Below are 87,500 nucleotides of genomic sequence, written 5' to 3' on the forward strand. Positions count from 1 at the left end.
GTCAGGTGGGCAGTTTGACTGGGGCGGTCGCCTCCTAAAGAGTAACGGAGGCGCCCCAAGGTTCCCTCAGAATGGTTGGAAATCATTCGAAGAGTGCAAAGGCAGAAGGGAGCTTGACTGCGAGACTGACAAGTCGAGCAGGGACGAAAGTCGGGCTTAGTGATCCGGTGGTACCGCATGGAAGGGCCATCGCTCAACGGATAAAAGCTACCCTGGGGATAACAGGCTTATCTCCCCCAAGAGTCCACATCGACGGGGAGGTTTGGCACCTCGATGTCGGCTCATCGCATCCTGGGGCTGAAGTAGGTCCCAAGGGTTGGGCTGTTCGCCCATTAAAGCGGTACGCGAGCTGGGTTCAGAACGTCGTGAGACAGTTCGGTCCCTATCTGTCGTGGGCGTAGGAAATTTGAGAGGAGCTGTCCTTAGTACGAGAGGACCGGGATGGACGCACCGCTGGTGTACCAGTTGTTCCGCCAGGAGCACAGCTGGGTAGCTAAGTGCGGACGGGATAAGCGCTGAAAGCATCTAAGCGTGAAGCCCCCCTCAAGATGAGATTTCCCCGTATGTAAGACCCCTTGAAGACGACAAGGTTGATAGGCCTGAGGTGGAAGTGCCGTAAGGCATGGAGCTGACAGGTACTAATCGGTCGAGGGCTTATCCAAAAAATAAAATGCAAATCTAGTTTCGTATCCAGTTTTCAAGGATTAAACCTTGAACCGATTTTTAGCTGCACGCCTTTTATAAGGTTTGATCTTTTGCTGAAGCGGAAAGCGCGGAAGTAAAAGCAGCGCAAAAATCATGTTTGGTGGCAATGGCGGAGGGGTTCCACTCGTTCCCATCCCGAACACGACCGTTAAGCCCTCCAGCGCCGATGGTACTTGGACCGAAGGGTCCTGGGAGAGTAGGACGCTGCCAAGCAAAGAAGAAAGAGCACTGCCGATGATCCGGTGGTGCTCTTTTTGTGTTTGACTTGTGCTTGCCCCGAGCTGGAAACCTGCAAAAGTACAGTTTTTTTCGGAGAAATCTCGATTTTTTGGCTAAAGCCTGCAAAAGTGCATTTATTTTTTCGTGATTTGGGGCAATGGAGCAAATCAGCGCAAAAAGCCTGCACTTTTGCAGGCTTTTTAGGCAAAACGGCAACTCCCCCTCAGAATAACTGCATTTTTGCAGGAATCGCGTGGAGAGGAAGGGCGTGCGTGTTGAAGCCGAGGAGAACACTAACGCTAAAACAAATGAACACTACCGGTATAACGGTAGTGCTCTCCTCAGTACTCTCATATAACAGAATTATGGCGTAAGTACAGGGGCGTGACGGTGATGAGTGCCTTGTTCGTAGCTATAGGCTAGTTTGATTAGTGTGCCTTCATCGAAGGCGCGACCGAGGAACTCGATGCCAACGGGGAGGCCGTCTTTTGTAAATCCGGCAGGGACCGTAATGGCAGGGAATCCCGAGAACGGGCTTAAGCGATTGTTGTTTCCGGATGATTGGCCCTCACCAATCAATGCCGGCGGCTGGGTGCTGGTCGGGTACACGATCGCGTCGAGCTTGTTGTCGGCCATCACCTTCAGTAGGGAATCTCGGGTGAGGCTGGTGCGTTTCAGCACGATGTCTTTGTATTCCTGAGTATCCAGCGATTCACGGGCCTCGCGGGCTTTCATCGATTGCTCTTGAGTTTTATCGTACTCTTCAGAGGCGATGATTTCAGCCAGGCTGTGGTAAGGGGCATTATCCCCGAGTTCCTCTAAGTAATCGTTTAATTGGAATTTGAACTCGTAGCCGCTTAAGCTCGGATATTTCATAATCTCCTCTAGATTCGGAATCTTGATATTCACGACTGTTGCGCCAAGGGCTTCTAATTCTTTAACGGCATTGGACACTACTTCGAAGACGGCTTTTTCTTGATCGTTGCTCTCCAGGAAGAGTTCCGTCGCTACGCCAATCCGTGTGCCTTTCAAACCGTTAGCATCAAGGAAGTCGGTGTAGCTCGTAGGAACGCGACCGACGCTATAGGAGGTGGCGACATCATCCGGGTCATAACCAACCGTGGCGTCGAGTAGGATCGCTGCATCCTCGACTGTCCGGGCGATCGGTCCTCCTACGTCTTGCGTCAAAGCGAGTGGGATAATTCCATCACGGCTGGATAAACCAATCGTTGGGCGGATCCCAACCAAGCTGTTGAAGCTGGAAGGAATACGGATGGAACCCCCTGTGTCCGTACCCAGGCCGGCGACAGCCAAGTTGGCTGCAATTGCCGCACCGGTACCGCCGCTGGAGCCGCCGGGATAATGATCGGGTGCGTATGGATTTTTCGTTTGCCCCCCTAACGAACTTGATGTTGTAATGCCAAAAGCAAATTCATGAAGATTCGTTTTGCCTAGGATGATCGCGCCGGCTTCTTTTAGCTTGGCGATTTGATCCGCATCTTGCGGAGGGATAGAATCCTTCAAGCAAAGGCAGCCTGCGGTCGTCGGCATGTCGGCGGTATCGAAGTTGTCTTTGACAAGGATCGGAATGCCGTGCAGAGGTCCTCTTGGTCCCTTTTCGGCTCGTTCTTGGTCCAACGCTTCGGCGATGTTGAGCGCGTCAGGATTGATCGAAAGGACAGCTTGCAGGGAGATCCCCTGATCGTCATATTTAACGATTCGATCGAGATACATCTGTATGAGTTGTTTTGAAGTCACCTTGCCTTGCTCCATAGCCAGCTGAAGCTCAGAAATCGTGGCTTCCGGAAGGACAAAGGGCTTTAAGTAGCTGACAACACGGTCGTGAAGCCGTTCTAGATCGTCCGCAGTGAGAGGGGCGCCAGGCAGGAACGAGGTATCCGAATAGCCTTTCATGAGTCCGGCCTTTTTGACGGCCCCAACAGATCCCGCGTAAGCTGCTTGGTCTGGAACGTCGCTGAAGGATTCAGGGGCATTCTCTAGCCCCAGCCATTGCTGAAGCAGTACAGCCGCTTGGCTGCGGAGCACACGGTTGCTGGAGACCTCAGGCATCGTAAAGGAGCCTCCTGCTTCGCCGGCAGCCTGCTTCATCGACTGACGAAATTGTTCGCCGGTGATAAAGGTTTGGCTTGCCGTAACCTTTGCTGTACCTGAAGCGGCCTGGGCTTGTGGAAGGTGTCCGATTCCAAGTTCTGTGACCAATACAGAAGTCAACAGAACTACGCTTCCTAGTTTAAGGCCTCGTCGATAACGATTCATAAAGGTTTCCCCCTCCTAGTGAAAAGTTGAAGTTTATGTGAACTATCATAAATTCATGTAAGATATAATGACAAAGAGGAGGACCATCTGTTAAAACGCATACATTAAGGAATATCGCAGTGAATTACAGTTTCTCTTAGGTTTTCTCCCGTTAAAAAATATTCATAATTAGAGAATAAAATGTTATATAATCTTACGTAAATATAACGCAATGATGTTTTTTCAGAAAATTCACTGTGCTATTTTCAGTTTCTACCAAAGGGAATGTAACCTTTTTGTTACCGACAGGGGTACGCCACCCGTTATAATTAGATTGGTAAATGAGCATCTAGGGCATTTAGCCTATCCGGAATCTATATCAGAATGACAACAGGAGTATTTTTCAGTATATAGGCAGGGTAAGGAGGAATGGATCATGCAGCGAAGAGGAGTCAAAATATCCTTATGCTTCATGTGGGGAGTCTTGATGATGATGGTAGTCATCGCAGGCTGTGCGTCTTCCGAGCCTTCGTGGACGGATTTTGTGGGAGCAACGGTTGAGAAGAATTTCCCTGTTCCTAAAGAGGCCAATCAAACGGAAACGGCTCTTAATAATTCGAAGATGGACTATGTTAATTATAGACTAACCGGACTTAAGGAAAGCAGCGAAATCCCCGAGGCCTATCAGAAGGTGATAGCGGAGTGGGGATGGAAGGAGAAGAAAGAAGAAAGCACCGGTTCAACTCGGGTGTACGAGAAGGGGAAGCAAATTGTTCAATTGACGCTTCACGATAACTCTTTTACCGTATTGGTCCCGAAAAAGGAAGCGAAAACAGTCATTCAAGGGTTGGAAAGCAGCAGCCCTTAGCATCAGAATTCGGATATGAAAGGCAACCGCCCCTCTACCGGACAAGCCCGGTACTGGAATGTGCTAAAGAAGACAAAAGGCCTGATCTCTGCATTTGCGCAGGGAGCAGGCTTTTTTAAGATATCAGAAAGTATAAATTTCGGGGGATCGGCATCCTGATATCGCAAGAAAAACTTCCGCTAAACGCGGTCTGGCTACATTGAATGTACGTCGATAGACGTTTTTCTTAACAGCATCTAATCTATGAGATTCTTCATTGCCTGTAGTAAGCAATTTCGAGACCTGTGATTTTGATCATTCCGTCTTTACGCTGTCCACGTAGGGTAGCAAGCACAATGAATCGCGGGATCATCAGCCAAAGGTGCCAGAAAAATAAAGAGAGCACAAAGGAGACCGGCGACCAAGGGATGAGAATCGCGATAATACAGCAACCGATCCAGGCGGAATGAAGGTGGACTCGGCGATATACGGGATAAGAAACGTATTGATCAGGTGAGTAACCAATCCATGGCATTTGACGGGAAAACCGCCAGCGCTTGCGATAGGAGTGGCTGACAATCATCAGCACGGAGCGGGAAATGACATATTGGATCCATAAGATGACCGGTATGGCTAATAGGAAGAAAAAGATACTGGTCCAGGATATGAATACCGTCTCGGCTGCAAGCCAAATGACGGGGAGTATGCCTAAGCTATATATGAGCGACTTCGGTAAAGCCTTCTTTTTGAGCAAGGTGTAGTGATAAAATGTCGCTTGACTTTCGGTTTCAGCGGGCTTCAAGCGTTTGATCCTCCTCCCAATTTTCATCAGCTCCGCACATCGCGGACTAGCTCTTCTTAATATATCGGAAGAATACAAGAATAATTAAGGCGGCGCGTACAAACACGTTGTTCTGGCTGTCGGCATAAGATAAAGTAGGAAGCGGACTATGAAAAGGTTTAAAATAGTAGAATCTGTGTCATACTGATAGTAAAAAAAGACAAGGTGGGATCGGACATGGATGAGTCGAGCGTTAGCACCTGCATTATATGTGGAGAACCGAAAACAGAGGGTATTCATATCGTATCTGAATTTATCTGCGACGCTTGCGAGGCTGAGATGGTGCGCACCGACGTGCAGGAGGAGAAATACCACTTCTTTGTTCATCAAATGAAGCAGATCTGGGTGCAAAAAAATGCATAACACTGCCGGATAAAAGGACCTGTTCATTTTGGGGAGCGGGTCCTTTTATATTGCTCTACTGAGCGAACTAACGGTAAAATGAGATGAAGCAATGAATACAATCACGTTAATATACGGTTAACCCAGAGTCGGAAGGAATCGAAATGGCAGAGGAACATAACGGAAGGGCCCCTTTGGTTGAAGCTTTGCTGCAGTATCAGGCGAAAAAGGATGCTTCCTTTCATGTCCCGGGGCATAAAAATGGACAGGCTTTGCGCAGCAATGCGAATGTGATGGAGGAGTTGGCGCGCGTGATGGAAATCGACGTGACGGAAATCACCGGGACGGATGATCTCCATCATCCCGAGGGCGTCATCCGCGAGGCGCAGCGGCTGGCCGCCGCCCAGTTTGGGGCGGAGGAGACGTTTTTTCTGGTTGGCGGCAGTACAGCCGGCAACCTGGCCTTAATCCTGAGCGTGTGTACCACGCCAGGGGATGTGCTGCTCGTGCAGCGGAACGTGCATAAATCCGTCATTCACGGATTGATGTTGGCGGGCGCGCACGCGGTGTTTTTGGCGCCGCAGCTGGACGCGGGCAGCGGGCTGGCCACCATCCCGAGCGAAGCTGCGGTGCGGGAAGCCCTGCGCCGGTATCCCGGCGCAAAGGGGCTGCTGCTCACGCACCCGAGCTACTACGGGATGGGAGCGCCGTTGCAGCCGCTGGCCGAGCTGTGCCACGCGCACGGGGTGCCGCTGCTCGTCGACGAGGCGCATGGCGCCCACTTCGGCCAGCACCCGGCGCTGCCGGAGAGCGCGCTGGCCGCGGGGGCCGATGGCGTCGTGCAGTCGACGCACAAGATGCTGACCGCGCTCACGATGGGCGCGATGCTGCACGTGCAAGGCGGGCTGCTCGACCGCACGCTGCTGCGCCAACGGCTGGCGATGCTGCAGAGCTCCAGCCCGTCCTACCCCATCATGGCTTCGCTCGATCTGAGCCGAAGCCTGCTGGGGCAGCAGGGCCCCGCCTTCTTCGAGGGCGGGCTCGCCGCGGCCGCGCATCTGCGGCGCGGCCTGGCCAAGCAATCGCGCTTCGGCGTCGTGGCACCGCCGGGCGCCAGCGGAGAGGCTGCTGCATATACTATCCAAGATCCTTTGAAGCTTGTGATATTCGATGCATCCGCAGCCCTCTCCGGGTATGAACTGCAAGAGCGGCTCGAAGCCGAAGGCTGCGTGCCGGAGATGAGCGATGACCGCTTTGTGGTCCTGGCGCTGGGCCCCGGAACAACGATGGAAGATGCCGATCGGCTGCTGCAAGCGCTGGATCGCATCGCCCAAGCCGATTCACCGGGGAATACGGTGAGGAGTGGTCTCGTTTCCCCAACAGGTTCGGCCGAGAAACTTTCCACGTGGAACAATTCAGTTCATAAAGGGCATCTGTCGGAGGTGTCTGAGCCTGTACCGTTTAGCCTTAAGCCACTGCTTCCAGGGGAGAGCGAAGCGATCCCCGTTGAAGAAAGCCTTGGCCGGCAAGCGGCGGAAATGATCATTCCGTATCCTCCAGGTATTCCGTTACTCTACCCCGGAGAGACGATCACCGAGGCGGTAAGGCAGCGGCTGCGGATGCTGCGGGATTCGGGAGCCAAGTGCCAGGGGCTGGCCGACCCGCGGCTGCAGACGATTCAAGTCAAGAAAGGGTAAAGCCAAGCATATACTTGTACATGATTTTTGGAGAAGAAAGCAGGGAACGAACTAGATGAACCATCAAGCCAAGGGATTATTTATTACGCTTGAAGGGGGGGATGGCTCCGGCAAAACGACGGTTATGCGGGAAATGGAACGGCTGCTCAAGGAACAAGGCGTGAACTTTATCTCTACGAGGGAACCTGGCGGCATTGAAATTGCGGAGAAGATCCGTGAGGTGATCTTGAATCCGCAGCACACGGCGATGGATGCGCGGACCGAGGCGCTGTTATACGCCGCATCCCGGCGGCAGCATCTAGCGGAGAAGGTGGAGCCCTCCCTGGAGCGTGGGATTACGGTTCTCTGCGATCGCTTTTTAGATAGCAGCCTGGCCTATCAGGGGTATGCCCGCGGGCTGGGGATCGATGAAGTGCTGAAGATTAATCTTTTTGCCACCAAGGGACGGTTTCCGGATCTCACTTTCTACCTCGATATTGAGCCGGAAGTCGGGTTAGCCCGGATCGCTGCCGGTGCCGGACGTGAAGTGAACCGTTTGGATATGGAGAGCCTGCACTTTCATCAAAAGGTTCGGGAAGGATATCAAATCCTCGCCGGGATGTATCCGGAACGGATCAAAACGATTGATGCCTCTCGTAGTAAGGAAGAGGTTGCGGCGGAGATTCGCGGGCATCTTTATGTGGCAATAAAGGAGATCATGGCCTAGGTGTCAAATAGGTTAGTATGGTACATTTTATAAAACAAGGAGGTACTGCATATGAAACTGATTGTTGCGATTATCCAAGATAAAGACAGCAACCGGCTATCCAGCGCGCTCGTGAAAGAAAATTATCGGGCAACGAAGCTGGCGAGTACCGGAGGGTTTCTTCGGGCGGGGAACACCACATTTATGATCGGTGTAGACGACCATCAAGTGGATGACGTATTGAAAGTGATCCGTAACAGTTGTAAAGTGCGGGAACAATTAGTGACCCCGGTTACCCCGATGAGCGGTACAACCGATTCGTATTTGCCGTTGCCCGTGGAAGTGCAAGTGGGCGGGGCGACGGTGTTTGTTCTCCCAGTAGACCGTTTCGAACACTTCTAATATAGTGGTTATTAAAAAGTAGGCTTTTGATCACGATGTAGCACAGGGATGAGGGTTCGACGTCGAATCTTGAACTCAACTTGCTTCTCCGCACTCGCGGAGTCGAGGCTTCGATTTCATAGTTCATTCAATCTATTTAATCAACTATAGGCGGTGGACGCTTTGAAAATTGATCCGGGATACCGGCCGCTCAAAAGCGGCTTGGGGGTGAGCGACAGCCCTGCCAAGCCGGTACAGTCCAAAAGCTTCGCCGACGTCATGCAGCAGCATGGGCAGCAGGCGACCCAAGAAGAGTTGAACCGGAGATTTAAGGAGATTCAAATGCAAGGGGACCGGCTTGCCCGGTCCATGACCGTTCGGGAGCTGAAGGCGTACCGGATGATGGTCAAGCGGTTTCTGGAGGATACGGTTCGGCGGGGTGTCGGCCTCAAAGAATCGAGAGGCTGGGACCGCCGCGGCCGCGGGAAGCGCTATAAGCTCCTTGATGAAGTGGATGCTGCGCTGCTGGCGATGGCAGACGAACTGCTGGAGACGGAGCAAGGCAAAATCGAGCTGCTACAAAAGATCGGCGAGATCCGCGGCATGCTGATTAATCTGTGTTTCTAGCTTTGAAAGGACGAGGCAAAAGAGATGTCATTTCAAGAGATCATCGGGCAGGAGACGGCCAAACAATTGCTGCAAAGCAGTCTGAGACGCCGGGAAATCTCCCATGCCTATATATTTAGTGGACCGCCTGGAAGCGGGCAGATGGAAATGGCCATGGCCTTCGTCCAGGCGTTGTTCTGCACGCGGGGCGGAGACGATGCTTGCGGGGAGTGTCTGGAGTGCCGGAAGGTGCTGCATGGCAATCACCCCGATTTGTTTACGATCAAGCCCGACGGGGCAACGATCAAAATTGAACAAATCCGCGACCTTCAGCGGATCTTCTCCTATCGCTCGGAGAGCGGTAATCCTAAGGCTTACATTATTGATGAAGCCGAAAAAATGACGGTACAAGCGGCCAACAGCTTGCTCAAGTTTCTGGAGGAACCGCCGTCCCCGGCCGTAGCGATTCTGCTGTCGGATAATGGACGAGCTTTGCTCCCGACGATTCAATCGCGCGCCCAGTGGGTTCCGTTCTCGCCGGTGAATCCGGAGACGATGCTCCAGATATTGGCGAACGAGGGGTTTTCGACAACCTTGGCTCGCAGTGCCGTTCATCTCGCGGCGGGACTGGGTCCATGCCGTGATTTAATCCAACAGAATTGGTTTGCAGAAGTTAGAAACGTAGTGTTACAATTAGGAAAGGAGATCGCAGGCCGTGGTGGCTCTCCTATAATTACGGCGCAGCAAATGTTGTTCAAATCCGGGTTGACCGATCATTTGGACATGTTGTTCAGCCTTTTCCATTTGTGGTTCAAAGATATGATCCATGCGCTCTATCATAAACATGATCAAATCGTTTTCATAGATGAGCTTCAGTTTATCAATCAACATTGTTCCAGCCGCAGTGCGGAACAGTGGATTGAGGCCATGGCGCTGGCTGCAGAGAGCAAGAAGAAGCTGCGGCAGCATATGAATGCCAATCTCTGCGTAGAGCAGTTTTTGATTGCCGTGGATGGACAACGGTAAGACCTGCACCAAGAATAGACAGATAGGCTTTGATTTCGCATGAAACTTTCTCCCCTGAAAGAGCAGGGAATGTAATAGTTTCTTTGGATCGCGCTGCTTTCGTGGGTTGCGGTTCGCCAGTCTTGTAGAGCTATACGAGGGGGTTAGTTTTTGTATACTGTAGTGGGCGTTCGCTTTAAGAAGGCGGGCAAAATCTATTATTTCGATCCGTTGGACCTCCCGGTAGAGAAGGATCAATACGTCATTGTTGAGACTGCTCGGGGGATCGAATATGGGAAAGTGGTGGTCGGCAAGAAGAAGGTTGGAGAATCCGATGTCGTCCTTCCGCTGAAGAAGGTAATTCGGATCGCCGATGAAGCCGACGCCCGAGTTGTCGAAGAGAACAAGCTTGCGGCAAAGAATGCCTTTGTCACATGTTTAAATAAAATTAAAGATCATGATTTGAAAATGAAGCTGGTCGACGTCGAATTTACGTTTGACCGCAATAAAATCATTTTTTACTTTACGGCGGAAGGCCGTGTGGATTTTCGTGAGTTGGTGAAGGATCTGGCCAGCATCTTCCGGACCCGGATTGAGCTCAGACAGATCGGCGTGCGGGACGAAGCCAAGATGCTTGGCGGTATCGGCCCCTGCGGACGCGTGCTCTGCTGTTCCTCTTGGTTGGGGGATTTTGAGCCGGTATCGATCAAGATGGCGAAGGACCAGAGCCTGTCGCTGAACCCTACGAAAATCTCAGGATTATGCGGCCGTCTGATGTGCTGTCTGAAGTTCGAGCATGACAACTACGAAAGCACGAAAGAAGAGCTTCCATCCGTAGGCAAAATCGTCGTTACCTCGCTGGGAGACGGCAAGGTCGTTGGACTCAACGCCGGCAGCCGCACCGTACATGTACAGTTGTTCGAAATCGGGAAAGTGAAGGAGCTTCCGCTGGACGATGTCGTCCTGAAATAAAGAAGATCTTTTTCAAGATAGATTCTAGAGATGACTCTGGGGTGGGAACTTGGAGAACAAGGACATTTTCACAAATATGCAGGCGCTGGAAACGCAAATGGGAAAAGTACACGGCGATTTGAGCAGCCTCATGTTGGAGGTCAAGAAGCTGGTGGAAGAGAACCAGCGGCTTCGCCTCGAGAATGAACAGCTGCGCAAAATATTAAAGCGGGAGAGCACCGAGGGACCGCTGCCCATGCCGGCGTCGGTCAGAACCGATAGTCCGGTTCCGGCTGGCAAAGAAGCGATCGATGTCGTCGGTGAAGGCTACGATAACTTAGCGCGTCTTTATCATGAGGGCTTTCATATTTGCAACGTTTATTACGGGCATCTGCGCACCGAAGGTGACTGCCTGTTCTGCTTGTCGTTTTTGAATAAATGATGAACCGTGGGGGTGTCCCTGCGGTTTTTTTTAAATTTAGGCTGAAAAAGGATGGGTATCCGAGTCGATGAACCATGTACCAATTTATGAGCAGGAGCGGATAGACGACCTGCTGACCCATGATTTACATATCATCCAGAGCGACGAAGTGTTTAGCTTCTCGATGGATGCCGTGTTGCTGGCCCGGTTTGCACCAGTGCCCAAGTACGGCAAAATACTCGATTTATGCACCGGCAATGGGGTGATCCCCTTGCTGCTCTCCACCCGGACGGAGGCGAAGATCGAAGGGATCGAGATCCAGCCGCGGCTTGCAGATATGGCTCGCCGCAGTGTGGAGATGAACGGGCTGACGCACCGGATCGAAATTCGTGAAGGAGATTTACGCGAGCTGGTGAAGGTGACGGGCCATGGGGTGTATGATGCCATTACGGTGAACCCGCCGTATATGCCGGTGACGAGCGGCGAGGCGAAGCTGAATACGTATCAGGCGATCGCCCGGCATGAAATTCACTGCAGTTTGGAGGAAGTGGCGGCTGCGTCGATGCGGCTGGTGCGGCCGGGAGGCAAGGTGTCAATGGTCCACAGACCACAGCGTTTAGGGGAAATTATGACGTTGCTGCGTCAATATCGATTAGAGCCGAAGGTCATCCGATTCGTGCATCCAAGGGCGGGAGCGGAAGCGAACATGGTGCTGATCGAGGCGCTGCGGGACGGCAAGCCGGATGTGCGGGTACTGCCGCCATTGATCGTATATAATGAAAACGGGGAATACTGCGAAGAAATCATGAATATCTATTACGGGCCAAAAGAGGGTAGAGCATGAACGTTCAAGTACAGAAGAGCTTTGAAAATGCTGCGAGGGACACCACCCCAGCAGGAAACGGCAAGTTGTTCCTGGTTGGCACGCCTATCGGGAATTTGGAGGATATGACCTACCGGGCCGTGCGCACCTTGCAAGAGGTGGACATTATCGCGGCGGAGGATACGCGGCAGACGCGCAAGCTGTTAACGCATTTCGACATCTCTCCAGGTAAATTGCTGAGTTATCACGAACATAATAAGGCCGCCAGTGGCCCAGAATTGATCCGCTTTATAATAGAAGGAAAAAATTTAGCGCTAGTCAGCGATGCCGGTCTGCCGGCGATTTCCGACCCCGGAAGTGATCTCGTGAAGCTGGCGCTAGAGGCGGGTATCGCAGTCGTTCCGGTGCCCGGAGCGAATGCTGCATTATCGGCGCTCATCGTTTCCGGTTTGCCAACGGATCGATTTACGTTCCTTGGATTTTTGCCAAGAGATCATAAAGAGCGGGAACGGTTGTTGAAGTCGTTGGAGGATCAAGAGGGAACGATGTTGCTGTACGAATCGCCGCATCGATTGATCAAAACGCTGGAGTCCCTTCTCGAGGTTTGGGGAGATCGGCGAATCGTATTGGCGAGAGAATTAACCAAGCGTTATGAGGAAATGGCTCGGGGGACGATTCACGATTGCCTGGCTTGGCTGCAGGAGCATCCGCCGCTGGGTGAATATTGCCTCGTTGTGGAAGGGGCACATCCCGACCAAGTGAAGGAGAAGCGGGATGCCTGGTGGCAAGCGCTAACTGTGGAGGAGCATGTCCGGCATTACGAAACGGAAGAAGGGCTGTCGCGGAAGGAAGCCATGAAAAAAACTGCGGCCGACCGGGGGGTTGCAAAGCGGGATATCTACAATCAATTATTGTAGCCCCACTTCTCTCCGAAATCATGAAATATTATCCAATTCGGCCAAAAAAGGGGCCTTCGCTAAGCCGGGTTTAAGCCTAGGAAGGCGCCAAGGAGATATGAAAAAGGTTAGAATTAACAGTTTCAGTAAATCTATTATATACTATATTTCTTAATTTGTCACAGGGGTCGGAAGCTCCGTAATGCATTCATGGCAAACAATTTTGCCTTTAAAGTAAGTTACGTTCTCCGCATTACCGCAGAAGATGCAAGCAGGCTCATATTTCTTGAGCATAATCCGTTCACCGTCTACATAAATTTCGAGCGCATCTTTTTCTCCGATCCCCAGAGTGCGGCGCAATTCAATTGGAATGACAACACGGCCTAATTCGTCTACTTTTCTTACAATACCTGTGGATTTCATCATAGGATGATTGCCCCTCTCGCTATAATTTGGAATTGTCATTATTCGACATCATTCTATCTTTTCTGATTTTTATAATACCAACCATTGCCAGATTAGTCAACCTATTTATGGTATAGTTCAACATTATTTCTAAAAAATTCGGATACACAACTCCGAGAACCTTTACGGAATCTAGCAAGTTCACAATGATCTATAATTCGACATTTTGGAAATCGTCATCCGGTCATTTTACGACACAATTCGACATATCTTGTCGTCTCCACGCGGTGACCCGCCAAATTTTATGAAAAAGGAGTGTTGGTTCATGCATCGTCGGCTTAGCGAAGAAAAAGTGTTCAAAGACCCCGTACATAATTATATTCATGTACAGGACGAAGTGATCTGGTCGCTCATTAATACGCCGGAATTCCAGCGGCTTCGCCGGATTCGTCAGCTTGGAACATCGTATTTGACCTTTCATGGCGCCGAGCATAGCCGTTTTTCCCATTCGCTTGGCGTTTACGAGATTACGCGGCGGATTATTTCGCAGTTTGAACGAAGCGGCTACACCGATTGGCCCCGCAGTGAGAAATTGGTAGCTTTGTGTGCGGCGCTGCTGCATGACCTGGGGCATGGTCCGTTTTCCCATTCTATAGAAGAAGCTTTTCAAATGCATCATGAGGATTGGACCTGCAAAATCCTCTTGGGGGAAACCGAGGTGGGGAACGTCCTGCGCGAGATTTCTCCGGATTTTCCGGACAAGGTGGCTGCGGTGATCCGGAAGGATTACGAAAATCCGATTGTGGTGAACTTGGTCTCTAGCCCGCTGGATGCGGATCGGATGGATTATTTGCTGCGAGATGCTTATTTTACCGGCGTAAACTACGGGACGATTGACATGGACCGAATTCTGCGGATGCTTCGACCTTTTCAAGGGCGGGTTGTTGTCAAAGAATCGGGGATGCATGCGGTGGAAGACTATTTGATGTCGCGGTATCAGATGTATTGGCAGGTCTATTTCCACCCGGTGACGCGGAGCTCGGAGATCATTCTCCGGCAAATTTTGCGACGGGCGAAGGAATTATACCGGAGCGGGCATTCCTTTAACTTCTTGCCGCATCCGCTGCCATTTTTATTTCAAGGGGATATCGGCGTTGCCGATTATTTGCAGCTGGACGAAGCGTTGATGCAAACGGCTTTCATGCAGTGGACGCGGGAAAAGGATGAGCGATTAAGCGATTTATGTTCCCGGTTTTTAAATCGCAAATTGTATAAATATGTAGAATTGGACACGCCGGAGCTGGAAATGCTGGAGGAGATTCGGAACGCTTTTAGACAAGTGGGCCTACAACCTGAATACGACATGGAAATTGATTTTCCGACCGATCTGCCGTATGATGTGTTCCGTCCGGACGATGGGGTTCGACAGAAGCAAATTTTGCTGTTGGACCGGCAGGAACGGCTCCGGGAAATTTCAGAAGTATCGGATATCGTGCGGTCGATCAGCGGCTTGCACCGAGGGAAGACGCATTTGTACTATCCGGATAATAAATTGTGTGCTGTGATGGATCGGCTGCCCCGCCCGGTAGCCCGCATTTTCGAGCAACGGAATTAGGAGGATGACAAGGTTTATGTTATTTGATACGCATACGCATTTGGATGCTCCCCAATTTGACGAGGACCGCGAGGAAGTGATCGCGCGCGCCGTGGAACAAGGGGTTACGCGGATGATTAACATCGGATTTAACCGCGAGACGATCCCTTCGACCATGAAGTTGGCAGAGACGTATGACTTCATTTATGCCGCTGTCGGCTGGCATCCGCAAGACGCGATTACGATGCAAGAGGGCGATTTGGACTGGATTGCAGAATTGTGCAAGCATGAGAAGGTCGTTGCCATCGGGGAAATTGGACTGGATTATTATTGGGATACGTCACCTAAGGACGTTCAACATAAGGTTTTTCGTGAGCAAATTGGACTGGCTCGCAGCTTGGGCATGCCGATTTCCATTCATAATCGGGACGCTCACGAAGACGTGGTACGCATCCTTCGGGAAGAGAAAGCCAATGAAGTTGGAGGCGTGATGCACTCTTTCTCCGGCAGTTGGGAAATTGCCAAAATGTGTCTAGATTTGGGATTTCATTTGTCGTTTGGCGGGCCGATTACGTTTAAAAATGCAAAACAGCCAAAAGAAGTGTTGGCCAAGACGCCGATGGACCGATTGCTGATTGAAACGGATTCCCCATATTTAACACCACATCCTTATCGTGGTAAACGGAATGAGTCCGCTCACGTCCGCTTGGTCGCGGAAATGGCGGCCGAGCTCAAGGGGGTCACTTTTGAGGAAATCGCGGAAATTACCACTCGAAATGCATTGGAACGATTTGGAATCCCGAGAATTTGAGAGCAAAACGGATGAAATAAAGAGGATTCCGGAAAGATTAATGCTTTTTAACCCTCAAAAACAAGGTCATTACATTTTTTTAACCATTTTTTTAAAAAAACGTGGTTGATTCGTCCTTTACAACCTGCATCGAAACAGGATAGAATCTTTTCAGTATCGATTCGGTTCGTTTGAACTGAGACATACGATGCTTGGTTCCATGAACCAGTCTCGCTGAATCTCCTTTGACGGAGAACGGGGGAACCAATACGGATTGCGGTTGGCGGCAGCCTAACGCGTTCGTAGTTGATTTCTTTCCAGGGTCTTTGGGGTGAATTCAAGGTCATTGCGCCATGAGCGAATGTACTGAGAAAGGGCGGCTCTCTTTCGCCCGAACCCGACAGCTAACCTCGTAAGCGAATAAGAGAGGTCACTCGTGCAGCTATTACACCCAAGACATTCAAGAAGCCACGAAGGAGTTCCTCTAACTCTTTCTCCCGGCTTCTTTTGTTTTGAATAAAAGTAATAGGGTCGTCATACTGTTGGAAAACAGGAGGTGACGACAAGCAGGAGAGACTGGATCAGGATGCAAAACGCTTAGGATTAAATTTAAGATCAGTGTTCAAAAAGTCAGGTTTTCAGCACCGAGAAGGTTGGATGAAGCTAGGGACTGAGTAGCGCAGCGTACATGGGGGTACGTGAGCAACGGAAGGCCCGGCTGAATTCAAGATTCGATGCTGAATTCACTTCTTGACCTGCTTCGTGATCAAAAGATGACTTTTTGACTACCTTAGGCGTTTTGTAAAAAGTAACTGTAGTCGCGTCAATCGTTATCATGCATCGACCTAGACGGCGGGACTATGAAGGAGGACGGAAGAAATGGGCATTTTCCGCAAAGAGGAGACCCATGAATCACGCTCATCCAGCATGTCTTACGCAATGCGATGGAAGCATGAGAATTTACGTCAGATAGCGCTCGTCGGCGTTCTGGCCATCGCGGGAATCATCATCATCCTAATCTGGCTGTATAGCCAGGCACAGAAGGAAGTATCCCTGATCGTGGACGGGAATGTCCAGTCAGTGGAGACAACCCAATCCAGTGTAGCTCATCTGCTGGAGGAACAATCGATTAAGCTCAGTGCGAAGGATTCGGTATCCCTCCCGCTGGAAAGCTCGCTGAAGAACGGTGACCGCATTGTCATAGTACGCGCCAAGCCGGTCAATGTGACCGCGGACGGCACCACGAAAGTCCACTTCACGACGCAAAGCAAAGTAGAGGGCGTATTGTCCGAGCTCGGCATCACTTTGGATGAAGACGACAAGGTGACCCCGGCATTGGACAGTAAAGTTACCGAGAACCTGAATGTCAAGGTCGTTCGGGTCAGCAAGCAAACGGTGCAGAGCAAGGAGACTGTGCCCTTTAGCGTGGTCAAAACGTCGGACGACAAGCTGCTAAAAGGTACCACGAAGGTCATTCAAGAAGGTACCGAAGGTCTGGTCATTCACAACATTGAGAAAACTTACGAAGACGGAAAATTCGTGGCGAAGCGTTGGCTCGGCAAAGAGGTCTCCAAGGACCCTCAGCCGAAGGTGATCGCAGTCGGCACGAAGAAACCTACCGAGGTCCTGTCGGCCAGCATAAGCCGTAAGGGAAATACGGTGAACATCAGCGGGATGACGACCAAAGGTGGCGTCTCATTCAAATATAAAAAGATCCTGAAAAATGTTACGTTAACCGCGTATTCGGCGGAAGAAGACGGGATAGGCACCCGTACGGCTTCGGGTACCCGCGTGACGGAAGGCAGAACGATTGCCGTTGATAAAGACGTCGTTCCGCTTGGTTGGTGGGTATACATCGAAGGAGTCGGCTTCCGTAAGGCAGAGGATACGGGTGGAGCCATCGATGGAAATAAGATGGACGTCTATTTTGATAGTCTGAAGGATGCTAAGAAATTCGGCCGCAAGAAGGGCCGCACCGTATACGTAATCGGTCCGACGAAGCCGGAATTGAACTAAGATCTCGTTCTCTTTCGTTTTACAATGCGGAGGGAATGAGATAGTATTAGGATGATGAATAAGACAGTGGATTAGAAGAGGATGATATGATCCTCTTCTTTTTGTTATTCTGGTGGAGACAAGCAAGAACAGGAAGGAAGACAGATCCATGATCAAAGAGGTCATCGTGGTGGAGGGCCGAGACGACACCGTGGCCATTAAACGAGCCGTAGAGGCGGATACGATTGAGACCGGGGGTTCGGCGATAGGCGAAGCCGTGCTAAAGAAAATCGCTTTGGCTCAGGAACGCCGGGGCGTGATTATTTTTACGGACCCCGACCATGCCGGGGAGCGGATTCGTAAAATCGTGGCAGCGCGGGTGCCGGGCTGCAAGCACGCTTTCCTGCCTGAGGTCGAAGCTACGAAGAAAGGCGACATTGGGGTGGAGAAAGCCTCGCCGGAGGCGATCCGCACCGCGTTGTCCCGGGTGCGCAGCGAAGCGCCGGGAGTAGAGGCCGCAATCACCTGGGAAGACTTGATTAACGCAGGGTTAATCGTACACCCGCAAGCTGCGGCGCGGCGAAAAGCGCTGGGCGAGCTGTTGGGTATCGGATATTGTAACGGAAAGCAGCTCTACAAACGGTTAACCGTGTTCCGCATCAGCCGCGAGGAGTTTGCAGCTGCGTTAGCCGAGTTGGAAAGCAAAGGAGTTTAAGAACCATGAGCATAAGGGAAGACGTATCCACACCGCGCCGGACGAAGGAGATCATTCAGCGGCACGGTTTTTCGTTCAAAAAAAGTCTGGGGCAAAACTTTCTGATCGACCAGAACATCCTCGGTAAAATTGTTGCCGCCGCCGAATTGGACAAGACCCAGGGCGCACTGGAAATCGGGCCGGGCATCGGCGCCTTAACGGAGAAGCTGGCGCAGGAGGCAGGCAAGGTGGCAGCGGTGGAGATTGACCAGCGGCTGCTTCCGATTCTGCAGGAGGTGCTGGAGCCCTACCCGCACGTCCATGTGATCCATGGCGATGTGTTGAAGCTGGACCTAAAGGCTTTATTTGCTGCGGAATTCAGCGGGGTGAGCGGCGTCAGTGTCGTCGCCAATCTGCCGTATTACGTGACGACTCCCATCATGATGAAGCTTCTGGAAGAGAAACTGCCGCTGAAACATATCGTCGTCATGATCCAGAAGGAAGTGGCCGAGCGCATGGCTGCCACTCCCGGCGGCAAGGACTACGGCAGCCTTAGCATCGCCGTGCAGTACTACAGCACCCCGGAGATGATCTGCACGGTGCCGCACAGCGTGTTTATTCCACAGCCGAATGTAGAGTCCGCAGTGATTCGCTTAACCGTGCGGGAGAAGCCAGCTGTGGCGGTTCAGGATGAGGCGTTTTTCTTCGAGGTGGTGCAGGCCTCTTTTGCCCAGAGACGAAAGACGATTTCCAACAATCTGAAAAGCCGCTTCTTCCCGAAGGAAGGGCGGGAGAGACTGGAGCAACTGCTGGAGGAAGCCGGGATCCAGCCTTCCCGGCGGGCGGAGACATTAAGCCTGGACGAGTTCGCCAAGCTGAGTGATACGCTGCTGAATGCCGGGGTGAAGGAACTCCGCGAGTAACCATTCCCTCTTGTCGCCCATACGATGGGATAGAGGTGATGGATTTGGCGAATTTGGGAGACTTGGTCGTCCGCAAATCATACGGTGGAGATGTTACGTTCCGAATCGAACAGATTGTGCGGAGTGAAGCGATTATTAAAGGAACGGAATTCCGGCTGCTGGCGGATGCGCCCTTAACTGATTTGGTTAGGGTAGACCCGGCTTCCCCAGGAGAGACGACGCAGCGGGCCCGCATTAAGGCGACGGAATCGCTGAAGCGGTTAACTCAAGACCGCAAGGAATTGGCAGAACGCAATCGAATGGTAATTGGACGGGAACTGTATGGGCAAGGCGAGCCGGCCTATTTTGAGGTCCCGGGTAAGGTCCTGCATCTCGATGGCGACGAACGCTATTTGCAAAAGAGTTTAAGCCTGTATCAGAAGCTGCGCGTCCCGGTTCAAGGCTATTATGTCACGGAATCGCAAATGGCAAATGCGCTGTACCGTCTGCTGCCTGTGGTCAAGCCGGATATCGTCGTGATCACGGGTCATGACGGCGTGTTAAAATCGCGCCCCACCAGCGATCTTTATAATTTGACCAGCTATAAAAATTCCAAGTATTTTGTGGAGGCCATTCAAATGGCTCGGCAATACGAACGGAATTTCGATACGTTAACGATTGTGGCCGGCGCTTGCCAGTCGCATTTTGAGGCGCTGCTGCAGGCGGGGGCTAATTTTGCTAGTTCGCCCGGCCGGGTGCTGATCCATGCGCTGGATCCGGTGTATATCGCCGCTAAAGCGTCGCTCACCTCGATTCGGGATACGATCCAGATTACTGACGTGCTGAATCATACGATCAGCGGCGCCCAGGGGGTTGGCGGGATCGAGACTCGTGGCAGTTACCGAATCGGGTTGCCCAAACTGAAGGACTTGTCGACGCTGAAAGTGGTGCCGTCCATGTGAAAGGGTTGCCGGAAGGAACTGAGGCTAGTGCCCCAGGACCTTCCGGTTATTTTTTAGTACCTGGCTCTTTAGCCATCAGGTAAAAAGAAAATGTCGAAAAATAATCGTTGACACATCTTTTTTGCTGCTGATATAATTATTTATTCCGATTTGACAAGTTTGTGACTTTCCTGTATAATGGACAAAGAAAGAAGGTGGTCACAGGCAATGGCTAAAAATGCGCTGTCGGAAATAAAGCATAGTCTCGACGCCCACGTTGGACAGAAAATTATGCTCCGGGCAAACGGTGGTCGCCGGAAGACCGTCGAACGCACTGGAGTATTGGAGGAGACCTATCCTTCGGTCTTCATTGTGAAGCTGGATCAAGAGCAGCAAACCTTTAAGCGTGTGTCTTACAGTTATGCCGATATACTGACCGAATCCGTTGAAGTTATGGTTTATGACGACAACGACGGGATGCGGATTTCGTATATTAAACCGTGAACATCATGAATCAAACCGCAAACGGTTCTCGCCCTTCGGGTGAGGCCGTTTTTTTTGATATGTTCGAAGATGCAGGTTAGGGTGATCTCGCTGTCGCTGGGTTCACCAACCAAGATTGTCGGGTGTTCACCTTAGATGGACAAAGTTTCGGTGTATGCTCGAAACGGTGCCTGCGTATACTAACCATCGTTCCTATATCCATGGCCAAAGGAGGAGACTGACCATGTCGCGAAGAAGACGCAGCGTGATGTCGGAGAACTTGAAGGTCGAGTTAGCGAAGGATCTGGGATTTTACGATACCGTCCAGCAGGAGGGCTGGGGCGGCATCAAGGCGAAAGATGCGGGCAATATGGTGAAGCGGGCGATCGAGCTCGCCGAGAAGGCGGCATCGAAACAGCAATAACCTCTGCCACAGCGAAGCGTCCCTTTCAGGGAGCTTCGTTTTTTTCGTTGGATGCAGTAAGATAGAGGGAGGAAAAATTGTCTTTCATACATAGACGTGGAGGCAACGTTTTTTTAGAATTAAAGAATGTGCCAAAAAGACCGGATGGATGCGGATATTCCACGGAATTGCTGAGGTGGGGAAGCGGCATGAAAATTTACGAAAAAGCACCGGCCAAAATTAATTTAATGCTCGACGTGTTACATAAGCGTCCTGACGGATACCATGAGGTCGAGATGATCATGACCATGGTGGATCTGGCAGATCGTTTGGAAATGAGCGCCCTTCCGCGGGATACGATCATTATTTCGAGCCAGGCCGGATATATTCCGCTGGATGAGAAGAATTTGGCGTTTCAGGCGGCGAAGTTGATTAAGGAACGCTACAACGTGCGGAGCGGGGTTTATATACACCTCGATAAGAAAATACCGGTGGCTGCCGGCCTTGCCGGCGGCAGCAGTGACGCGGCGGCTACGCTGCGGGGCTTAAACCGGCTATGGGAGCTTGGCATTCCCGAAGAGGAGCTGAAGGAGCTGGGGGCGGAGCTGGGCTCGGACGTGCCTTTTTGCGTGACGGGCGGGACGGCGCTGGCGACGGGGCGAGGCGAAGTGCTGACGCCGCTGGTGAATCCGCCGCAATGCTGGGTGGTGTTGGCGAAGCCTCCGATCAACGTGTCGACTGCAGAGGTGTATGGACGTCTACAGGCGGAGCGAATTACCGATCATCCGTCGGCAGCCCGGATGCGGGAGGCGCTGGAGAGACGATCATTCACGGGTGTATGCCAAGAGCTCGGCAACGTGTTGGAGCAGGTGACGCTGGAGCTTCACCCGGAGGTGGCGCAACTGAAAGAAGCGATGCTGCGTCTTGGCGCGGACGGCGTGTTGATGTCCGGCAGCGGACCCACGGTGTTTGGGCTCGTGTCGAAGGAATCGAAGGTGCCCCGCATTTATAACGGATTACGCGGGTTCTGCAAAGAGGTTTACGCCGTGCGGCTGTTGACCTAAAGCTCAGCTGCGGGACTGGAGCCGGGTACTCCTTCGCCTCATTCCAAGGCTTGGACAAATCCGTACAAAAGTGTTATAGTTTCATTAAAATATTCGGATTCAGCGAGGGGTACTTCGTGAAGAAATTAAAGAGAAGCGCTCGTTTGGTGGAGATGACCCATTATCTGTTGTCTAGACCACATCATTTAATCCCGCTGACTACCTTTGCGCAACGGTATGGGGCGGCTAAGTCGTCCATCAGCGAGGATTTGGGGATTATTAAAGAAGTGTTTGAAGGTGAAGGCATGGGGGAATTGCTGACGCTTGCCGGGGCGGCTGGCGGCGTGAAATACATTCCCCGGGTCGGACGGGAGCAAGCGAACGCTTTTATCCAGCAGCTCTGTGAGAAGCTGGCGCAGCCAGACCGAATTTTACCGGGCGGATATTTGTATATGTCGGATCTCTTAGGACAACCGGCGCTGATGAATGAGGCGGGCAAGTTGTTTGCCACCGTCTTCGGTGATTTGGAAATCGACTGCATTATGACCGTGGAAACGAAGGGGATCCCTCTCGCTTATGCAACGGGAGCGGAGCTGAATCTGCCGGTCGTCCTGGTGCGCCGCGACCATCAGGTAACGGAAGGATCCGCCGTTAGCATCAATTACGTATCGGGCTCCCATAAGAGCCTGCATACGATGACGTTGTCGCGCCGGGCATTGAAGGAACGCTCCCGCGTATTGATCGTCGATGACTTTATGAAGGCGGGGGGCACGATCCAAGGGATGGTTGACCTGCTGGCCGAGTTTAACGCAGAGGTTGCGGGGGTTGGCGTTCTGGTTGAATCCGGGGAAGTTGCCAGCGAGCAGCGTCTGCTGCATGATTACGTTTCCCTGGCTACGCTTCGGGCAGTGGATCCCAAGGAAAAGGAGATTTCAGTAGAACCTGGGAATTATTTTTCGAAGTTTGAACAATAAGAACTATGTCGAGATATCCTCAAATTCTAAGAATTCTCGACGAAACATGTCGAACACCCCGTTTTATCAAAAAAAATCGTGATTTTAGGCCATTTTGTTGATCAAAAAAAAAGGATTTCCGTTTGCTATGTGGAATAATACACCAAGTCTCTGATGGAAAAAGGTGGTGAACACATATGCAAATTACGGATGTAAGACTCCGCCGAGTCAGCTCTGAGGGCAGAATGAAGGCCATCGCATCCATTACCATCGATAACGAATTTGTTGTTCATGACATTCGCGTCATCGATGGGAACAATGGGATGTTCGTAGCAATGCCTAGCAAGCGCACGCCGGACGGGGAGTTCCGGGATATCGCGCATCCGATTTCCTCCGGTACCCGCGAGAAGATTCAAGCCGCAGTTCTGGCTGAGTACGAGCGTGCCGCCGAACAAGAGGAAGCGATTGAAGAAGGGGCGTAAGTCGCATTTATTTGATTTGTTGATTAATTGGGGTTCGAGGAAAAGGGAGCCATGTCCGCATGGCTCCCTTTTCTTTTTGCCCTAAATGAGATATATTCAGTAATGAGTTTTAATGAGAGAGAGAGAACTACTTCTTTTTTTAAAAGTGTGAAGGAGGCCGGGGACTTGAAGAGGTTAGCGATCGTTCTTGCTGCAGGTCAAGGAAAACGGATGAAGTCCAAGCTCTATAAGGTGCTTCACCCCGTTTGCGGCAAACCGATGGTTGGGCATGTACTAAACGCGGTTCAAGAAGCAGGTTGCGAACGCAGCATCGTCGTTGTTGGCCATGGGGCCGAAGCTGTGAAATCCTATTTGGGTGCATCGGCGGAATACGTGTTGCAGGAGCAACAGCTGGGAACCGGACATGCCGTCAAGCAAGCCGGGCCATTATTGGCGGGAGAAGAAGGAGTCACACTGGTTATTTGTGGCGATACCCCTTTGGTTACGGCAGAAACACTGGAAGCTCTTTTCGAACTTCATCAACGTAAGGGAGCGGCAGCGACCGTACTTACGGCGGTGATGGAGCAACCGTATGGTTATGGCCGAGTGATCCGCGGCGCGAACGGAACGGTTGAACGGATCGTTGAACAGAAGGACTGCTCGCCGGAGGAAGCCGCCGTGCAGGAGATTAACACAGGCACTTATTGTTTTGATAATGCAAAATTATTTGCTGCACTGGAGAAAGTGACGAACAACAACGCCCAGCAGGAGTATTATCTTACCGACGTGATCGGCATTTTGGTGCAGGCGAACGAAATCGTAGAAGGCTATGCAGTAGCCGACGTTCGCGAATCGATTGGCGTCAATGACCGGGTGGCCTTGGCAGAAGCGGAAGCCGTCATGCGGGAACGCATCGTGCGCAACCATATGCTGAACGGCGTAACGGTGATTGATCCGGCTTCCACGTACATCGGGGCCGATGTCACCATTGGAGCGGATACCGTAATTTATCCGGGGACCGTTCTATCCGGTAAAACGTCCATCGGTGAAGATTGCGTGATTGGGCCGGCCGCAGAAATCGAAGATAGCGTGATCCAAAACGGCGCGAAGGTGAAACAGTCGGTGCTCAGCCAGGCAGAAGTCGGCCGGGAGACGACGGTTGGTCCTTTCGCTTATTTGCGTCCAGGGGCGAAGCTCGGAGCGCATGTGAAGGTCGGCGATTTTGTAGAAATTAAAAATGCGACCCTCGATGAAGGCTCCAAAGTCTCGCACCTCAGCTATATCGGCGATGCGAAGGTTGGTAAGAACGTGAATATTGGCTGCGGCGCGATAACAGTGAACTATGATGGTTATAATAAGTCCATTACGGAGATCGAGGACGATGCCTTTGTAGGCAGCAACGTCAACTTGATCGCTCCGGTTAAGGTGGGAAAAGGCGCTTATGTCGTTGCCGGATCTACGATCACACAATCGGTTCCGGACAATGACCTCGCCATCGCCAGAACCCGGCAGGAGAACAAACCCGGCTATGCCGAGAAGATTCGTGCCCGGGCGAAAGCCAAGAAGCAAAGACAGCAGGAATCCTAACTTCGAATGCAGTGATCTGCAGTGACCATTTGAATAGACGGGGTAGCTGTGAAGGTGGGTTGTTTAAGAGACTCCCTGACGCTATCTACACAGCACGGAGGGTTTTAATTTTATGACTTATTGTGATTCTAAATTAAAGATATTCACCTGTAACTCCAATCCGAAATTGGCTCATCAGATCGCCGATTACATCGGCATTCCGATGGGCGAATCGGAGACGACGAGCTTTAGTGACGGTGAAATTCAGGTCAAGCTGTCCGAAAGCGTTCGGGGCTGCCACGTCTATGTGGTGCAATCGACCTGCGCACCCGTCAACGATAACTTGATGGAGCTCCTCGTGATGGTGGATGCTTTGAAAAGAGCTTCGGCCAAGAGCATTAATGTCGTTATCCCGTATTACGGTTACGCCCGCCAAGACCGGAAAGCCCGTTCGCGCGATCCGATCACGGCGAAGCTGGTTGCCAATCTGATCGAGAAAGCCGGCGCTCACCGGGTCATTACGATGGACCTTCATGCGATGCAGATCCAAGGCTTCTTCGATATCCCGGTTGATCATATGCTAGGCGTGCCGATCTTGGCCCAGTATTTCCGTTCCAAGCATATCGCGAATCCGGTTGTCGTCTCGCCTGACCATGGCGGGGTGGTTCGTGCCCGTAAGCTGGCTGATTTCCTGAACGCGCCGCTGGCGATCATCGACAAGCGCCGTCCGGAACCGAATGTCAGCGAAGTCATGAACATTATCGGGAACATCGAAGGGAAAACCGCGATTCTCGTCGACGACATCATCGATACCGCCGGTACGATTGTCCTTGGCGCTAACGCGCTGAAGGAAGGCGGGGTAGAAGAAGTGTACGCTTGCTGTACGCACCCTGTATTGTCCGGTCCGGCAATGGAACGTCTGGAAAACTCTCCGCTGAAGGAAGTGATCGTGACCGACACGATCCCGATCACGCATCCAAATCCGACAAGCAAGCTCAAAGTGCTGTCCGTCGCTCCGCTGATGGGCGAAGCGATTATTCGCGTGCACGAGGAGCTGTCGATCAGCAAGCTGTTCGAGATCGAATAAAATGGTCACTGCCACACCAGGGGTTGCGTCCTCCCAATCGGGGACGTAACCCCTATCGGTGTATTGGCAGTGTTGGGTGTTAGGCGGAGGCAGGCATCCGTGTGAAATGTTCTTACGATCGCTGTTGCTCGCGGATTTCTTGAATTGGACTAAAATCAGAAGTGGTAGAAATCCGCTCACAAAGGCGAACGCCTCGCTTCTTCAGAACATTTCCCCCTCTTGCCTGAATCCGCCCAACGGACAATGCTGCCCCACCGATCGAGTGGTGATGGCCATACGCTGAGGGCAACGTCCTCGTTCGGGTGTTGGCCGCAATGCCCTGGAGTGGCAGTGGGGTGGGGAGTAGTAGGGACGACGGGATTGTTGGCACTCCCCGTCGGTGAATACAAACTAACTGGAATTTCTAGCGTTAATTTTGGCGGGAACGTAGGTTTTGGGCGATTTAACGGTAAATTGTATAGTTAATTTGGGTACTTTTTCGCTAAAGTGGCAATTTCGCTGAAATTAACAGTAGGTTTTACCGTTAGTTGCGCGGACAGCCGATCCACGCCGAAATTAACGGTACATTTTCCAGTTAATTCGAGGCAAGTAGTAGTTAGTTTAACGAACAATCAAGCACCAGAGGCGGTTTGAAGATACATTAGCGTTTGGAGGGACATGACCCATGAAGTGGATCGTAGGGCTCGGCAATCCGGGAGCCCAATATGAGAAAACCCGGCATAATATCGGCTTTATGGCCGTGGATGAGCTGGCGCGCCGGCATGGCATCGAGATCAAGCAAAGCAAGTGCAAGGCTTTGATTGGAGAGGGGATGCTGCCGGGCGGGAAAGTCGTGCTGATCAAGCCGATGACCTACATGAATTTATCTGGCGAAGCGGTGCGCGCTTATATGGACTACTATAAGGCGTCGATTGAAGACATGATCGTGGTGTACGACGACCTCGACACCGAGTTGGGGCGTAATCGGCTGAGATATCAAGGCAGTGCCGGTGGGCACAACGGCATTAAGTCGATCATTCAACATATCGGCACGCAGACGTTTAACCGAATTCGGATGGGCATTTCCCGGCCGGAGCCAGGGTATGCGGTCGTAGATTATGTTCTGTCGCCGTTTCCGAAGAAAGATAAGCCGCTGCTCGATCAGTCCATTCAAGCGGCATGCGATGCATTGGAATATAGCCTGGACCATACCTTCGAACAAACGATGGCGAAGTTTAACGGCTAAATAATTGATCTAGCAGGGTCGATAGGCTAAAAGCCGTCCGCTTGGGGCATACTGGAGACATAATGAATCTTCAGGAGGCATATAGATGGCTGTAAACTATGTTTGTCGGCACTGCCGGACGGTGATTGGTAGAATCGAATCGCCTCAAGTCACAGAAGCCCAATTAGGCTTCCATTCCTTGACCCCCGATGAGCGGAGAGATATAATAGCGTATGATTCAAACGGCGAAATGACGGTCCGGGTGACCTGCGACTATTGCAAGGAAGCACTTGATCATAACCCGGAACTGATGCTGCTCGCCAATCCTTTGCAGTAGACTGCAAGCTACGAGGAACAATGGACAAATTTACCGGAATATACGGTTATAGAGCCTTGGCACGTTGCTGAGGCTCCTTTTTGGTTCGGGTAAGCTGGACTTACCCTTTTCGTCTAGCCATAGATTTCTATCCATCAGCAGTAAGAGAGGTGCCTCATTTGCTACAAGCACTTATTGAAGCTTTTTCACGCGATACCGATTTTGCTTCGACGGTTGCGGGCATTAATTCGGGCATGAAGGAGCAGTTGATTTCCGGCTTGTCGGGTTCATCCAGGCAAGTGATGCTAGCCGCGCTGCATCAGGAAACGAAACGGCCGCTGCTCGTCGTGACCCACAATATGTTCTCCGCACAGAAAATGTATGAAGATTTACAGGAAGCGCTATCACCGGATCAGGTGCTGATGTACCCGGCGAATGAGCTGGTTGCTGCCGAATCGGCCGTATCCAGCCCGGAAACGCTGGCCCAGCGGATCGAGGTGCTGCTGCAATGCTCCCGGGGATTCCGGGGCATCGTGGTGGTGCCTTATTCCGGTATTCGCCGCTATATCCCAACGCCGGAGGCCATGGCCGAAGCGGGACTGACCGTCCGGCTCGGGGGCACGCTGGAGCTGGAGCGTTTCATGGCTCAAATGGTCGAGCTGGGCTACGAGCGGGTCGAACGAGTGGAATCCCGCGGCGAAATGAGCCTGCGCGGGGGCATCATTGACTTTTATCCACTGACAGCGTCCATGGCTTACCGGGTGGAGCTGTTTGATGATGAAGTTGATTCGATCCGGACCTTTGATCCGGCAGATCAGCGATCGGTGGACCAGATCAAGGAAGTGTTCATTCCACCTTGCAAGGAACTGATCGCAACGAAGGAACGGATGGGCCAGGCAGCGCAGGCGTTATCCGAGAAGCTGGAGATCCAGCTGGACAAGATGACCGACCGCCAGGCCAAAAATCGTCTCCGCGAAGAGATGTACAAAGAAATCGAAATGCTGCGCGAGCATGTTTATTTTTCGGAAATCTATAAATATATTTCTTTGATCTATCCAGAGCGAAAAACGTTATACGACTACATGCCAGAGGATACGCTGCTTCTGCTGGACGAACCGTCGCGCCTGCTGGAAACGGCCAAGCAGCTGGAACGCGATGAGGCGGAGTGGAATCTGCACCTGTACCAGAACGGGAAGAGTCTCCCCGACCTGCCGCTTGCGGTGGACGTGGATCATCTGATCTACCATCGTCCGTTCCAGACGTTGTTTCTGTCATTGTTCCTGCGTCAAGTCCCGCATTCCCAGCCGCAAAATATCGTGAATTTCGTTACGCGGGCAATGCAGGATTTTCATGGGCAAATGAATGTCTTAAAGGCAGAGATGGAGCGTTGGAAAAAAAGCGGCGCCCACGTCATCATGTTGGCCAGCACCGAAGAGCGCGTGGATCGGATGCGGCGGGTGCTGCAGGATTACGGCATTGATGAGCCTCAATTACTGCAAGGCAACCTGCAGTCCGGCTTCGAACTGCCTTCTGTACACCTCGTCGTGATTACCGAAGGCGAGATGTTCTCCCAGAAGCAGCGCAAAGCGCGCCGCGTCGCCAAGAGCATGGACAATGCCGAACGGATCAAGAGTTATACCGAGCTGAAGGTCGGCGATTACGTCGTTCACCAGAACCACGGGATCGGGAAATACATGGGCATCGGTACGCTGGAGGTCGGCGGGATCCACAAGGATTACATGCATATCCTCTATGCCGGCGGCGACAAGCTGTCGGTACCGATCGAACAGATCGACATGATTCAGAAATACGTGGGTTCCGAGGACAAGGAACCGAAGATTTATAAGCTGGGCGGCAACGAGTGGAACCGCGTGAAGAACAAGGTTCGTTCCTCCGTCCAGAACATCGCCGACGATTTGATCAAGCTGTACGCTGAGCGGCAAGCTGCCCCGGGGTATGCCTTCGAGAAGGACACTCCGGAGCAGCAGGAATTCGAAGCGATGTTCCCGTATGAGGAAACTCCGGACCAGCTGCGGGCCATTGAGGAAATCAAGAGAGATATGGAACAAAGCCGTCCAATGGACCGCCTGCTGTGCGGTGACGTTGGTTATGGCAAGACTGAAGTCGCTATCCGCGCGGCCTTTAAGGCAGCGATTGAAGGCAAGCAGGTTGCCGTGCTTGTGCCAACGACGATTTTGGCGCAGCAGCACTATGAGACGTTCCGGGAGCGGTTTGCCGGTTATCCGATCAACATTCAGACGCTTAGCCGTTTCCGCAGCCGCAAGGAGCAGAACGAAACCATCAAGGGGATTCGTCAGGGCACGGTGGATATCGTGATCGGAACCCACCGCATTTTGTCGCAGGATCTGGTCTTTAAAGACTTGGGACTGCTGATCGTTGACGAAGAGCAGCGGTTTGGCGTCACCCATAAAGAGAAGTTAAAGAAACTGAAAACCAACGTAGACGTGCTGACGCTGACGGCGACCCCAATTCCGCGGACGCTGCATATGTCCATGCTGGGCGTACGGGATCTGTCGGTCATTGAAACGCCGCCGGAAAACCGGTTCCCGGTGCAGACGTATGTCGTCGAGTACAGTCAGTCGCTCGTGCGCGAAGCAATCGAACGGGAAATGGCGAGGGGCGGACAGATTTATTACCTGTATAACCGCGTGCAAGGGATTCATGAAATTGCCGCACAAATCTCTATGCTCGTGCCGGAAGCGCGAGTTGTCGTTGGTCATGGGCAGATGTCGGAGCAGGAGCTGGAGAAGACGATTCTCGATTTTCTTGACGGGGAATACGACGTCCTGGTCAGCACCAGTATCATTGAAACCGGAGTGGACATTCCGAACGTCAATACGCTGATCGTGCATGATGCGGACAAGATGGGCTTGTCCCAGCTGTATCAGCTGCGCGGCCGTGTTGGACGATCCAACCGGATTGCCTATGCTTATTTCACATATCAAAAGGATAAGTCCTTAACCGAAGTTGCGGAGAAACGGCTGCAGTCGATTAAGGAATTTACGGAGCTCGGTTCCGGCTTCAAAATCGCCATGCGCGACTTAGCCATCCGCGGCGCCGGGAATTTGCTTGGTGCGGAGCAGCATGGCTTCATCGCTTCCGTCGGCTTTGATCTGTATTCGCAGATGCTGGCGGAAGAAATTCAGAAGCGTAAAATTACGATGCTTGGGGAGACCCCGCCGGCTGAGGCGACTTGGAACACCACGATCGATTTGGGCATCGACGCGTATTTGCCGTCGGATTACATCTACGACAGCATTCAGAAGATCGAGATCTACAAGAAGACAGCCTCTGTGCAGACTTTTGAGGACGTGGCCGAGTTGGAGGACGAGTTGCTCGACCGGTTCGGGGAGCTGCCGGATGCCGTGCAGAATCTCCTGGCGGTTGCCCGCGTCAAGTTGTACGGCAAGCAGTATGGCATCGAGTCGATGACGCTGCGGGGCGAGGAAGTGACGATCAAGTTCTACGAAGGACAGGAACAGGCCATCGTTCCGAGCAAGCTTGCGGAAGTTGGCAATCTATTCGGAAGATGTGTACAATTTAGTCAAGGGTCCGTGATGCTTATCCGGATAAATACCAAGGGAATGGACGACAAAGAAATGATGGGCTTGCTGGAGCAGTTTCTCGGCGCCCTGAAGGATGCGTTCAAAGTGAAAGGGGAACTACAGAATGTTTCAAAGTAAAAGGCGCTCATGGAGAATGCTGCTGATTGCGCTTGTAACGGTACTGGCTTTTTCCGTTATGGCTGGATGCGGCAAGAATGCAAGCTCGGGAGGGAAAGATACGAGTAAGGTTATTGCGACGTACGAAGGCGGCGAAATTACGGAGAACGAATTCGACCGCGAGCAGCGGATCGTGCTTGCCCTTCAGCCGCAAATGGAACAATTCATGCAAATGGAAGACTTCCGTCAATATTTGGTGAAGCAGGAGATCGCGTATGAATACCTTGAAGCCAAAGCCGACGAGAAGACGAAAGAAGCCGGCAAGAAGAAAGCCGAGGAGCAGTTTGATTTGATGAAATCGTCCTACGGCGAAGAGAACTTCAAAAATATGCTGGACGCCCAGAAGGTATCCGAAGCTGAATTCAAGGACTATATGGTTCGGATTTATACCGTGATGGAAGGCGAACGGCAGAAGATCTCTGAGGATGATGTGAAGAAGGAATTCGAAGCGACAAAACAGGACTATACGACGGCTTCGGTCCGCCATATCCTGATTAACTTCACCGATCCAGACGGCAAAGAGCGGACTGAAGAGGAAACGCTCAAGCTGGCGAAGGAAGTGAAAGCGAAACTGGACAAGGGCGAGGATTTCGCCGCGTTGGCGAAGCAGTACTCCGAGGATCCGGGCTCCAAGGATAACGGCGGTTTGTACGAGAACGTGGAAGTGAGCAACTGGGTAGAAGCTTTTAAACAAGCTGCTTTGACCCAACCGCTGAACCAAATTGGTGATCCAGTGAAGACGGAATATGGCTACCACATCATTCGCGTGGAATCTCGGACCGAGAAGAAATTTGAGGATCTGACGCAGGAACAGAAGGACATGATCCAAACAACGCTGGCCTCGAACAAATTGGACGAGTTCATGGCGGGGGATCTAGAGAAGAAGATCATCAAGAAAATCGACTTGCCTAAAGTGGAAACGAGCACCGGCGAAAATGGCACGGGAACGGACACCAATGCGGGCAATGGCTCCAATGCAGGAACTGACGCGGGTACGAATGCCGGTACAGAAGGGTCCGGCAATGCCGGAAACACCGGAACGGGCAGCAACACGGGCAACGGTGCTGCCAACAATGCCGGCTCCAACAGCGGCAATACGAGCAAATAAAGCAGAGCTTAGGAAGCAGCGCGGAGAAGGTTTGCGTTGCTTTTTTTGCGGACGGACCTATTGTTCCTTATACGCATCCAGCTGTTAAAAATCATGGTTCATTATGATGAATAAGGTGTTCGCCCGGGATGAATACTATGGTCAGAATCACAGAACAAGCCATCCCTGTCCCCACCTTCGGCCGCTCGTTTTGGCGAAGCTTATGGCGCATACATCTGCGTAAGCCGCAGATTACGTATAAAGTCCGATTAGGTGAAGCTTTAGGAAATCAAGCCGTAGTTCAAAACTTCTAAGAAAGCGGGGCATCAAGTGAAATGAAAGCTACTGGTATTGTACGCCGTATCGATGATTTAGGCCGTGTTGTTATCCCTAAGGAAATCCGCCGAACGTTGCGGATTCGGGAAGGAGATCCGCTCGAAATCTTTGTGGACCGGGATGGAGAAGTGATTTTGAAGAAATATTCGCCGATCGGGGAATTGGGCGATTTTGCCAAGGAATATGCGGAGTCGCTGTATGAGAGCACCAGCCATATTACCTTAATCTCCGACCGGGATACGATTATTGCTGTCGCAGGCGCTTCCAAGAAGGAATACCTGGATAAGCAAATTAGTTCCTTGCTGGAGAGCAGCATGGATAGCCGTAAAATCATCATGGAAACAGCGTCTGGATCGTACGAAATTACGAAGGATCATCCAGAAAACATCTCTTCGTTTGTCATTGCGCCAATTATTGCTGGCGGTGACCCGATCGGGACTGTGGTGCTTGTGAACAAGGACGATTCTGTGAAGATGTCCGACTTGGAATCGAAAATGGCGGAGACAGCTGCCGGTTTTCTCGCAAAACAGATGGAGCAATAAAAAGAACTCAAGATATCCGCAAGACGCATGGAGGAACTTACACACACCGCTGTTTGGGGCGGACGCCGTCCGTCCGAAACGTAGAGGGATGTGTAAGTTTTTTTGTGTTGGGGCTTAGGAAATGGCGATGGCCTCCGTTTCGTCTTATAATGGAACCTGTTAGCTTAAAAAACATGCTGATGACTGTTAAAGCAAAGTAGGTTGCCATGATGGAAACGAAGGAAAGCCTGTCCTCCAAGCTGCTAAAGGGAGCGGCCGTTCTGAGCGCGGCGGCGCTAATCACCAAGCTGCTGGGAATGCTGCAGAAGATCCCGCTGCAAAATATCGGGGGAGACGGCGTATTCGGCATTTATAATACGGTATACCCTTTGTACACCCTGCTGGTTACGCTCACGACCTCGGGGTTTCAGGCGGCGGTGGCCAAATTTATTGCGGAACGCCAGGCCCCTGGGCTGGAACGGGAGCGGAGCGAGGTGCTGCGACTGGCATCGGCGACGATGCTGGTGTTGGGGGTTGCCTTTGCGGTGCTGCTTTACTTTGGCGCCCCGGTATTATCGCAGCTCATCGGAAGCAGCTTGTTGATTCCGGCTTTTCGCGGCGCGGCGCCTGCGCTGCTGCTCATCCCGGTGGCGGCGGCGCTGCGGGGATATTTTCAGGGACACCAAAATATGACGCCGACCGCGGTCTCCCAGGTGGTGGAGCAGGCCATTCGTGTCACGGTGATGATCGTCCTGCTGCTGGCGTTAAGCCGGCTGGGAGCCGCTGATGCGGATCTTGCCGGAGGGGCACTGGTCGGCTCCTCTGCGGGAGCAGCTGCGGGTCTTGCCGTGATGCTGCTGTATTGGCGGGGCTATACCCGTTCTTCGCTGCAGCGGCGGGAAGCCGGACCATCGGCGGAGGCGGATCAGCCGCTGACTGACGAGAAACGATTGTTGCCTCGGGAAACAAGGGGGCAGCGATGGTCCGCGCTCTTCAAGGTTGCGCTGCCGATCAGCTTGGCCTCGCTTGGGGTGCCGCTGATCAGCCTGGTGGATACGTTCACGCTGCCGCGGCTGCTTTCCGCCCATGGGGAGGAGCTGCAGATCATGGCCCAGGTGGGGATTTACAACCGGGGTATCCCGTTGGTTCAGCTCGTCACGATGCTGGCGACGTCGCTGTCGGTGTTGTTTGTGCCCGCGATGGCCGAGCTGCAGATGAAGGGAGATACCGGGGCGATCCGGCGTCAGGTGCAGCTGGCCTTGCGCTGGTTCTGGCTGATCGGCCTGGCGGCTTCGCTGGGCCTGGCCTTGCTGGCTGCGCCCATCAACGTCATGCTGTACGAGGATGCGGCGGGATCGGCCACCTTGGCTTGGGTGGCCTGGACGGCGGCGCCCGGCGCGCTGGTCGCGGCGACGAGTGCCCTGTTACAGGGCCTCGGCCACGTGCGCGCCCCGGCGCTGCACCTGCTCGCTGCGGCATTGCTCAAGACCGCGTTAAACGCGGTGCTCGTGCCGCAGCTTGGCATCACCGGCGCCGCCATCGCCGGCGTCGCCGCGTACGGCGCAGCAGCGGCGCTGAACGCCGCGCTGCTGCTGCGCCGGGTCCAGCTGCGTCCGCGCCTGCGGGACGCGCTGCTGCGCCCGGCGGCGGCCGCCCTGGCGATGGCCGCCGCGGTGCTGGCGCTGCGCCTCGCCGCCGCCGAGCTGCCCGCAGGCCGCGGGGGGGCCGCGGCCGTGAGCCTGCTCGGCGTGCTGCTTGGCGCAGCCGTGTTCGTCGCAGCCGTGCTGCGCACACGGCTGCTCAGCGCGGCAGAGCTGGGCGCCCTGCCGCGGATCGGCCCGAAGCTGCTGACGCTGCTTCGGAAGCTGCGGCTGCTGCCGTAGCGCTCTGCGCAGCTTGCTGCTTGCCGTTGCAGCGGAACTTACTGCGGTTACCGCCGGATGGCGCAGAAAATTTCAGTTTCGCCGCCAGCAATGGTATAGTAATAACATGCTGAACGGACAGGGAGTGAAAGGCATAACATGAGCGCAACCATTACAGTGGTCGGCCTCGGCTCGGGAGATCCCGACCGGCTGACCTTAGGCAGCCTGAAGCGGCTGCAGGAGGCGGAAGAACGTTACGTCCGGACGAAGGACCATCCGGTGGTGGACTGGCTGGAGCAGACGGGCGTCCAATTTACTTCGTTCGACGAGGTGTATGAAGCGAAGGACGATTTTCCTTCCGTTTATGAGGAGATTGCCTCCAGACTGTTAGCGCGGGCTGAAGCAGGGCGACAGGGAGAGAATATCGTATACGCTGTTCCTGGGCATCCGCTGGTTGCCGAAGCGACGGTGAAGCTGTTGCGGGAACGCTGTCCGGAGCATGGAATCTCGCTCGATATCATCGGCGGGGAGAGCTTCCTGGACGAGGCCTTCGTTCGTCTGGGCTTCGATCCGATCGAAGGGTTCCTCCTGTTAGACGCCTCGGAGGTCCGGGGGGAAGCGATCGATCCGAGACGGCATACATTAATAGGGCAAGTTTATGACCAGATCACTGCTTCGGAAGTCAAGCTGGGGTTAATGGAGCTGCTGCCTGACGATTATCCGGTCGTTGTGGGACATGCCCTTGGGGTGGCGGGACAGGAGCGGATCGAGCGGGTTCCGCTGTTTGAACTGGATCGTATGACCGGCTACGGGAACCTGTCTCTGGTCTATGTGCCGGCCAGCGAGGACGATACGCTTCGCAACCGCAGCTTCCAGCGGCTTCATGAGATCGTGTCGATTTTGCGCAGTCCGGGTGGATGTCCGTGGGATCGCGAGCAGACGCATGAATCGATTCGCAAAAATCTCATCGAAGAAACCTACGAGGTGCTGGAGACGATCGACGACGACGATCCCGACCACATGCGTGAGGAGCTTGGCGATCTGCTGCTGCAAATCATGCTCCATTCCCAGATGGAGGAGGAGACCGGCACTTTTACGGTGTATGATGTCATCCAGGAGCTGAATGAGAAGCTGATTTACCGCCATCCGCATGTCTTCGGCAATTTGAGTGCGGAGGATGCCGAGGCGGCGCTGAACAACTGGGAAGCGATGAAGGCCGAGGAGAAGAAACGCAAAGGCATCCAGCCGGAGCGCCAATCGGTCATCAGCGGGGTGCCGCGTGATTTGCCGGCATTGATGAAGGCATACAAGCTCCAGAAGAAGGCGGCCAAGGCCGGATTCGATTGGGAGGATATCGACGGGGTTTGGTCCAAGCTGGAGGAGGAGATCCGCGAGCTGAAGGAAGCCGTCGCGCAAAAGCAAGATCCTGAGTCGCAGGAGCTGGAGCTGGGCGACGTGCTGTTCTCGGTGGTGAATGCTGCCCGGTACATCGGAGTTGATCCGGAGCAAGCCCTCTCGCGGACGATCCGCAAATTTACGGAGCGGTTCCATTATGTCGAGGAACGGCTTCGCGAACAGGGCAAAACACCTGGCGACAGCACATTAGCCGAAATGGACGCCTTATGGGACGAAGCTAAGTCGAAAGAACGGGAATGATGGGAGAAAAGGACTAAATTTCAGTTTTTTTGAGAAAAAAACAAAAAAAAGTTCCTAAGAGTGCAGGATTTTTCAAATCAAGCAAGAATACTCATACAAAGATAACCATCTGGCGCTGGGTAGGCTTGAAGGCAGGCCTGAAGCCTATAGTGCCAAGGTATCACCTATTTCTTTAATTATTGGGAGGCATTATTAATGAACAAAACAGATCTGATCAACAACATTTCCAGCAAAAGCGGTTTGACGAAAAAAGACGTTGAATCCGTATTGAATGGTTTTCTCGGCGAAATTACCGATGCACTTGCTAGCGGCGACAAAGTTCAACTGATCGGCTTCGGTACATTCGAAACTCGCAAACGCTCCGGTCGTACGGGCCGCAACCCGCAAACCGGCAAAACAATCGAAATCCCAGCTTCCACAGTTCCGGCATTCAAAGCGGGCAACAAACTTAAAGAAGCTGTAAAATAATGCGTCTCGATAAATTCCTGAAGGTATCGCGGCTGATCAAGCGGCGCACCGTGGCGAAGGACGTCTCCGAACAAGGCAGAGTTCTGATCAACGGGCGCGAATCCAAACCGAGCAGTACGGTGAAGGTGGGCGACGAAATTACGGTTCAATTCGGCCAGAAGCTGGTGACCGTGCGCGTCGAACGTCTGGTCGAAACGACTCGTAAGGATGAAGCTGCTTCGATGTATACCTTAATCAAGGAAGAGCCCATCGCAAAAGAGACCGGTCTGGACTGGTCCTGACATAGTGACGCTCAGAGCATGTTCCGTTTCTTCGGGGCATGCTCTTTTTTAACCTCATGAGGTGTAAAAAATATCCTAGCCAAACTGTGAATTCATGATAATATAGTAAATACACTTACTAATGTTTTCGATAAGCACACATCTGCTTCTTAGAGAACACCTCTGAATCAACCTCATGTTTAAATCATCGACGCTGCACATGCGGCACACCTCTACGAAATGAAATCGCGCCTAACGATCAAGCAACTTTCATACTAACGATCGAACAACCAAACGAAGCAGGAAATGAAGAAACAGGCAACAACAAACCAACTAGAGCAGCAGATCCTATCGTCGCTCAGGCTGCAGCTCACTATTCAGAAACCGGGGTGATCCAATCAACGAAGATAATTTAAAACGCTTACAAAGTGAAAATATTCACAACTATTTCGTTCATCATTTTTCACGACAGCCATAGGGTATACCAAGGTCCATAATCCAGTCTATCCAAAGGATGATTGCCTGATGAAACAGCTCGTGCACAAGCTCTATGCGCGGGGAGAGCTCTCCAAGGAGGAGCTCGTCGATCTACTGGAGCATATGGATGTCGAAACGCGCAAGGAGCTCTTCCGATTGGCCCGTCTAAGGCGGGAGCAGGCTTACGGGGACAAGGTGTATATGCGCGGTTTGATTGAATTTTCAAGCTACTGCCGGCGGAACTGCTTGTATTGCGGACTGCGGGCCGGGAATCGCGAAGCGGAGCGTTATCGGCTCAGCCCGGAGGAGATTCTCGAATGCTGCCGGGAAGGATACGAGCTGGGCTTCCGCACGTTTGTGCTCCAAAGCGGGGAGGATCCCTGGTATACGGCCGATCTGCTGGCTGCCTTAATCCGGGAGATCAAAGCGGAGTTTCCGGATGCGGCCATCACCTTATCCATCGGCGAGCGGGAGGCGGAAACTTACCGATGGCTGTATGAAGCGGGGGCGGATCGCTTTTTGATGCGTCATGAAACCGCTTCCCGAAGGTTGTACCAGGCGCTGCATCCTTCAATGTCCTTTGATCACCGGCGCCAATGTTTGGAGACGCTGCAGTCGATCGGCTATCAAGTTGGTGCAGGCTTTATGGTCGGGTTGCCCGGCCAGACCGCGGAGGATTTAGCGGAGGACTTGAACTATCTCCAAACGCTAAACCCAGACATGATTGGCATTGGCCCGTTTATTCCCCATGATCAGACCCCGCTTGGCAATGCGAAGGCCGGATCGCTGGAGGATACACTGGTTATGGTCGCGCTGGCCCGCCTGTTCCTTCCCGAAGCCTTAATTCCCGCGACAACCGCGCTTGGTACGTTACACCCGGAAGGAAGGGAGTTGGCGCTGAAGGTCGGGGCCAATGTGGTCATGCCCAATCTGTCACCCGTTGCCGTCCGCAAGAAATACGCTTTGTACAACAACAAAATCTGCACGGGTGATGAATCCGCCCAGTGCAGGCATTGCCTTGAGCTCCGGATTGAAGCCGCGGGCTTTTCCGTAGATATGGGAAGGGGGGACAGCCTGAAGGCGCTGGCAAGCCGCCGTCATGCTTAGTCATCGTTGCACAGAAGTCGGTTGAGTCAAGAGATGAGGCATTTTTATTTCGTTATTATTCGTGAATTATTTCACAAAAAACGTAGAGGAGACATGGCGAATGAGCATATTGACCAAAACCAATGACCTTGGCTTTTTTGAAATTCGGCTGGAATCTATCGGCGGGCTCGGCGCCAATCTGGCCGGGAAGATGCTGGCGGAATCCGGGGTGCTTGGGCTCGGCCTAAATGGAGCAAGCTTCTCGTCTTATGGTTCGGAGAAGAAGGGCTCCCCGGTGAAGAGCTTTATCCGCTTTTGCGAGCCGGACGTGGAGATCCATGACCACAGCCCAATCGAGGAACCCCACGTCATCGGCGTGTTCCATGAAGCGTTGCACAAGACGGTAAATGTCCTAAGCGGCTTGAAGCCGGACGGAATCGTGTTGGTGAACTCAACCCGCGATTTTGAGGAAATTCGGCGCGACTTGAAGTTCCCTTACGGGACGCTCGCTGTGGTGGACGCGATGGGGATTGCCATTGACGAGCATACGAAGGTGAACACCTCGATGCTGGGGGCGTTGTTCCGGATATGCGATTTTTTGGATCCAGATTCGATGCGCGAAGTGATTCAGCATACATTCCAGAAAAAATACCCGCACTTGGTGGAGCCCAATCTGCGTACGTTCGACCGGGGGTATCATGAGGTGCGCTTCCAGACGATCCCGGCTCCCGAGGGGGTACAAGGGATACAATTCGAACGGCCGCAGCCGCTGCTCGGCTATAAGACGCAGGCGCCGGGCGGCATTATCCGGGCGCAGGGCAACAGCCTGCTGAAGGATTTGAGCGGCTCCCGACAGGGTTTTGTGCCGGAGCTGGATACGGACAGCTGCATCCATTGTGCTAACTGCGACTCGGTTTGTCCCGATCTGTGCTTCGTGTGGGAAGCTGGGGAGGACAAGAAGGGGCGCCCGCAAATGTTCTTGAGCGGAATCGACTACCAATATTGCAAAGGTTGCCTGAAATGCGTGGAAATCTGCCCAACGGGGGCGCTTAGCATGCGTCGGGAGGAACCCGGATATGCCGACAGCCACCGCGTCGCTCACGTCTTTCAGTAGAGGTTTTTTTCCAAGGTCAAGGTATTTTGAACTCGCAGAAGAGCCTAAAGGAGGACTTTATCGATGTCTATAACCGAAGAGAAAATCACGAAAATGACGCTGGCGGAACAAACGACGGCCTTCGAGTCAGGCAATGAAGCGGCAGCCATGGCGGCGGCTCAGATCAATTACCATGTGATGGGGTATTTTCCGATCACGCCGTCCACGGAGATCGCGCAAATACTGGACCAGAAGAAGTCGCAAGGCCTGCATGATATCCAGCTGATTGCAGCGGATGGGGAGCATGGCTCGGCGGGGATCTGTTACGGGGCAGCACTCGCTGGGGCTCGGGTGATCAATGCGACCAGCGCCAACGGGTTCATGTACATGATCGAACAGCTGCCGGTGCAGTCCGGGACGCGGTTCCCGATGGTGCTGAACCTGGTCACGCGCGCGATCAGCGGTCCGCTGGATATTCGCGGCGACCACTCCGATTTGTATTTCGCGCTGAACACCGGCTGGTTGATCCTGACGGCGAGCACCCCGCAAGCGGCATACGACATGAACATCATGGCGCTGAAGTGGTCGGAGCATCCAGAGGTTCGTCTGCCAGTGATCGTTGCCTATGACGGGTTCTTCACGTCTCATCAGAAACGGAAGTTAAGTTATTTCAAGGACGCCAAGACGGTCCGGGCGTTCGTAGGTGAAACGCCGCCGGTCGGATTTGATAACGTAGTCGATCCGTCGCGGCCGATCTCGGTTGGCGCGCATATGAACGGCGATGACCTATTGAATAACCACTACCAGCTGCACCTGGCTCAGGAGCGGGCAGCCGAAGTGTATCAACAAATTGCTGCCGAATATAAGGCGATTTCGGGACGCGATTACCCGGTGCTCGAATTGTATCAAATGGAGGATGCGGAGGTCGCTTTATTTCTGCTGAACTCGGCGGCGGAAACGGCCAAGATCATCGTGGATAAGCTGCGGGGTCAGGGGATTAAAGCGGGGCTCATTCGGCCGAACGTCATCCGGCCTTTCCCGGCGGAGGAGATCCGCACCGCGCTGCGGGGCGTCAAAGCGCTGCTGGTGGGGGAACGCGCCGATTCCTACGGCGGCAAAGGCGGCAATATGACGCATGAAATCCGCTCCGCGCTGAAGCTGGACCCGGCGAACCAAACGATCGTCTTGTCCCGCGTGTTTGGCCTGGGCGGTAAAGACTTCTATCCGGATGAAGCGGAAGCGTTCTTTAACCTGGCCGTTGAGGCGATGAACCAAGGCGAAGCTGCGGTGCCGTTCGATTATTTTGGGCAGGTGCCCGGGGATCCGGTGCACGAGCTCAAACCGATCTTGACGCCGCAGCACGGCGATGCCTTTAACAGCGGGCTGATTCAGGTGACGCCGGATGAGGCAACCGGCAAGCTGAAGGTGAAGCTGCCGCCGCTGCGCAGCCTGACGGCGAAGCCGAAGCGGCTGGCGCCGGGCCATGGGGCATGTCCGGGCTGCAGCGCGATCTCATCACTGGAGCTGTTTTACAAAGGGATTGAAGGTGACGTGGTCACGTTGTTCCAGACCGGTTGCTCGTACGTCGTTACGGCCGGGTACCCTTATACCTCGCATAAGCAAACATTCATCCACAACCTGTTCCAGAACGGGGCCGCAACCGTGGCCGGTGTCGTCGAAGCGTTCTGGGAGCGGAAGCGCCGCGGCGAGATCGACGTCTCGGATAACGTGACCTTTATCATGGTGACCGGTGATGGCGGGATGGACATTGGCATGGGGCCGGCGATCGGCTCGGCGCTGCGGAACCACAAGATGATTATTTTGGAATACGACAACGAAGGGTACATGAACACCGGCTCACAGCTCTCCTACTCCACGCCGCTGGGTCATCAGACCAGCACGTCCGGTGTAGGCAAGGCGCAGAAGGGGAAAGCGTTCCACCACAAGGATACTCCGCAGATCATGGCGGCGACGAATATCCCGTACGTGTTTACCGGGGCGGAAGCTTTCCCGCAGGACCTGATTATGAAGGCGGCCAAAGCGCAGTGGTACGCACAACATGAAGGCTTGGTTTACGGAAAAGTGCTTAGTACCTGTCCGCTCAACTGGCGGTCTGAGGATCAGCTCGGTACGAAAATCCTGCAAACGGCAGTAGACTCCTGCTTCTTCCCATTGTACGAAGTCGAGCATGGCGTGACGAACATCACCTACAATCCGGAGGCGAAAAACAAGCGGATCTCGCCGCAGGAATGGTTGAAGCTGATGGGTAAAACGAAGCACATGCTGCATGACCAGGAACTGCTGGATGCCTTCGAGGAAGAGGTCAACCGGCGTTGGGAACGGCTCAAGCTGAAGCACGAAAGTCCGCTGCTTTAAGGTCAGCATTCGGATGATGAAGGGAGAGAAAGCGAAGATGGAAGAGACTTGCCGTTGTGCGAAGGATGAGGAGCGGCTGCACCGGGTGGGGGAAATCATCGATCAGTTTCGCCAGCTGCCGGGCGCGCTGATCCCGGTGCTCCACGAAATTCAGGATTTGTATGGCTATCTGCCGGAGGAAGCGCTGCAGATCGTTTCGCGGGAGCTGGGAATGTCGATGGCTGAGATTTACGGGGTGGCGACGTTCTACTCTTTTTTCTCGCTGGAGCCCAAGGGAGAGCATATCATCCGCGTCTGCATGGGGACGGCTTGTTACATTAAGGGCGCGCAAGGGGTGCTGGATCGCTTGAGCCAGGAGCTGAACGTTCCGGTCCAAGGGACGACGGCCGACGGGAAATTCACGCTGGATGCGACCCGGTGTCTGGGGGCTTGCGGTTTAGCGCCGGTCATGACCATTGGGGAGAAAGTGCATGGCCGGCTGACGCCAAACGAGATACCGAAAATACTGAAGCAGATGCGCACACCTGTACAGACGCATTAGAAGGGATGGTGGAACGATGAAAACGTTGTTGGATCTCGAGGGCATTCGAACGTCGCAGCTTAGCCGGCTGGTCCGCCGTAAGCTGGGCAAGGTCGAGGCTGTTGAAGGGGGCGTTGCCGAGCGTTCTGTCATGATTTGCGGCGGCACAGGCTGTACCTCTTCGGACTCGATGTTCATTGCGGAAGCCTTTGAGCAAGCGGTGGCCAGCCAAGGGATTCAGGACAAAATCGAGATTGTCCGGACGGGCTGCTTTGGGCTGTGCGAGCTGGGGCCGGTCGTGATCATTTACCCGGAGGAGGTATTCTACAACCGGGTGAAGGTGAAGGACGTAGCGGAGATCGTCGACAAGCACCTGCTTCAGGGCAAAATCGTCGATCGCCTCGTCTACCGACAGTCGCTGGAGAAGGACGGGCGGATCAAGCCGCTGCATGAGGTCGACTTCTTCCGCAAACAGCAACGGATCGCGCTGCGTAACTGCGGGACGATCGATCCGGAGGACATTGACGAATATATCGCCATGAATGGGTATAAAGCGTTGCATAAGGTCCTGACGACGATGGAGCCGGCGCAGGTTGTCGCCGAGGTGAAGGAAGCAGGCCTTCGCGGACGCGGGGGCGGCGGGTTCCCGACCGGTATTAAGTGGGAGACGGCGGCGAAGCAGCAGACGGGGCCAAAATACATGATTTGCAACGCCGACGAGGGCGACCCGGGCGCGTTTATGGACCGCTCGATCCTGGAGGGCGATCCGCACTCTGTACTGGAAGGCATGGCGATCGCCGGCTACGCCATCGGAGCGAATCACGGCTTCATCTACGTACGGGCGGAATATCCGATCGCCGTGCGCCGGGTGCAGGCGGCGATTAAGCAGGCCCGGGATTACGGGCTGCTGGGCGAGGATTTGTTTGGCACCGGCTTCTCCTTTGATATCAGCGTCCGTCTGGGAGCTGGGGCGTTTGTCTGCGGGGAAGAGACGGCGCTGATGAACTCCGTCGAAGGCAAGCGCGGCATGCCGAACCCGAAACCGCCGTTCCCGGCCGTCAGCGGGTTATGGGGGCAGCCGACGGTGATCAATAATGTGGAGACGCTGGCTAACGTGCCGATCATTATGCTCAAGGGCGCTTCGTGGTATGCGAGCATCGGGACGGAAAAGAGTAAAGGCACCAAGGTCTTCGCCTTGGGCGGCAAAGTCGTCAACACCGGGCTGGTGGAGGTGCCGATGGGGATTACACTGCGCGATGTGATCTACGAAATCGGCGGCGGGATTCCCGGCGGCAAAGCGTTTAAAGCGGTGCAGACCGGGGGGCCGTCCGGCGGCTGCTTAACGAGCGAGCATCTCGATCGGCCGATCGATTACGATACGCTGCTCAGCTTGGGGTCGATGATGGGCTCGGGCGGCATGCTCGTGATGGACGAAGAGACGTGTATGGTCGACGTGGCCCGGTATTACCTCGACTTTACGCGTGACGAATCGTGCGGGAAATGCGCGCCTTGCCGGATCGGGACCAAACGCCTGCTGGAGATTTTGGAGAAAATCACGGAAGGCAAAGGAACGATGGAGGACCTGGAAGCGTTGGAGGAACTATCTGAGCAAATTAAGGCGGCTTCGCTGTGCGGGCTCGGCCAGACGGCGCCGAATCCGGTGCTGTCCACGCTGAAGTATTTTCGCGAGGAATATATCGCCCATGTGGTCGACAAGAAATGTCCTGCCGGCGTTTGCCGCTCGCTGATTACGTACACGATCGATCCGGAGAAATGCCGCGGCTGTACCCTTTGTGCCCGGAAGTGCCCGGCGGAAGCGATCTCGGGCGAGATGAAAGAGCCGCATGTCATCGATCCGCAGCTGTGCATCAAATGCGGAATTTGCTTCGACAGCTGCAAATTTGAAGCGATCTATAAGAGCTGAAGGGGGGAGAGTTCGAGCATGGATACGGTGAAATTATGGATTGACGATATGGAAACGGAAGTGCCGAAGGGAACAACGGTGCTCCAGGCTGCCAGCGGACTAGGCATTCACATTCCTACCCTTTGCCATCTGCAGGGCATGAACCACCCGTCCAGCTGCCGCGTCTGCTTGGTGGAGTCGGGCCCCCGCCTGATCGCTTCGTGCACGCTGGTGGCCGAGGACGGCATGCGGATTCGGACGAATACGCCGCGGGTGCGGAAAGCCCGCAAAACGACGGTTGAGCTGATTCTGTCGGATCACCATCGGGAATGTCTCACCTGCCTGCGCAGCGGAACCTGCGAGCTGCAGGAGGTGGCGAATCAAATTGGGGTGCGCGATGTGCGATATGCGGGAGGCAAGGCGCGGTCGACGGTTGATATCTCGTCGCCGTCGATCGTGCGCGACACTTCAAAATGCCTGCTGTGCGGCCGGTGCGTCTCCGTGTGCAGCGAGGTGCAGACTGTGGGGGCCATCGGGTTCACGAACCGCGGATTCAACACGGTGATTGGGCCGGCTTTGGGGCGGCCGATCGGCGAATCGGTCTGCGTGAACTGCGGGCAGTGCATCATGGCTTGTCCGGTTGGCGCGCTGCAGGAGCGGGAGAATGTGGGCGACGTGTGGCAGGCAATCGCTGACCCGCATAAATTCGTCGTTGTGCAGACGGCTCCGGCGGTGCGCGTCGCCTTGGGCGAGGAGTTCGGGATGCCGATCGGGACGCGGGTGACGGGCAAGATGGTCGCCGCGTTGCGCCGGCTTGGCTTCAACAAGGTGTTTGATACCGATTTTGCCGCCGACTTAACGATTATGGAGGAGGGCACCGAGCTGGTGCATCGCTTGGCCACCGGGGAGAACTTGCCGCTGATGACCTCCTGTTGTCCGGGCTGGGTGAAGTTTGTGGAGCATTTCTTCCCGGATATGATGGAGAATCTGTCGAGCTGCAAATCGCCGCATGAGATGGAAGGGGCGATGATCAAGAGCTATTTCGCCCAAACCATGGGGATCGATCCGGGGAACATTGTGGTGGTGTCGATCATGCCGTGTACGGCGAAGAAGTTTGAGGCACAGCGCGAGGAGCTGGCTCACGAGTCGTTACCGGACGTCGATTACGTGCTGACGACCCGGGAGCTTGCGCGGATGATCAAAGAGGCGGGGATCGATTTTGTGAACTTGAAGGGCGAGACGTTCGACAACCCGTTTGGCGAAGCTTCGGGGGCCGGCGTGATCTTCGGCGCGACCGGCGGGGTGGCCGAAGCGGCGCTTCGCACGGTGTTCGAGCTGGTCGCCGGCGAAGAGCTGGAGACGGTGGAATATACCGCAGTACGCGGAATGGACGGCATGAAGGAGACGACGGTGGAGCTGCCGGACGGCCGGATGATCCGCACGGCGGTGGTTCACGGGCTCGGCAACGCGCGTAAGCTGATGTCGATGATTCAGTCCGGTCAGCGCCAATACGAGTTTATTGAAGTGATGGCTTGTCCGGGCGGTTGTATCTGCGGCGGCGGGCAGCCGATCGTGGGTGCGAGCCTGCGGGATACCCTCGACGTGAAGGCTGCCCGAGCCAAGGCGATTTATGACGAGGACGAAGCGTCTACGGTTCGGAAATCGCACAAGAACCCGTATATCCAGCAAATTTATCGCGAGTTTTTGGAGAAGCCGAACAGCCATAAGAGCCATAAGTATTTGCATACACATTATTTGGTGCGCTCTCGTTATTAGCTTTTTGCCGTTGCGTGTGGGGTATCGGTGTTGCGCTTTGAGCGTTGAGCGTTGAGCGTTGAGTGTTGAGTATTGAGTATTGAGTATTGAGTATTGAGTATTGAGTGTTCATCGTTGAGCGTTAAGTGTTAAGTTGCTTTTGTCCATACAGTCTCGAAGGGGTTCAGAAGTCATTTTGGCATCTCACAGGGAGGGATGGGGATGAGCAGGTCAGATCAAAGGCAGGCAGCGGACTTCATCCGGGATGAGACCATTGTGTCAGCGCTCGCTTACGGGTCGCGGCTAGCCCGCGACCGTAAAAAAGTGCTGGCGATTCTGGAGCGTGCCCGGACCGCCAAAGGCATCAGTGCGGAGGAAGCCGCCGTCCTATTGAACGTGGAGGACGATGTATTGCTGGAGGAGATTTACCATGCGGCACGCGAGGTGAAGGAACGCATTTACGGGAATCGGATCGTCTTGTTTGCTCCTTTATATGTCAGCAACTATTGCGTCAATAACTGCGAGTATTGCGGCTATAAGCTGTCGAATAGGGGCATGGTTCGGCGGCGGTTGAACCGGGAGGAGCTGATCCGAGAAGTCGAGGTGCTGCAGCAACTGGGGCATAAGCGGCTGGCACTGGAGGCCGGGGAGGATCCGGAGCATTGCCCGATCGATTACATTCTTGAATGCATTGAAACGATCTACTCCGTGAAGGTCGACAACGGAAGCATTCGCCGGATTAACGTCAATATCGCAGCGACGACGGTGGAGGATTACCGCAAGCTGGCGAGCGTCGGGATCGGCACGTATATCCTGTTCCAGGAGACGTACCACCGCCCGACCTACAGCCGCATGCACCCCAAAGGGCCAAAACGCGATTACGACTGGCATACGACGGCGATGGACCGCGCGATGCAAGCCGGCATCGACGACGTTGGCGTGGGGGTGTTGTACGGGCTGTATGATCACAAATACGAGACGATCGCCATGCTGATGCATGCCGAGCATCTGGAAGCGACGTATGGCTGCGGGCCACACACGGTTTCCGTCCCTCGCTTGCGGGCGGCGGACGGCGTGGATCTGAACAGCTTCCCGTATCTCGTGAACGATCATGAATTTAAGAAGATCGTGGCCGTGTTACGGCTCGCGGTGCCTTATGCCGGCATGATTCTGTCCACCCGTGAGGACTCGAAATTCCGCGACGAGGTCATCAAGCTGGGGATCTCCCAGATCAGCGCAGGCTCGTGCACCGGCGTTGGCGGTTATACCAACACGTACGGCAGCGAGGGCCAAGCGATCTCAAGCAGCGATACCGCCCAGTTCGAGGTAGGTGACCACCGTTCGCCGCTGGAGATGATCAAGTCGCTGTGCCGGGACGGGTATATACCGAGCTACTGCACCGCTTGTTACCGGGAGGGGCGGACGGGCGACCGTTTCATGCGGCTGGCCAAATCGGGCCAGATCCACAACATCTGTCATCCCAACGCTCTGCTCACTTTGCAGGAGTATTTGCTGGACTACGGGGATGACGAAGCCCGGGAGATGGGAGCCACGCTGATCAAAAACAATCTCCGCCGCATCCCCAAAACCTCCGCCCGCGATGCGACGATCAACCGCCTGCAGCGTCTCAAGGAAGGCGAGCGGGATTTGTACTTCTAGCCCGGGGCCCGCGGAAATCAAAAACCTTCAATGCCACCTTAGCGGGTGGCGTTGAAGGTTTTTTTGGCGCCAATATGCTGATTATTCGGCATCTCGCCCAGTTGCCAACTCCATTCCGCTTGCCACGGTACAGGGTACACTTACTGCGCTCAACCCCCGGCTAGCGCTTTATTTCGCCTGCGGACTCCGGCGTGCGGCGTGTGGCTAACCCATTATTTCGCCTACGGACTCCGGCTAACGCTTGCCAGAGTGCTTATTTGGGCCAAATGAGGGGGATTTCATTTCTAACGCTTGTCAGCGAGCTTATTTGCATCAAATGGCCTCGTTTTGGGTGCGAAACAGGAAAATAAGCTCTCTCATAAGCGTTACATTTTGAAAATCCCCATTTTGGGCCCAATAGCGTTGCTGGCAAGCGTTAGAGGTTCGTTTCGCCGTGGTTGCTCCTCTAGTGTCTCTGCTGTCTCTAGTGTTGTTGCTCTGCTAGTGTCTCTGCTGTCTCTAGTGTTGTTGCTCTGCTAGTGTCTCTGCTGTCTCTAGTGTTGTTACTCAGCGAGTGTCCCTGCTGTCGCTAATGTTGTTACTCAGCGAGTGTCCGTACTGTTAGTTACTGTTGTTATTCCACCAATGTCCGTGCTGTTTGCTACTGTTTTTGTTTTGCCAATCTCTGCTGACACTACTATTGTGCTCTTTCAGTATCTATTGCTGACGCTAATGTTGTTGATCCGTGAGTGTCACTGTTGTCACTATTGACGCTGCCGACGCGAAAGTTACTACTGTGCTTAACTGCGCTTAAATGTGCTTAACTACTCAAACTACCTTAACTGCACCTAACTTCTGCTAACTCTAACTACTCTAACTACTCTAACTACTCCCAACTGCCCTAACACACCTGCGACGTTTAAAGCTCCTGCACACCTTGCTTTTGGAGTAACTATTTCTCTTGCTTTCGCCTGCGGACTCCGGCGTGCGGCTAACGCTTGTCAGAGCGCTTATTTGGGCCAAATGAGGGGGATTTCAATTCTAACACTTGTTAGCGAGCTTATTGGCATCAAATGGCCTCGTTTCGGGGGCGAAACAGGAAAATAAGCTCTCTCATAAGCGTTACATTTTGAAAATCCCCATTTTGGGCCCAATAGCGTTGCTGGTAAGCGTTAGAGGTTCGTTTCGCCTCAACAGCCATCACCGGAGCCGATCAGATCACAGGAGCCGAGTTTCTCTCACTGCGACTGAGACCCCCGAGCCGCCTCATCCCACGCCATCATGGCGGAGGGGAAGAGCTCGATCGCGCGAGGGAACACGCCGTGAAGGTAGGCGATTAGCACGCCGTAGTTGACGATCGGGACGCCGGCCGCTTTGGCTTCGCCGAGGCGGTGCAGCATGGCGCGGCGGTTGAGCATGCAGGCGCCGCAATGCACGATCAGCGCGTAGCGGGACAGGTTCGGCGGGTAGCTGTAGCCGGAGACGTGCTCGATCTGCAGCTGCTTGCCCGTGGTTTGGCGCAGCCAGCGGGGGATTTTGACGGTGCCGATGTCGTCGGACTGCTGATGGTGCGTGCAGGCTTCCGCGATCAGCACGCGGTCGCCGTCCTGCAGGTTCTCCACGGCCCGCGCGCCTCGGACGAGCTCATTTAGGTCGCCTTTATGGCGGGCGAACAGGATGGAGAACGAGGTCAGCGGCACGTCCCGCGGCGTATCGGCGGCGACCTTAAGGAAGACCTGCGAGTCGGTGATGACGAGCCGCGGCTTCGTCCCGAGCCGATCCAGCGTGGCCCGGAGCTCGTGCTCCTTCGTCACAACGGCGATGGCGTCGCTCTCGAGCAGGTCGCGGATCGTCTGCTGCTGCGGCAGGATCAGCCGGCCTTTGGGCGCGGCTTTGTCGATCGGCACGACCAGCACGACCAGATCGCCCGGCGCCACGAGGTCGCCGACGAGCCGGAAGCGCTCCTCCTCGTGCGGAAGCGCCGCGACGATGGCCCGCTTCAGCTCCGGCACGCCGCTCCCGTCCAAAGCGCTGAATGCCACGCATTCCAGGGCAAGCTGGGCCTTCACCTCGGCAAGTACAGCCGCCCTCGCGTCCGTATCCAACAGCGCGTCGACTTTATTCACCACGCCTACGACAGGGATCTTCCGTTGCTTCAGTTCGGCCAACAGCTCCCGATAAAAATCATCGGGACCCGCCAACGCATCAATCACCAACAAGGCGAGGTCGGCGCGGTGGATCAGCTCCCGCGTTTTCTGCTTGCGCTGCTCGCCAAGCTCGCCTTCGTCGTCCAGCCCGGCGGTATCAATCAGCACCACTGGTCCCAGCGGCAGCAGTTCCATCGCTTTGTACACCGGGTCGGTGGTTGTCCCCCTCACCGGCGAGACGACGGCAATCTCCTGCCCCGTTAAAGCGTTCACCACGCTGGACTTCCCCACATTCGTCCGGCCGAAGACGGCGATATGCGTCCGCTCCCCGCGCGGCGTTGCGTTCAGACTCATCTAACCATTCCCCCTCTATTCGCCGGGGATGCCCGGCTTCGTGACCTGCAGCGGATTCAGGATGGCGGCAGCGCGTTCGGCGGTCAGCCAGCCGCCGCTCACAGCGACCTGCTCCACCGACAGCCCCTCGCGCCGGGCGATCCCGGCAATCTCGGCGGCCGCCTCGTAGCCGAGATGCGGGACCAGCGCGGCGGCCAGCACGGTGGAACGCCGCAGATGCTCGCGGCATACGCCCTCGTTGACGGCGATGCCGCGAATGCAGCGCTGCTCGAACAGCGGAACGGCCCGCCCCAGAATCTCCAGCGATTCCAGCAGGGAATCGGCGATCAGCGGGCCGTACGCGTTCAGTTCGAGCTGGCCGCCGGCGGCGGCCCAAGTGGTCGCGGCATCGTTCGCGATCACCCGCATGGCCGCTTGGCCGGCCATTTCCGCCATGACGGGGTTCACCTTCCCCGGCATGATCGACGAGCCGGCCTGGACGGCGGGCAGCGTGTATTCGCCGATGCCCCCGGCGGGGCCGGACGCCAGCAGCCGCAGGTCGCCGGCGATCTTGAACAACGTCACGGCTGCCGCTTTCAGCAGCCCGGACACCTCGACGAAGACGTCCATGTTCTGCGTCCCGTCCATCGGAAATTCGCTGCGCGCTAAGCCCAGCCCGGTCAACTCCTGCAGCGTGTCGGTGACCTGGAAGATGTAAGCCCGGGGCGCGTCCAACCCGGTGCCGATCGCCGTACCGCCGAGATGAATCTCGCGCAGCCGCTCCTCGGCTTTGTACAGCCGCCACCGGTCGCGGGCGACCGCCTTGGCGTAAGCACCAAAGCCCTGGCCGGCCATCATCGGCAGGGCGTCCATCAGCTGCGTGCGTCCGAGCTTCAGCACATCCGCGAATTCCCGCTCCTTCTCCTGCAGCGCCTCCTGCAGGGAGGCATAAGCGTCGCTGAGCGGGCGCAGCAGCCGGATCGCCGCGATTCGAAGCGCGGTGGGGTACACGTCGTTGGTCGATTGACATCGGTTGACGTGGTCCAACGGATGGACAAGCTGGTAGTCGCCTTTTGTCCCTCCCAGCCGTTTAATCGCTAAATTGGCGATCACCTCGTTGACGTTCATATGCGTGGACGTGCCCGCGCCGCCCTGCAGGGCATCAACCACGAATTGATCGACCAAGGCGCCCTCGGCAATCTTGTCGCACGCCCATTCAATCGCTTCCGCGACCTCAGCCGGGATTAGGCCCAGCTTGCCATTGACCCGCGCCGCCGCTTTCTTGACCACGGCGATCGCTTCGATCAGCCGGGGATGGGCTGGACGCCCGCTGACCGGAAAATTCTCCATCGCCCGCGCCGTATGAATGCCGTAATAGACTTCTGCCGGGATCGCTTTGGGGCCTAGCGCGTCGGTCTCCATGCGATATTTTTGATCGGAATCGGGTTCATTCGGAAATTCTTGACGCATTCGGGTTCGCCTCCGACAAATGTCAATCTCTTCCTTTTCATCGTAGTTGAAAGCGACTTCTCGAGACAGTAAAGAAGATCACGTGAAAGGCCGGAAGGAACTTGTTCTAAAGACGATTTTTCGTCCATAAGCTAGGGATAAGAAGGAGGGGTACATGCCATGGTCGAACCAAATAAAGCCAAGCATCAGGAGCTGCATTTGCTAAATCGCAAGCTGTTGGACATTACGGGGGTCCTCAATGTGGAAAGCTTCGACAGCGAGGAGTTTTTGCTTCAAACCGAACTTGGTGCGATGACGATCCGAGGGCATAATTTACATATCAAAAACCTGAACCTGGAGCAGGGACTGGTCAGCATCGAAGGTACGGTAAACTCGCTTTCGTATTTGGATCCGGGGTCCAATTCGTCCAGTAAGGGCCTGCTCGGCAAGCTGTTCCGATGAATTTGGAGACACAATGGGCGACCCTGCTCTGGATGCTGGCATCCGGGGGGATCATGGGCATCGCCTTTGACAGCTATCGCGTCGTCTCGGGACAGCTCCGGTTTCCCCGCTGGAGTGTCCATGCCCTCGATTTGCTCTACTGGTTGGCTGCCGCCTTATTCGTCTTCCGCACGTTGTATCACAGCAACCAGGGGGAACTAAGGTTCTATGTTTTTTTAGGACTTTTTCTAGGTATTTGGATTTATTTTTTGTTCCTTAGTGTTCTCACCGAGCGTTTTGTGTTAATGTTAATGAGGATAGCTAACAAAATTTATCATTTTATCGTACGAACGATTGAGATTTTCATCATCGCTCCGTTACAATGGCTGGTCAAAATGATCCGTGTTCTGCTCGGATTCGTTTGGATTGTGCTGCTGTTCCTAGGCCGGATCACCTTGTTGCCGATCTGGAAGCTGCTCGTATGGGTGCTTACACCTATATGGACAAGGCTTCGGATTCCGCAGGGGGTGGACAAGATTCGGCGTTGGGCGGCTGTGTGGCGAGAGCGTGTTTTGCGTCTATTACGCTGGTTCTACAAAGAATAAGGCTGGGAGGTGCCCTGGTGCGCGAAGTGTCGACAAATCCGAAACCATCGAACAAAACTTCATCCTCCGGAAACGGATCTGCTTTCGCTAAGCGCAGGCTGCGGATCTGGATGGGATTTATGGTCCTGTTTTTAAGCTGGGCCGGATATACGTTCATTTCTCAAGCCGGGGAGATCGGCAGCAAATCGCTAGAGCTGGCGGAACGGCAAGCCGCCAAGGCAGCCAGTGAGCAGAGCTTGAACCAGCTCAAATATGAGATTGACCGTTTGAATGACCCCGAATACATTGGACAAATTGCCATGAAGAAATATGGTCTGTACAAACCGGGTGAAATCCCTGTCCGGGTATCCGAGTCCGAAGCCGGAAATGACTGACCCCATGCGGGTTGACGGGACATCCGTCTGTTGACCTTGTTTCAGTCATTCGGTATAATCAAATCACCGCAGTCAAGATTTCGAGGCCTGGCTGTATATTTTTAAGGGAGGATCATTTTATTTTATGGCAATTGAAGTGGGCACCAAGTTAGAAGGAAAAGTGACAGGCATCACGCATTTCGGAGCATTTGTGGATCTGTCAGGAGGTGTCACGGGTCTCGTTCATATTTCGGAGATCGCCGACAATTACGTGAAAGACGTTAACGATCATCTGAAGATCGGCGATATGGTTACCGTAAAGGTAATCAATGTCGATAAGGACGGCAAGATCGGACTTTCCATCAAGCAGGCTGTTGACAAACCGGCCGAAGCCAGACCGCCTCGTGCACCGAGAACGGACCGGCCAATCGGCGGAGACCGTCCTGGCGGCGGATTTAACCGGGACCGGGGAGGACGCTCTTTCAAGCCCCCAGCCAGCAAATCCTCATTCGAAGACAAAGTTTCTCGTTTCCTGAAGGACAGCGAGGAGCGCATTTCTTCGTTGAAGAAGAATACGGAAGGCAAACGCGGAGGTCGCGGAGCCAAACGAATGTAATCCCTGAAAACTTAATTAATCAAACCCACCGTAGGCGAATCGCTCGCCTGCGGTTTTTTGTTTTGTTTCGCGCTCCAATCTTCACAAGTTGACTTTTGCCTATGCGATAAAGCATGTTTTGTCGCCTCTGGGCTTTTTGCCGACAGGTTCTTACGGTTTTTTACGAGGAGCGCGTTCAAATGGCCGTTGTTCGCAGAACAAGCCCGTGATTCCCCATGCGAACATAGAAACCCCTGATGCGGCTCATCGCTATGGGGGGCCTGTATTCGCGCGGTGTCGGCGTTCCCTCTCAATTTGTCGGAAATTTCTTTTGCACCGGCTCCGGTATCTGACAAACTTTCCGGTTCTAGCCTCCTATAATGGGACATACCTTACTAATTTGGAAAAGGCGGTGCCAGGATGTTGAATAAGTGGAATGTCACCCTGTTTCCAGGGATGAGAAAGGCGAAGGCATGGGACAAGGGAGCGTTGCGGAATATGCTGCTGGGCCAGCCAATCATCCAGCGGGCTGGGCGGCTGTTCGCGGTCAACAAGTGGACCGGACTGCTTCTTGCGATGAGCTTCCTGCTGGGCCGGGCGACGATCTTGGATGAGCTGGCTCCTTTTGCCGTCGCTTTCTTTGCGGTGATTCGATTTATGCGGCGGGATATCGCGTGGTTCGCAGGGGCGGCGATGGTCTGCGGAGCGCTGCTGACGCCGGGTGCGCATCTTCATGCCATGGAAATCGCCGTGGAGCTTTTGATCTTCGCTTTGCTGCAAAAGGGGCTGGAGTCTTTTGAACGGGCAGATCTCTCCTATGCGCCGATTATGGTGTTTACGAGTACGTTCTTCGTTGGGATGTTCGGGGCGGTGATTGGCCCTTCCCTGACTTGGTACGCACTCGCGATGACCGTGATGGATGCACTGCTCAGCTTCGTATTGACGCTTGTCTTCATTCAGGCGGTCCCGGTGTTTACCTACCGGAAGAAGCATTACCAGCTGCGCGGCGAGGAAATTTTATGCCTCGTGATCCTGCTGGCTTCAGTGATGACCGGAACGGTCGGGTGGGAGATTCAAGGGTTATCGGCCGAGCACGTGCTGTCGAGGTACCTGATCCTGCTGTTCGCCTTGGCAGGCGGTGCACCTTTGGGAGCTTCGGTTGGCGTGATCACCGGATTGATCCTCAGCCTTGCAGATACGTCGGCCTTGTATCAAATGAGCTTGCTGGCGTTCTCCGGGATGCTGGCCGGGATGCTTCGGGAAGGGCGCAAAGGGGCGGTCGGATTCGGCATGTTGCTCGGTTCGTCCATTCTGTCCATCTATATCGCCGGCCCGGCGGATGTGATGTCCTCCACTTGGGAGAGTTGCGCCGCAGTTCTGATCTTCCTGCTGACCCCCAAAAAGATGGTCCAAATTATTGCCAAATACGTACCCGGTACGCAGGAGCATGCCAAAACCCAGCATGAGTACGCCAAACGGGTACGCGATATTACGGCTGGCCGGGTGGCGCAGTTCTCCCAAGTCTTCAAGCAGCTGGCGCGAAGCTTCGGACAAGTGTCCAGCACCGGGGAAATCGCTAAGCGCGGCGAGGAGATCGACCATTTTATGAATGCGGTGACCCAGGGCGCTTGCGCTACCTGCTTCCGCAAGAATACGTGCTGGGACGGACGATTCTATCAAACGTACAAGCTGATGACAGAAATGATGACCGCGATCGAGGAGAAGCCGGACATTACTGCGGACGAGTTGCCGGCAAGATGGTTGAAGATGTGCGCGAAGACCGACCAGGTGCTGGATATTATGAAACACGAGTACGATCTGTATCAGCATGATCTGCATTGGAAACGGCAAATCTACGACAGCCGCCGGTTGGTGGCCGAACAGCTCTCGGGGGTCTCGCAGGTGATGGAGGATTTGGCCCGAGAGATCCAACGCGAAGGACAAGCCATGTATAAGCAGGAGGAGCAAATCCGCGAAGCGCTGGAGAAAATGGGCTTGTCCATTCATAGCATCGACATTGTGAGTCTGGACCACGGAAACGTAGAGATCGAAATCGTACATGCGTACACCCGCGGTTTCGATGAATGCCGGAAGATTATTGCTCCGCTGCTGTCAGATATCCTCGGAGAGCATATCGCTGTAATGAATGAAGTCCATCATGGAGGAAAAGAAGGCCTGGCGACCGTCACCTTCGGCTCGGCGAAAGCGTTTGAGATTACGACCGGGGTCGCCGGCACCGCCAAAGGCGGAGACATGCTCTCGGGCGACAGCTTCAGTGCCAAGGAGCTGGGCAACGGCACGTTTGCTGTGGCGATCAGCGACGGGATGGGCAACGGGGAGCGGGCGCGGCTCGAGAGCAGTACGGCGCTGAACATCCTCGAACAGCTGTTGCAATCCGGCATGGAGGAGACGCTGGCGATTAAATCGGTGAACTCGATTCTGATGCTGCGTTCGCCCGATGAGGTGTACGCGACGGTGGATATGGCGCTGATTGATCAATATACGGCGCGGACGACGTTTATGAAGATCGGTTCCTCACCTAGCTTCATCAAGCGAGGTCAGGAGGTGATCCCGGTGACGGCCAGCAACCTGCCGATCGGCATCATCCAGGATATCGAGGTCGATCTGGTGTCCGTTCAGCTCTATCCGGGAGATACGCTGATCATGATGACGGACGGTATCTATGATGCGCCGGGCCCCGCGGTCAACAAGGAGCTGTGGATCAAGCGGCTGATCCAGGAGATCCAGGCCGAGGATCCGCAGGAGATCGCCGATTGTCTGCTGGAGTCCGTCATCCGGTATCAGAAGAACGTCATTCACGATGATATGACCGTGGTTGTGGCAAATATCGACCATCTGCAGCCGGAGTGGGCAACGTTGCATATCCCCGGCATCAGCCGACTGGAGCGGCCGCGCACCGTGAGTTAAACAGAGAGCTTGAGGTGAGAACCTCAGGTTCTTTTTTTGGCGGAAAAATCTTGTTTTTCCTGAACTGGGGGAAAGCGCGTTATAATAGGGGGTGAGAAAGGGGAGTGGAATATTGGATTACCGTGTGGAGGTTACCTTTGAACCCCGGTACGAGCTGCTTAGCAGCCTACATACGATGATATGCCGCAAATCACATAAGAAAATCGACCTGAGCCCGGCATGGGTGAAGGATACGTTAAAACAAATTACGCCGGATTTGAGCTCCCTTCTCAGCGAAATGGAAGTGGACAGCGACTGGAAAACCACGTATTTGCTTGCTTACTTGTGCCCGGACGGGGCGTCGCCTGAGGAGTTTCTGGCGTGGCTGGAGAAGAAGACGCCGGGAGATCTGTATGAGCTGATCGCCGAGTACAGTCAGCAATTTCCGAAGGATATGGGGCAATTCCGCTCCCGTACCTTGACCGTGTTGTCCAGCTGGCATGAGCAATATTTCCGTAAGCTGGAGCCGGAAGTGATCGGCGGGCTGCGTTCCGAAGCTCAGGCGCGTACGGCGGAGCTGGCCAACCAAACCGAGTTGTCGGCGTTTATCGAGGAGACGACGAACGGATTAACGTTTATGCCAAAGGAAGGGCTGGAGAAGCTGGTTCTTGTGCCGCACTATCATTTTCAGCCGATGAATATCATTTATCACTTTGGCCGGATCACGCAGTGTCATTATTCGGCGCGATTCTATCTGGACGACGAAACGGATTTTCCTCCCCATGAATACCGGATGCTCCGGGCGCTCGCCGAGCAGAGCCGACTGAAAATTTTGCGTTATTTGAGCGGCGGTCCCCGAACATTTACGGAGATCGTCCGTCACTTGCAGATTTCCAAGGGGATTACGCATGATCATGTGTCCAAGCTTCGCAGCGGCGGCTTTATCCGTGCCCATATCGATGGGGAAACGATATCCGAATACAGCTTGCGTCCGGAAATGCTGGATGTGATGCACCGGAAATTGGTCGATTATATCGTCAACTAAATCAGTGCCAGCCATGGCAGTCATAAGGATTCCGCACCGTGTGAACGGGGGCGGGGTCTTTTTTTGTGGCATAAATATTAAATTCTCTGAATAAAGAAAAATTATTAAGTTCTCTATTTACAGAACCGCATCCCGATCGTATAATAGGAGCGTTAAAACTCTACTTAACTTATCGGAATTAATGTCTATTGTAAGGTTCCACCTGAAAAAAGACAATTCGGAGGGAGAAAATCATGCAAATGAAGAAAAAACGAGTGACTGCGCTTCTGACCTTATTGTTGTCCGGGGCTTTGGTACTGACGGCCTGCGGCGGGGACGGGGGCAACAATACTACGCAGGGAGCGGATTCGACATCGGCTCAGGCGGGTAATGGCCAAAGCGAGGCTGGTGCGAACAACGCAGGCGCAGAAGCAGGAGGCGCGCTGCAGTTCATTCCGGCCAGCGATATGTCCAAGCTTCCAGCGATAGCCAAAGAGCGCACCGATACGATTATCGTTGGCTTAACCGACCCGAGCGGTGCGTTTACGCCGTACTTCCAGCAGAGCGGATATGACGGCAATGTATCGTCGCTATTATTTACGCCGCTGGTAACGGTGGATGACAATGGGCTGCCGACCCCGGGCCTCGCCGAAAGCTGGGAGGTTTCCGATGATCAGCTGACGTATACGTACCATCTGCGTAAGGACTTGAAGTTCAGCGACGGTTCGCCAATGACTGCAGACGATGTGGCCTTTACCTGGACGTTGCTGCATGACAAAGCTTACGACGGGGACTCCCAAATCCCAACGCTGCATATCGTTGGCGGTGAAGCTTATAAGGAAGGGAAGGCGGACAGCATTTCCGGCATTACCGTGAAAGATCCGCAGACCATCTCGGTGACGCTGGAGCAGCCAAATGCGACCGCCCTGGTGCTGCTTGGCGGCGATATCCTGTCCAAAGCTTATTACGGCAAGGACTACAAGTTCGGCCAGCTCGATTACATTAAGAAGCTGCACGAGAAGCCGGTCGGCAACGGCCCTTATATCCTGGAGAAGTTCATTCCGGGGCAAGAGGTGCGTTATGTCGCCAACCCTTACTACTATGCGGGTAAGCCAAAAACCGAGAAGTTTATCTATAAAACCTCTGAAGGTGACACATGGCAGTACCTGGAGACAGGTGAAGTGGACTACGCTTCCTTCAGCGCCACGACCGAGAACATCGATAAGCTGAAAAGCATGGGCTTCGTCAATATTTTGCCGTATACCCCAAGCACTTATGGTTATCTGCAATTAAATCTCGAACATGAAGCTTTGAAGGATAAGAAAGTTAGACAGGCGCTGACGTATGGATTGGATCGTCAAAGCATTTACGTGGAAGTGAACCAAGGCGCAGGGCAAGTTGCCAACATTCCAGCTTCGCCAATTTCCTGGGCTTACACGGAAGAAGGCATCAACCAATATGCCTATGATCCGGACAAAGCCAATCAACTGCTGGACGAAGCCGGTTGGGTGAAAGGGGCAGACGGCATCCGTGAGAAGGACGGTCAGAAGCTGACCATCCATTACCTTGGTTCCAAGAACGCCCAAACCGACGTCTTTATTGCTGTAGCGACGGAGAACTTCGCTGAAATCGGCGTAAACTTCCAGCCGGAGGTGTTCGCGGACTTTAACGCGCTGGTCTCCAAGGTCGAAGGCGGCGACTACGATATGGCTTCCTTCTCTACTCCAATGCTTGCTGACCCGTCCGACGGCGTACTGCAATTCGTGGATGGAGAGATCAAAGGTTATGACAACCCGAAGGTCAAAGAGTTGTATGACAAAGCACTGAGCACCAGCGACATCGAACAACGTAAAGCCACTTATAAGGAGCTGTTCCAGCTGCTGAACGACGAATTGCCGATTATCTTCACGAACTACAAGAAGACGGTATATGCCTATAACGGCCGCATTCAAAACCTGACGGTCAGTCCGTTTACCGGCCTGTCCTCCAGCTTGCCAAACTGGACGTTGGAATAGAATCTGAATCTTTGAAAAATCAGCCGCTCCCCTCGTGTGCCCTGCATGCGAGGGGATGGCTTGTCTAAGGAGTGCGACGCGATGAGCGCCTATATCACCAAACGATTGATTTATATGGCGGCGATTTTGCTGGCGGCCTCGCTGCTGATCTTTTGCCTGTACGCGCTGACGCCCGGCGACTTCATCAGCGGGAACATCAAGCTGACGCCGGAGCGCAAGGCCGAGCTGCGGGAGATCTACGGCTTGAACAAGCCGGTGCTGGAACGGTACTTCATATGGATGAAGAATGCTTTTCACGGCGACTTTGGCTATTCGTTAGCCCAGCAGAAGCCGGTGCTGGCGTTGTTTAACGACTATATCTGGAACTCGTTCCTGCTGGCGGCGGTATCGACGTTCTTTACCTGGTTTATTGCCGTGATCGTTGGCGTCATCTCGGCTTACAAGCAGTATTCCTGGTTCGATACACTTGTGCTGGTGCTGATCTTTGCTGCGATGTCGCTGCCGTCTTTTTTTATCGGACTATTCCTGATCAAGATTCTCGCGGTCGATTTGAAATGGCTGCCGCCGGGCGGGATGATCACAACGGGGAGCAGTGCCACTGGATTTGCTTACGTAAAAGAGGTTATTCACCATATGACCCTGCCGGTGATCGTAATGACCATTTTGGGCGTCGGTTCGCTGACCCGTTACTTCCGGACCAACATGATCGACGTGATTAAGCAGGATTATATCCGAACGGCTCGCGCCAAAGGGTTGAAGGAAAGCAAGGTGCTGTACCGCCATGCGCTGCGAAACGCGTTGCTTCCGGCGATTACGCTGGTGGGCTTTGAGCTGCCTGCGTTGTTTGGCGGTTCGTTGATCATTGAGAAAATCTTTAACTGGCCGGGGATTGGGCAGTTGTATATGTCCTCTTTTTCTGTTCGGGATTATCCGTTATTGATGGGATTTACGATGCTGATTGCGATCTTGACTGTGATCGGGACGTTGTTATCGGACTTGCTGTACCATATCGCCGACCCGCGTGTCCGGTTGTAATAGGGGGTTAAGCAACCATGAACTCAATTCCAGAACATCTATCGAAGCCGGGCCAAGAGGCTGCCCGTACCGCCGTGTCCAAGAAGCCGTCGCTGTGGCGCCAGTCGCTGCGCCGGCTGCTTCGCAATAAACTGGCCATGTCGGGGCTCGTTGTTGTTGTTTTTATGTTTCTTGCCTGCTTCTTGGGTCCGCTGTTCTCGCCGTATGCGGATAACAAAATTCAGATGTCGATGATGAACAAGCCGCCGAGCTGGCAGCATTGGCTGGGGACCGACAAGCTGGGCCGGGACGTATTAACCCGGGTTCTGCAGGCCGGACGCATTTCGCTGACCGTTGGCTTGGCATCCATGGTGTTGTCCGTCTTCTTGGGCACGCTGCTTGGCGCGATTGCCGGGTATTATCGCGGGATTGTGGACCAAATCATCATGCGGCTTGCCGACTTGCTGTTAACAATTCCTGGTCTACCGCTGCTGTTCATTGCCGGGGCGCTGCTATCGGAGTGGAAGGTGCCGACCGACTACCGCATGTACATCGTGATGATCATGCTCAGTCTGGTGAACTGGCCGGGGCTGGCGCGGATGATCCGCGGGCAGATGCTGAGCCTGCGGGAGCGCGAGTTCATGCAGGCGGCGGAGGTGCTGGGGCTTCGCGACCGGCGCAAGCTGGTCCATCACCTGCTGCCGAATCTCGTGCCGCTGATTATCGTGATTGCCACCCTGAACATCGGCGGGGCGATTCTTAGCGAGTCGGTGCTCAGCTTCTTTGGGCTGGGCGTGATGCCGCCGACGCCGACCTGGGGCAATATGATCGACGCCGCGAACAATTTGATCGACTTCCAGCAGCATCCTTGGCTGTGGATTCCGCCAGGGCTGTCTATTTTTGCCACCGTCATTGCTATCAATTTGTTTGGCGACGGGCTGCGGGACGTGCTGGATCCGAAAATGAACAGGTAGGTGAAGAAGCTTATGTCAACTTTGCTGGAGATAGACCAGCTAAGCACGCATTTTCATACCGAAGAAGGACGTATCAAGGCGGTTGATGAAGTCAGCCTGCGGATCAAGCCGGGGGAAACCGTGTGTATCGTCGGAGAGTCGGGCTGCGGCAAAAGCGTGACGGCGATGTCAATTATGGGCTTGCTGCAAAACGGCCCCGAGGTGGAGATCGGCGGACGAATTCAATTTGGCGATACCGATCTGTTGTCTTTAGATAAACATCATCTTCGCGCCATTCGCGGACATGAGATCGCGATGATTTTTCAGGAGCCGATGTCTTCGCTGAACCCGGTGCTGACGATCGGAGAGCAGTTAATCGAGCCGATGGTGCTTCACTTGAAGCTGAGCAAGAAGGAAGCTCGCCAGCGGGCCCTCGAGCTGATTGAACAGGTTGGGATCTCTCGGCCGGAGCAGATTATGAAGAGTTACCCGCATGAGCTGAGCGGCGGGATGCTGCAGCGGATTATGATTGCGATCGCCATCTCCTGCCGGCCGAAGCTGCTGATTGCGGACGAACCAACGACGGCGCTCGACGTAACGATCCAAGCCCAAATCCTCGATATGCTGCGGCAAATTAAGGCGGAATCCGACATGTCGATTCTGCTGATCACCCATGATCTTGGTGTCGTCGCAGAAATGGCTGATTACGTGGTCGTGATGTATGCTGGCAAAGTGGTTGAGGAAGGGGAAGTGACCGCGCTGTTCGAATCGCCGAAGCACCCTTACACGCAAGGGTTGTTGAAGTCGAAGCCGGTGCTCGGACAGCGTCAGGATGAGCTGTTTTCCATTCCGGGCCAAGTGCCAAATTTGCTGGAATTGCAGCCTTCTTGTTATTTTCAGGACCGCTGCGCGCACTGCATGGACATTTGCCGCACGAAGGAGCCGGCATTGAAATCGCTTGGAGGCGGCCAGAAAGCCGCTTGCTGGTTGTATGAGGAGGAGAAACGCCATGGGTGAGCCGCTGCTGACAGTACGGCATTTGAAAAAGTATTTTCCGATTAAGACAGGGCTCCTGCAGCGGACAACCGGACAGGTGAAGGCCGTGGACGACATCAGCTTCACCATTCAGCCCGGGGAAACCTTCGGCCTGGTGGGTGAATCGGGCAGCGGGAAGAGTACGGTCGGCCGCAGCATCGTTCGTTTGACAGAGAAGACGGACGGCGACATTCTGTTTAAAGGCACAGATCTTTACTCGCTAGCGGATGAAGAGCTGCGCCGGTTGAGACCGAAGCTGCAGATGATTTTCCAGGACCCCTACGGTTCCTTGAATCCCCGGATTCGGGTTGGCGACGCAATCGGCGAAGCTTTGCTCGACCACGGGTTGCTGCCGAAGGCGGAGATCCGCGACCGGGTGCTGGAGGTGCTGGCTTCCTGCGGGCTGTCCTCTTATCATATCGATCGTTATCCGCACGAGTTCTCCGGCGGGCAACGCCAACGGATCGGAATCGCTCGCGCGCTGATTCTGAACCCCGAACTGATGATTGCCGATGAACCGGTGTCTGCGCTGGACGTATCGATCCAAGCGCAAATCATCAACCTGTTCCGTAAGCTGCAGGAGACTCGCGGGTTAACGTATTTGTTTATCTCGCATGACTTGAGTGTCGTGGAGCATCTGTGCACGCAGGTTGGGGTGATGTATTTGGGCGGAATGGTTGAAATGGCCTCGCGGGATGAGTTGTTCCGCCATCCGTTGCATCCCTATACTAAGGCGCTTCTGTCTGCCGTGCCGCTGCCAATCCCGCGCATGAAGCGGGAGCGGATTATTTTGAAGGGCGATATTCCGAGTCCGGCGAACCCGCCTTCCGGCTGCAAATTCCATACCAGATGCCCGTTTGCTACGGCAGAGTGCAAGCAGCGGGTGCCGGAATTCCGCGACGTGGGCGGAGGGCATTTTGTGGCGTGCCATTTGGTATAGTTTGAGATAGACTAGTATGAGTTAGTTATATGGGTAGGGAGGTCATGCTTTTGACAGCACCAAAAGCCAGCTTGCCGCAGCTCTATGCGCTGCGATTGGAGATGATTCGGGCGAAGGGCATCCAAGGCGCGGAGCTCGTGGAGCTGCTGGAGCGCAAGGATGCCGCTGAATTGCAGCAGCGAGTTAATCCGGAGCTGCAGTGGGACGGATTTGTGGAATACCTCCAGGAGCATTTGGATGAGGTCAAGCAAGCTCTATCGGAAGGCTACCGGTTTAAGTTCATGACAGTGGGCGGACTGCGGAGCTTGCTGGAGATCAAATTCGGGCTGCGGGCGGAGCAGGATTATGTTTTTGACAACAACCGCTTTGCCGGCGTAAGGCTACATCGGGAAGACTATCAACAACTCAGAGCCCTGGCTCCTGACTATTGGGAGATCCTGATGGATAAGGAGGACCCGGATACGGGGATTCTCGAAATGCGCATTGTGCATAAATATGCAGATAATTCTGGATTCTATCGAACTTAAGGCGACTGTCTTAGGTTCCTTTCTTTTTTATAAGGAAGTGATGGCCTCGGGCCGGGTCTTTCTTCGCGCAGCTGGTTTGAATTCTATCCTAGCTGGAAATGATAGATACGAGAATGTTGAACTCTATCTATTTGAAAGGCGGGATGATGAGATGAAACAGATTATGTTGATTACGGACGGGTGTTCCAATGTCGGGGAAAGTCCGGTGATGGCTGCGGCGCTGGCAAGGCAGGAAGGAATCACCGTAAATGTGGTGGGGATTGTCGATTACGGTACGATTGGCGAGCTGGGGAGTCTGGAGATCGCTGAAATCGCCAAGGCCGGCGGCGGGATGAGCCGGATTGTCGGAACCGAGAACCTGGCGCAGACGATGCAGATGATGACGCGAAAAACGGTCGTCCAGACGATTCAACAGGCGGTTCATAAAGAGATCCGGCAGATCCTAGGCGATCAGACGGTTAGTGACTTGCCGCCAGAGCAGCGCTCGCAGGTCGTCGAGGTGATCGACGAGCTGAGCGAGAACAGCTCGCTGCAGGTGGCGCTTCTCATTGATGCCAGCGCCAGCATGAAGCCGAAGCTCCGGGCCGTGGAGGAAGCGATTCGGGATATGATGTTGAGCTTGAGCTCGCGGAAAGGGGAGAGCCAGCTGGCCGTCTTCCATTTTCCCGGCTCGCACAGCGGAGAGGATGCCGTCCTGGATGTGGAATGGACCAGCGATCTGGGGTCTGCCCGTTCCATCTTCCAACGCCTCGTCATGAGAGGGGCAACGCCAACCGGACCTGCGCTTCTGAAGGTGATGGATTTTATGCGATATGGTACACTGAATGAACATGGTAAGTCTTGGCGTGAGAAGACGGAGGGACAAGATGGAATCCTCGGCGACTACGTCGTCTAAAATTCCCCTGCCGCAGGGAACACGGATTATCGGACGCTGGAACGGCGGTCGGTATGTGATCCAGCGTTTGCTCGGGCAAGGGGCTAACGGCGTTGTATTCCTGGTGAAACGGGAGAAAAACGGAAAATTATACGCTCTGAAGCTGGGCTTCGATACGCTGGATATTCAATCGGAAATCAATGTGCTGAAAGCGCTGCAGCGTCAAGGCCGGCGGCGGGGTGCGGCGGAACGGGATCTCAATTACCTGGTGGAGGTGGACGACTTCACTTACCAGGGAAGGGAGATTCCTTTCTACGTTATGCGCTATGTGCAAGGGGAGCCGCTGCGCGCCTTTTTGGCCCGGCGGGGGCCGCGCTGGCTGGACGTGGCTGGCCTTCAGCTGCTGCAACAGCTCGGACGGCTGCACCATTCCGGCTGGGTGTTTGGTGACCTTAAGCCGGAGAACGTGCTCGTAGGGGCTTATGGCGAAGTCGAGCTGATCGATTACGGCGGAGTAACAAGTGAAGGGCACAGCGTAAAGCAGTTTACGGAGTGGTACGACCGCGGTTTCTGGGGGGCGGGAAGCCGTACAGCAGATCCTGCGTATGACTGGTTCTCCTTCGCGGTTGTCTGCATTCATTTGCTTGCTGAGAGTGCGTTAAAGAAAGCGGCGACTCAGCTGCCGCAAACGCGCAGCCGCAGCGATCTTATCGCCATCGTCGACGGGTATGAGACGTTGGCGCCGTACCGCGCCTGGTTGAAGCGGGCTCTCCATGGGGAGTTCCGGGATACGGCGGAAGCGTGCCGGTTGTGGAAGGAGATGGTCACCCGCCGTTTCACTCCGCGGCGCCGGACGCGGTCTGCGACCCCGGGATGGATCGTCGGGGCGTTTGCGGTATCGCTGACGTTGCTTGCCTGTGCGCTTTATTTGACTTTTAGGTTTTAGGCGGTGGGCTTCCGAAGCTAACGGACACCAGAGACGCTATTCGCTTGCGATTGGACTTCCTCCGATTCTAACGGACTGAGGAGACCTTATTTCGGATAACAGCGGCAATCTGGTCCATTAAAAGGCCACTTAAGGTCACTGGGGTCCGTTAGATTGGGAAATTGCCGGGAAATGGGCAAATAGAGTCCTTCCAGTCCGTTACGTTTACGAACTCATTTTTGAGGGAAGGGAGAGGGGGTATCCGATGAAAGAAACCACACTGTACCGATTAACGGAGCAGGTTCGCCGTTTTGGCAGGCAGGAACAGTTATGGTTGCCCGGAGATGTTATCGTTGTGGCGGTGTCCGGCGGGGTCGATTCTACGGTGCTGCTGCATATAATGAAGGAAATCGCCGGGGACAAGGCGCTGGGACTCCAACTGATCTGCGCGCACCTGCATCACGGCTTACGCGGCGACGAGGCGGATCGGGATGCGGAATTTGTCCGTGAGCTCGCCGAGCGGCTTGGTATCCCCTTTGAATTGGGGTACGCGGATGTGCGTGCTTATATGAAGGAAACGGGGCAAAGCCTGGAGCTGGCGGCTCGGGAGAAGCGGTACGAATATTTGCATCAGGTGGCCGAGCGTTATGGGGCATCGTCCATCGCGCTTGCCCATCATGCCGATGACCAGGCCGAGACGGTGCTGATGCGGCTGCTGCGGGGCAGCGGGCCCTCCGGATTAGCCGGAATGCGACCCAAACGCCGCGAAAAAAATGTGGAACTTATCCGCCCCTTGCTCCGTATATACAAGACGGATTTGCTCCAGGCGTGCCGCGAATCCGGGCTGGCTTACGTCGAAGACAGCAGCAACCTGGATAAAGAGATGACGCGAAATTCGATTCGGCTGGATGTGTTGCCATTTTTAGGGCAATATAATGGTCAGTTGCCGGAATCGCTGAACCGGTTGGCGGTGCTGACTGCAGCAGAAGACGATTACCTGCATCAGGAAGCGATGAGGTTGTACGCTGAGCTTGTGCGGACGGAGGACGGGATTCTCTCGTTTGAAGCCCCTCTTTTCTCCGGTTTACATGTTGCTTTACAACGGAGGTTGATTAAACTAATATTAAATTATCTGCCTTTAAGTACGGAGGATCGCGATTTTGTCAAGGTCGAGGCAATTCGTCAAGGGACGATTCAAGATCGGCCCACGACGTGGAGCTTAGATCTCGGCGGCGGCGTCAAGTGCGTACGCGAATATGACAGGATACGCTTTATCCCCCCGGCAGTAGAAAGTCGGATTCCTCATTATACATATTTGGTGGAACAATTTCCGGCAGAGGTGCCGATCGAGGGCCTGAGCCAGAGCTTGCGAATCACGCGGTATGGCGCCGGCAGGGAGCTTCACGTTAAGGCAGAAGGAAATAACGAAGCGAAATTTGATGCGGATGAGCTGGTCTATCCGCTTACCGTGCGTTCCCGATTACCGGGAGACGTGATGAAAGTTATGGGATTAAACGGCAGCAAAAAGGTAAAAGATATTTTCATCGATGCGAAAATACCGCCATCCCTCCGCTCCCGCATCCCGATGGTCACGGATGCCGCAGGCCGGATCCTGTGGATTCCCGGCGTTCGCCGTTCCGCAGTTGCTGCGGTGAACCCGCGCACGACCACTGTTGTGCATATGGTTCTAACGCCGCGTCCAGATCCGGGGCGCACACCTTGAGGATTAGCGAAAGATCGGCATTCATAGAATAACGTAGGAGGTTCACTCATTTTGCTAAACGATATCCAGGAAATTTTGATTACGCGGGAACAAATTCAAGAGAAGGTTGCTGAGTTGGGCAAACAGCTGAGTGCGGAATACGAAGGGCGTAACCCGCTCGTGATCTGTATCTTGAAAGGCGCTTTTATTTTTATGGCCGATCTGGTGAAGGAAATTACGGTACCGATCGAGCTCGACTTTATGGCTGTCTCCAGTTATGGAGCGGGAACCCGTTCTTCCGGGGAAGTGAAGATCATCAAGGATTTGGATACCTCCGTGGAAGGCCGCGATATCTTGATCGTGGAGGACATTATCGATAGCGGGCTGACGCTCAGCTATTTGATTGATGTGCTTGAACGGCGCAAGGTCAAATCGGTTAAAATCGTTACGCTGTTTGACAAACCGGCGCGGCGTACGGTGGATTTGCAAGCGGACCTGTCAGGGTTCGTTCTTCCGGACGCTTTCGTTGTCGGATACGGTCTGGATTATGCCGAGAAATACCGTAACCTCCCATTCATCGGAGTTCTGAAGCCGGAGATTTACACCAGTTGATTTCGTCGTCCGCTTGGACGAAGGACCACCCTTGCCGGAATTTTGAAATGGCGAGATTGGCTATGGTAAAATAACTTAAGGTCTTGAGAGGAGGTAGGGGATGAATCGGTTCATCCGGAATTCTGGTTTTTATTTAATACTTTTCTTAGTCGTGGTGGGCATCGTCCAATTCCTCAATGGCGGACAAGAAGCAACCGTCACCCCTAAGTATTCGGACTTACGTCAGGAACTGAAGGATAATAATGTTGCTGATCTAACCGTTAAATTTGACGGTTACGCTTATCTGGTAACCGGTAAGTATAAGGAAGCTGTCGGAAACGACAAGACGAAGAATTTCTCTTTGTATGTGCCTTTTGACGAGAATGTCGTTAAAGAGATCATCGCATACAGCGAACAGAACGGTTTTAGTTTAGAATGGAAGAAGATGCAGGGCGAAAGCATCTGGCTCACCTTCCTAACTTCGATCGTTCCGCTGGCGATCATGTTCATTCTGTTCTTCTTCTTGTTTAATCAAGCGCAGGGCGGCGGCGGCAAAGTGATGAACTTCGGCAAGAGCCGGGCGCGCCTCTATAATGAAGAGAAGAAGAAAGTTACGTTTGAGGATGTCGCAGGTGCCGATGAAGAGAAGCAGGAGCTTGTCGAAGTCGTTGAGTTTCTGAAAGATCCGCGGAAGTTCTCGGCCGTGGGGGCAAGAATTCCGAAAGGCGTTCTGCTTGTAGGCCCTCCGGGTACCGGTAAAACCTTGCTTGCCCGCGCTGTTGCCGGTGAAGCAGGGGTTCCGTTCTTCAGCATTTCCGGTTCTGACTTCGTGGAAATGTTCGTTGGGGTCGGCGCTTCCCGCGTGCGGGATTTGTTCGAGAACGCGAAGAAGAATGCGCCTTGTATCATCTTTATCGATGAAATTGACGCCGTAGGTCGTCAGCGGGGCGCTGGACTTGGCGGCGGTCATGATGAACGCGAACAAACGCTTAACCAATTGCTCGTAGAAATGGACGGCTTCAGCGGCAACGAGGGCATTATCATCATCGCTGCGACGAACCGTGCAGATATTCTGGACCCAGCCTTGCTGCGTCCGGGACGTTTTGACCGTCAAATCACGGTGGACCGTCCGGATGTGAAGGGCCGCGAAGCGGTCTTGAAAGTGCATGCGCGCAACAAGCCGCTGACTAAAGACGTCAAGTTGGACGTGATCGCGAAGCGTACGACGGGCTTTACCGGCGCTGACCTGGAGAACCTGCTGAACGAAGCGGCCCTCCTGGCAGCACGGCGGAACCGCAAAGATATTTCCATGACGGAAGTAGACGAAGCGATCGACCGCGTTATTGTCGGTACTGAGAAACGCAGCCGCGTTATCAGCGACCGCGAGAAGCGCATCGTGGCTTACCACGAAGCGGGCCATACGATTGTGGGTTACTTCTTGGAGCATGCCGACATGGTGCACAAGGTAACGATCATTCCACGCGGCCGCGCCGGCGGGTATGTCATTATGTTACCGAAGGAAGACCGTATGCTGGCCACGAAGAACGAGCTGCTGGATCGGGTAACCGGTCTGCTTGGCGGCCGCGTATCCGAGGAGCTGTTTATCGGCGAGATCGGAACCGGCGCATACAGCGACTTCCAGCAAGCGACCAACATCGTGCGCAGCATGATCATTGAATACGGGATGAGCGAGAAGCTCGGTCCGATGCAGTTCGGCACATCGCAAGGCCAAGTGTTCCTGGGCCGCGATATCGGGCACGAGCAGAACTACAGTGATCAAATCGCTTACGAGATCGATCAGGAAATGCAGCGGTTCATCAACGAATGTTATGAACGTTGTAAGCAGCTGCTGACCGAGCACGCCAAGGAAGTTCACCTCATTGCGGAAACGCTGCTTGAAGTGGAAACCTTGGAGCTCGAGCAAATCAAGTCGCTGATCGAAACCGGTACGCTGGACGGCTTGAAGAAAGACGGCCAAGATGGCGGCAGCGGTTCCTCCGAGCCGGGTGAGCCGTCGATCGACAGCGTGGGTGACGTTCGCGTTCGCATTCAAGGCAAAACCGAGGATTCGGCGCCTGCTGCTCCGGTCGGGGATATCCCAAATGACGTTCCGGGCGGCACCGCCAGCGATCGGACGAACGATCCGGTTGTTGACGCACCGCAAGGTACCGTCAGCGATACGCCTGGTCAAGCCGATTCGGCGGACGAAGGCAAGGATCCAAACAATGGTGGCAGCACGCCAACCGTGTAACCATACCAGCAAAGACCTAATCCGGGAAACCTCAAGTTTCCCGGATTTTTTTAGATATCAGAAAGTATAAACTTCGGGGGATCGGCATCCTGATATCGCAAGGAAAACTTCCGCTAAACGCGGTCTGGCTACATTGAATGTACGTCGATAGACGTTTTTCTTACGTTCAGATGTATGCGAAAAATCGAATACAGTTTGGCGGATCTGGTGATTTTAACGGAATCTATATGAAATTTCGTATATATTTGCACCATAAGCTGAGGTATACCTAAATTCTGTATGAAAAACCGAATAGAATCCGGGAATATTGGCGTAAGCCGTATTTTGTATACGAAAAATCGAATACATTGATGGGGACGAGAAATCAAAGGTCTTTTTCTTAAAATTTTAGTTATTCCTGAACGCGCGTATCCCCTCGTTAATCCTTATTTTTCCTGCATTATCAAAGGCTATTGGGGCTATACGCACCCGGACGGCGCATTGACAGTGCCTTTCACCTTGTGTAAATTAGTTGGTAAACACCGTGTGAAATTTAATACGTTCTTGCCGTTTCACGCAGGATTGTCATACAACGCAGCAAGAATCCCGGACGACGCGAAGAGATAGAGAGCCAGGATGGGGTTAATACAGCAACAGACGATACATGAGCTTATGGGGGAGGAATTCAAGTGGAGGCTCTAGCGCTTGAGCGTAAAGCCGAAATGAACCGCGAATTGCGGGAAAGACTGGTTCAGCTCAAGAAAGAACGCAATGCCATCATACTGGCGCATTATTATCAGCGGGATGAAATTCAAGAGGTAGCGGATTTCCGGGGCGATTCTTTTTTGCTCGCTCAGAAGGCCGCTTCGACGGATGCGGATACGATCGTGTTCTGCGGCGTGCATTTCATGGGCGAAAGCGCTAAGATTTTGGCGCCGAACAAGACGGTGCTTATTCCTGACGAACGTGCGGGCTGCCCAATGGCCGATATGGTGAACGTCGAAGGCTTGCGCAAGCTAAAGGCTCAACACCCGAACGCCAAAGTGGTGACCTATATTAACTCTTCCGCAGAAATTAAAGCGGAAACGGACATCTGCTGCACCTCCTCCAATGCGGTGAAGGTAATTAACTCCGTGGATGCGGACGAAATTATCTGGGTGCCGGATAAGAACCTTGGCCATTACGTGCAGCAACATACTGACAAGAAGCTGATTATTTGGGAAGGCTACTGCAACACGCATGATATGCTGACCGTGAAAGACGTCGTTGAGATGAAAGCGAAATATCCCAACGCCGAGTTTGTCGTGCATCCGGAATGCCGTCCGGAAGTGGTGGCGATGGGCGATTTCGTGGGAAGCACCACGGCGATCATCGATTACTGCAAAAATTCCTCCGCGAAGGAGTTTATCGTGGGCACGGAGGATGGAACGGGGTATCAGCTGCGTAAAGACAGCCCGGACAAAACGTTCCATTTTGCCACGAAATATCTGGTATGCCCGAACATGAAAGTCAATAACCTGAAGAAACTGGTGAAATGCCTGGAAACGATGCAACCGCAAATTTACGTACCACCCGTCGTTGCCGACAAAGCCAGATTATCCTTAGAGCGCATGTTACAAGTTAAGTAGCATGCGCTACTCTCTTGTTCAAGATAGGTGACGAACGTGATTCCACAATATTTGGTTGATTTTGAGGCAAGCCGATTGACGGTCGTGGATACGGATGTGATTGTGATCGGTTCGGGGATTGCTGGTCTTTTTACCGCTATCAAAGCAAGTGAAAAGAATCGCGTAATCCTAGTCACGAAGAAATCCATGCTGGAAAGCAATACCCGGTATGCGCAGGGCGGGATTGCCGCCGTGATCTCTGAGGACGATTCCCCGGCCTATCACCGTCAGGATACGCTGCTGGCCGGCGCGGGATTATGCTCCTCCAAAGCGGTTGACATTCTCGTAAATGAAGGGCCGGAAGGCGTCAGAGAACTGATGAAGCTGGGCACGGCCTTTGATCTGGAAAACGGGGAGCTGGCTCTGACGAAAGAGGGAGCGCATAGCCATCGCCGCATCTTGCATGCGCATGGGGACGCGACGGGGTATGAGATCGTGCGAGCCCTGTCCGAGCAGGCGGACGCCCATCCTAACATCGAGGTTTGGGACAATCATTATGTGATCGATTTGATTACGGAGGAGAACGAATGCCTGGGGGCGCTTGTGCAGCGGCCTGACGGGCAGCGTGTGTTCTTGCGCGGAAATGCTACGATTTTATGCTCCGGCGGAGCCGGGCAGCTGTACCGCTATACGACCAATCCCGAGGTAGCCACGGGGGACGGTGTTGCTATCGCTTACCGGGCAGGAGCGGTGCTGCGTGATATGGAGTTTATTCAATTTCATCCCACTTCGTTATGTTACCCGGGCGCCCCGCGGTTTCTCATTTCCGAGGCAGTTCGCGGCGAAGGGGCCGTGCTGCGGAATATTAAAGGCGAGCGGTTCATGAGCAAATACCATGAGCTGCTGGAGCTGGCGCCGCGGGATATCGTAGCGCGGGCGATCGTGAGCGAGATGGAAGCGGCGGGGGCAAGTATCGTTTATCTCGATATCACGCATGAAGATCCGGAGAAGATCAAGGCCCGTTTTCCAACGATTTACGAAACCTGCCTGCGTTATGGGCTCGATTTAACAAGTGACTGGATTCCGGTCGCTCCGGCAGCGCATTATATGATGGGAGGCGTTCGCGTCAACCATTATGGCGAGACGAGCGTGCAACGGTTGTTCGCCTGCGGTGAGGTTTCGTCGACCGGCGTACACGGCGCCAATCGGCTCGCCAGCAACTCGTTGTCGGAAGCGATTGTGTTCGGCCGCCGGATTATCCAGCGGATTCAGGAGCTGCCGCCGCGCACTCGAACGGGCGAGACGGTTGCTTACCATGGCGGCCGCATGGCGCCTGCTCCGTTCTCTCTGGTGGAACGCCGCCTCGACCTGCAGAAGACGATGGTGCGCCGCATTGGCCTGCGCCGCACGGCAGAGGGGCTTGCCAAGGGCATCGAGGAGCTGGAGAATCACAAGGCGATTTTTAGTCAGGCGCTGCATACCCGTGACCAATGGGAGTATGCCAATATGTTGACCTGCGCGCTACTGCTGGCCAAAGCGGCGCTGGCCCGCGAGGAGAGCCGGGGCGGACATTACCGCGAGGACTTCCCGGAACGCAATGACGCGAAGTGGCGCAAGCATTTGTTGTGGCAGCGGGATCAAGGAATGTTGGAGGAAATTAGCGATGATGTTTAATGGATATCATGAAGGGCTCGTGGAGTCCATCCGCGGCTGGCTGAAGGAGGACGTAGGCTCCGGGGACGTGACGACCGCCGTCACGATCCCTGCCGGCCATGAATCCAAAGGGATCATTCACGCCAAGCAGGGCGGCATCGTTGCCGGAATGCCGGTGGCTCAGCTCGTCTTTGAGATCGTGGACCCGAGCCTGACGTTTACGCCGCACGTGAAGGACGGCGAACGCATCGAGAAAGGTACGATTCTGGCTGAAGTCGAAGGAAGCACGCATAGCATATTAATCGGGGAGCGGTTAGCGCTGAATTTGCTGCAGCGTCTGTCCGGTATCGCTACGCGGACGAACATGTTCGTCGAGGCGCTTGGCGGCCTGCCAACCCGCTTGGTGGACACGCGCAAGACGACGCCGGGACATCGGATGCTGGAGAAGTATGCTGTCCGCACCGGCGGAGGTTCGAATCACCGCTTCGGGTTGTATGACGCGGTGATGATCAAGGATAATCATATCAAAGGGGCCGGGGGGATCACCCAAGCGGTCAGCCGCGCCCGCGCTCAGATTCCGCACACGATGACCATTGAGGTGGAGACGGAAAACCTGGAGCAGGTCGAGGAAGCGCTGCAAGCTGGAGCGGATATCATTATGCTTGACAACATGGCGCCCGATCTGATGAAGGAAGCGGTGCGCCGAATCAAGGCGAAAGCGCCGCATGTGACGGTGGAAGCGTCGGGCAACGTGTCGCTGGAAACGATCCGCGGCATTGCTGAGAGCGGCGTAGACGTCATTTCCGTGGGACGGTTGACGTATTCTTTTGAAAGCCTGGATATCAGTTTGGACCTGAACGGCAAAAAGGAGGCTTAACAGGCGCATGTTCCTTGTAGTCGATGTAGGCAATACGAATATCGTGCTGGGGATTTACCGGGGCAAGGAATTGCTCCATCATTTCCGCATCAGCACGAACCGTCAAGCCACGGTGGACGAGTACGGCGTATTGATCCATAATCTGTTTGATATGGTGGGCATCCGGGCAAGTGAGATGGAAGGCGTGATCATCTCTTCGGTTGTTCCGCCGTTAATGCACGTGCTGGAAGAGCTGTGCGATAAATATTTGCATCACAAGCCGCTGGTCGTGGGTCCGGGCATCAAAACCGGGCTAAACCTGCGCTACGAAAATCCACGCGAGGTTGGTGCCGACCGGATCGTCAACGCGGTGGCTGCCATCGAGAAATACGGCGGGCCGCTGGTGGTTGTTGACTTCGGCACAGCCACTACGTTTGACTGTATCGATGCTGCGGGCAATTACCTTGGCGGCGCGATTGTGCCGGGGATCGGCATCTCGACCGAAGCGTTGTATCAGCGCGCTTCCAAACTGCCGCGTATCGAGCTGGAGAAGCCGAAGAAGGTGATCGGCCGCAACACGGTGCATGCGATGCAGGCGGGGATTATTTTTGGCTATGCCGGCCAGGTTGATGGCATTGTTGAGCGGATTGCCCGGGAGATGGGCGCGAAACCAAAGGTTATTGCCACCGGAGGGTTAGCCGAGCTGATCGCCAGCGAAACGCGCACCATCGAGGAGGTTAACTCGCAATTGACTTTGGAGGGCCTTCGAATTATTTACGAGCGCAATCAATAATGCGGATAATAGATCATGGGAAGAATAAGGGTTTGATTGACCTTTAAGGGATGAAAGGAGGTCCTTCGCAACATGGACCAAAACAATAAGCAAGACCGGTTAATCCGCGGGATCGCCATGGGCGGGAAAGTGCGCGCCTTCGCGGTGCGGACGACCCAGCTGGTGGAGGAACTGCGCCGCCGGCATGATACCTATCCGACGGCAACCGCAGCTTTGGGGCGGACGGTGACCGCTGCTGCCATGATGGGTGCGATGCTCAAGGGCGAGGATAAGCTGACCGTTCAGGTGAAGGGCGACGGACCGATCGGACAAATCATTGCCGATGCGAACGCCAAGGGCGAAGTGCGCGGCTACGTCAAGAACCCGCATGTCCATTTGCCAAGCAACAGCCAAGGGAAACTGGACGTGCGCGGGGCAGTCGGCACCGAAGGGTTTATCCATGTCACGAAGGATTTGGGGCTCAAGGAGCCTTATCGCGGGAGCGTACCGCTGATTTCCGGTGAACTGGGCGAGGATTTCACCTATTATTTTGCCGTATCGGAGCAAACTCCATCCGCTGTTGGACTCGGTGTCTTGGTGGACGTGGATAACTCGGTGATCGTGGCCGGCGGCTTTATCATTCAACTGCTGCCAGGCTTAAGCGATTCGGAGATTGATTCGATCGAAAAGGCTATTGGACAGCTTCCGCCGGTTACGGCTTTGCTTGACCAAGGGCTGGAGCTGGACGAAATGCTTCGTTGGATTGTGAAGGATGTGCAGGTTCTGGAGGAGATGGACATCGTATTCTCCTGCAACTGTTCCCGGGAACGGGTTGAACGCACGTTGATCAGCTTGGGCAAGCAGGAGCTGGAGGAGCTGCGGGATGAAGGAAAAAAGACGGAGGTTGTGTGCGATTTCTGCAATGAGCCGTACTTGTTTACGCCGGAGGAAATCGACCAGTTGATCGCCAAAACCGAGAAATAAGATTGCCAAGAGAAAAATATATACTGGGAGCCTGTATCCCTTAACCCGCTGGGTAGGTCCAAGATACTTTGCGATCGGGGGGCAAAAGTCCCTTGAAAGCAAAGTATTTTTTGTGACTTTTCTTGACAACTCCGATCGGCGTTGTTAAGATTATAATTAGAAAACCAACTTATTTACTCGGAAATAAATGAAAGTCGATGAATCGTGCATCCTAAATTATGTCAGCTTTCATTTGTGGGCAGCCAGATCGACTTGGTTATTTTTATCCAAAGGGAGGATATTTGATATGGCAAAAGTCGTGAACAATGTTACGGAATTGATCGGAGATACGCCGCTGGTCCGTTTGAACCGGGTTGTACCGGAGGACAGCGCCGAAATCTACGTGAAGCTGGAATACCAAAACCCAGGCTCCAGCGTGAAGGACCGGATTGCGATCAGCATTGTAGAAGAAGCAGAAAAAGCCGGCAAGCTGAAACCAGGCGGCACGATTATCGAAGCAACCAGCGGTAACACAGGGATTGGCCTCGCGATGGTGGCGGCAGCCAAAGGCTATAAAGCCGTAATCGTCATGCCGGAAACGATGAGCTTGGAACGCCGCAACTTGCTGCGCGCTTATGGGGCAGAGCTTGTCCTCACGCCGGGGGCTGAAGGTATGAACGGTGCGGTGAAGAAAGCAGAAGAACTGCTGGCCGCTAATCCGGATTACTTCCTAGCAGACCAATTTAGAACTCAGGCGAACGTGAAGATCCACCGCGAGACGACGGGGCCGGAAATCGTTGAAGCCATCGAATCACTGGACGGACGCCTGGATGCATTTGTTGCAGGGATCGGTACAGGCGGTACGATTACCGGTGCAGGCGAAGTATTGAAGAAACGGTTCCCGAATCTGAAAATTTACGCAGTTGAACCGGCAGCATCGCCGATTTTGGCTGGCGGTAAACCAGGTCCTCACAAAATCCAAGGCCTTGGCGCGAACTTCATTCCGGAAATTTTGAACCGTGAAATTTATGATGAAATCATTCATGTCGAGAACGAAGAAGCGTTTGAGCAAGCGCGTATTGTAGCAAGACAAGAAGGGATTCTGTCCGGAATTTCTTCCGGCGCTGCCGTATTTGCTGCATTAAAAGTTGCGAAGCAACTGGGTAAAGGCAAACGTGTCGTTGCCGTCATTCCAAGTAACGGCGAACGCTATCTCAGCACGCCGCTGTACAATTTCGAAGCTTAATCGTTTCGCGGTAAGAGCGATGACAACCCCCGGCCGTTCCAACCGAACGGTCTGGGGTCTTTTATTTTTCGCGATAGGTGTTTTCCTTATAGGGCGTCTTCTAGTATACTAGCTTCCAATAAGACTAGAGCTTCTTCAGGCTGAAAATGTGGGGGATCAGCGCGCTTGATGAAAAAGATAATGACTTGGGAGCAATGGAAAGAATGGGCAGACACGGGTAACTGGACGATGCTGCCCTTCGCGGTCAAAATTCCGCTGGCGGCTGCCGGCTTGCCTGAGGACTGGTCCAGGGCTTGGGAGGAAGCCGGGCCGTATGCCTTTGTATTGGAAAGCGGCAAGGTTGGACGCTATACCTTCTTGGGGTTAAATCCGGTCTCCGTCCTTCGCGGCAAGGGCGATCAGGCCGTGGTGGAGGATCTCGCTTCAGGAGAAGTTTCGGTGGTGTCGGGCAAGCCGCTCGACCTGTTGCGGGACTGGATGGAACCGTTCCGTTCTCCAGGTTGGCCGGGTTTGCCCAAGTTCAGCGGCGGGGCCGTCGGTTATCTCGCCTATGACGTAGCGCGATCGCTGGAGCGGCTGCCGAACCTGGCGCAGGACGATCTTGGCCTGGATGATTACGTCTGGATGCGGTTGGAGGAGCTGTGGGTGATCGATCAAGCGGAAGGCGACGTGTATTGCATCGTCCATGTCCCGATCGCGTCGGCGTCACCGGATCAGCTGCGTGACAGCTATCACCTCGCTGAAGCGCGGGCTATGCGAATGGCTGACCGTTGGAAGAGCTTTTATGCGTCGGCGACAGGCCCGGTAGACGCAGCAGGTTCGGCAGAGCCTTCTTCGCTTACCGACGAGGAGATGGAACGCCGCCGCATGTCCGTCTCAATGACGCGGGAGGCGTTTGAAGCGGCGGTGCTTCGGGTGCAGGAATATATCGCGGCCGGCGACGTATTCCAGGTGAATCTTTCGCTGCGCCAGGCTTTTCCGTTGGCCGCTTCGCCGGAGCGGGTGTACGAGCAGCTGCGCAGGTTGAATCCTTCGCCGTATATGGGCCTGCTCCGGTTCCCTGACTTCCAGCTCGTGTCCGCTTCGCCGGAGCTGCTGGTGAAGGTGGAGCAAGGACGGATCAGCACCCGACCGATTGCGGGGACGAGACGGCGGGGGCATACGCCGGAGGAGGATCAGCAGATGGAGGCGGAGCTGCTTGCCAGCGAGAAAGAGCAGGCCGAGCACATTATGCTGGTCGACCTCCTGCGCAACGATATCGGCCGGGTGGCGGAGTACGGGACGGTGCGGGTCAGCGAGCTGTTTGCCGTGGAGCGGTACTCGCATGTCATGCATTTGGTCTCCGAGGTTGAAGGGGTGCTGAGTTCGGATCATTCAGTTTATGATGCGATTGCGGCTGTTTTTCCCGGAGGAACGATCACCGGAGCGCCTAAAGTGCGGACGATGGAAATCATCGAGGAGCTGGAGCCTGTTACGAGAGGCCCCTACACCGGCGCGATGGGATGGATTGACTATGCCGGGAATATCGAATTAAATATTATTATACGTACGCTGGTCGCGAAGGACGGCGTCGGCTACTTGCAGACGGGTGCCGGCATCGTCATCGATTCGGACCCGTACCGTGAGTACAGGGAATGCTTCAACAAAGCCAGAGCCGTTGCTCTGGCCGTTCAACAGACTTAAGAACTTAAGAAGAGCCAGCTGGACAAAGTCTAGGACAGGAGATGAGATGAGATGATTTTAGTGATCGACAACTATGATTCTTTCACGTACAATCTGGTGCAGTATTTAGGTGAGTTAGGCGAGGAAGTAACTGTCCGCCGCAACGATGAGATCGATCTTGCGGGTATTGAGGCTTTGCAGCCGGATCATATTTTAATATCCCCCGGCCCGTGTACGCCCAATGAGGCCGGGATTACGCTGGATTTGATTGAGCATTTTAAAGGGGTTATCCCGATCTTTGGCGTTTGTCTGGGGCATCAGGCGATCGGTCAAGCCTTTGGCGGCAAGGTGATCCGTGCCGAGCGGCTGATGCATGGGAAGACGTCGCCCATTTACCATCAGGGAGAATCGGTGTTTGCCGGCCTGCCGTCGCCCTTCACGGCTACGCGGTACCATTCACTGATTGTGGAGCGCGAGAGTCTGCCGGATTGCCTGGAGATTACCGCAGAGACGGCGGAAGGGGAGATCATGGGGCTGCGCCACAAAGAGTATGCCGTCGAGGGCGTGCAGTTCCACCCGGAATCGATCATTACCCAGCATGGGCACCAAATTCTCCGTAACTTCCTGAACCGAAAGGCGGAAGCCAAAGCATGAATTACATCGGGGTGGATGGCGTTCCGACCCCGGTCGATCAAGCCGTGATCTCCGTGATGGATCACGGCTTTATGTACGGGATCGGGTTATTCGAGACATTCCGCACGTACGGAGGGCGGCCGTTCCTGCTGGATCGGCATCTACAGCGGCTGGAGGCGGGCTGCAGGGCGCTCGGGATGGCGTACCAGGCTGATCTTGGCCGGGTTGAAGCGGAAATTGCCGAGCTGCTCGAGCGGAACGGATTGGAAGAAGGCTACATTCGGTATACGGTAACGGCTGGCGAGGGGCCGTTGGGCTTGCCTGCCGGCGACTACGAGAAGCCGAGGGTCGTGATCTACGTGAAGCCGCTGCCGGAGCCGAGTGCGGCGTTGTACACGGACGGGAAGCCGTTGTGGCGGCTGGCAACGCCTCGGAATACGCCGGAGGGCGAGGTTCGTTTCAAGTCGCTGCATTATATGAACAACGTGCTGGCGAAGCGCGAACTCGCCCGGTTGGAACGCGAGGCACAGCACACGGCGGATGCTCCTGCGGCGCATGCGCATGGGAGTAGACCTGCCGCTGCACCCGCTGAGGGACTGTTGCTGACGGCGGATGGCTGGCTGGCGGAGGGAATCGTCAGCAATGTATTTTTTGTGCGAAATGGTAGATTATATACGCCGGATGTGAAAACCGGCATTCTCCCCGGCGTTACTCGCGCTAGGGTGCTGGAGCTGGCGGCCGAGCAGGGGATTGCGGCGGAGGAAGGCCGCTACACTTGGGACGAGCTGCTGGCGGCCGACGAGGTCTTTCTGACGAATTCGATTCAGGAGCTCGTGCCGGTGACGAAACTGGTAGAGCCCGGCCAGCCCGGCGGCCAAGGGACGTTGCGGCGCACGGTGGGGACTGGGCAAATCGGACCAATGACGCGCCTGTTGTTGGGGAAATATAGGGAGAAAGCGAGGAGTGGCGATGCAGCCGATCATTTATAAGCGAAGCTACCAACTGGGCGAGGCCTCTTTGACATTAGGGGATCGCACGCTGGTGATGGGGATTTTGAATGTGACGCCGGACTCTTTTTCCGATGGGGGTCGTTACAATAATGTGGAGCTTGCCGTTCAGCATGCCCGTGAGATGGTTGCGGAGGGCGCGGATATCATTGATATCGGCGGGGAGTCGACGCGGCCGGGCCATGTGCCCGTAAGTGAACAGGAAGAGCTGGAACGGGTCATCCCTGTCGTCGAGGCACTCCATCGCGAGCTTCCTCACGTTCCGTTGTCGGTGGATACGTACAAGGCGCAGGTGGCGTACGAAGCGTTGAAGGCCGGGGCGCATATCATTAATGATATCTGGGGCTTTAAGGCGGAGGCACGGATGGCGGAAGTGGCGGCGGAGTTTGGTTGTCCGGTGATTTTGATGCATAACCGCCATGATCGCAATTACCGCGATTTGCTTGCCGATGTGGCTGCGGATTTGCGGGAGAGTGTGGAGATCGCTCGAAAGGCTGGCGTTAAGGATGAAAATATCATTTTGGACCCCGGCATCGGTTTTGCCAAGGACGATCTCGAGAATCTGCGCGTGATGAAGGCGCTGGACGAATTAGCGGCATTGGGGTTCCCGCTGCTACTTGGCACGTCCCGTAAACGATTTATTCGTACCGCCTTAGACCTTCCGGTCGATGAGGTGGTGTTCGGAACGGCGGCCACCGTGGCGCTGGGGATTGCGCAGGGCTGTCAGATTGTCCGCGTTCATGACGTGAAGGAGATCAAGCAAACCGTGCAGATGTGTGATGCGATCGTGTACGCTTGACCCATTTGCCGGTAAAGGGAGCTGAAATGAATGGATAAAATGGTGCTGCGGCGCATGGAATATTACGGGTACCATGGTGTTTTTGAGGAAGAGCGTAAGCTCGGCCAGCGCTTTTACGTGGATTTGGAGCTCGCGCTGGATCTGCAGCAGGCCGGGGTTAACGACGACTTAACTCAAACGGTAAATTATGCCGAAGTGCATGAACTGGTCAAGGGTATCGTTGAGAAGAAAAGCTTCAAACTCATCGAAGCCCTGGCGGAGCATATTGCATCTGCGGTATTGGACACTTATACTAGGGTAGATGCGTTAACGGTTCGAGTTACGAAGCCGCATCCGCCGTTTGATGTGCATTTTGACGGTGTGACGGTCGAGTTGTATCGTTCCAGAAAGTGAGCTAATATTTATGACTACGACATCTCCCTCTGAGCTTTCAGAGGCTTATATTGCTTTAGGGGCTAATCTAGGCGACCGCGAGGCCACCCTGATGCAGGCGATCTCGGAATTGCAGAAGCATCCTGAGATCGAGGTATTGCGCTGCTCCAATCTATATGAGACGGATCCGGTAGGTTATTTGGATCAGCCTTGTTTTGTGAATATGGCCGTTGCTGTCCGGACGTCGCTGGATCCTGAGGCGCTGCTGGCCTTCATGCTGGATATCGAGCTGCGGCTGGGACGGGAGCGTACGATCCGCTTCGGGCCGCGGACGGTGGACCTGGATTTGTTATGGGCCGGCGGCAGGGTGTTGGACACACCGCTTCTGACCTTACCGCACCCGCGGATGATGGAGCGAGCTTTTGTGCTCATTCCCTTGGCCGACATCGTGCCGGAAGGAGAGCCTTCCGGGCTGTTTGAACGGATTCACAATGCCCTAGACAACTTAGATGGAAAGGAAGGCGTCCGGTTTTGGAAAACATGCAACTGGCACAGCGCATCCGCGCTTTCCGAAAGCTAAAAGGCTTCACCCAGCAAGAGCTGGCTGAGAAGTCCGGCGTATCCCTGGCCTTATTGGGCGCGGTAGAACGGGGGAACCGCCGGGCAGATGATCAAATGTTAACTAAAATTGCACAATGTTTAGGAATATCCTTAGCGGAGCTAAAGTCTGATCTGAAGTGAACCGCTGATTTAACTATTTTATTGCATGGGAGGGAACCATCTTGCTGAAGATTGGCGATGTGGAATTGAAGAACCAAGTCGTACTTGCCCCGATGGCAGGCGTATGTAATCCGGCCTTCCGTCTGATTGCCAAGGAATTTGGGACAGGGCTTGTCTGCGCTGAGATGGTTAGCGATAAAGCAATCCTTCACGGCAATAAGCGGACTCGAGAAATGCTCTTTGTGGACGAGCGGGAAAAGCCGCTTAGCCTGCAAATTTTCGGCGGGGATCGCGCGTCGCTCGTAGAAGCGGCGAAAGTCGTCGATCAGGAAACCAATGCCGATATCATCGATATTAATATGGGCTGCCCCGTGCCGAAGGTGACGAAATGCGACGCTGGCGCACGCTGGCTGCTTGACCCGAATAAAATATACGAAATGGTTGCGGCGGTTGTGGATGCGGTAAGCAAGCCAGTCACGGTGAAAATGCGCATTGGTTGGGATGCGGAGCACATCTACGTCGTGGACAACGCCAAAGCGGTTGAGCGAGCCGGCGGCAAAGCCGTGAGCGTTCACGGCCGGACGCGGGAGCAATTGTACACCGGTAAAGCGGACTGGAGTTACATCCGCCAGGTGAAGGAAGCGGTGTCGATTCCCGTCATCGGGAACGGCGATGTGGCGACACCCGAGGATGCGAAACGGATGTTGGATGAGACCGGCTGCGACGGTGTGATGATCGGTCGCGGGGCGCTTGGCAACCCTTGGATGCTGTACCGGACCGTCGAGTACTTGAAAACAGGCGTATTGCTTCCTGAGCCGGATGCGGAGGAGAAGATTCGCATTGCCATCCTGCACATGGACCGTTTAGCGGCGCTGAAAGGCGAGCTTGTTGCTGTTCGCGAGATGCGCAAGCATTTGGCTTGGTATTTGAAAGGGTTGAAAGGTGCGGCGCGCATCAAAGACCTCATAATGGAAGAAAACCGCCGGGATGAGATGGTGCGGATTCTTGAGAATTTTGTCGCCGACTTGGCGGCGGGAACGGTGCGCGATGAGGTGTCCGCCTAAGGTTTGAAGTTGAGAGGGGTGTCCTCTCATGGGGGGACCTCTTATACATGAAACGTTTACATTTGTAAAATCGGGCGTCATTGACATTTCGGAATCGTTCACCTATAATTTCACAATATAAATTCGCCTCAAGTGCCAGTCTCTCCCATATGAGGGTCTGACCCTTATCACATATTGCATATAATTAACACAACAAGCAAGAATCGAAGTGATCACTGTGGCCGGAAGCGAGCGCTTCCATGCACCTGGGCGGCGGTGGTACGGCAAAGGAACCATTCCTTTTGGGAATCGTTCGTTTTCCAGGGGAGTTTTCAGGTGCCGCACGTACCGTGCGAAAATTTTTTCCATGACAGGAGAATCGGTTGAGATGAGCGATAAAGAAGTTATCCTTACCCAAGACGGTCTGAAAAGACTGGAAGAAGAATTGGAGAACTTGAAATCCGTGAAACGCCGTGAAGTCGCGGAACGGATCAAGGTTGCCATCGGATACGGGGATATCAGCGAGAACTCGGAATATGAGGACGCCAAGAACGAGCAAGCATTTATTGAAGGACGGATCATCACTCTGGAGAAAATGCTGCGCAACGCGCGGATCATCAACAACGATGAAATCGACACGGATACGGTAAGCATTGGTTCGATCGTGACGGTGGAAGATCTGGAATTCGGCGATACGATGGAATATGCGATCGTCGGGACCGCGGAATCCGATCCGATGCAGAACAAAATTTCGAATGAAAGTCCTGTCGGCAAAGCCATTCTTGGGAAGAAAAAAGGCGCCATCGTGGACGTCAACGTTCCGGCAGGCGTGATTCAATATAAAATCGTGGACATTAAGAAGTAAGGCGGAATGAGCGAGAGAAGAAGCTTCCCCAGCGGAGGCTTCTTTCACTGTTTCTTTTGTCGGCGAGCAAATTCAGCTGGATTAAGGAGTGGAGTAGGGTAATGAGCGAAGAGATTAATAACCAGGAAGCGATGGAGGTCAGCGAGCTGCTGCAAATTCGCCGTGATAAATTGGACGAGCTGCGCGGGCTTGGGATCGACCCTTTTGGCAAAAAATATGAACGCACCCATATGGCGGGTGACATTCTCCGGCAATATGACGGGCTGTCCAAGGAAGAATTGGAGGAGAAGCACGTCGAGGTGACCATCGCTGGAAGAATCATGGCTAAACGGGTCATGGGTAAAGCCAGCTTTGCGCATCTGCAAGACTTGTCGGGCAAAATTCAGATTTATGTCCGTCAAGACAGCGTGCCTGAAGTGAAGTATCAGGCGTTCAGCATTCTGGACCTTGGGGACATCGTAGGGGTAACCGGTGAGGTGTTCAAGACCAAAACCGGCGAAACGACGATCAAGGTGAAGGACCTAGAGGTGCTGTCGAAGTCGCTGTATCCGTTACCGGATAAATATCACGGCTTGAAAGATGTCGAGCTGCGTTATCGCCAGCGGTATGTCGACTTGATCGTGAATCCTGAAGTGCAGCAGACGTTTATCAAACGTTCGCAGATCATCCGATCGATGCGCCGTTACCTGGATTCCCTCGGCTATTTGGAAGTGGAAACGCCGACGCTGCATAACATTGCCGGCGGTGCAGCCGCCCGTCCGTTTATTACGCATCACAATGCGTTGGACATGCAGTTGTATATGCGGATCGCGATCGAGCTTCACTTGAAGCGCCTGATCGTTGGCGGCTTGGAGAAAGTCTATGAAATCGGCCGGGTCTATCGGAACGAGGGGATCTCGACGCGTCATAACCCGGAATTTACGATGATCGAGCTGTATGAAGCGTATGCCGACTATAAAGATATTATGGCGCTCACGGAAAATCTGATCTCCCATATCGCGCAGGAAGTGCTGGGGACTCAAGTGGTGCACTACCAAGGGCATGAGGTTAACTTGAAGCCGCAATGGCGTCGCGTGTCTATGGTTGATGCGGTTAAAGAAGTAACCGGCGTCGATTTCAGCGTGCAAATGAGCAATGAAGAAGCGCATCGTTTGGCTAAGGAGCATAATGTTCCGGTGGAGCCGCATATGACGTACGGTCATATTTTGAACGCGTTCTTTGAGCAATTTGTGGAGGAGACGTTAATCCAACCGACGTTCGTTTACGGACATCCGGTGGAGATCTCGCCGCTGGCGAAGAAGAACGAGCAGGATCCGCGGTTTACGGATCGTTTTGAGTTGTTTATCGTAGCTCGTGAGCATGCTAACGCTTTTACGGAGCTGAACGACCCGATCGACCAACGTCAGCGTTTCGAAGCACAGCTGCTTGAGCGTGAGCAAGGCAATGATGAAGCGCATGAAATGGACGAGGACTTCATCCGTGCTCTCGAGTACGGGATGCCGCCGACCGGTGGTTTGGGCATCGGGGTGGACCGCCTGGTGATGCTGCTGACCGACTCGGCTTCTATCCGTGACGTACTGCTGTTCCCGCATATGCGTTCTGCGGAATAAGAGTTTGGAATAGAACAAGCCCGGCTATAGGCTGGGCTTGTTTTTTATAATATCAGAAAGTATAAACTTCGGGGCATTGGCATCCTGATATCGCAAGAAAAACTTCCACTAAACGCGGTCTGTCTACGTTGAATGTAGGTCGATAGACGTTTTTCTTAAGATATCAGAAAGTATAAACTACGGGGGCTTAGCATCCTGATATCGCAAGAAAAACTTCCGCTAAATGCGGTCTGTCTACGTTGAATGTACGTCGATAGACGTTTTTCTTATGATTTGGGGAAGGCTGAGCCTTAGAGGATCTTTATATCGTTAAGATCGCCGCTGATCGCGGTCGGCTACTTCTTCGTAAGCTTGCGTTGATACATATTTACTTTGATCAGCTTATGTTCGAGTTTCTACTGATGTTGAGTTTTGTTGTGGAAGATTTTTAAGCGGATAAGGTTGGATTAAATTGGATGCATAAAATCGAGCAGTTTGGGTTGCACGCGACTTGAAAAGATGATATATTATAAATCCGGTCGTTATTCGTGAGCATTATGAACTTCAGCTCAGAATCGCAGATAAAAATAATGCTTGCAAGATAACGCCGGACATGATATACTATAAAAGTTGTCGCCGATAAGACGACAACGAAGTTGATCTTTGAAAACTGAACAACGAGTGAGTAATAAACCGAGATTTAATTCTCGTCAGTTTTTTCTAAATGAGCAAGTCAAACACTTTATTTTATTGGAGAGTT

At 54.0% G+C, this 87,500-nt stretch carries 78 protein-coding genes, 3 rRNA genes and 1 riboswitch (2 of these 82 only partly in view); of the genes, 76 read left to right on the forward strand and 5 right to left on the reverse strand.

Going from position 1 to position 87,500, the window contains the following annotated elements; translation table 11 throughout:
* Both U9M73_RS17885 and rrf read left to right on the forward strand, forming a co-directional pair.
* Window positions 1-662: ribosomal RNA gene (locus U9M73_RS17885) — 23S ribosomal RNA — on the forward strand (it extends 2,396 nt beyond the left edge of the window).
* A gap of 139 nt (window positions 663-801) precedes the next feature.
* Window positions 802-918, forward strand: a 5S ribosomal RNA gene (gene rrf, locus U9M73_RS17890).
* A 369-nt stretch (window positions 919-1,287) separates the two neighbouring features.
* Here the strand turns inward: rrf and U9M73_RS17895 are convergent.
* Window positions 1,288-3,201: an amidase family protein gene (locus U9M73_RS17895; protein ID WP_323078382.1), complete on the reverse strand. Its 1,914-nt coding sequence runs from the start codon at window positions 3,199-3,201 to the stop codon at window positions 1,288-1,290.
* A 415-nt stretch (window positions 3,202-3,616) separates the two neighbouring features.
* Here U9M73_RS17895 and U9M73_RS17900 point away from each other — a divergent pair, with 415 nt between their 5' ends.
* Window positions 3,617-4,048, forward strand: a complete 432-nt coding sequence (locus U9M73_RS17900; protein WP_009226373.1) for a hypothetical protein — start codon at window positions 3,617-3,619, stop codon at window positions 4,046-4,048.
* A 253-nt stretch (window positions 4,049-4,301) separates the two neighbouring features.
* Here U9M73_RS17900 and U9M73_RS17905 read toward each other — a convergent pair whose 3' ends face one another.
* Entirely contained in the window at window positions 4,302-4,829 is a 528-nt protein-coding gene (locus tag U9M73_RS17905) for a hypothetical protein (protein WP_323078385.1), read from the reverse strand.
* Between the two features lie 216 nt (window positions 4,830-5,045).
* On the opposite strand from U9M73_RS17905, the gene U9M73_RS17910 reads away from it, so the two are divergent.
* The 10 genes from U9M73_RS17910 (at window position 5,046) to rsmI (ending at window position 12,696) form a co-directional block, all read left to right on the forward strand.
* A complete protein-coding gene (locus U9M73_RS17910) occupies window positions 5,046-5,231 on the forward strand; it encodes a sigma factor G inhibitor Gin (protein WP_036646182.1) in 186 nt (61 codons plus the stop codon).
* Between the two features lie 143 nt (window positions 5,232-5,374).
* Window positions 5,375-6,907, forward strand: a complete 1,533-nt coding sequence (locus U9M73_RS17915; protein ID WP_323078387.1) for an aminotransferase class I/II-fold pyridoxal phosphate-dependent enzyme — start codon at window positions 5,375-5,377, stop codon at window positions 6,905-6,907.
* A 55-nt stretch (window positions 6,908-6,962) separates the two neighbouring features.
* The gene (gene tmk / locus U9M73_RS17920; RefSeq protein ID WP_009226368.1) at window positions 6,963-7,613 is read left to right on the forward strand and encodes a dTMP kinase; all 651 of its coding nucleotides are present in this window, start codon (window positions 6,963-6,965) and stop codon (window positions 7,611-7,613) included.
* 51 nt (window positions 7,614-7,664) lie between these two features.
* On the forward strand, window positions 7,665-7,994 hold the full coding sequence (locus tag U9M73_RS17925) for a cyclic-di-AMP receptor (protein ID WP_009226367.1): 330 nt from the start codon (window positions 7,665-7,667) through the stop codon (window positions 7,992-7,994).
* Between the two features lie 162 nt (window positions 7,995-8,156).
* Window positions 8,157-8,600, forward strand: coding sequence for a YaaR family protein (locus tag U9M73_RS17930; protein ID WP_323078390.1), 444 nt, complete (start codon window positions 8,157-8,159; stop codon window positions 8,598-8,600).
* Window positions 8,601-8,624: 24 nt separating this feature from the next.
* On the forward strand, window positions 8,625-9,605 hold the full coding sequence (holB, locus tag U9M73_RS17935; protein WP_009226365.1) for a DNA polymerase III subunit delta': 981 nt from the start codon (window positions 8,625-8,627) through the stop codon (window positions 9,603-9,605).
* Window positions 9,606-9,755: 150 nt separating this feature from the next.
* Window positions 9,756-10,556 carry a PSP1 domain-containing protein gene (locus tag U9M73_RS17940; RefSeq protein WP_009226364.1) on the forward strand — a complete coding sequence of 267 codons (801 nt, stop codon included), beginning with the start codon at window positions 9,756-9,758 and terminating at the stop codon, window positions 10,554-10,556.
* Window positions 10,557-10,605: 49 nt separating this feature from the next.
* The gene (locus U9M73_RS17945; RefSeq protein ID WP_009226363.1) at window positions 10,606-10,977 is read left to right on the forward strand and encodes an initiation-control protein YabA; all 372 of its coding nucleotides are present in this window, start codon (window positions 10,606-10,608) and stop codon (window positions 10,975-10,977) included.
* 67 nt (window positions 10,978-11,044) lie between these two features.
* Window positions 11,045-11,800, forward strand: coding sequence for a tRNA1(Val) (adenine(37)-N6)-methyltransferase (locus U9M73_RS17950; protein WP_260071382.1), 756 nt, complete (start codon window positions 11,045-11,047; stop codon window positions 11,798-11,800).
* Entirely contained in the window at window positions 11,797-12,696 is a 900-nt protein-coding gene (gene rsmI, locus U9M73_RS17955; RefSeq protein ID WP_036646180.1) for a 16S rRNA (cytidine(1402)-2'-O)-methyltransferase, read from the forward strand. The genes U9M73_RS17950 and rsmI overlap by 4 nt, the downstream gene beginning before the upstream one ends.
* Before the next feature lie 150 nt (window positions 12,697-12,846).
* Here rsmI and U9M73_RS17960 read toward each other — a convergent pair whose 3' ends face one another.
* Window positions 12,847-13,101 (reverse strand): AbrB/MazE/SpoVT family DNA-binding domain-containing protein, encoded by a 255-nt coding sequence (locus U9M73_RS17960; protein WP_009226360.1) that lies wholly within the window; start codon window positions 13,099-13,101, stop codon window positions 12,847-12,849.
* 304 nt (window positions 13,102-13,405) lie between these two features.
* Between U9M73_RS17960 and U9M73_RS17965 the strand changes: the two genes are divergently transcribed.
* The 29 genes from U9M73_RS17965 to hydG all read left to right on the forward strand — a co-directional run bounded on the left by U9M73_RS17965 (window position 13,406) and on the right by hydG (window position 48,314).
* Window positions 13,406-14,695 (forward strand): HD domain-containing protein, encoded by a 1,290-nt coding sequence (locus U9M73_RS17965; protein ID WP_323078401.1) that lies wholly within the window; start codon window positions 13,406-13,408, stop codon window positions 14,693-14,695.
* A 16-nt stretch (window positions 14,696-14,711) separates the two neighbouring features.
* Window positions 14,712-15,485, forward strand: a complete 774-nt coding sequence (locus U9M73_RS17970; protein ID WP_323078402.1) for a TatD family hydrolase — start codon at window positions 14,712-14,714, stop codon at window positions 15,483-15,485.
* A 201-nt stretch (window positions 15,486-15,686) separates the two neighbouring features.
* Window positions 15,687-15,898, forward strand: a riboswitch (cyclic di-AMP (ydaO/yuaA leader).
* A 445-nt stretch (window positions 15,899-16,343) separates the two neighbouring features.
* Window positions 16,344-17,480: a resuscitation-promoting factor gene (locus tag U9M73_RS17975; protein ID WP_323078403.1), complete on the forward strand. Its 1,137-nt coding sequence runs from the start codon at window positions 16,344-16,346 to the stop codon at window positions 17,478-17,480.
* A gap of 148 nt (window positions 17,481-17,628) precedes the next feature.
* Complete coding sequence (gene rnmV / locus U9M73_RS17980) at window positions 17,629-18,174, forward strand: ribonuclease M5 (RefSeq protein WP_323078405.1); 546 nt, start codon at window positions 17,629-17,631, stop codon at window positions 18,172-18,174.
* Window positions 18,175-18,179: 5 nt separating this feature from the next.
* Entirely contained in the window at window positions 18,180-19,076 is an 897-nt protein-coding gene (gene rsmA / locus U9M73_RS17985) for a 16S rRNA (adenine(1518)-N(6)/adenine(1519)-N(6))-dimethyltransferase RsmA (RefSeq protein WP_323078407.1), read from the forward strand.
* Window positions 19,077-19,114: 38 nt separating this feature from the next.
* Entirely contained in the window at window positions 19,115-20,017 is a 903-nt protein-coding gene (gene yabG / locus U9M73_RS17990; RefSeq protein WP_260071385.1) for a sporulation peptidase YabG, read from the forward strand.
* A gap of 207 nt (window positions 20,018-20,224) precedes the next feature.
* On the forward strand, window positions 20,225-20,500 hold the full coding sequence (veg, locus tag U9M73_RS17995; RefSeq protein ID WP_009226353.1) for a biofilm formation stimulator Veg: 276 nt from the start codon (window positions 20,225-20,227) through the stop codon (window positions 20,498-20,500).
* Window positions 20,501-20,723: 223 nt separating this feature from the next.
* The gene (locus tag U9M73_RS18000) at window positions 20,724-20,903 is read left to right on the forward strand and encodes a small, acid-soluble spore protein, alpha/beta type (protein ID WP_036646175.1); all 180 of its coding nucleotides are present in this window, start codon (window positions 20,724-20,726) and stop codon (window positions 20,901-20,903) included.
* A gap of 188 nt (window positions 20,904-21,091) precedes the next feature.
* Window positions 21,092-21,946, forward strand: coding sequence for a 4-(cytidine 5'-diphospho)-2-C-methyl-D-erythritol kinase (ispE, locus tag U9M73_RS18005; protein WP_260071386.1), 855 nt, complete (start codon window positions 21,092-21,094; stop codon window positions 21,944-21,946).
* Between the two features lie 116 nt (window positions 21,947-22,062).
* Window positions 22,063-22,899: a pur operon repressor gene (gene purR, locus U9M73_RS18010; protein ID WP_260071387.1), complete on the forward strand. Its 837-nt coding sequence runs from the start codon at window positions 22,063-22,065 to the stop codon at window positions 22,897-22,899.
* A 176-nt stretch (window positions 22,900-23,075) separates the two neighbouring features.
* Complete coding sequence (gene spoVG, locus U9M73_RS18015) at window positions 23,076-23,360, forward strand: septation regulator SpoVG (RefSeq protein ID WP_009226349.1); 285 nt, start codon at window positions 23,076-23,078, stop codon at window positions 23,358-23,360.
* Between the two features lie 165 nt (window positions 23,361-23,525).
* Window positions 23,526-24,926 carry a bifunctional UDP-N-acetylglucosamine diphosphorylase/glucosamine-1-phosphate N-acetyltransferase GlmU gene (gene glmU, locus U9M73_RS18020; protein ID WP_323078410.1) on the forward strand — a complete coding sequence of 467 codons (1,401 nt, stop codon included), beginning with the start codon at window positions 23,526-23,528 and terminating at the stop codon, window positions 24,924-24,926.
* A gap of 112 nt (window positions 24,927-25,038) precedes the next feature.
* The gene (locus U9M73_RS18025; RefSeq protein ID WP_009226347.1) at window positions 25,039-25,992 is read left to right on the forward strand and encodes a ribose-phosphate diphosphokinase; all 954 of its coding nucleotides are present in this window, start codon (window positions 25,039-25,041) and stop codon (window positions 25,990-25,992) included.
* A gap of 664 nt (window positions 25,993-26,656) precedes the next feature.
* Window positions 26,657-27,217 carry an aminoacyl-tRNA hydrolase gene (pth, locus tag U9M73_RS18030; RefSeq protein ID WP_009226346.1) on the forward strand — a complete coding sequence of 187 codons (561 nt, stop codon included), beginning with the start codon at window positions 26,657-26,659 and terminating at the stop codon, window positions 27,215-27,217.
* Window positions 27,218-27,302: 85 nt separating this feature from the next.
* Entirely contained in the window at window positions 27,303-27,533 is a 231-nt protein-coding gene (gene fin / locus U9M73_RS18035; protein ID WP_323078411.1) for an anti-sigma-F factor Fin, read from the forward strand.
* Window positions 27,534-27,691: 158 nt separating this feature from the next.
* A complete protein-coding gene (mfd, locus tag U9M73_RS18040; RefSeq protein WP_260071389.1) occupies window positions 27,692-31,216 on the forward strand; it encodes a transcription-repair coupling factor in 3,525 nt (1,174 codons plus the stop codon).
* Complete coding sequence (locus tag U9M73_RS18045; RefSeq protein ID WP_260071390.1) at window positions 31,203-32,363, forward strand: peptidylprolyl isomerase; 1,161 nt, start codon at window positions 31,203-31,205, stop codon at window positions 32,361-32,363. Before mfd ends, U9M73_RS18045 begins: the two co-directional genes overlap by 14 nt.
* Window positions 32,364-32,677: 314 nt before the next feature.
* Window positions 32,678-33,220 (forward strand): stage V sporulation protein T, encoded by a 543-nt coding sequence (spoVT, locus tag U9M73_RS18050; protein ID WP_009226342.1) that lies wholly within the window; start codon window positions 32,678-32,680, stop codon window positions 33,218-33,220.
* 206 nt (window positions 33,221-33,426) lie between these two features.
* Window positions 33,427-35,082, forward strand: coding sequence for a polysaccharide biosynthesis protein (locus U9M73_RS18055; RefSeq protein WP_260071391.1), 1,656 nt, complete (start codon window positions 33,427-33,429; stop codon window positions 35,080-35,082).
* A gap of 138 nt (window positions 35,083-35,220) precedes the next feature.
* Window positions 35,221-36,717, forward strand: a complete 1,497-nt coding sequence (yabN, locus tag U9M73_RS18060) for a bifunctional methyltransferase/pyrophosphohydrolase YabN (RefSeq protein WP_260071392.1) — start codon at window positions 35,221-35,223, stop codon at window positions 36,715-36,717.
* 195 nt (window positions 36,718-36,912) lie between these two features.
* Window positions 36,913-37,185: an HU family DNA-binding protein gene (locus tag U9M73_RS18065; RefSeq protein WP_009226339.1), complete on the forward strand. Its 273-nt coding sequence runs from the start codon at window positions 36,913-36,915 to the stop codon at window positions 37,183-37,185.
* Window positions 37,185-37,466 (forward strand): RNA-binding S4 domain-containing protein, encoded by a 282-nt coding sequence (locus tag U9M73_RS18070; RefSeq protein WP_009226338.1) that lies wholly within the window; start codon window positions 37,185-37,187, stop codon window positions 37,464-37,466. Before U9M73_RS18065 ends, U9M73_RS18070 begins: the two co-directional genes overlap by 1 nt.
* Window positions 37,467-37,970: 504 nt before the next feature.
* The gene (gene hydE, locus U9M73_RS18075; protein WP_323078418.1) at window positions 37,971-39,029 is read left to right on the forward strand and encodes a [FeFe] hydrogenase H-cluster radical SAM maturase HydE; all 1,059 of its coding nucleotides are present in this window, start codon (window positions 37,971-37,973) and stop codon (window positions 39,027-39,029) included.
* Window positions 39,030-39,129: 100 nt separating this feature from the next.
* Window positions 39,130-40,122: a 2-oxoacid:acceptor oxidoreductase family protein gene (locus tag U9M73_RS18080; protein ID WP_260071394.1), complete on the forward strand. Its 993-nt coding sequence runs from the start codon at window positions 39,130-39,132 to the stop codon at window positions 40,120-40,122.
* A 63-nt stretch (window positions 40,123-40,185) separates the two neighbouring features.
* Window positions 40,186-42,477 carry a thiamine pyrophosphate-dependent enzyme gene (locus U9M73_RS18085; protein ID WP_323078421.1) on the forward strand — a complete coding sequence of 764 codons (2,292 nt, stop codon included), beginning with the start codon at window positions 40,186-40,188 and terminating at the stop codon, window positions 42,475-42,477.
* A gap of 37 nt (window positions 42,478-42,514) precedes the next feature.
* On the forward strand, window positions 42,515-43,018 hold the full coding sequence (nuoE, locus tag U9M73_RS18090) for an NADH-quinone oxidoreductase subunit NuoE (RefSeq protein WP_036646164.1): 504 nt from the start codon (window positions 42,515-42,517) through the stop codon (window positions 43,016-43,018).
* Between the two features lie 16 nt (window positions 43,019-43,034).
* Window positions 43,035-44,921, forward strand: coding sequence for an NADH-quinone oxidoreductase subunit NuoF (gene nuoF, locus U9M73_RS18095; protein WP_311202284.1), 1,887 nt, complete (start codon window positions 43,035-43,037; stop codon window positions 44,919-44,921).
* Between the two features lie 18 nt (window positions 44,922-44,939).
* A complete protein-coding gene (locus U9M73_RS18100) occupies window positions 44,940-46,676 on the forward strand; it encodes an NADH-dependent [FeFe] hydrogenase, group A6 (protein WP_323078423.1) in 1,737 nt (578 codons plus the stop codon).
* Between the two features lie 201 nt (window positions 46,677-46,877).
* Window positions 46,878-48,314 carry a [FeFe] hydrogenase H-cluster radical SAM maturase HydG gene (hydG, locus tag U9M73_RS18105; protein ID WP_323078424.1) on the forward strand — a complete coding sequence of 479 codons (1,437 nt, stop codon included), beginning with the start codon at window positions 46,878-46,880 and terminating at the stop codon, window positions 48,312-48,314.
* Window positions 48,315-49,531: 1,217 nt separating this feature from the next.
* On the opposite strand, the gene hydF is transcribed toward hydG, so the two are convergent.
* Together hydF and U9M73_RS18115 are read right to left on the reverse strand one after the other, a co-directional pair.
* Window positions 49,532-50,794: a [FeFe] hydrogenase H-cluster maturation GTPase HydF gene (hydF, locus tag U9M73_RS18110; RefSeq protein ID WP_323078426.1), complete on the reverse strand. Its 1,263-nt coding sequence runs from the start codon at window positions 50,792-50,794 to the stop codon at window positions 49,532-49,534.
* A gap of 15 nt (window positions 50,795-50,809) precedes the next feature.
* Complete coding sequence (locus tag U9M73_RS18115) at window positions 50,810-52,243, reverse strand: aspartate ammonia-lyase (RefSeq protein WP_323078428.1); 1,434 nt, start codon at window positions 52,241-52,243, stop codon at window positions 50,810-50,812.
* 159 nt (window positions 52,244-52,402) lie between these two features.
* Here U9M73_RS18115 and yabP point away from each other — a divergent pair, with 159 nt between their 5' ends.
* The 34 genes from yabP to U9M73_RS18285 form a co-directional block, all read left to right on the forward strand.
* The gene (gene yabP / locus U9M73_RS18120) at window positions 52,403-52,684 is read left to right on the forward strand and encodes a sporulation protein YabP (RefSeq protein WP_009226328.1); all 282 of its coding nucleotides are present in this window, start codon (window positions 52,403-52,405) and stop codon (window positions 52,682-52,684) included.
* Window positions 52,681-53,268 carry a spore cortex biosynthesis protein YabQ gene (gene yabQ / locus U9M73_RS18125; protein ID WP_260071765.1) on the forward strand — a complete coding sequence of 196 codons (588 nt, stop codon included), beginning with the start codon at window positions 52,681-52,683 and terminating at the stop codon, window positions 53,266-53,268. The genes yabP and yabQ overlap by 4 nt, the downstream gene beginning before the upstream one ends.
* 17 nt (window positions 53,269-53,285) lie before the next feature.
* Window positions 53,286-53,642, forward strand: coding sequence for an FtsB family cell division protein (locus tag U9M73_RS18130; RefSeq protein ID WP_260071766.1), 357 nt, complete (start codon window positions 53,286-53,288; stop codon window positions 53,640-53,642).
* Window positions 53,643-53,766: 124 nt separating this feature from the next.
* Window positions 53,767-54,237, forward strand: a complete 471-nt coding sequence (locus U9M73_RS18135; RefSeq protein WP_009226325.1) for a S1 domain-containing RNA-binding protein — start codon at window positions 53,767-53,769, stop codon at window positions 54,235-54,237.
* Window positions 54,238-54,636: 399 nt separating this feature from the next.
* The gene (gene spoIIE / locus U9M73_RS18140) at window positions 54,637-57,144 is read left to right on the forward strand and encodes a stage II sporulation protein E (RefSeq protein ID WP_323078430.1); all 2,508 of its coding nucleotides are present in this window, start codon (window positions 54,637-54,639) and stop codon (window positions 57,142-57,144) included.
* Between the two features lie 112 nt (window positions 57,145-57,256).
* Complete coding sequence (locus U9M73_RS18145; protein ID WP_323078432.1) at window positions 57,257-58,168, forward strand: ArsR/SmtB family transcription factor; 912 nt, start codon at window positions 57,257-57,259, stop codon at window positions 58,166-58,168.
* A gap of 239 nt (window positions 58,169-58,407) precedes the next feature.
* On the forward strand, window positions 58,408-60,162 hold the full coding sequence (locus tag U9M73_RS18150; protein WP_323078433.1) for an ABC transporter substrate-binding protein: 1,755 nt from the start codon (window positions 58,408-58,410) through the stop codon (window positions 60,160-60,162).
* Between the two features lie 81 nt (window positions 60,163-60,243).
* On the forward strand, window positions 60,244-61,197 hold the full coding sequence (locus tag U9M73_RS18155; protein WP_009226321.1) for an ABC transporter permease: 954 nt from the start codon (window positions 60,244-60,246) through the stop codon (window positions 61,195-61,197).
* 17 nt (window positions 61,198-61,214) lie between these two features.
* Window positions 61,215-62,150 carry an oligopeptide ABC transporter permease gene (opp4C, locus tag U9M73_RS18160; protein WP_009226320.1) on the forward strand — a complete coding sequence of 312 codons (936 nt, stop codon included), beginning with the start codon at window positions 61,215-61,217 and terminating at the stop codon, window positions 62,148-62,150.
* Window positions 62,151-62,162: 12 nt separating this feature from the next.
* Window positions 62,163-63,146, forward strand: a complete 984-nt coding sequence (locus tag U9M73_RS18165) for an ABC transporter ATP-binding protein (RefSeq protein ID WP_323078437.1) — start codon at window positions 62,163-62,165, stop codon at window positions 63,144-63,146.
* A complete protein-coding gene (locus U9M73_RS18170) occupies window positions 63,139-64,104 on the forward strand; it encodes an ABC transporter ATP-binding protein (RefSeq protein WP_009226318.1) in 966 nt (321 codons plus the stop codon). Before U9M73_RS18165 ends, U9M73_RS18170 begins: the two co-directional genes overlap by 8 nt.
* 44 nt (window positions 64,105-64,148) lie before the next feature.
* Entirely contained in the window at window positions 64,149-64,631 is a 483-nt protein-coding gene (locus U9M73_RS18175; protein WP_323078438.1) for a hypothetical protein, read from the forward strand.
* Window positions 64,632-64,782: 151 nt separating this feature from the next.
* Window positions 64,783-65,526 (forward strand): vWA domain-containing protein, encoded by a 744-nt coding sequence (locus tag U9M73_RS18180; RefSeq protein ID WP_009226316.1) that lies wholly within the window; start codon window positions 64,783-64,785, stop codon window positions 65,524-65,526.
* On the forward strand, window positions 65,498-66,451 hold the full coding sequence (locus U9M73_RS18185; RefSeq protein WP_323078439.1) for a serine/threonine protein kinase: 954 nt from the start codon (window positions 65,498-65,500) through the stop codon (window positions 66,449-66,451). Before U9M73_RS18180 ends, U9M73_RS18185 begins: the two co-directional genes overlap by 29 nt.
* 244 nt (window positions 66,452-66,695) lie before the next feature.
* A complete protein-coding gene (gene tilS, locus U9M73_RS18190; RefSeq protein WP_009226314.1) occupies window positions 66,696-68,153 on the forward strand; it encodes a tRNA lysidine(34) synthetase TilS in 1,458 nt (485 codons plus the stop codon).
* A 51-nt stretch (window positions 68,154-68,204) separates the two neighbouring features.
* Complete coding sequence (hpt, locus tag U9M73_RS18195; protein WP_009226313.1) at window positions 68,205-68,744, forward strand: hypoxanthine phosphoribosyltransferase; 540 nt, start codon at window positions 68,205-68,207, stop codon at window positions 68,742-68,744.
* Window positions 68,745-68,844: 100 nt separating this feature from the next.
* Window positions 68,845-70,974, forward strand: a complete 2,130-nt coding sequence (gene ftsH, locus U9M73_RS18200; RefSeq protein ID WP_009226312.1) for an ATP-dependent zinc metalloprotease FtsH — start codon at window positions 68,845-68,847, stop codon at window positions 70,972-70,974.
* A 668-nt stretch (window positions 70,975-71,642) separates the two neighbouring features.
* The gene (gene nadA / locus U9M73_RS18205) at window positions 71,643-72,581 is read left to right on the forward strand and encodes a quinolinate synthase NadA (RefSeq protein WP_009226311.1); all 939 of its coding nucleotides are present in this window, start codon (window positions 71,643-71,645) and stop codon (window positions 72,579-72,581) included.
* 36 nt (window positions 72,582-72,617) lie between these two features.
* On the forward strand, window positions 72,618-74,234 hold the full coding sequence (gene nadB / locus U9M73_RS18210; protein WP_036646156.1) for an L-aspartate oxidase: 1,617 nt from the start codon (window positions 72,618-72,620) through the stop codon (window positions 74,232-74,234).
* Entirely contained in the window at window positions 74,224-75,090 is an 867-nt protein-coding gene (nadC, locus tag U9M73_RS18215; RefSeq protein ID WP_009226309.1) for a carboxylating nicotinate-nucleotide diphosphorylase, read from the forward strand. The genes nadB and nadC overlap by 11 nt, the downstream gene beginning before the upstream one ends.
* A gap of 7 nt (window positions 75,091-75,097) precedes the next feature.
* Entirely contained in the window at window positions 75,098-75,862 is a 765-nt protein-coding gene (locus U9M73_RS18220; RefSeq protein ID WP_009226308.1) for a type III pantothenate kinase, read from the forward strand.
* A gap of 72 nt (window positions 75,863-75,934) precedes the next feature.
* Entirely contained in the window at window positions 75,935-76,825 is an 891-nt protein-coding gene (gene hslO, locus U9M73_RS18225) for an Hsp33 family molecular chaperone HslO (protein WP_323078444.1), read from the forward strand.
* A 286-nt stretch (window positions 76,826-77,111) separates the two neighbouring features.
* Window positions 77,112-78,050 (forward strand): cysteine synthase A, encoded by a 939-nt coding sequence (cysK, locus tag U9M73_RS18230; protein ID WP_260071851.1) that lies wholly within the window; start codon window positions 77,112-77,114, stop codon window positions 78,048-78,050.
* 168 nt (window positions 78,051-78,218) lie between these two features.
* Window positions 78,219-79,733 carry an anthranilate synthase component I family protein gene (locus U9M73_RS18235; RefSeq protein ID WP_036646154.1) on the forward strand — a complete coding sequence of 505 codons (1,515 nt, stop codon included), beginning with the start codon at window positions 78,219-78,221 and terminating at the stop codon, window positions 79,731-79,733.
* A 51-nt stretch (window positions 79,734-79,784) separates the two neighbouring features.
* Entirely contained in the window at window positions 79,785-80,366 is a 582-nt protein-coding gene (gene pabA, locus U9M73_RS18240) for an aminodeoxychorismate/anthranilate synthase component II (protein WP_260071852.1), read from the forward strand.
* Window positions 80,363-81,334, forward strand: a complete 972-nt coding sequence (locus tag U9M73_RS18245; protein ID WP_009226303.1) for an aminotransferase class IV — start codon at window positions 80,363-80,365, stop codon at window positions 81,332-81,334. The genes pabA and U9M73_RS18245 overlap by 4 nt, the downstream gene beginning before the upstream one ends.
* A complete protein-coding gene (gene folP, locus U9M73_RS18250) occupies window positions 81,315-82,151 on the forward strand; it encodes a dihydropteroate synthase (RefSeq protein WP_036646185.1) in 837 nt (278 codons plus the stop codon). Before U9M73_RS18245 ends, folP begins: the two co-directional genes overlap by 20 nt.
* Before the next feature lie 30 nt (window positions 82,152-82,181).
* Window positions 82,182-82,544: a dihydroneopterin aldolase gene (gene folB / locus U9M73_RS18255; RefSeq protein ID WP_009226301.1), complete on the forward strand. Its 363-nt coding sequence runs from the start codon at window positions 82,182-82,184 to the stop codon at window positions 82,542-82,544.
* A 10-nt stretch (window positions 82,545-82,554) separates the two neighbouring features.
* Window positions 82,555-83,103, forward strand: a complete 549-nt coding sequence (folK, locus tag U9M73_RS18260) for a 2-amino-4-hydroxy-6-hydroxymethyldihydropteridine diphosphokinase (protein ID WP_323078448.1) — start codon at window positions 82,555-82,557, stop codon at window positions 83,101-83,103.
* Window positions 83,055-83,264, forward strand: coding sequence for a helix-turn-helix domain-containing protein (locus tag U9M73_RS18265; RefSeq protein WP_009226299.1), 210 nt, complete (start codon window positions 83,055-83,057; stop codon window positions 83,262-83,264). The genes folK and U9M73_RS18265 overlap by 49 nt, the downstream gene beginning before the upstream one ends.
* Before the next feature lie 41 nt (window positions 83,265-83,305).
* Complete coding sequence (dusB, locus tag U9M73_RS18270) at window positions 83,306-84,307, forward strand: tRNA dihydrouridine synthase DusB (RefSeq protein ID WP_260071854.1); 1,002 nt, start codon at window positions 83,306-83,308, stop codon at window positions 84,305-84,307.
* 367 nt (window positions 84,308-84,674) lie between these two features.
* Window positions 84,675-85,151, forward strand: coding sequence for a transcription elongation factor GreA (gene greA / locus U9M73_RS18275; RefSeq protein ID WP_009226297.1), 477 nt, complete (start codon window positions 84,675-84,677; stop codon window positions 85,149-85,151).
* 101 nt (window positions 85,152-85,252) lie between these two features.
* Window positions 85,253-86,761, forward strand: coding sequence for a lysine--tRNA ligase (gene lysS / locus U9M73_RS18280; RefSeq protein ID WP_009226296.1), 1,509 nt, complete (start codon window positions 85,253-85,255; stop codon window positions 86,759-86,761).
* A gap of 726 nt (window positions 86,762-87,487) precedes the next feature.
* Window positions 87,488-87,500: ribosomal RNA gene (locus U9M73_RS18285) — 16S ribosomal RNA — on the forward strand (it continues 1,540 nt past the right edge of the window).

The organism is Paenibacillus phoenicis (genome assembly GCF_034718895.1).
Lineage (GTDB): Bacteria > Bacillota > Bacilli > Paenibacillales > Paenibacillaceae > Fontibacillus > Fontibacillus phoenicis.

What these genes read in the sequence shown, in the direction of transcription:
- ftsH (WP_009226312.1), top strand. Translation starts at nt 68,845, where the DNA reads ATGAATCGGTTCATCCGGAATTCTGGTTTTTATTTAATACTTTTCTTA.
- holB (WP_009226365.1), top strand. Translation starts at nt 8,625, where the DNA reads ATGTCATTTCAAGAGATCATCGGGCAGGAGACGGCCAAACAATTGCTG.
- rsmA (WP_323078407.1), top strand. Translation starts at nt 18,180, where the DNA reads ATGAGCATAAGGGAAGACGTATCCACACCGCGCCGGACGAAGGAGATC.
- U9M73_RS18245 (WP_009226303.1), top strand. Translation starts at nt 80,363, where the DNA reads ATGAATTACATCGGGGTGGATGGCGTTCCGACCCCGGTCGATCAAGCC.
- U9M73_RS17895 (WP_323078382.1), bottom strand. Translation starts at nt 3,201, where the DNA reads ATGAATCGTTATCGACGAGGCCTTAAACTAGGAAGCGTAGTTCTGTTG.
- U9M73_RS18170 (WP_009226318.1), top strand. Translation starts at nt 63,139, where the DNA reads ATGGGTGAGCCGCTGCTGACAGTACGGCATTTGAAAAAGTATTTTCCG.
- veg (WP_009226353.1), top strand. Translation starts at nt 20,225, where the DNA reads ATGGCTAAAAATGCGCTGTCGGAAATAAAGCATAGTCTCGACGCCCAC.
- U9M73_RS17910 (WP_036646182.1), top strand. Translation starts at nt 5,046, where the DNA reads ATGGATGAGTCGAGCGTTAGCACCTGCATTATATGTGGAGAACCGAAA.
- spoVG (WP_009226349.1), top strand. Translation starts at nt 23,076, where the DNA reads ATGCAAATTACGGATGTAAGACTCCGCCGAGTCAGCTCTGAGGGCAGA.
- yabQ (WP_260071765.1), top strand. Translation starts at nt 52,681, where the DNA reads ATGAATTTGGAGACACAATGGGCGACCCTGCTCTGGATGCTGGCATCC.
- U9M73_RS18100 (WP_323078423.1), top strand. Translation starts at nt 44,940, where the DNA reads ATGGATACGGTGAAATTATGGATTGACGATATGGAAACGGAAGTGCCG.
- hydE (WP_323078418.1), top strand. Translation starts at nt 37,971, where the DNA reads ATGAAACAGCTCGTGCACAAGCTCTATGCGCGGGGAGAGCTCTCCAAG.
- U9M73_RS18070 (WP_009226338.1), top strand. Translation starts at nt 37,185, where the DNA reads ATGCGTCTCGATAAATTCCTGAAGGTATCGCGGCTGATCAAGCGGCGC.
- U9M73_RS17950 (WP_260071382.1), top strand. Translation starts at nt 11,045, where the DNA reads ATGAACCATGTACCAATTTATGAGCAGGAGCGGATAGACGACCTGCTG.
- greA (WP_009226297.1), top strand. Translation starts at nt 84,675, where the DNA reads ATGAGCGATAAAGAAGTTATCCTTACCCAAGACGGTCTGAAAAGACTG.
- yabN (WP_260071392.1), top strand. Translation starts at nt 35,221, where the DNA reads ATGAGCGCAACCATTACAGTGGTCGGCCTCGGCTCGGGAGATCCCGAC.
- tilS (WP_009226314.1), top strand. Translation starts at nt 66,696, where the DNA reads ATGAAAGAAACCACACTGTACCGATTAACGGAGCAGGTTCGCCGTTTT.
- pabA (WP_260071852.1), top strand. Translation starts at nt 79,785, where the DNA reads ATGATTTTAGTGATCGACAACTATGATTCTTTCACGTACAATCTGGTG.
- U9M73_RS17960 (WP_009226360.1), bottom strand. Translation starts at nt 13,101, where the DNA reads ATGATGAAATCCACAGGTATTGTAAGAAAAGTAGACGAATTAGGCCGT.
- ispE (WP_260071386.1), top strand. Translation starts at nt 21,092, where the DNA reads ATGAAAATTTACGAAAAAGCACCGGCCAAAATTAATTTAATGCTCGAC.
- U9M73_RS18055 (WP_260071391.1), top strand. Translation starts at nt 33,427, where the DNA reads ATGATGGAAACGAAGGAAAGCCTGTCCTCCAAGCTGCTAAAGGGAGCG.
- U9M73_RS18000 (WP_036646175.1), top strand. Translation starts at nt 20,724, where the DNA reads ATGTCGCGAAGAAGACGCAGCGTGATGTCGGAGAACTTGAAGGTCGAG.
- rnmV (WP_323078405.1), top strand. Translation starts at nt 17,629, where the DNA reads ATGATCAAAGAGGTCATCGTGGTGGAGGGCCGAGACGACACCGTGGCC.
- U9M73_RS18220 (WP_009226308.1), top strand. Translation starts at nt 75,098, where the DNA reads ATGTTCCTTGTAGTCGATGTAGGCAATACGAATATCGTGCTGGGGATT.
- yabP (WP_009226328.1), top strand. Translation starts at nt 52,403, where the DNA reads ATGGTCGAACCAAATAAAGCCAAGCATCAGGAGCTGCATTTGCTAAAT.
- fin (WP_323078411.1), top strand. Translation starts at nt 27,303, where the DNA reads ATGGCTGTAAACTATGTTTGTCGGCACTGCCGGACGGTGATTGGTAGA.
- U9M73_RS17965 (WP_323078401.1), top strand. Translation starts at nt 13,406, where the DNA reads ATGCATCGTCGGCTTAGCGAAGAAAAAGTGTTCAAAGACCCCGTACAT.
- U9M73_RS18175 (WP_323078438.1), top strand. Translation starts at nt 64,149, where the DNA reads ATGCTTTTGACAGCACCAAAAGCCAGCTTGCCGCAGCTCTATGCGCTG.
- U9M73_RS18165 (WP_323078437.1), top strand. Translation starts at nt 62,163, where the DNA reads ATGTCAACTTTGCTGGAGATAGACCAGCTAAGCACGCATTTTCATACC.
- lysS (WP_009226296.1), top strand. Translation starts at nt 85,253, where the DNA reads ATGAGCGAAGAGATTAATAACCAGGAAGCGATGGAGGTCAGCGAGCTG.
- U9M73_RS18080 (WP_260071394.1), top strand. Translation starts at nt 39,130, where the DNA reads ATGAGCATATTGACCAAAACCAATGACCTTGGCTTTTTTGAAATTCGG.
- U9M73_RS18045 (WP_260071390.1), top strand. Translation starts at nt 31,203, where the DNA reads ATGTTTCAAAGTAAAAGGCGCTCATGGAGAATGCTGCTGATTGCGCTT.
- hslO (WP_323078444.1), top strand. Translation starts at nt 75,935, where the DNA reads ATGGACCAAAACAATAAGCAAGACCGGTTAATCCGCGGGATCGCCATG.
- folK (WP_323078448.1), top strand. Translation starts at nt 82,555, where the DNA reads ATGACTACGACATCTCCCTCTGAGCTTTCAGAGGCTTATATTGCTTTA.
- U9M73_RS18065 (WP_009226339.1), top strand. Translation starts at nt 36,913, where the DNA reads ATGAACAAAACAGATCTGATCAACAACATTTCCAGCAAAAGCGGTTTG.
- tmk (WP_009226368.1), top strand. Translation starts at nt 6,963, where the DNA reads ATGAACCATCAAGCCAAGGGATTATTTATTACGCTTGAAGGGGGGGAT.
- yabG (WP_260071385.1), top strand. Translation starts at nt 19,115, where the DNA reads ATGGATTTGGCGAATTTGGGAGACTTGGTCGTCCGCAAATCATACGGT.
- U9M73_RS18185 (WP_323078439.1), top strand. Translation starts at nt 65,498, where the DNA reads ATGGAATCCTCGGCGACTACGTCGTCTAAAATTCCCCTGCCGCAGGGA.
- opp4C (WP_009226320.1), top strand. Translation starts at nt 61,215, where the DNA reads ATGAACTCAATTCCAGAACATCTATCGAAGCCGGGCCAAGAGGCTGCC.
- U9M73_RS18235 (WP_036646154.1), top strand. Translation starts at nt 78,219, where the DNA reads ATGAAAAAGATAATGACTTGGGAGCAATGGAAAGAATGGGCAGACACG.
- U9M73_RS18155 (WP_009226321.1), top strand. Translation starts at nt 60,244, where the DNA reads ATGAGCGCCTATATCACCAAACGATTGATTTATATGGCGGCGATTTTG.
- U9M73_RS18085 (WP_323078421.1), top strand. Translation starts at nt 40,186, where the DNA reads ATGTCTATAACCGAAGAGAAAATCACGAAAATGACGCTGGCGGAACAA.
- U9M73_RS17915 (WP_323078387.1), top strand. Translation starts at nt 5,375, where the DNA reads ATGGCAGAGGAACATAACGGAAGGGCCCCTTTGGTTGAAGCTTTGCTG.
- folP (WP_036646185.1), top strand. Translation starts at nt 81,315, where the DNA reads ATGCAGCCGATCATTTATAAGCGAAGCTACCAACTGGGCGAGGCCTCT.
- nuoE (WP_036646164.1), top strand. Translation starts at nt 42,515, where the DNA reads ATGGAAGAGACTTGCCGTTGTGCGAAGGATGAGGAGCGGCTGCACCGG.
- U9M73_RS17900 (WP_009226373.1), top strand. Translation starts at nt 3,617, where the DNA reads ATGCAGCGAAGAGGAGTCAAAATATCCTTATGCTTCATGTGGGGAGTC.
- U9M73_RS18150 (WP_323078433.1), top strand. Translation starts at nt 58,408, where the DNA reads ATGAAGAAAAAACGAGTGACTGCGCTTCTGACCTTATTGTTGTCCGGG.
- hydF (WP_323078426.1), bottom strand. Translation starts at nt 50,794, where the DNA reads ATGAGTCTGAACGCAACGCCGCGCGGGGAGCGGACGCATATCGCCGTC.
- U9M73_RS17975 (WP_323078403.1), top strand. Translation starts at nt 16,344, where the DNA reads ATGGGCATTTTCCGCAAAGAGGAGACCCATGAATCACGCTCATCCAGC.
- nadC (WP_009226309.1), top strand. Translation starts at nt 74,224, where the DNA reads ATGATGTTTAATGGATATCATGAAGGGCTCGTGGAGTCCATCCGCGGC.
- U9M73_RS18115 (WP_323078428.1), bottom strand. Translation starts at nt 52,243, where the DNA reads ATGCGTCAAGAATTTCCGAATGAACCCGATTCCGATCAAAAATATCGC.
- U9M73_RS18025 (WP_009226347.1), top strand. Translation starts at nt 25,039, where the DNA reads ATGACTTATTGTGATTCTAAATTAAAGATATTCACCTGTAACTCCAAT.
- cysK (WP_260071851.1), top strand. Translation starts at nt 77,112, where the DNA reads ATGGCAAAAGTCGTGAACAATGTTACGGAATTGATCGGAGATACGCCG.
- U9M73_RS17925 (WP_009226367.1), top strand. Translation starts at nt 7,665, where the DNA reads ATGAAACTGATTGTTGCGATTATCCAAGATAAAGACAGCAACCGGCTA.
- spoVT (WP_009226342.1), top strand. Translation starts at nt 32,678, where the DNA reads ATGAAAGCTACTGGTATTGTACGCCGTATCGATGATTTAGGCCGTGTT.
- nuoF (WP_311202284.1), top strand. Translation starts at nt 43,035, where the DNA reads ATGAAAACGTTGTTGGATCTCGAGGGCATTCGAACGTCGCAGCTTAGC.
- U9M73_RS18135 (WP_009226325.1), top strand. Translation starts at nt 53,767, where the DNA reads ATGGCAATTGAAGTGGGCACCAAGTTAGAAGGAAAAGTGACAGGCATC.
- U9M73_RS17970 (WP_323078402.1), top strand. Translation starts at nt 14,712, where the DNA reads ATGTTATTTGATACGCATACGCATTTGGATGCTCCCCAATTTGACGAG.
- hydG (WP_323078424.1), top strand. Translation starts at nt 46,878, where the DNA reads ATGAGCAGGTCAGATCAAAGGCAGGCAGCGGACTTCATCCGGGATGAG.
- rsmI (WP_036646180.1), top strand. Translation starts at nt 11,797, where the DNA reads ATGAACGTTCAAGTACAGAAGAGCTTTGAAAATGCTGCGAGGGACACC.
- spoIIE (WP_323078430.1), top strand. Translation starts at nt 54,637, where the DNA reads ATGTTGAATAAGTGGAATGTCACCCTGTTTCCAGGGATGAGAAAGGCG.
- folB (WP_009226301.1), top strand. Translation starts at nt 82,182, where the DNA reads ATGGATAAAATGGTGCTGCGGCGCATGGAATATTACGGGTACCATGGT.
- pth (WP_009226346.1), top strand. Translation starts at nt 26,657, where the DNA reads ATGAAGTGGATCGTAGGGCTCGGCAATCCGGGAGCCCAATATGAGAAA.
- U9M73_RS18180 (WP_009226316.1), top strand. Translation starts at nt 64,783, where the DNA reads ATGAAACAGATTATGTTGATTACGGACGGGTGTTCCAATGTCGGGGAA.